This window comes from Saccharothrix stipae (genome assembly GCF_054781895.1).
Map to the genome: position 1 here is coordinate 1,220,172 of NZ_BAAGTN010000008.1, position 87,918 is coordinate 1,308,089.

Sequence of the window (87,918 nt, forward strand, 5' to 3'; positions counted from 1 at the left end):
AGAGGGCGGCTGGGGGAGCCGTGACATTCGCGTCCAAGGTTCTCGACGAGGAGGGGCGGCGACCGGGTCAGACGGGCGTGCCCAGCTGCGCGGCCAGTGCCGCCACCCGGCGGGGTTCGCCACCGGCCAGCAACCACTCCCGCGGCGTCGTGGGCGCGCCGTCCACCACCAGGTCCTCCTGCGCGGTCGTCATGAACCCGGCCACCACGAGCGCGGGCTGGTCCGGTGGCACGGCGGCCAGCACGGCCTCCAGCCCCGGCAGCACGCCGGCGCCCGCGAACTGCCAGGCGGGCAGCCGCCAGCTGCCCCGGTCCTTCCAGCCGACCAGGCGGCCGACGCCGAGCCGGTGCCTGATGCGGCTGGTGTCCACGCCCAGCTGTTGCGCGGCCTCGGCGACGGTCAGCGCCGAGTCGCGCAGCACGGCGTGCGCCACCACGGACCGCGCACGGCCCTGGTCGTCGACCACGCGGTGCGGGCTCAGGTCGAGGCCCACGTCGAGCAGCGCGTCGCGCTGGTCGGGTGGGAAGTAGCTCGCCGGATCCGGGTGTGGTGGAGCGAGCTTCTTCGCGGCGTCGGCCACGAGCGACAGGAACTCGTCGGGGGTGACCTGCAACCCAGCCTTGGCCAACACCGCCTCCAGCGCGGGACTCATGCGCACAGGGTATCCCGCGCGTGCGCTTCTGTGCGCATACGTAACCCGATTGTCGGAACCTGTCGACAGAGTGCGCACACCTAGCGACTCTACGTAAACATTCGAGGTGGGGCACGGTGACCTGGGACTCACCTGGTGGCCGGCTACGATGCGCCGGATGGAAGGCGGGGGTGGTCCGGTGGCGGTACCGGTGCGGTTGGACAAGCGGGTGGCGGCCGTCGCGGGCCTGTGGGCCGGCGCCGCGGTGACCGCGCTGGTCGTGGTGCTGAGCCGGTCCGGGGGTGACATCGGCCTGCTCGACCTGCGCGTGTACCGCACGGGTGGGCAGGCGTGGCTGGAAGGCGTCCGGCTGTACTCCGACGGGTTCCCGAAGCCGCTGGCCGGCCCGCCGTTCCCGTTCACCTACCCGCCGCTGGCCGCGGTGCTGTTCAGCCCGCTCGCGGTCGTGCCGTGGTCGGCGGCCGTGCTGATCTGGACGGGCGTCGGCCTCGCGCTGCTCACGGGCGTCTGCCTGGTCACCGCCGAGCACGCCTACGGCCGCACCCGGCGCGCGCTGTTCCTGGGTCTGGGCGTCGCCCTCGGGTCGCTGCTGCTCGAACCCGTCACCGCGACGCTCGACTTCGGCCAGATCAACCTGGTGCTGCTCGGCCTGGCCGCGCTGGACTGCCTGCTGCCGAAGACGCCCTGGCCCCGCGGCCTGCTGATCGGCCTCGCCGCCGCCATCAAGCTCACGCCGATGGTGTTCGTGCTGTTCTTCCTGCCACGCAAGCGGATCAAGCCGGTCGTCACGGCGGTCGCGTCGTTCGTCGGGTTCAGCCTCGTCGGCTTCGCCGCCGCGCCGACCGACAGCAAGCAGTACTGGTTCGACGCCCTGCTCGACCCGGGCCGCGTCGGCGGCCTCGACTACGTGGCCAACCAGTCGCTGCGCGGCCTGGTCAACCGCTGGGGGCTCACCGGCACCGGCGAGTCCGCCCTGTGGGCGCTGCTGTGCCTGGCCACCGTCGCCCTGGTCTGGGTGGCCGTCGCCCGCGCGGGTGACGACGAGGTGGCCGCGCTGATGGCGGTCGCCGTCGGCGGCCTGCTCGTGTCGCCGGTGTCGTGGACGCACCACTGGGTATGGGTGGTGCCCGGCATCGTCTACCTGCTGCACCGGTGCTGGCCGTGGGGTGCGGCGCTGGCATTGCTCTTCTGGCTCGCACCCATGTGGTACATGCCGTACGAGAACAAGCTGGAGCAGACCTGGACGTGGTGGCAGCAGGTCATCGGCAACGCCTACGTCTGGGCGGGCCTGGCCGCCCTGGTCGTGCTCGCGCTGCGGTCCCGGGCAGCCGGTGACCAGCAGGCCGCGACCAGACTTCCGTGATCAGCCGCCCGTGATCAGCGCGACCGCGCGTTCGCGGGTCGGCTCGTCCACCTCGGTCAGCCGGAAACCGCGGGCCACGATGTGCTCGACCAGGTCCGGCTCCGGCGGGAGGCCGTGCTTGCGCAGGTAGTGCGGCACGGCGCCGGCCCAGATCCAGGCGCCGTCGGTGCGGAAGTTCAGCGGCACGTCCTGGTCGGTCGGCACGAACTCGTCCACGTCCAGGTTGCGCGCGGCCAGCACGACCGGCGCGCCCTCCAGGTAGGTCAGCAGCGCGTCGGCCAGCTGGGGGTCGATCACCTGCCGGTTCACCACCGGGTGACCCGCCTCGTCGCGGCCGTCGTAGACGAGCGCCGTGCGCAGGCCGCCGTCCGGTCGCGCGGTCTCGGGCTGTGCGGGCGGCTGCGGGGCCTCGGGCTGCGAGGTCTCGGGCTCGGCGGGCGGTGGCAGGGGCGGCAGGCCCACGCGCTGCCGCAGCCACGGCGGGATCCGCTCGTCCTGGCGGGGGAACGTGCGCAGCTCGTCCTGGAAGCCGATCACCGGCGGCGCGTTGCGCCAGCGCGGCTCGTCCTCGGCGTTGAAGTCGACGGAGAACGCGGCCGGCGCCTCGATCTCGTACACCGCGCTCAGCCACGTGCCGCGCACCGGCTCGTACATCCCGGTCCGCAGCTGCCCGAACAGCTGCACGACGTCCATCGGCGGGCGCACCGGCCGCCACTGCCCGTCGGGGCCCGCGAACGCCAGGTCCACCTCGATGTGCCGACCCGCCGCCCGGTACTCGGCCCGGATCCGCTGCCACCCCGGTGGCAGGGCGGGGAGCATGGCGCGGCCGATCTGCTTGACGAGCTGGTTCTGCTCCTGCTCGGTCAGCGGTGTGGCTGGCTGGCTCATGCGTCGAACACCCCTTTTGGCTCCCCCCGAACACGGTGGGCTGATCTTAACGGCCACGCCACGAGCGCGTGGTCCGGTTGGGGGAGACCACGGGCCGGCCCCTGCCGCCCGGACCCGGGCGGGCCGACCTCCGCACCGGTGCCGCTCAGAGGCCGCGGGTGATGGCGGACTTCTTGTCCTCCAGCAGCGTGCCGCCCTCGTCCCAGCGTTGCAGGTGGATCAGCTCGCCGTACTTGTTGAACAGGGTGTACTCGGCGAGCCGGCCGTTGGCGTGCCACTGCCGCCACTCGCCGACCGCCGAACCGCGGTCGGACTGGCCCTCCATCCGCTTCGCGCCGTCCGCGTACCACTCGAACTGGGGACCGTGCTCCAGGCCGTCCTGGTAACCGGTGATGCCCAGCGTGCGGCCCTCGCCGTCGGTGTCGACCACTTCCCCGGTGAACGGCAGGCCTTGGTGCAGGACGCGTGAGGCCGAATCCATCGTGGTTTCTTCGCTGTTGACCCGCATCGTCCTCACCGTGGTGTTACGGAGTGCTTCTCGTACCGGTAGTCGTCCGGGTGGAAGGAGTACCGGCCAGTGTAACTGGGCACGCCGCGCAGGACGTTGTCGCAGTTCGCGCAGCAACCCGCCGGTTCGCCCTTGCGCATGTCGCCACCGTTGTCGCCGTGGCCGTCCTTCAACCAGCGCGGGTCGACCCGCATCTCGTCGAGCACCTCGGGGCTCAACGGCACGTCCGGGTTCTCCCGCTGGCGGGCCCAGAGCAGCTCGTTGGCCGCCTTGATCTCGGCGTGCCGGAGCGGGATGTCGGTGTGCGCCTTGCCGTCGAAGATGGCGGGATTGCCGTTGTCGTACGGGTTCGGCACGAACACGCCGTCGCTCTCCTGCACGCCGTGCCGCCAGTCCGCCAGGTTCTTGTAGTTGTCCAGCAGCAGCGGGTGCAGGTCCTCGACCTGGAGCGGTTGGTTCGAGCGACCGTTGATGCCCTCGGTGACCATGCCGGTCCTGAGGTCGATCGCCACGGCCGAGCAGGGACCGTCCTTGCGGGGGTGCATGTGCGGCGCGATCTGGTCCACGCGCTCCCTCGCCAGGTTGTCGATGTACTGGCCGACCGGGACGCCGTCGATCTCCTCGATGAGGCCGTTGGTGCGCTTCGTGACGCGCGGATCGCCTTCGGGGAACACGTCGAGCACGGCGCCGCGGCGCGGGTTGGGCGGCGGACCCTCGGGGTTGGCCCGGGGCGTGACGCCCGGGTCCGCCGTGTTCACCTGCGACAGGTCCAGCGGCTCGGCGACCGGCTCCACCGCGGTCGGTGGCACGTACCGCTCGTCGGTGCCGTCCGTGCCCGTGGTGCCGTCCGGATCGCCCTCGTGGTGCGGCTCCGGGTCGTCGGGGTCGTCCTGGCCGCGGTCCCTGGCGTCGGTGGGGTCGAGGTCGTGCTTGTCGGAGTCGTCGGTGCCGGGGACGAAGCCGTCCTCGCTCGCCTTGGTGGTGGTGCCGTCGGGGCGGTGGGTCTCCCACTCGCCGTTGGGCGGGATCCTGGGTTGGCGGTTGCCGTTGGCGTCGATGTCGGCGTCGCTGGTGTAGACGCGGCCCGATGCGTCGGTCCAGGCGGGTTTGGTGGGTGCCAGGACGTCGGCGCCGGTGTGGCGGGAGAGGCGGTTGGCGAAGTCGTTGCTGCCGGCGTCGCAGCCGATGAGTCGGATGGGGGTCTTGCCGTCCCAGCCGTTGCGCCGCAGGAGGTCGCCGTACTGCTCGGGGGTGTAGGTGTGGTTGCCGATGCGGGCCCGGCCGTCGGGGGTGACGTGGACGTCGGCGGTGAAGTAGCGGGGGTCGGCGGGGACGCGGTGGGGCAGGTCGCCCATGTCGGGGTCGCCGCGGTGGTGCGAGATGCCGGCCGGGGTGGTCTCGCCGTGACGGGCGTGCGCCTCGTCGATGTCCGGCCGGTCGGTGTTCGTGGTGTCGCTGTCGGGCCGGTCGCCGTCGGACTGGTTGCCGTCGGGCCGGTCGCCGTGCGGGTCGTGGTCGCGGTGGGGCTGCGTCCACGGGTCGGTGTCGCGGCGTTGGTCGGGGATGCCGTCCGGGTCGCGGCGCGGTGGGACGTGGGTGTCCGGGTCGCGTCGGGGGGACGGAGTCTGCGCGTCGGGGTGCCGCTGGGGTGGTGGGCCACCGTCGAACGGCCGGTTCGGGGTGTGCGGCACCGGCCCGTCGCCGCCGCGGGGGCGGGCGAAGTCCGGGCTGCCGTCGCGCTGGTGCGGCGGGCCTGCCGGGCTGTTCGGCGAGTGCGGCGCGTACGGGTTCGCCGGCCCGTTGCGAGGTGCGTTGGGGTGCGGTGGACCGGCCTGCGACGGGTTGGTGTGGGACGGCCCGTGGTGGGGCGGGTTCGCGTGTGGGGGGTTCGCGTGCGGCGGCCCGGAATGCGGTGGGCCGGCGTGGGGTGGACCGGCGTGCGGTGGCGTCGGACCGCCCTGAGGACGGGTGTTGCCGGGGCCGGTGTGCGCCGGTCCGGATCCGCCGGGGCCGGAGTGGGACGGGTTCGGGCCGCCGTGGGGCGTGCCGGGTCCCGCGTGCGACGGCCCGGAGTGCGGTGGGCCCGCGTGTGACGGCCCGGCATGGGGCGGGCCTGCGTGTGATGGCCCTGCGTGTGATGGCCCGGCGTGCGGGGGTCCCGCGTGCGATGGGCTGGTGCCGGAAGGCCGGTGCGAGGAGGGGGTGACGTTCTCGGGGCCGCGTGCGGATGGGACGCCGGAGCCGAGGTCGCCACGGCCGCCCGGTGTTCCGGTCCACCCTCCGCCGCCGCCCGGACGCGGGCCACCGCCGCCGGGTGCGCCGCCGCCGCCGGGTGCGCCGCCACCGCCGGGCGTGCCGCCGCCGGCCGGTGCGCCACCTGCGGGGCTGCTGGTCGGTGGCGGGGTGCCGGGGTTGGGTTGGTTGGACTGCGGCCCGGTGTTGGGACTGGCGGTCTGCGGTTGGTCGGGGCGTGCCGGTGCCTCGGGGGCGGCGGCGTTGGCCGTGGAGGTGTGGTCGAAGCGCGGTTGCCCGGCCGGGTTCGACGCGCCACCGCTGGATGAACCGCCACCACCGGCGGAACCGCCACCACCCGATGTACCGCCACCCGATGTACCGCCACCCGATGTACCGCCACCCGATGTACCGCCACCCGGTGAACCTCCGCCGGGCGAGCCGCCGCCACCGCTGTAGGAACCGCCGTTGCCGGGTGAACCGCCGCCGGGGGAGCTGCTGCCGCCGGATGAGCTGCTGCCACCAGGTGAACTGCCGGGCGTCCCGCCGCCGGGTGAGCCGCCGCTGGAGGGCGGGTTGCCGCCGGTGCCCGGACTGCCGTTGCCGCCGGTGCCGTTGCCGCCGGTGCCGTTGCCGCCGGTGCCGCTGCCGTAGTTGCCGGGGCTGGAGCTGGTGGGGGTGTTGCCGCCCGGTCCGCCCCGGTGTTCGCCCACCGGGATCGGCCGGCCCGCGGGGTTGCCTGGCGTGGGGGTGTTGCCGCGGGGCGGATCGTTGTCCGGGGTGTTGGGGTCGCGTCCCGGGCGTGAGGTGGGGCTGGGCGCGTCGGTGGGGTCGCCGCGACCGGGCCTGGCGGTGGTCGGGTCGGCCGTGGTGGTGCTGGAGGTGGTGGTGGTGTCGGTGGGGCGGGAGGTCGGTGTGGCGGGGTCGCCGGTGCCGGTGCCGCGGCCGGTGCCCGAGGGCGTGCCGCCGGTGCCGTCGGAGGTGTTGCCGCTGCCGCCGGGAGTGCTGGAGGTGCCGGTGGGGGCGTCGATGTCGGTGTTGCCGGTCTGGAGGAAGCCGCCCTTCTTGATGTTCTTCGGGTCGAGCACGTCCAGGCCGGTGACCTTGCCGGCCAACTTGCCGACGACCTTCATGATCTTCTCGAAGACCTCGACCAGACGCTTGAGCATCGGCGAGACCTTCTTGATGGTGTCCAGCAGGTCCTGGATGATCTTGGCGATCTTGGTGGCCCACTTCGAGATCGCGGTCACCGCCTGGGCCACGATCACCGGCGTGCCGAACCCGAGCGTGAACACCGCCTCCAGCACCCAGGCGATCAACTTGCCGACCAGGTCGGCGATCAGGTCGCGCACCATCTCGCGCACGAACCCGACCACCATCCCCATCAGACCCACGACCGTGCCCACCGAACCCGCCGCGGACGCCGCACCGCTCAACGCGTCGCCGTGCACCGCCGAGTTGGTCTGGTAGGTCTGCGCGGCCGCCCCGGTCCACCCCTCGGTGCCCCGTGCCACCGCCGCCGCGTACTCCTCGGCGATCTTCCCCAGCTCGGCCGCCACGTTGTTCCACGTCGTGGAGTAGGACTCGATCACCGGCGGGTTCCCGGCCAGCCAGTCCAGCATGTCCTTGAGCGGCTGCACGTGTTCCATCAGGAACGACGCCGCCGAGGACATCAACGTCCCGAACGGGTCGATGGCCATCGCCGCGGCGTCCGCGGCCAAGCCCACCATGCCCAACCCGCCCGCGACCCAGTTGCCCTCCGCGAACCCGTTGAACGTGTCCATCGCGGACTCCGCGATGGAAATGCCCGTGGCCCAACCGTTGTCGCCCGTGCCGGCGTTGAAGAACGCGCCCGACTCAGCCGGTGGCGCCGCCACCAAGGGGTTCTCGCCCGCCATCACTCACCGACCTTGAAGCTGTCCCTGATCGCGTCTTCCATCTCGCGGTACTGGTCGACGGTGTCCTTGACCGCCTTGCCGGCGGCGTCCATCGCCTCCACCGCGCCCTGCAACGCGTCCAGCCCCCACTGCTCGACCGGGTCGAGCATCATCCGGAACGGCTGGCAGATGATGCCGTACGCGTCGGTGGGCATGCTCACCGTCTTGGCCGCGTCCACCGCGCCCTGCAACCGCGCGCCGAGGTCGGTCAACTGCTTGCCGTGCGCTTCGAGGCTGTCCGCGACGATCTCGAAACCGGCCATGCGATCCCCCTGGAAGGCTGGTCAGGAAAGTTGAGGGAGGTCCGACCTACGAGAGGAAGGACTGTCCGCCGAAGTCGTCGTCCTCGTCCTGCCGGCGCGCGGGCCTGCGCGACGGCGGCGGGGTGGACGGCGGGGTGGTGGGCGGAGCGGGGCGCGAGGTGGGCGCGTCGTCGTCCTCGATGCCGAACCGGATCTCACGGCCGACCGGCGGCGGCGCGGGCTCTTCGTGCGGCGGGGTGGGGAAGTTGCGCTTCGCCTCGTCGAACAGCACGTTGGCCGTCTCGTCCTGCGTGCCGATGGTCTCGGCCATGGCCTGCTGGAGCAGCTCCGGGATCCGGGACTGCGCGCGCTGCAACGTCCTCATCACCTCGGCCGACACCTCGGCCATCCGCTTGTCCCGCGCGGACTCGGCGATCTCCAGGTTGGTCAGGATGCCGTTCGAGCCGATGGTGAGCCGCACCGAGCCGTCGCGCGAGGCCTCGGAGATGGACAGGCCCTGCACGCGGGCGGCCATCTCCTGGTAGCGCTCGGCCTTCTGCTGGATGCTCTGCTGCCACTGGCCGAGCATCCGCTCGGACGCGCCGATGTCCTCGGGCACGGTGGCTCCCCCTTGCGATGACGTTGGTCCATTGAGGATGACGCAATGGTGAACGGCCCGGTTCCGACCCGCGGCCAAATGCTCCGAACGGAGCACCGGGCGGAACCGGACCGCGGTCGGGGCGCTCAGCCCAGGCCGAGCAGGTCCACCACGAAGATCAGCGTCTCGCCGGGCTTGATCACGCCACCCGCGCCGCGGTCGCCGTAACCCAGGTGCGCCGGGATGACGAGCTTGCGCCGGCCGCCGACCTTCATGCCCGCGACGCCGCGGTCCCAGCCGGCGATGACGCGACCCGCGCCCAGCGGGAAGCTGAACGCCTCGCCGCGGTCCCAGGAGGCGTCGAACTGCTCGCCGGTCGAGTGCGACACACCGACGTAGTGCACGTGCACGAGCTGACCGGGCGTCGCCTCGGGCCCGTCGCCGACCGTGATGTCCTCGATCACCAGGTCGGCGGGCGTGGCGCCCTCGTACTTCTCGACCACGGGCTTGGTCGGGGCCATGTGACTCTCCTGTGTGTTGGCTGATCGGTCGCGGCTACTCAATCACGTCGCCGCCGGTGCGACCGAACGGCCTACGCCGGGCACCGGAACCCGGCCCGCGCAACCGTTTGGCAGGTTCGTCCCGTCCTGGGGACATGAGGCGATGGTCCTGGGGAACGCGGGCGGCGCTGTTCGGCGGCGCGGCGCTGGTAGTGGGGGTGAGCGCGGCCTCCGCCGTGCCCACGCGGGTGGACGACTGGCGGGTCGTGCCGCCGGTCGAGGCGGTGCCGGTGGAGCTGGTGGCGTTCGACACGTGCGACACGGCGCTGGCCGAGCTGCGGGAGGCGATCTCGCCGCACGTCGGCGTGTACGGGCTGGGTGGCCACGACTTCCTGGCCAAGGCCGACGGCGACGTGGCGATGAGCAGCCCGGCCGACGCGCGGGCGGGCAGCTCGGCGCGGGAGTCGGCCGCCGTGCCCGAGCACTCGAAGACCAACGCCCACGAGGCGGGCGTGGACGAGCCGGACCTGGCCAAGACCGACGGCAAGCGGGTCGTGACGGTCGCGGACGGCAGGCTCCGCGTGCTGGACGTGGCCACCCAACGGCTCACCGGCACGCTCGACGTCCCCGCCGGCCACGCCTCCCAGTTGCTGCTGCACGAGGACCGCGCGCTCGTCGTCGGCAGCGGGCAGGGCATGGCCGGGCAGCGCATCGCGGTCGACGGCCCGCACGAGGTGTACTCCGACGACTCGTCGGTGACGCTGGTCGACCTGTCCGGCGAGCCGCGCGTCCTGGGCACGCTCACCGTGCACGGCCGGTACGTCGACGCCCGGCAGGTCGGCGGTGTGGTGCGGGTGGTCGTGCACTCCGGTCCGCGGCTGCCGTGGGTGTACCCGACGGACGGTCGCAGCGAGGCGGAGTCGCTGATCGCGAACCGCGAGCTCGTGGCCACCGCGCCGATCGAGTCGTGGCTGCCGCGCTACCGGCTCACCGACGCCGACGGCTCCCACTCGGAGGGCACGCTGGTGGCGTGCGACCGGGTCAGCCACCCGGTGGACCACTCGGCCACGTCGATGCTGTCCGTGCTGACGTTCGACTTCCCCGGCGAGCTCGGCAACGGCGACGCGGTGACGATCATGGCCGACGGCGACACCGTCTACGGCGCCGGCACCTCGCTGTACGTGGCCGACGACCACCACCTGCGGCCGATGACGCGGTTCGCGCCGACCGCACCGGCGACCACTGCGATCCACCAGTTCGACGTCTCCCAGCCGGGTCCGCCCAAGCACGTGGCGTCCGGCCAGGTCCCGGGCATGCTGCTCAACCAGTACTCGCTGTCCGAGCACCAGGGGCACCTGAGGGTGGCCACGACGACCGCGGACGCGCCGGGCATCCCCGAGCAGGCGCCCGCCACGCAGAGCGCGGTGACCGTGCTCAAGCGGGACGGCGCGACGCTCGCCCAGGTCGGCAAGGTCGACGGCCTGGGTCTGGGCGAGCGGATCTACAGCGTCCGGTTCGCGGGCCCGGTCGGGTACGTGGTGACGTTCCGGCAGGTCGACCCGCTCTACACGCTGGACCTGTCCGACCCGGCCAAGCCGCGCAAGGTGGGCGAGCTGAAGATCACCGGCTACTCGGCCTACCTGCACCCCGCCGGTGACGGCAAGCTGATCGGCGTCGGCCAGGAGGCCACCGAGCAGGGCCGCACCACCGGCACGCAGGTGTCGCTGTTCGACGTGTCGAACCCGGCCGCGCCGACCAAGGTCGCGGGCCACCACCTGCCCGGCGGGCACTCCGAGGTCGAGTTCGACCCGCACGCGTTCCTGTACTGGCCCGCGCGCGACCTCGTGGTGCTGCCGGTGCTGACCATGCCCACGGACCGCAAGCCGGAGACGTCGACGTCGAGCGGTCTGCTGGTGCTGCGGCTCGGTGACGGCGCGTTCTCCGCGCTGGGCACGGTCCGGCACGACGAGTCGAACTACGACACGGGCATCCGCCGGGCCATGGTGATCGGCGACGACCTGTGGACGGTGTCCGCCACCGGCGTGCGGGTCAGCCGGATCGACGGGCTCCAGACGCGGGCGTGGGTGCCGTTCGCCTGACCCGCAGGCTCACTTGATCTGGTCGTGGAGCAGGCGGTGCGCGAGGACCGTGCCGCCTGCCATCGCCGCCGGCAGCACCACCAGCGCCGCCAACGGGATCAGGCACAGCAGGTAGGTCGGCACGGCGAAGCCGAGCGTGACGGCGCGTCGCTTGCGCAGCGTCCGCCTGCGCACGTCGAGCTTGAGGCCGCGGCGGGTGAACGGGATGGCGGTCAGCTCGATCGACAGCAGCGTCGCGTTGACGAGCACGGCGACCACCGGCACCACCGTCTGCCCGACGACGGGGATGAACCCGGCGGCGAACAGCGGGATGGCGCACAGGATCGCGATGCCGACCAGCAGCACGGCGTCGCGCACGCCCACCGCCGCCGACCGCAGCCAGGCTACCTGCTCGGCCTCGGGCACACCGCCGAGGTGCGTGTCCTCGACGGTTTCCGCGATGTGCTCGTAGAACGGGCCGCCGATGATCAACGTGATCGCGGTGAACAGCAGCAGCCCGATCGCGACGAACGCGCCGATGACGGAGAACCCGGCGGCGAACCGCGTGGCCGTGCGCAGACCTTCGCTCCAGTCGTCGGCGAACGGCGTGACCCAGGCCGCGATGTCGTCGATCCACACCGCGAGCCCCACCACGCCGCCGATCAGCAGCACGGTCGTGAGCAACGCCGGGATCGCGCCGATGAGCAGCAGTTTGGGCGACCGGAACACCAGTCCGAAACCCTGGCCGAGCAGTCCGACACCGGTCGAGAAGTCCCGCAGCACCCTGATCACGGCCGGAGCATAGCCGCGGTCGCGGGCGAAGCCCCGATCCGGCGGTCGCGCGGCTCTGGGAGCGGTGCCAGGATGCTTGATCTCCGGGGAAGGAACAGGCCATGCCACTGGATCGCACCAACCTGAACGCGGGACGGCCCGAGGCGGTGGTGTCGCGCTCGCCGCTACCACCGCTGCCCCGGTCGTTGTGGGCCAGCCCCGAGGTGCGGCAAGCGGTCCGCGAGCGGTCGCCGGGCGCGGTAGTGGCGATCGCACGGCGGGCGCACGGCCTGCGCCAGGACGAACTCGGGTCGCTCGCCGGGTTCTCCCAGTCGGCCGTCTCACGGCTGGAGTCCGGCAGCAACATCGCCTACGACCTGCGCGTGCTGCGGCCGTTGCAACGCCTGCTCGGCGTCCCGGCGCACCTGCTCGGCCTGGCCGACGACTCGCTGCCGGTGCTGGGGCGCGACCTCGACCGCCTCGCGCCCGGTTTCGCGGGTGGGCTGGCCGGCGCGGACGGGCTGGACGGCGTGGTCGGCCTCGACCCGGACTCGATTACCGCGCTCGCCGACGCGGCGGTGCTCGACGGCGACCGGCCGGCCCCCGAAGCGCTGAGCCGGCTGCTGGTGCTGCGGCGCATCGTCAACGACGCGCACAACTGGCGCAGTTCCAGCGCGCTGATGTCCACCACGCGCACGATGTACGACTACGTCGACGTGTTGCGCCGCTCGGCGCGCGGGGAGCAGCGCCGCGGCCTGGTCGGCGTCGCCGCCCTGTACGCCGAGTTCCTCGGCTGGATGCACGAGGAGTCCGACAACCCGCACGGCGCGCTCCGGTGGACCACCCGCGCGCTGGAGCTGGGCCAGGCCGCGGCGGACCGGGACGTGGTCGCCTACTCCTACGTCCGGCTGTCGCAGCTCGCCGAGGCCGACGGCGACGTGGACCGCGTGATCGGCCTGGCCCGTGCCGGCGTCCGCGAGCACGGCGCGAGCCCGATGGTGCGGGCGCTGGCGTTGCGCCAGGAGGCCCGCGGCCTGGCCGTCGCGGGCGACGAGGCGTCCTGCATGGACCGCCTGGACCGGGCGGACGAGCAGTACCGGCGCGTCGAATCGCCGCCCGGCGACGAGGAGTACTGGATCGGGTACTGCCTCGGCGCCGACCACTTCGAGGCCGAACGCGCCGCGAGCTGGTTGGCGCTGGGCGAGCCGCGCCGGGCGATCGAGGTCTACGAGGACGTGCGGCGACGCCGGTGGCGGCGGATGTGCGTGTGGGAGCGAGGGGTGCACGTGGCCAAGCTCGCGTACGCGCACACCATGGCGGGCGAGGTCGACCACGCCGCGGCGTTGGCCTACGAGGCGCTCGACACCGCCCGGGCCACGGGGTCGGCCAACGTGCTGCGGGAGTTGGGCCGGCTCGGGGCCTGGGAGGGCGCGCGCGACGTGGCGGAGCTGGCTCGGGCGTTGCGCTGAACCGATCCCTATGCGACTTGCGGGTACCACGGCGGCGATTCGGCGTCGACCCGGCGCAACCGGTCGGTCACCGCGCACGATGGGCGGATGACCGGACCGGACGAGCTGGTGACGTCGTGAACGCCTCGCAGCGCTCCGAGGAGCCCGTCCTGCTCGTGCGCAGGCGTGGCGACCTCGTGGGGGAGTGGGAACGCAGCTGCCACCTGGCGCCGTTGCCCGACGGGACGCGGTCGACCCTGGTGACGCTGTGCGGTGAGCGGATCGACGTCGGCACGGCGGAGTTGCTGCCCGAACCCGAGGGCATGCCGTGCGTGGCGTGCCTGCTGGCGTCGCCCGCGCGGCAGGTCGGCTGACCGCCGCGCGATCGGCGGGCGTGCGCGCTCATCCGACGTGGTGGGCCAGGTCGCGCAGGTCCTTGCGGACGTTGTGCCGGACGAACCGCGCCATGAGCGGGCCGACCAGCCGGTAGTGCCTGCTCGCGTCGCCGCGGACGCGGATGGAGGCCATCGTGCCGCCGGTCGGCGCGACGTCGAACCGGTAGGTCACGTGCATCGGGAACGGTCCCGCGACCGACCTCATCTCCAGCAGCCGCGGCGGCTCGTGCGCCACGACCCGCAGCACGTAGTCGATCCGCTTGCCCAGGAAGTGCGCGGTGCGCGTGACCTCCGCGCCGACGCCGAACCCGCCGCCGGGCGCGGGAGAGCTCAACTCGGCCCGCTCGATGCCCTGCGTCCACTCGTGGTCGTGCCGCCAGTCCATCGCGTAACGCGCCACCACCTCGGGCGGCTGGGGGATCAATCGGCGCGCGGACACGTCCACGCGCCGATTGTCCACCCGGGACCGTGCCCGCACCCGGCGGGCACGGCTGCGGTCAGCGGCGACGGCGGAAGCTGAACGTCCGCGCGCCGGCACCGACGCCGGCCAGGTGCAACGCCACGCACAACAGGCCGGCCATGAGCAGCGTCCCGCCGTCCAGCACGGAGCCCAGCGAGGCGTTCGCCAGGTCGAGCAGGAGGGCGAGACCGAAGATGACCGCGGCGATGATCGCGAACACGGGGGACCTCCAGGGTGTGGTGATGACCACGAGTTACCCCGCCGCGGGAGCACCCAAGCAGGCGTTCGGCCCAACTTCGAGCGCCAAGCAGGTCAACGGCTCCACGTTCGCCACGTCGGTCCCGTGCAAGCCCGGCGCGCAGGACAACGCCGTCGTCAACACCCGCTCGTGCCCGGCGCGCGCTGGTGCTCCGGCAGCGTCATGGCCTGGCCGCAGGTTACGAACCCTTGGTCAGCCGCGGCACGCCGGTGCCGGTCGCGGCCCAGGCCACCAGGCCTGCCACGTCCACCCCGTGCGGCGGGTCGTCGAGGTAGGCGGAGATGTTGCGCGCGCCCCGGCCCAGCAGCGCCGACGCGCCGGTCGCGTTGCCGCGCGCGCCGTGGGTCAGTCCCACGGCCAGTTGCGCCAACCCGCGCCACAGCTCCCGTTCGGGCTCCGGCGCCGCCTTCCACGCGTCCTCCAGCACCTCGTGCGCGTGGAACGGCCGGCCGAGGTCCAGCAGGCGTTGCGCCTCGATCAGCGCCTCCTCGGGCGTGCGGGGCACGCCCTCCGGTTGGCGCTCGACGCCCGCGAGCCCGTAGGGCAGCGGGCGGCCGAGCCCGTCACGGGGTCGCGCGTTGCGGGCCCGGCCCTGCTCGTCGCGGTCACGTGGGCTGGTCGGCACGTCGTCGATCGTGTCACGAAGTCCGCGCGGGCGGAACATCGCACTCCTGCCCGATACTGGCTGACGTGTCCGAACAGGACTGGGTGCTGCACGTCGACCTCGACCAGTTCATCGCGGCGGTCGAGATCGCGCGCCGGCCCGAGCTGCGCGGCAGGCCCGTGGTCGTCGGAGGAGCAGGCGACCCGACGCGACGCGCCGTGGTGGCCACCGCGTCCTACGAGGCCAGGGAGTTCGGCATCCACTCGGGGATGCCGTTGCGGCTGGCGCAGAAGCGCTGCCCCGACGCGGTGTTCCTGCCGTCCGACCCGCCCGCCTACGAAGAGGTGTCCGCGCACGTGATGGACGTGCTGCGCGAACTGCCCGCGGTGGTCGAGGTGATCGGCTGGGACGAGGCGTTCCTGGGTGCGCGCACCGACGACCCGGAGGCGTTGGCGGACGCCGCGCGGCGTGCGGTCGAGGCGAGGACCGGGTTGGCGAGCTCGGTCGGGATCGGCGACAACAAGCTGCGCGCCAAGCTCGCCACCGGGTTCGCCAAACCCGCCGGGGTGTACCGGCTGACCAGGGACAACTGGGTGGAGGTGATGGCCGGGCGGCCGGTGACCGCGCTGTGGGGCATCGGGTCGCGGACCGCGGCCAAGCTCGCGGAGTCGGACCTGCGCACGGTCGCGGACCTGGCGCGGGCCGACCCGGAGGCGCTGGCCGCGCGGTTCGGACCGGCGATGGGGCCGCACCTGCGGCGGCTCGCGCTGGGCGCGGGCGACACCGCCGTCACCGCGACGCCGTGGGTGGCGAAGTCGCGCAGCCGGGAAACGACGTTCCAGCAGGACCTCACGGACCCGGACGAGATCGCGGAGCAGGTCCAGCTGCTCGCGCGACGGGTGGTCGACGACGTGTGGGCGGAAGGTCGGCCCGCGGTGCGGGTGGTGGTGAAGGTGCGGTTCGCGCCGTTCTTCACCTCCACGCGAGGCGTGGCGTTGGCCGAGCCGACGATGGACGCCGCGCCGATCGAGGCGGCGGCCTTGGCGGCGTTGGCCAGGTTCGAGGACACCCGCGCCGTGCGCCTGCTGGGGGTGCGCGCCGAGTTCGGCGGAGGATGACCGTGGCGGCAGCGGTGTCGAACGGCCCGGTGTCGAACGGCCCGGTGTAGTTCGGGCCGGTGTCCGGGGTTCAGGCGAGGCCGAGCGATGAGACGAGGTCGGCCAACTCGGCCCGGTAGACCTTGCCCGGCTCACGGGTCTGCGCGCGCAGGTGGCCGTAGACCTCCAGCGCCACCAGGCCGTGCATCCGGCCCCACACCCGCAGGGACAGCGCGACGGCCGCCGGCGGCAGGTCCGGGTGCTCGTCCCGGACGGTCTCCACGACGTGCGGGTCGAAGTCCGACCACTCGTGGCCGCCGTGCGACTGGTGCCGGGCGGCGTCCGGCCAGGCGTCGGCGATCAGGCCGACCAGGGCCGCGCACGCCCGCCGCTCGGCCTCCACGCCCTCCGCCGGCGGCTGGTAGCCGGGCACCGGGTCGCCGTAGATGAGCCGGAAGCCCTCGGGGTTGGCCAGCGACCAGGTGCGGAAGGTCTCCGCCCACGCCAGGATCCGGCCCGCCGCGTCCCCGGCCGGCCGGGCGTCGCGCGCCGCCTCCAGGCGCCGCACCAGGTCGGTGTAGACGTCGCTGATCAGCGTGGTGACCAGGTCGTCGCGGGTGGCGTAGTAGCCGTAGATGGCGTTGGCCGTCATGCCCATCTCGCGGGCGATGGCGCGCAGCGAGATCGCGTCCGGGCCGCCGGTGGCCATGAGCTTGAGCGCGATCGCCTTGATCTCGGCCGACGTCTCCGCCCGCAGCCGCGCCCGCCGGTTGGGCACTTGATCTCCCACGGTTGACACTCTACAGCGTTGCGGTACTGTCCGCCGTGTCGAAACTATACGCCGTGCAGTAAAAATACGGGGTGAATCACGCGTGGACACCACGGTGGCCCCGGCACGCACCCGTGCCGGGCTCGCGATCGCGTTGCTGGCGTTTGCCCAGTTCATCGTGGCCGTGGACTACAACATCGTGTACGTGGCGCTGCCCGACATCGGGCGTGCGCTCGGCTTCTCCAGCCAGTCCCTCCAGTGGGTGGTCAGTGCCTACGCCGTCGCGTTCGGCGGTTTCCTGCTCTGCGCGGGTCGGGTGGTGGACCGGCTCGGCGCGCGCCGGGCGTTCGTCGCCGGTCTGGTGGTGTTCGGGCTGGCGTGCCTGGTCGGCGGGCTCGCGACGACGTCCGGCGTGCTGGTCGCGGCGCGCGTGGTGCAGGGCGTCGGCGGCGCGTTGCTGACGCCCGCGACGCTGGCGTTGATCAGCACGACGTTCGCCGAGGGGCCGCCCAGGACCAGGGCGCTGTCGGTGTGGGGCGCGGCGGGCAGCGGGGGGTTGGCCGCGGGTGCGCTGCTCGGCGGCGTCCTGACCGACGCGTTCGGCTGGGAGTGGACGTTGTTGCTGTTGGTGCCGTTGTCGTTGGGTGCGGCCGCGCTGACCGTGCCGGTGCTCCCGGCGCCGACCGAGCCTGTCGGTGGCGCGCGGCGGCGGTTCGACGTGCCGGGCGCGGTGCTCGCCACCGCCGGTTCGGTGCTGGTGGTGTTCGGGCTGGTCACCGGCCCCGAGTCGGGCTGGGTGCGCGGCGGGCTCGTGGCGGCGGGCGGGGTGGTGGTGCTCGGCGTGTTCCTGGCCGTGCAGCGGCGGACCCGCGATCCGCTGGTGCCGTTGCGGCTGTTCGGCAACCGGGCGCTGGTCCGCGCGATCGGCGTGGTGCTGGTGTTCCAGAGCTCGCTGGGCGGCGCGTATTACCTGTTCACCACCTACGTGCAGGACGAGCTGGGCTACCGGCCGCTGGCCGCCGGGTTGGCGTTCGTGCCGCTGACCCTGGTGTCGATGACCGCGTCGCTCAAGGGCACCGGCGCGGCGATCGCCCGGTGGGGCCTGCGTGCCACGCTGGTGGTCGGCATGGTCGTCAACGGCGTCGGCCTCGCGCTCCTGGCCGGCGCGATGGCGTGGGGCGGCGGGTTCTGGCTCCTGCTGCCGGGGCTGGTGGTGTGGGGCGTCGGCGGCGGCCTCACGTTCCCGGCGATGTTCGTGGCCGCCTCGACCGGGGTGGCCGACGCCGAGCAGGGCGTGGCCTCCGCGCTGACCACGACGTCACAGCAGGTCGGTGGCGCGATCGGGCTCGCGGCGCTGATCGCGTTGGCGGGCACGGGGTTCGGGGCGGCGGGCGCGTTGGCCGTCGGCGGGCTCGCGACCGCGGTCGCCGGGGTGGTGCTCGCGGTCGTGCCGCGTCACCGTGCCGAGGCGGTGAGGCCCTCCAGCACGGTGTAGAGGCGGGCGGCGGCGGTCCGGTCGAACTCGGGCCTGGACAGGTCGACCGGCGTGCCCGCGCGGGACGCGGTGAGGGGCGCGGCGGGCGGGTCCGCCAGGAACCGGTGCACCTGGCCCGCCGCGTCGGCGGTCGACCTGGCGAACAGCCCGGCCGCGAGGTCCAGCGCCCGGCCGCGCAGCCCGCCGACCTGCGCGCCGAGCCCGCTGTCCACGAACATCGGGTTGTGCAGCACGTACCGCACGGCACTGCCCGGGTGCCGGTCGGCGAAACCGGCGCCGAGCAGGTCGGCCGCCCGTGCGCCCTGGCTGACCGCCCGCATCGCCCGGTAGCCGCGGCTCAGCGCCAGGTCGTCCCACCGGATCCCCGGCCCCCGCAACCCGGCCACGCCGCACAGGCTCACCACGACCGGCGCGGCGGACCGCTCCAAGACCGGCAGCAGCCGTTCCACCAGCGCGAACCGGCTCACCGCGTAGAGCGCGAACGAGTGCTCCAGGCCGTCGGCGGTGATTACGCGGCGGGGGTTGAACCGGCCCGCGCCGAGCACGAGGTGGTCGACCACGTCGAACCGCGACGCCACCTCGTCGGCGACCGCGGCGGTGCCGGCGATGGTGGCGAGGTCGCCCCGGACCAGTTCGACCCCGTCCGGCGCGGCGGCCGAGCGGCCCACCACCGCGACGCGGTGCCCCTCGCGCGCCAACCGCGCCGCCAGCGCCTTCCCGATGCCGTTCGTGCCGCCCGTGATCACCGTGTTCGCCATAGCCTGGAGCTTGGAGCCCACCGCGACGTCCCGGAAGAAGGCACATCCATGTCACTGGTCCCGGTGCCGGTCACGGCCGCCGACCGCGCCGCCTGCACGGTGTCCGACCTGCTGGCCCGGGTCGGCGAGAAGTGGAGCCTGCTGGTGCTGGTCCTGGTCGCCGAACGCCCCCGCGGCTTCAACGAACTGGACCGCGCGGTGCACGAGCTGAGCCGCCGCATCCTCACCCGCACCCTGCGCAACCTGGAGCGCGACGGCCTGGTCAGCCGGCACGTGCGGCCCGGCAAGGCCGCCGGCGTGGAGTACGCGGCGACCGCGCTGGGCCGTTCGCTGCTGGACCTCGTCGTCCCCTTGGGACAGTGGGTGCTGCGGCACGGCACCGAGATCGAGGCCGCGCGCTCGGCCTACGACACCGCGTCCGGCGCCCGGCCCGTTCTGTCCACACTGGACTGAGCAGGCCGGTCGACGGCGCACGGCCACCTGGTGTCCCGCTCACGCGACCGGTCGTGCCGTGCCGGCGCGGTCGCGCGAGCGGGTTCCGCCCGAGTGGTCAGACGCCGGCGACGGACTGGATCCAGGACCGGTACCGCGTCACGTTGGTGTAGGCGGTGGTGGTCTGCCGGTCGCTGGTGGACGCGACGCCGACCTGCACGCCGCCCGCCATCATCGGGCCGCCCGAGTCGCCGCCCGCGGTGATGCCGTCACCGCGCCGGGCGCAGATCGCGTTGCCGCCGTAGGCGTCGGTGCAGCCACCGGTGACGGTCACGTTCGCGACCTTCAGGTACTGCGACTGGCAGTTGATCTCCGAGCCGCACCGGGACGTCGCGCCCCAGCCGTAGACCTGCACGTTCTGGCCCACGGTGACCGAGCCCGGCTGGCCGAGCCGGGCGTAGGTCGCGGACACGGACCGGTCGAGCCGGACCAGCGACAGGTCCGACGAGTGGTTGTGGGTCTGGACGCCGTTGGCCGTCGTGCCGCCGGAGGTCTGGTCGAGGCTGCCGATGCGGAACGACAGCCCACCGCCGCTGACGCAGTGCTTCGCGGTCAGGATCCACGTGGGGGCGATGATGGTCGCGCTGCACGTCTGCCTGCCGTTGGAGAACAGCCGGGCCGCCCACGGGGCGTTGCTCGCGTAGCCGCCGCCGATGATGTACGGCGTCACGCCGCCCTCCGCCGCGGGCGTGGCCGACGCCGACGGGACGAGGGCGAGCAGGGAGAGCAACGCGGCTGCGAGCGCAGGGATCAACCTGGTGATTCGCAAGGGTTCCTCGATTCCGAAGACACGCGATTCCTCGCGCACAGGGATGTCTTGGGTCACGAGATTCGTACCACTCGATCAGGTGAAAAGGGATATATCGAATCGGTTATAACGCGGCCGATAGCGTGTGCGCCATGCTCGTCGAACTGGCCATCGGGGACGCGTACGGCGCGGGCTTCGAGTACGCCGATCCCGCCTTCGTGACCAGGCACAACACCCTCTCCGGGTACGTGCCGCACCCGCGGCACCGCGGCATCCGCCCCGGTTCGTACACCGACGACACGCAGATGACCCTGGCGTTGGCGGAGCTGCGGGCGTCCGGTGCACCGTGGACGCCCGAGGCGGTGGCGTCGGCGTTCGTGACCGCGTTCCACCGCGACCGGCGGGAGGGGTACGCGCGTGGTTTCCAGGCGTTCCTGGAGACCGTGCACACCGGCGCGGAGTTCCTGGCGCGCATCCGCCCCGACAGCGACAAGAGCGGCGCGGCGATGCGTGCCGCCCCGGCCGGTCTGCTGCCCACCGTGGCCGACGTGGTGCACCACACCGACGTGCAGGCCAAGGTCACCCACGACACGCCGGACGGGGTGGCGTCGGCGCGGGCGGCCGCGTTGGCCGTGCACTACTGCCACCACGGGCTGGGGCCGGTGGCGGAGGTCGGCTCGTGGATCGCCGACCGGCTCGGCTCCGGGGTGTGGGCGCGGCCGTGGCGGGGCAAGGTCGGGTCGAAGGGCGTGATGAGCGTGCGCGCGGCGCTGACCGCGTTGGCCGGCGGCGGCTCGTTGAGCTCGGTCCTGCGCGAGTGCGTGGCCTTCACCGGCGACGTCGACACGGTCGCGACGGTCGCCCTGGCCGCCGCGTCACGGTCCGCCGAGATCCGCGCCGACCTGCCCGCGGTGCTGGTGGACGGCCTGGAGAACGGGCCGTTCGGGCGCGACCACCTGGCCCGGGTGGACGCTCAGCTCGGGTAGCGCTCGCGGTAGTGGCGGACCAGCTCGGCGACCCGTGCCGGCGGCCACGGGCGGACGTCGCCGAAGGTCGCCGCGAAGAACAGCTCCAGGTGCGCGTGCCACGCCGCGAGCGCTTGCGGCGCGAACGCCGGGTCGGTGATCGCGTGGGTCAGCTCCACCGCGGTGCCCTGCTCGGGGTCGTGCCGGAACTCCCAGCGCACCCGGCCGGTCGGCGAGTCGAACGCCAGCACGCGCGGTTCGGCGCGCTCGACCAGCGGACCGGCCGGCACGTGCGGGTTGGTGGCGCGGGTGGGCACGCCCCGCTCGCCCTCGGTGAGCAGGGACCACACCTCGTCCAGCGGGCGCCAGACGAGGTCGCGGACGAACCGCACCACGCCGCCGTCCAGCCGGCCCTCGTCCAGCCCGAACGCGCGGATGTAGTGCTCCATCGGGCCGCGCACGTCCGCCGGCGGCTCGAACGGGCGGTCGGCGAGCCTGGCCTCCAGGCCCGCCAGGCAGGTGTCCCAGCCCGCGGCGTTGCGCCCGGCGCCGTGCTCGTCGCCGAGGACGTGCGTGAACACCAGCAGGCAACCGCGCTCGTGCGGCAGCAGTTCGAACCGCAGCACGTCGGTGTGCCAGCGGAACGCGAACACCCGCGGCGGGTCGAACTCCAGCACCTCACCGGTGGTGACCTGGTCGGGGAAGGAGAACGTCATCACCCGCCCGTCGATCGCCACCTCCGCCGGGAACCAGTGCGCCAGCTCGCCGGGCTCGGTGACCGCCCGCCACACCGAGGCCTGCGGGTGCGCGAGCACCCGTTCGAACCTGAGCACGGGCTTGCCGTCGATGTGCCGCAACTCGGTGCTCATCGCCTCGTCCCGTCCGCTCGGCCGCTCCCGCCAACCTGCCCGCCCACCTGCCCACTCCCGCCCACCTGGCCACCCCGGTCCGCTCGGCCGACCGCGTCCAGTCGCCGTTCCAACGCGTCGAGGCTGTCCTCCCACATCCGCCGGTAGGGCGCGAGCCAGGCGTCGACCTCGGCCAACGGCCCCGGCCGCAGCCGGTAGAGCCGCCGCTGGGCGTCCCGCCGGACCTCCACCAACCCGGCCTCGCGCAGCACCTTCAGGTGCTTGGACACCGTCGGCTGGCTCACCGACAGCCCGTCGACCAGGTCGTTGACCGGTCGCTCGCCCTCACGCAGCACGTCGAGGATCCAACGGCGCTGCGGGTCGGCGAGCACCGCGAACGTAGATGCCATGGCAGCAATATAGCCTAACCGGCATATGCACTGTCAATCAGCCGCCCACCCCCGCCCGGCGGATCGGCATGAGCGGCGCGGGGGTGGTGGTCAGGAAGTCCGCCACCAACGACGCGCACTGCTCCGGCCGCTCGAACGGCATCAGGTGCGAGGTGCCCGGCAGCACGCACAGCTGCGCGTCCGGGATCCCCTGGTACATCGCGACGGTGTGCTCCAGGTGCACGATGTCGTCGTCACTGCCCAGCACCAGCGTGGGGCTGGTGATCGCGGCCAGGTCGACCACCTCCGGGTCGTGCGCCGCCCGGGCGAACTTGTCCACCACCACCGGCAGGTGGTCGCGCCCGTCCGGCGACACCTCGGCGTACCGGTCGGCGATCTCGGCGGGCAGCTCGCCACCCGCCTCGGGCAGGAACACCCAGCCGTCCTTGGCGTAGGCCGAGTTCAGCACCACGAGCCTGCGCACCAGCTCCGGTCTGCGCTGCGCCACGCCGAGCGCCACCACGCCACCGGCGCTGTAGCCCGCCAGGTGCGCCGGGCCGCCGACCACCTGCTCCAGGAACGCGATCACGTCACCCGCCAGCACGTCGAGCGGCACCGGCCCGGGCACGTCCGGCGTCCGCCCGTGGCCCCGGCGGTCCACCAGGAACACCCGGAAGCGGTCCGCCAACCGCGCCAGGCTCGGCTCGAAGTCGCGCGAGTCGCTGAACCCGCCGTGCAGCAGCACCAGCGGCTCGCCCTCGCCGCGCACCTCGTACCAGGTGCGCACGCCGTTCACCGTCTCGTACATCCAGTCCTCCCGTTGTCCCGCCTACTCCTACGGGACGGGACCGACAAAACCACCGGCAGCTCGAACACCCGCGCGTCCGCGGTGCCCTTCCAGGTCCCCACCCGCACGTTAGGATGAACCTGGCGCCTCGACCCCAGCGCAGCCGACTTCATGCGTGGCACGACCGCGTGAACTTCTCCGCTCGACGATTTCGAGGAGCGCCTCATGCCGCGCACGTTCGCCGGCTCGCCCGTCCGCGACCTGCTCGCCCTCACCTCCCGCCCCGAGGTCATCTCCTTCGCGGGCGGCCTGCCCGCGCCCGAGCTGTTCGACATCGACGGCCTGCGAACGGCCTTCGACCAGGCGCTGTCGCGCCGTTCCTTGCAGTACGCGCCCAGCGAGGGCGACCTGGACCTGCGCGACCTGGTCGCCGACCGGCTCACCGCGCGCGGCCTGCGCACCGGCGCGGCGGACCTGCTCGTCACCTCGGGCTCGCAGCAGGCGTTGACGCTGGTGGTGACGGCCCTGCTGGAGCCGGGCGCGGTGGTCGCGGTCGAGGAGCCGACCTACCTGGCCGCGGTGCAGTGCTTCCAGCTCGCCGGCGCGCGGATCGTGCCCGTCGCGGGCGACGAGCACGGCATGGATCCGGCCGCGCTGGCCGAGGTGGTCGAGCGGGACCGCCCGGAGCTGCTGTACCTGGTGCCGACGTTCGCCAACCCGACCGGACGGACGTTGAGCGCGGCCCGGCGGGCCGAGATCGCCGCGCTCGCCGACCGGCACGGCCTGTGGGTGGTGGAGGACGACCCGTACGGCGAACTGCGCTACCGGGGCGAGCCGGTGCCGCCGCTGGCCACGATGAGCGACCGCGTGCTGTACGCGGGGAGCTTCTCGAAGGTCGGCGCGCCGGGCATGCGGCTGGGTTGGCTGCGCGCGCCGGAGTCGATCATGCGCACGCTGGTGATCGTCAAGCAGGCGGCGGACCTGCACACCTCCACCATCGACCAGGCCGCGGCGGCGGTCTACCTGAAGGCCAACGACCTCGACGAGCACGTCCGCGGGCTGTGCTCGGCCTACCGGGAGCGGCGGGACGCGATGGTCGCGGCGCTGCCGGCCGCGGTGCCCGCCGGGACGCGGTGGAGCGACCCGGACGGCGGGATGTTCGTGTGGGTGACGCTGCCGGGCGGGGTGGACGCGGCCGCGCTGCTGACGTCGGCGCTGGAGCGCGACGTGGCGTTCGTGCCCGGCGCGCCCTTCTACGCGACCACGCCGGACCGGTCGACGCTGCGGTTGTCGTTCACCACCAACACGGTCGACCGGATCGCGGCGGGCATGGGCAGGCTGGCGGCCGTGCTGCGGTAGCGGTGCACGGCCGGACCGTGCGATCCGCATGGTTTTGTGGTGACATCGCGGGGGTGGGTGTTGCGCGCGGCCGGCCGCACCGTGGTTCCCATGAGACGTTCTTCGATCTACTCCCTGGTGATCTCCTCCGCGCTCGGCATCGCGATCGTCGCCGACGGGGGCGGCGACCGGACCGGCTTCGGCACGTGGGGCCTGGTCGGGTGCGCGCTGGCCTACCTGCTGTTCGCGCTGGTGCGGGGCGAGCTGCGGCGGCCGGTGCTGGTGTGGGCGCAGCTCGCCGGCGTGGTGGTGTTCGGCGCGGTGGCGGCGGTCGCGCTGCTGGTCGACCCCGACGTCGGCCGGTACGTGGTGGCGGCGGGGTGGTTGGCGCACGCCGCGTGGGACCTCGTGCACTTCCGCGCCAAGCTGGTGGTGCCCACCTGGTACGCGCTCGGCTGCGTCGTGGTCGACACGTTCGTGGCGGTGTCGCTCGCATGGTGAGGAACTGTTCGCGGTGGGGGTGGTGCGCGTGATGCGGCGGGCGAGGGCGCTCACGCTGGTGTCGCTGGGCGTGGCGTGGTCGACCAGCCTGGTCGGGCCGGGGATCGGCGTGCTGCGGGAGACCCGGCCGGCCTGGGTGGTGGCGGGGTCGGTCGGCGTGGTGCTGTTCAGCGTTGCGCACGCGGGCGTGCTGTACGCGGTGGTGACACCGGGTGTCGCGCGGGCGCGGTGGGACGTGGCTTTCGCGGTGGCCTCGGTGCTGTCGGTGCCGTTGCTGGCGCCGGTGGCGGCGGGGCGGTGGGACACGTGGGCGTGGGTCGGCGCGGCGCTCGTCGGGACCGCTCCGGTGCTGGTGCGGCGGTGGTGGGTGGTGGCGCCCGTCGTGGTCGCGGTGGCCGCGGCGTTGTCGGCGCAACCACCGCGGGCGTTGGTGGTCGCCGGCGGGATCGGCGTCGGGTTGGCGCTGGCGCACGTGCTGCCGGTGTGGCTGTGGGACCTCGTGGTGCAGGCGCAACGCGGTCGTGAGGCGCGGGCCCGGCTGGCGGTGATCGAGGAGCGGCTCCGGTTCGCGCGGGACGTGCACGACGTGCTGGGGCACCGGTTGACCGTGATCGCGCTGAAGGCGGAGCTGGCCTCGCGGCTGGCGGTGGTCGACGGTGAGCGTGCGGGCGCGGAGGCGGACGAGGTGCGGGCGCTGGCCTCGGCGGCGTTGGCGGACCTGCGGCAGGCGGTGCACGGGTACCGGACCGTGGAGCTGGAGGAGCAGGCGTCGGCGATCGGGCAGGTGTTGACCTCGTCCGGGGTGCGGTGCACGGTGTCGGTGCCGGCGGAGTTGCCGTCGGTGTCGCGTGAGCTGTCGTGGGCGGTGCGGGAGGCGGGCACGAACGTGCTGCGGCACAGCCGGGCGCGCTGGTGCACGATCGACGTCGAGGTCGGCGCCGGGGAGGTGCGGTTGACCGTGGCCAACGACGGCGCGACCGGCGTGCGGGGGCACGGGGCGGGGTTGAGCGGGCTGGCCGAGCGGCTGGCCCGGGTCGGCGGGACGGTGCGCACGGGGGAGGAGGACGGGGTGTTCACGCTGGTGGCGACCGTGCGGCCGTGATACGCGTGCTGCTGGCCGACGACGAGGAGCTGATCCGCGTCGCGGTGGCGGCGTTGCTCGGGCTGGAGCCGGACATCGAGGTCGTCGCGCAGGCCGCGGACGGCCGGGAGGCGGTGCGCGTGGCGTTGGCGCACCGGCCGGACGTGGCCGTGGTGGACCTCCAGATGCCGTCGCTGGACGGGTTCGAGGTGACCGCGGCGCTGGCGTCGTCCTTGCCGGGGTGCGCGGTGGTGATCCTGACCGGGCGCGGCAAGCCGCCGCACCTGCAACGCGCGCTGTCGACCGGTGCGAAGGGGTTCCTGCCCAAGGGGTCGCCGGGCGGCGCGCTGGCCGACGTGATCCGGCGGGTGCACGGCGGCGCCCGGTACGTCGACCCGGAGTTGGCGGCGGACGCGCTGACCACGCCGCCGTGCCCGTTGACGCCGCGCGAGCTGGAGGTCCTGCGGCTCGCGGAGTACGACACGCCGGTGGCGGTGATCGCGCGCCGGACGCACCTGTCCGCCGGCACGGTGCGCAACTACCTGGCCGCGGCGGTGGCGAAGCTCGGCGCGGCCGGCCGTTCGGAGGCGTACCTGACCGCGCACGACAACGGCTGGCTGTGATCCCCGGTACGGCCCGGTCCGGGGACCGGTTCCGCCGGACCGCCGGCAGGTAGCGGAAGTTTCCGGGGGCCGCGGGCTTGGCCGATGGCCCCGGTCGTCCCTACTTTCGAGGCATCCCAAGGAAAAGAGGGGCCTCATGACCGACTACGCGCCGCCGATCCCGTCACCTTCCCCGCCACCACCGCCGCAGTCACCGCCGCAGTCGCCGCCGGAATCGGCGGCTCCGACCGGGGCGCGGGGCGCGGTCGTGCTGCTGAGCGTGCTCGTCGTGCTGCTGGTCGGCGCGGCCGTCTCGGCCATCGTGCTGTTCATGGGCGCGAAGGACGAGCACGGTCTGGAGGTCCAGCGCCTGGACCAGGCGAGCCGGTCGCTCACCGAGGCCCAGGACCGCCTCGCGGCGACCGACACGGCCAACGACGACGTGGCGAACCAGATCTCGCGGCTGGAGACGCAGAACGCGGAGCTGCGCAAGTGCGCGGAGCCGGCCAAGGACTCGATCATCGCGGCCCGGGACGGCGACGACGCGGCCCTCGGCCCCGCGGTCTCCCGCGCGTCGGACAACTGCTGAGCTGGGAGCACCCATGACCACGCCCGAAGCCGACCGTCAGCCCACGACCCCGCCGCGGCCGTTCGCGCAGCCGTTCGGACCACCGCTCGCGCCGCCGCCGCTCACTCCCGAGTCCCCGTCCGGGCAGGCGCAGCAGTTCCCGGTGCTCCAGCCGCCTCAGCCGCCGCCGGCTCAACCGCCGCCGGCCCGCCCGAGCCGTGCGCCGGTCGTCGTGCTGATCGCGCTGGCCGCCGTGCTCGCCATCGCCACCGCCACGTTCACCGTCCTCTACTTCGGCGAACGAGCCGACCGCGACGGCGTCGCCGCGACCCGGGTGGACCGCGAGCGCGGTCTCGCCGACCTGAGGGAGCAACAGGACGAGCTCGACGCGGCCCTGGAGTCCAACCGGTCGCGCGAGTCCACCCTTTCCATCGAGAACGGCCTGCTCAGCACCTGCGTGGAGGCCGCGAAGGGCTACTTCGACCTGCCGGCGGGGCAGACACCGGAGTCCTCACGCCTGTTCGAGGTCATGTACGACACCTGCCCGCTGATCTGACCGCCGCCTCGCTCACCCGTTCACGAACACGCCCGCGGTGCGGACGCCCTTGGTGTTGTCGAAGCCGTGGGCGAGGACGACCACCCGACCGTCCTTCTCGGCCACCCCTTGCAGCGAGCCCTCCCGGTGGTAGGGCTCCAGCTGCGTGAAGCTCCACGACGTCCCCTCGTCGTCGGTCCGCCACACCGCGGGCAGCTGCACCGTGCCGCCCTGGGCCACCACCTGGCCGAAGACGAGGATGCCGCCGTCGGTCCCGACCGCCTGCTCGACCTGCAGCCCCGTGAACCCGTCGGGGATCGGCAGGTCGACCGGCGTCGACCAGGACCTGCCGTCGTCGGACCGGGTGAAGCTGTCCGGGTCGAAGATCAGGGTCGAGCCGTCGGACGACGCCGCGGCGCTGCCCCACGACAGCGGCACCTCCTCGTGCAGGTCGACGAGTCGGCCCGGCCGGGTGAGGGCGATGATGTTGCCGTACGGCTGTTCTCCGGTTTCGTCGCTGCCCAGGCACCCGCCCATGAACAGGTACCCGAGGTCCACGGTGGCGCGGTTCCGGATGGAGCAGACGAACGGGAAGGCATCGACGGGACGCCAGCTCCACCGTCCGTCGACCGGCGCCCGGGTCCAGGACCGCGAGTCGTAGAGGAGTGCCCACTCACCGTCCGTCGAGGCCCCGACCACCTCTGCGGCGACGATCGAGAAGTCGCCCGTCTCGGCCGGCGGCACGGTGTAGGTGTCGAAGGGGAACTCCGCCGAGACGTCCTGCCAGACCACGCCGTCGGCGGTGGCGAACGCGGCCGGGCGCGTGGGGTACGAACCGCCTTGCTGCTCCCTGGTGAAGGCGTACGCCTTGCCGTCGTGCTCGGCCAGCATGTAGGTGCCGTAGGCGTTCCCCGGCAGGCCCGGGAAGAGGTTGTCCAGGGGCGCTCGCCGCCACGACGTGCCGTCCGGGGAGAACCAGAACCGCACCGTCGACTCCCGGACCGCGATGAACCCGGCGGCGAAGGAGACGACGAGGTCCGCGTCGAACGGGCGGCCGTCGCCGCTGATCTCCTCGATCGACGTGAACCGCCACGACTCCGGGTCCGCGGTGGGCTCGGCGGGGGCGGCGAGTCGTGCGTCGTCCGCGTTCGGGCGACCGCCCGGCGCCGTGCTGGAGACGAGGAGCGACAGGAGGGCGAGGATCGCGACCAGTCGGGTCAGCGGGCGCATCGGTGCTCTGTTCCTCACTCGCAGGGCGGCTGGTCGAGATTGGGCACGGTCTCGTACCACCGGCCCGGTTCGGTCTTGCCGGGGTTCGATTCGTAGATGGCCGCGTCGGTGCGCCCGCCGATGGACAACAACGGGTTCTCGACCGAACCGACCGTTCTGGTGTATTCGTGGCCGCGGTAGGAGTACTTGACCTCCAGCAGCCACCGGTAGGTGCCCGAGCAGCCCGCCACGTCCACGAAGAACGTGAAGGGGTCGTCCACCTTCACCACCCGGTCCACGAAGTCGAGCGGTTGGGCCTTGCCCTCGTCGTCGACCTTGGTGAAGGACCCGGTTTCCAGGTCGAGCTGGTAGGGCGCTCGTGGCCACGCGTCCGGATCGCCGCCGCAGGCCGCCGGTTGGGACAGCAGCCAGTCGACGGCGACGTCGTCGGTCCTGGTGACGTGCTTGGGCTGCACGCTGTTGACGACGACCTCGTTGTCCTTGCTCGTGCGCAGGGAGACGTAGAGGGTGCCCTTGCCCCACGCCCCCGCGCCCGCTTTCACGGCGGTCTGCCTCGGGTCCTCGGCGAACGTGATGCCGAGGTCGTCGAGGCCCTTCCCGCCCTTCGGCATCGCCACCACACCGGCGAGGTCGCAGCCGAACCTCAGCGGCCACCGGGTTTCGATCGAGGTGGGGTCGACACCGGTCGAGCCGACCAGGACGTCGACCGCCTCCTGGAAGAAGACGGTGGCCATCACCGCGGTCAGCACCAAAGGGGCGACGATGGCGTACACCGCCACCCGCCGGCTCTTCCGCTGCGCATTCCCCTGGTCGACCGCGTTCGTCCTGTTGCCGCGATCCTTCCGGCGCCCCATGGTCGCAGGATAACGAGCCCGTGCCGGGCGAACCGCCGATCGGCGGAATCGTGATCGTGCGCCGTTCGCCGGGTAATTGCTTTTGAGCCGAATGGAATTGCCGGCTCAACTCCCGTCGTGCACGACGTCCGCTCGAAGGTCCGACTCCGTCGCCGCACGGACGCCGCGGACCGCGAGCCGGTCCGCGCGCTCGTTCTCCGGGTGCCCGGCGTGCCCCTTCACCCAGTGCCACTCGACCTGGTGGGGTGCGGCGGCGGCGTCGAGGCGCTGCCACAGGTCGACGTTCTTGACCGGCTGCCTGCTCGTGGTGAGCCAGCCGTTGGCCTTCCACTTGGCCATCCAGGACAGGACGCCGTTGCGGACGTACGTGCTGTCGGTGTAGATCCGCACCGCGGACGGCCGCTTGAGCGTCTCCAACGCCCGGATCGGGGCCATCAGCTCCATCCGGTTGTTGGTGGTGGCCGTCGACTCCCCGCCGAACAGGTCGCGCTCGTGCGCCCCGTACCGCAGCACGGCGCCCCACCCGCCCGGTCCGGGGTTCCCGCTGCACGCGCCGTCGGTGTAGATCTCCACCACCTGCTCCATGCGGCGCAACATACCGAGTGGGCCGGCCCGCTCCGCCGCGCGACCGCCGTTGCGCCGAAAGCGCAATCGCTGTCGTCCCGCCGGCGGCCGCGGGCACGCTGGGGACATGGCACTGGGCTTCAGGGGTGAGGTGGCGGAGTTCTACCACCGGTACCGGCGCGGGTACCCGCCCGCGGTGTTCGACGCGCTGGTGGAGACGTTCGGGCTGACGCCCGACGACGTCGCGGTGGACCTCGGGTGCGGCACGGGTCAGGTGACGGTGCCCCTCGCGGCGCGGGTCCGCGCGGTGGTCGGGGTCGACCCGGAGCCGGACATGCTGGCGCAGGGCCGGCGTGCGGCGCAGGAGCGGGGTGCGGCGAACCTGGCCTGGGTGGTCGGGACGGACGCCGACGTGCCCGCGTTGCGCGGGGTGCTCGGTGACGGGTCGGTCGGCGTGGTCACGATCGGCCAGGCGCTGCACTGGATGCGGCCCGACGACCTGTTCCGCGACCTGTTCCCGCTGGTCCGGCCGGGTGGGGGTGTGGCCGTGCTGACCAACGGCACCCCGCTGTGGTTGCAGGACACCGACTGGTCGCGGGCGTTGCGCGGGTTCCTGGAGCGGTGGCTGGGCCGGCCTGCGGGCAACGCGTGCGGCACGGACGAGGAGAGCCAGGCGCGGTACCGGGAGAGCCTGGCCGCCACCGGGTTCCGGGTGGACGTGCACGGTGTGGACTACGCCGGCACGCTGGACGTCGAGTCCATTGTGGGCGGTGTCCTCTCGGCGCTGCCCGTCGACCGGCTCCCGGCGCGGCGTTCGGACTTCACCGAAGGGATCCACCGTGCGCTCGAACCCCACGCGCCGTTCACCGAGCACGTGCACGTGACCGTGCTGACCGGGCGGAAGTGAGGGCCGCGCCGCCGGTTGGGCCAGGATGGGCGGGTGAAGTGGACACGGGCGGTGCGGCACGTCGAGGAGTTGGCGGCCAAGTGCGGCGAGATGGCGAGCCTGCCGAGCTCGATCCAGCCGTTGCGGGTGGTGCGGTTGTGGGCCGTGGGCGACCTCCTCGGCGAGCCACGTGATCTCGACCGGGTGACCGTCGCCGTGGTGGTCGACCTGCCGGTCGACGACGTGCCGTGGCTGAGCGAGCCGCACGGCGCGGAGCACTGGGCCAACGCCACGCGGGTGGCGAGGAACCCGATCACGGCGCTGTGGCGGTCGGCGCATGCCCCGGTCTGGAACCACCACGTCGACCGGCCCGTGCTGGTCTGGGACTCGGTGGACGGGGTGGTGGAGGACGCCGTCGCGGCCCTCGCCGACGGTCGCGGCGGCCAAATCCGGCCGCCCGCGCCGGGAGCGGACGAGGTGCGGGCGCGGCTGCGCGACGAACTGGCCGTGAGCCTGCGCGCACTGCGCCGCCACAGCCGCGCCTACGAGGAGAAGCGCTGGAGCCCAGGCAAGCTCACCGCGGTCTCGGACGCCCTGTGGCGCGTCGGCGACGGCTACCTCGACGTGCTGGACGCCGTCGAGCGGACCGCACCGTAAATCCAACCCCCCATCGCCGCGCGTGCGGACTCCCTGGGGTGTCGTCGCGGTGGCCCGGTCTCCCGGGTGTCGTTCGGAAGTTCGGCGAAGACCCTGGCCGTCACGTCGTCGATCGACGAGCCGAACCCGTCCGGCGACGTGGCTTGGATCCGTGCGGTGCCACCGGTGAGTGGGCGTCCTTCGTGACGTCACCTGTGGGTAGCACGTGAGGGGGCCATATCGTTCTCCCTACAACCGTGCGAGGAGTTCTCGTTTTTTCGCTTCGAACTCGCCGGCTGTCACAATTCCCGCGTCGCGGAGTTCGCCGAGCTTGCGCAACTGCTCGAACACGTCGGGCTCGGTGGAAGTGGCCACCGGTTGGGTGGCGGGCGCCGACTGGGAAGACAACCGGTTGCGGACCGCGTCGGCGATCTGCTTGCCGTCCTTCTTGTTCATGCCCTTGATCTCGGCTTTGTTGCCCGAGGCGAAGACGGTCAGGTTGCCGAGGGCCATGCCGGACGACCACTGGACCGAGGAGACCTTCTCGATGGGGAAGTCCTCGGTCACCTGCCTGCCGATCCCGTCCTTGACGAACAGCAGGCGGCGGTCGCTCAGGACGACCAGGCCTTGGCCTGGTCCGTACGCCCCCGCGGCCATCAGCTCGACCTGCTCGCCTTCCCGCAGGTACTCCACGAGGCGCTTGATCTCTCGACCTGCGCCGATCCTCGCCTGCATCTTGTCCTTCGCCGCCTGGATATCGGGACGTAGATCGTCTGCCATTGCACTCCTCACTCCAACAGTTGTGTACTGCCATCGCCCGCGAGGGTGCTTCTTGTTGCAGAGATCCGCGACTTCGCCCGGTGAAAGCGACGAATCCGATGCGGCTTTCGGGTTCCGCAGGTGGCATTTTCGGCATCGTGCGCTGGGCGTGATGCGTCCGGCACAGGTCGACGGACCGCACACCCAGCACGTCACCAACGCCGCGAGCCTCACTCGTCCGGGTGGAATCGTCCACTCTCCAGGGTGGTGTCGTCGCTGTGACCCGGGTACGCCCAACTGTCATCCGGAGACTCGGCGAAGATCCGGGACGTCACGTCGTCGATCAACGAGTCGAAGTCCGGCGGCGCGGTGTCGCCCAGAGTTGGCGCGTTCTGTCGGTTGGGGTCGAGCTGCGAGTGCCCTCGTACAGCGCAACGCGGCTGCAAGGGTGACCGAGCTGCTGGCTTCGTTCCGCGTGGTCCTGCTCGGCGGCGCGCGGCGGACCGGGAAGACGACGCTGGTGCGCGAGTTGCTCGACGTGCCTGGCCACGCGTGGTTCAGCTTCGACGACGAGGCCGTGCTCGCCCGTGCGGCGGACGGTCCGGTCGGTTTCGTGGACGCCTTGCCGCGACCGGCGGGGGTCGACGAGTTCCAGCGGGCCGGACGTGGCTTCCTGCTCGCGGTGAAGCAGGCGACTGACCGCGACCGCGCGTGAGGTCAACTGCTGTGTCCGGGGCGCCCGACTACCTGGCCGACAAGGCCCTCTCGGAGACCTTCGGGCCGCGCCGGGAGGCTGCTGCTCCGGCCGTTGTCGACGGGGAGCGGCTCGGTGTGCGGGAAACCTTCCTGGACCGGCTGTTCGAGCCGCACCGGTGGCCGGGTCGGCGGTGGCGGCCCGAGCCGACCCCGTCGGGTGCGTCACCCGGCGGGGGTCGGTCGGCCTTGGCGATCGACCGGCGGCCGCGCGAACGCCACGCCTCCAGGTGAACCAGTCGTCCGCGGTCGTGGTCCGGCCTTACGGAGTGTGTCGTCAGCGTTCGCCGGGCGGTGAACCTGAGTCGGTCACCCGCGCGGATCGGGTCGGCGTCGAGGAGATCGCGGATCTCTCGCAACGGCTTTCCGGGATGCTCGAACTCACCAACCGCGCTCGCGCCACTCGCCGAGCTTGGGGCGCTCCTCGCCCAGCGTGGAGTCGTCCCCGTGACCGGGGTAGAACCAGGTGTCATCGGGCAGTTCACCGAAGACCCGGGCCTCCAGGTCGTCCATCAGGCTCTTGAAGTCCTCCGGGCTCGTCGTTCGTCCAGGACCGCCCGGGAACAGCGAGTCGCCGGTGAACAGGTGGGGGTGGCCGGTCGGGTCGCGGTACAGCAGGGCGATCGAGCCCGGAGTGTGGCCGCGCAGGTGGATCACCGTCAGGGGGACCTCGCCGACGTGCACGGTGTCCCCGTGCTCCACCAGCACGTCCGGCGGGATGGGGAGCACGTCCGCGTCCGCCGCGTGCGCGACGGTGTTCGAGCCGTTCGCCCCGGCCACCGCGCCCAGGGCGCCCCAGTGGTCCGCGTGCTGGTGCGTGGTCACCACCGTCTTCAACCTCGGCCGGCTCACCGAGTGCCCGACCAGGTCCGACAGCCGCTGCGGGTCGGCCGCCGCGTCGATGAGCAGTCCCTCGTTCGTCGCACGGCAGACCAGCAGGTACGCGTTGTTGTCCATCGGCCCCACCGAGACCTTCGTGACGGTCAACGCGTCCAGGGTGCGCCGTGCCGCCGGTCCGCCCGGCGATACATGCCCCGTGTAGTCCTCTAGTACGTCCACAATGGCCGACCGTATCCGACCGGACACCCTTCAGGACCGCCACCGGCCGACCCCTTAGGGTTTGTAACGCTCGCCGCCGCCACACCGATGTCGTCTGATTAGGGTTCTTCCACCTCGTGCCTACCAAACGTCGGATCAACTGGGACGTCCTGCGCATCCTCGCCGTGCTGTGCGTGCTCCTCCAACACGCCACCCACGCCGGACCGTCCGTCCACTCCGAACTCGGCCGACCGTCCTTCGTCTTCGCCCTCGAATTCGGCGCCGGCGGCCTCGTCGTCCTCTCCGCCTACTTCGCCTGCGCCTCGTTGGCCAAGGGCGAGCCGGCCCGCTTCCTGCGCCACCGCCTCGCCCGCCTGGTCCCCGCCTACGTGGTGGCCGCCACCGGCACGTACGCCGTGCTGCGCCACCTGGCCCCGGAGGGCTGGAGCCACCTCGAACCGCGCGACCTGCTCTTCAACGTCCTCATGCTGCAGAACTGGTTCCCCGGCGTGCGCCTGGTCGACTTCTCCTACTGGACCCTCCCGGTGCAGGTCACGGGCTTCGTCGCGGGCGCGCTGCTGGCCTCGCGGGTCCGCGGCCGGGCGGTCCAGGCGCTGCTCTGGACGCTCGTCGTCGCACCCCTGGTCACCAGGGTCTGGACGGTCGAGCCCGGCGCGATCCGCACCCTCTACGACGGCCTGGGCGTGCACCGCGCGCAGCTGTTCGCCATCGGCGTCGGCATCTGGCTGTGGTCACGGGCCCGGCTCGGCGACCGGCACCTGTTCGCGCTGCTCACCGCGTCCCTGCTGGCCCAGGCCGTGCACAGCGCCGACCTCGCCTCGACCATCGGCCTCGGCGTGCTGCTGATCGGCGTGTGCGCCGCGGCGGGCGGCCCGGACTGGGACATCCCGCCCCTGCGCCTGCTCGCCCGGCCCATCAGGTGGCTGGCCGGCATCTCCTACGGCGTCTACCTGGTCCACCAGGAGATCGGCTACCTGGTGATGGCGAAGGTCGCGCCGCACGGCGGGCAGTTGGCCGAGCTGGCCGCCTTCACCGGCACCGCCGTCGTCCTGGGCTGGCTGCTCACCAAGTTCGTGGAACGGCCGGCGCACCGGGTGCTCACGGCGAGCCGGCCGGCCGTGGCGGGCATCCTGCTCAGCGCCCGCCTGCACACCGCTCAGAGCCACTTGGGCAGCGTCGGCGCCGTCCCGTTCAGCCGCGCGCCGCTCTGGCGGCCGGTGAGCCACGCCAGCACGTCGGCCGCCGCCCCGTTCACCGCGGTCGACGTCCCACCGGCCGCGGTCAGCTCCCAGCTGCGCTGACGACCGTCCGGGAACACCGCCTCGACCCGCACGGCGGGCACGTCGGCCCGGTCGGCGTACTGGCCGACGACGTCCTCCAGGAAGTGCTCCAGCAGGTGCGGCGGCAGGTCGGCGAACCCGACGCCGCGGTCCAGGTCGACGAGGTGGAACCACACCTCGCGCAGCCGCAGCCACGGCACCCGGTGCGCCAGGAACGGACCCGCCTTCGGGTGCACGACCTCCGCCTCCCACGCGGTGGGCGGCAGCTCGCGGGCGGCCGTGGCGAAGCGCTGGCACGCCGCGTCGAGGTCGGCGCGCAGCAGCTGCGGCAGCCGGCCCGAGCCCTCGGCGATGTCGGCGTCGCGGTCGGCCGCGCTCGGGTACATCTGGTGCTCGACGCCGGTCTTGGCCCACGTGAGCAGGTTCACCAGGGCGTCGGCGTTGCGGGCGAGGTGCGTCACCACGTGGCCTCGGCTCCAGCCGGGCAGCAGGCTCGGACCGCGCAGCGCCACCAGGTCCAGCTCGGCGACGACCTCGTACAACGCCCGCGTCGCCCGTTCGACCTCGGCGAGCCCGGCGACCGCGTCCTGGACCGCGGCCGACTGCTCGCGCGGCGCGGGTACGCTCGTCTGGGCGGATCGGACCTGGGCGGCATCAGCGAAGCTCATGGGCACCTCATCCCGGCGTATGCGGCCGAACGGCCTATCACCCCAGCGTAGGGGCGTTCACTACCGACCGGTAGAGCCGTTGGCGCACGATCGTGGACGTGCCCGGAACGGGTTTTGTCGGTGCCCGCCCCTAGCATGGTTGACGCCCTCCCCGACAGGGCTGACGCAGTGGTCCGATACGCTTTTCGAACGTCTGTTCGGGGGAAGGTCAAAAACCGAAGGGAACCGTTGTGGCCGACCGGCTTGTCGTTCGCGGGGCGCGCGAGCACAACCTGCGAGGGGTGGACCTCGACCTGCCGAGGGACAGCCTCATCGTGTTCACCGGGCTGTCCGGCTCGGGCAAGTCCAGCCTCGCCTTCGACACGATCTTCGCCGAGGGCCAGCGCCGCTACGTCGAATCGCTGTCGGCGTACGCGCGGCAGTTCCTCGGCCAGATGGACAAGCCGGACGTCGACTTCATCGAGGGCCTGTCGCCCGCGGTGTCGATCGACCAGAAGTCCACCAGCCGCAACCCGCGGTCGACCGTGGGCACCATCACCGAGGTCTACGACTACCTGCGGCTGCTCTACGCCCGCGCGGGCAAGGCGCACTGCCCCACCTGCGGCGAGGCGATCAGCAAGCAGACGCCGCAGCAGATCGTGGACCAGGTGCTGGCGATGGAGTCGGGCACCAAGTTCCAGGTGCTCGCGCCGGTCATCCGGGGTCGCAAGGGCGAGTACCTCGACCTGTTCTCCACCCTCCAGTCGCAGGGCTACTCGCGCGCCAAGGTCGACGGCGTCGTGTACGCCCTCGGCGAGGTGCCGAAGCTGAAGAAGCAGGAGAAGCACGACATCGCGGTCGTGATCGACCGGCTGAGCGTGAAGACGAGCGCCAAGCAGCGGCTGACCGACTCGGTGGAGACGGCGCTGCGGCTGGCCGACGGCCTGGTCGAGCTGGAGTTCGTGGACGTCCCGGAGACCGACCCGCGCCGGGTGCGCGGCTTCTCGGAGAACCTGGCCTGCCCGAACGGCCACCCGCTGGCGATCGAGGACCTGGAGCCCCGGTCGTTCTCGTTCAACTCGCCCTACGGCGCGTGCCCGGCGTGCACCGGCATCGGCGTGCGCAAGGAGGTCGACCCGGAGCTGGTCGTGCCGGACGACGAGCTGTCGCTGGCCGAGGGCGCGATCGCGCCGTGGGCCTCGGGCCAGACCGCCGAGTACTTCACCCGCCTGCTGGAGTCGCTGGGCCTCGCGATCGGGTTCCGCACGGACACGCCGTGGCGGCAGCTGCCCGCCAAGGTGCAGAAGGCGGTGCTGCACGGCGTCGACGAGCAGGTCAACGTCCGCTACAAGAACCGCTACGGCCGCGAGCGCTCCTACTACGCCAACTACGAGGGCGTGATCCCGTTCCTGGAACGGCGGCAGGAGCAGACCGAGTCCGAGTACATGCGGGAGAAGTACGAGGGCTACATGCGGGAGGTGCCGTGCCCCACCTGCCAGGGCACCCGCCTCAAGCCGGAGATCCTGGCCGTCACGCTGCACCACGGGCGCAAGGGCGACAAGTCCATCGCCGAGGTGTGCAACATGTCGGTGGCCGAGTGCTCGGAGTTCCTCGACGGGCTCAAGCTGGGCAAGCGCGAGTCGATGATCGCGGGCGCGGTGCTCAAGGAGATCCAGGCCCGGCTGCACTTCCTGCTCGACGTGGGCCTGAACTACCTGTCGCTGGACCGCGCGTCCGGCACCCTCTCCGGTGGTGAGGCGCAGCGGATCAGGTTGGCCACGCAGATCGGCTCGGGCCTGGTCGGCGTGCTGTACGTGCTGGACGAGCCGTCGATCGGCCTGCACCAGCGCGACAACCACAAGCTGATCGAGACCCTCACCCGGCTGCGCGACCTGGGCAACACGCTGATCGTGGTCGAGCACGACGAGGACACCATCCGCACCTCCGACTGGGTGGTCGACATCGGCCCCGGCGCGGGCGAGCACGGCGGCAAGGTCGTGCACAGCGGCCCGTACCGGGAACTGCTCAAGAACAAGGAGTCGATCACCGGCGCCTACCTGGCGGGGCGCAAGGAGATCGCGATGCCCGCCACCCGCCGCAAGGTCGACAAGAAGCGGCAGCTCACGGTGGTCGGCGCGCGCGAGCACAACCTGCGCGGCATCGACGTGTCGTTCCCGCTCGGCTGCCTGGTCTCGGTCACCGGCGTGTCCGGCTCGGGCAAGTCCACGCTGGTCAACGACATCCTGGCGACGGTGCTGGCGAACAAGCTCAACGGCGCGCGGCAGGTGCCGGGCAGGCACACCCGGGTGCGCGGGTTGGACCAGGTCGACAAGCTGGTGCAGGTCGACCAGTCGCCGATCGGCCGCACGCCGCGGTCGAACGCGGCCACCTACACGGGTGTGTTCGACCACATCCGCAAGCTGTTCGCGGCCACCACCGAGGCGAAGGTGCGCGGCTACCAGCCGGGCCGGTTCTCGTTCAACGTCAAGGGCGGGCGCTGCGAGGCGTGCGCGGGCGACGGCACGATCAAGATCGAGATGAACTTCCTGCCGGACGTGTACGTGCCGTGCGAGGTGTGCAAGGGCGCCCGGTACAACCGCGAGACGCTGGAAGTGCACTACAAGGGCAAGACGATCTCCGAGGTCCTCGACATGCCGATCGAGGAGGCGGCCGCGTTCTTCGAGCCGATCAACGCGATCCACCGGCACCTGCGCACGCTGGTCGACGTCGGCCTGGGGTACGTGCGGCTGGGGCAGCCCGCGCCGACCCTGTCCGGCGGCGAGGCGCAGCGGGTGAAGCTGGCGGCGGAGCTGCAGAAGCGGTCCACCGGCAAGACGGTGTACATCCTCGACGAGCCGACGACCGGTCTGCACTTCGAGGACATCCGCAAGCTGCTCGGCGTGATCAACGGGTTGGTCGACAAGGGCAACACGGTGATCGTGATCGAGCACAACCTCGACGTCGTCAAGACGTCGGACTGGCTGGTCGACATGGGCCCCGAGGGCGGGTCGGGCGGCGGCATGGTGGTGGCCGAGGGCACGCCGGAGCAGGTCGCGGAGGTCGAGGACAGCTACACCGGGCAGTTCCTGCGCGAGGTGCTGCCCGCGACGGCCGCGGTCGGCTGACCGGCGCGACAGGCCCGACGAGGGCGCGCGGGAGGTTGGACCAGGCGACGGCGGGGCGGTCGGGCTGGCCGGGCCGGGAGGTTGGACAGGCCGCGCGGGATTTCGGACCGGGAGGTCGGGCCGGGTGGCCGGGAGGTTGGGCCAGGACGTCCCGGAGGTCGGACCGGGGCACGCAGGAGGTTGGACCGGCGGCCGGCGTGGGCAACCATGGCGGCATGCCGCTGAACTCCTACCGCTTCCGCAGCGTCTGGTCGGTGGACACCTCGCCGGGGCACGCCTTCGAGGTGCTCGCCGACCTGGGCAGTTACCCGCAGTGGTGGCGGGAGGTGCGGGCCGCCCGCCAGGTCGCCGAGGACGCGGCCGAGCTGCGGTGCCGGTCCGTGCTGCCCTACGACCTGGTGTTCCAGGCGCACCACAACGCCCGGGAGCCGGAGGCGGGTTTGTTGCGCGCCGACCTGGTCGGCGACCTCGACGGCACGGCGAGCTGGCGCATCTTCCCCGAGGGCGCCGGGGCGCGGCTGGTCTACGAGCAGGAGGTGGTGGTGCGCAAGCCGCTGCTGCGCGGCCTGGCGCTGGTGACCCGACCGCTGCTCAAGGCCAACCACGAGCTGATGATGCGCAGCGGCCAGCGCGGTCTGCGCACCTACCTGGCCGGGTTCCGGGCGGCGCTGGGGAACGGCTGAGGCGAAAAATCACCGGATCCGGGTGAACCGTCGGGGCCTGCCGTGCGTGTGGGTGGCATTCGATCGCCCCAGGGAGGTCCACCATGACCCGCACCCGTGCCGTCGTCGCCGCCGTACTCGGTATCACCCTGCTCGGCGCTTGTGGCACCACGACCCAGAACGGCGCCGCGCGACCCGTGGGCCAGGAGCAGGCGTCGGGTCCGGTCGCCGGTGAACCGGCGAAGGCGGGCGGCGAGATCGCGCCGCCCGAGGAGTCCGTGCTGACCACCGCCGTGGTGCCGGGCCTGGGCACGGTGCTGACCGACGGTGAAGGCCTGACGCTGTACCGGTTCGACCGCGACACGGCCAACCCGTCGACGTCCACTTGCGACGGTGGTTGCGCGGAGAAGTGGCCGCCGGTGCTGGCGACGTCCGGTGACGTGCGGCTGCGTGGCGTCGACCGGGCGCTGGTGGCGACCCTCGACCGCGCGGACGGCACCAGGCAGGTCACCGTGGCGGGGTGGCCGGTGTACCGGTTCGCCGAGGACACGGCGCCGGGCCAGGCCAAGGGGCAGGGCGTGGGCGGCACGTGGTTCGTGGCCGCGCCGGACGGCAGGAAGGCCGCGCCCGCGCCGGGTGTGGTGCTGACGACCGCGTCCGTCGGCGACCTGGGCACGGTGCTGACCGACAAGGACGGCATGACGCTCTACCGGTTCGACCGGGACACCGCCGACCCGTCGGCGTCCAACTGCGACGGCGACTGCGCGACGAAGTGGCCGCCGCTGCTGGTGGACGCGCCCGGGTTCGGCGTGCAGGGCGTGGACCCGTCGTCGGTGGGCGCGGTGACCCGCGCGGACGGCAGGTTGCAGGCCACGGTCGCCGGGTGGCCGCTGTACCTGTTCGCCGACGACGTGGTGTGCGGTGACGCGAAGGGCCACGGCGTGGGCGGGGTGTGGTTCGCCGCCAAGCCGGACGGCACGAAGGCGGGCGGGTGAGGCGCCCGGTCGATCACCCGCGGCTTCGGGGGTTGCGCAGGGCACGTCCGGGCAGGGCGTCGGTCCGCCTGCCCTCGTGCAGCACGGCGACGCCGTTGACGAGGACGTGGGTGATGCCCGCGGCGGCCTGCCGGGGCGCCTCGAAGGTGGCGGTGTCGGCGACGGTGTCCGGGTCGAACAGCACGAGGTCGGCCGCGTACCCCTCGCGCACGAGCCCCCGGTCGGCCAGCCGCAGCCGCCGCGCGGCCCGCCCGGTCAGGTGGGCGACGCACTCCTCCAGGTCCAGCACGCCGAGCTCGCGCACGTACCGGGCGAGGTAGCGGGGGAAGGTGCCCCACGCGCGCGGGTGGGGCCGGTCGCCGACGAGCAGGCCGTCGCTGCCGCCGGTGTGCGCGGGGTGCCGCATGATCGCCCGGACGTTGTCCTCGTGGCCGACGTGCATCAGGCACGAGGTGCCGAGCCGTTCGGACAGCAGGACGTCGAAGAACAGGTCGGCGGGCCGACGCCCGGCGCGCCGGGCGGACTCGGCGATCGAGGAGCCGACCAGGTGCGCGTTCTCCGCCCGGCGCACGCCGTTGACCTCGATCGTGGCCCAGTCGACCGGCACGCCGTGGCAGCCGTCGGAGCCGGTTTCCTCGACCTCGACCCGGATCCGCTCGCGCGTGTCCACATCGGACAGTCGGGCCAGTGTCGCCGCCGGGCCGCCCTCGCCCGCCCAGCCCGGCAGCAGTGCCGACAGGTAGGTCGCGCCGGGCAGGTAGGGGTAGGTGTCGAGGGTGATGTCCGCGCCCGCCGCGATCGCCCGGTCGAGCAGGTCCAGCAGCTCGCCCGCCCGGCCGCGGTTGACGTCGAAGTTCATCGTGGCGTGCGCGAGGTGCAGCGGGCAGCCGGAGTCGCGCGACACGCGCACCATCTCCGCGTACGCCTCCAGCGCGCCCGCGCCGTAGCTGCGGTGGTGGGGGCTGTAGAACCCGCCGAGCTCGCCGACGACCCGGCACAGCGCGGTCAGCTCGGCGGTGTCGGCGTACCGGCCGGGGGTGTAGGTCAGGCCGGACGACATGCCCACCGCGCCCTCCCGCAACGACCGCGCCAGCACCTCGCGCATCCGGTCCAGCTCGGCGTCGGTGGCGGGCCGGTCGTGGTGGCCGACGCACAGCATCCGCAGCGTGCCCTGCGGCACGAGGTACGCGGCGTTGACCGCGATGCCCCGGTCGAGGCGGTCCAGGTACTCGCCGACCGTGCGCCAGTCCCAGTCGAACCCGGGCGGGTCGTCGTTCCACCCGGCCAGTTGGGCCCGCAGCACGGCCAGCACGTCGTCGTCCGCGGGCGCGTAGGACAGTCCGTCCTGGCCCAGGACCTCGGTGGTCACGCCCTGCGAGACCTTCGCCAGGTGGTCGGGCTCGGCCAGCACCTGGAGGTCGGAGTGGGAGTGCATGTCGATGAAGCCGGGGGCGAGGACGCGGCCGTCGGCGTCGACCACCCGGCCGCCGGGCACCCGGTCGCCGATCGCGGCGATCCGCCCGTCGCGCACGCCGACGTCGGCCCGGTAGGCGGGCGCGCCGGTGCCGTCGACGACCCGCGCGCCCCTGAAGACGACGTCCACGGCGCGGTCCTCCTTAGAAGTAGGTGCGCACCAGGTCGACCACGGTGGTGCCCTCGACCACCGGGATCAGCGGCCACTTGTCGAACACCGTGCAGGGGTGGGACAGGCCAAGGCCGACCCAGTCGCCGACCTCGACGTCGTCACCGGACAGCCGCACGAACGCGTGCTGGTCGTTGAGCGCGGTGACCTCCGCCGCGAACGGCCGCTCGACGCCGTCACGGCCGCGCACGACCTGCGGTTCGGGCAGCCCTTCGTCGAACGACGCGTCGCGCTTGCCCAGCGTGAGCAGCGCCAGGTCGTCTTGGGGCCGTGAGGTGACCTGCGCCCACGCGCGCAGCGCGCTGCGGAACGGTTGCGCGCCGGGCGTGCGGGCCAGCGGCGAGATGCCGCGGTAGAAGCCGTCGTCGTGGGTGATGTACGCGCCGCTGCGCAGCACCGGCCGCACCGGGAACGGCCACGGCTCGGTGAGCGTCGCGGCCACCTGGTCGAAGTACGCGCTGCCGCCCGCGGTGACGATCGGCTCGGCCACGGCGAACAGGTCTCGCAGCACGATCGCCAGCCCCCGCAACGAGGTCAGGTAGTCGTCCACGACGGACCGCGCCGCGGGTGACGCGTCGTGCGCCAGCGCGCCCTCGTAGCCGCCGACGCCGACCAGCCGCAACGCCGGGCTCGCGGCGGCCGCACGGGCCACCGCCAGCGCCGTGGCCCGGTCGCGCGCGCCGGTCCGCCCGCCTCGCGCACCCAGTTCGACCAGCACGTCGACCGGGCGCGCCGGCGTGCCCAGCGCCTCGGTCATCCGGGCCACGCCCGCGACGGAATCCACCCAACAGGTGAACTCGAACGTGTCGTCGGCGGCCAGTTCGGCGGCCAGCCACCGCAGCCCGGCGGGGTCGACGAGCTGGTTGGCCAGCAGCACCCGCGCCACCCCGAACGCCCGGTAGACCCGCAGCTGGCTGGTGTTGGCCGCGGTGATGCCCCACGCGCCGTGCGCCAACTGGCGGGCGAACAGCTGCGGGGCCATGGTCGTCTTGCCGTGCGGCGCGAGCAGCACGCCGCGGTCGGCGCACCAGCGGGCCATGGTGGCCAGGTTGTGCTCCAGCGCGGCCGCGTCCAGCACGACCAGGGGGCCGACGAACCCGTCGGTGAACAGGTCGAGCCGGCGCTCGGCCACGTCGCCGATCGTCGCGCCGAACGCGTCGGCCGGCAGGCCCTTGAACCGCCAGTCGACCCGCTCGTCGCGGATGGCGGCCACAGCGTCGAGGTCCACGTCAGTCGCTCCTCACGTTGCATGTTACGCAACGGCTATTGCGCGATGTGCTGTTGGAGTGTGTAACATTCGGTCGCCACGCCGTCAATCAACCGACGCCGGTCACCCGACCGCGCCCGTCACCGGGCCGACGTCCGCCGACCGGCCGACACCGTCGACCAAGGAGCCTGGATGCGGTTCGACCTGCCGGGCGGCGTGGTGTGCCTGGGCGAGACCATGGCGGTGCTGGTGCCCGCCGAACCCGGGCCGCCGCGCGCCGCGCGCACCTGGACCCGCGCCATCGGCGGCGCCGAGTCCAACGTGGCCGTCCACCTGGCGCGGTTGGGAGTGCGCAGCCGGTGGATCGGCGCCGTGGGCGACGACGCGTTCGGCGGCGCGGTCCTCGACGCGGTCGGCGGCGCGGGCGTCGACGTCACCGGCGTGCGCGTGGACCCCGACCGGCCGACCGGCCTCTACGTCAAGGAAGCCGACGCCGCCGGCAGCGCCGTGCGCTACTACCGGCGCGGCTCGGCGGCCTCCGCGATGGGCCCCGACGTGCTGGACCGGCTGCGCCTGGACGACGTCGCGCTGGTGCACGTCAGCGGGATCACCGCGGCGCTGTCGGACAGCTGCCTGGACCTGGTGCGCGCGGTGCTGCGCCGACCGCGGACCGCGCCGGTGTCGTTCGACCTCAACTGGCGGCCCGCGCTGTGGCGCGACCGCGACCCCTCCGTGCTGCGGGACCTGGCCGACGCGGCGGACGTCGTGCTCGCCGGCTCCGACGAGGCGCAGGTCGTGTGGGGCACCGGCGACCCCGCCGACCTGCGGGCACTGCTGCCCGGCCCGACGACGCTCGTGGTCAAGCACGGCGCCCGCGGCGCGACCGTGGTCGAAGGCGGCGCGACGACGTTCCAGCCGGGACTGCGGGTGGACGTGGTGGAGCCCGTCGGCGCGGGCGACGCGTTCGCCGCCGGTTACCTCGCCGCCCACCTCGCCGGGCAGCCACCGGCCCGCCGGCTGCGCGTCGGGCACCTCCAAGCCGCCGCCGCCCTGCTCACCAGGGAGGATGTCGGCGAGCCGCTGCCGTACGCGGTGACCGCGCCACTGCTGGACGCCGACCCCGGCACGTGGGCCGCCGCACACCTGAGGAGACCTCGATGAGCCAAAGCCTGGACCGGGCGCTGACCCTGGTGGGGCAACTGGCCACCGGACCCAAGACGCTCGAAGAGCTGTCGGGCGTCATCGAGGTGCACAAGTCGACCACCATGAGGCTGCTGCGCACCCTGGAGTCGCACCGGTTCGTGCAGCGCGAGGGCGTGCACCACTACCGGCTGGGCACCGCGCTGTTCGACCTGGCCAACCGGGCCCTGGAGGAACGCGACGTGCGGCGCAGCGCCGAGAACGCCCTGCGCGACCTCAACGCCCGGACCGGCTACACCGTGCACCTCGCGTCCTACGAGGACGGCGAGGTCATCTACATCGACAAGTACGACAGCACCCACCCCATGCGGATGTACTCGCGCATCGGCAGACGGGCACCGCTGCACTGCACCGCCGTGGCCAAGGTGCTGCTGTCCGACCTGCCCGAGCCGCGCCGCCGCGAGGTCGCCCGGTCGATCGACTACGTGCCGCTGACCGCCAACACCATCACCTCGCCCGAGGCCTACCTGGCCGAGCTCGACCGCGTCCGCACCGCCGGCTACGCGGTGGACAACGCCGAGCACGAGGACTTCATCCACTGCCTCGCCGCACCCGTGCGCGGCGCCCGCGGCGAGGTCGTCGCGGCCGTGTCCCTGTCCGTGCCCAGGGTGCTGCTCGACTTCGACGGCCTGCTCGGCCACCTGCCCGACCTGCTCGCCACCGCGCGGGCCGCGTCCGTCGAGTGCGGCTGGACGCCGCGCGACTGACGAACCACCAGAGAGGAACACGCACACCCATGGCGAAGACCGAGATCAGGACCGCCGACGCGCCCACCCCCGTGGCCGCGTTCTCCCAGGGCGTCCGCAAGGGCCCGATCCTCCAGGTCGCGGGCCAGGTCGGGTTCGACCCGGAGACCGGCGCCGTCGTCGGCGACACCGTGGCCGAGCAGACCCGGCAGGCCATGCGCAACGTGCTCGCCGTGCTCGCCGCGGGCGGCGCGTCCCTGGCCGACGTGGTGATGCTGCGCGTCTACCTCACCGACACCGCGCACTTCGCCGAGATGAACGCCGCCTACGGCGAGTTCGTCACCGAGGAGCCCTTCCCCGCCCGCACCACCGTCTACGTCGGCCTGCCCGCGAAGCTGCTGGTCGAGATCGACGCGCTCGCCGTGCTCGACTGACCCCGTGCTCGACTGACCCCGTGCTCGACTGACCCCGTGCTCGACTGACGCCGTGCTCGACCGACCGGCAGGACCCGACCGAATGACCGCACGTACTTCTGCCGGTTGTTCTGCGTGGTGCCGGGCCCACCGGGGCGATTGACTGGGGTCACCCCCAGGAAGCACGTCAGGGAAGGACCCGGCGATGGCTAGGAACGCATCACCGATCGGCTGACTCCACGGCCGCGGCCCGGTCGCGGGACACCCCAGCCTCGACCGGGTCGCCCAGGGCCTGCTGGACGTCGGCCAACGCGTTGAGCACGACCGCCAGCCGGTGGTGGCGGTGCCCCTCGGCCAACGCGACCGCTCGCACCAGCTCGACCCGCGCACCCCCCGGATCGCCCAACCGGTGCAGTGCCAGCCCGCGCAGGTAGTGGGCGTCGCACAAGCTCGGCGTCGCGGTCGTCGCCCGCAGCAACTCCAGCGCCTCGTCCGCCGCCGCCAGCACCTCCGGCCACCGCGCCAACCGGCCCAGGCTGTCGGCCATGCGCACCAGCAGCGTCGCCGACATCTCGGTCGCCATCACCGGCGCCAGCGCCAACCTGCCCGACCGCACGTTCCCCAGCAGCTCCCGGTGCACCTGCACCGCGTCCTCGTACCGCGCCAACCCGTCCAGCACCAGCGCCAGGCACGACAACGAGATCTGCTCGCCCAACGGGTACCCGGCCTCCCGGAACAGCTCCTGCGCCCGCCGCGCGCTGACCTGCGCCTCCTCCAACCGCCCGGTCCGCAACTCCGACACCGACCGGTAGTGCACGGCCCAACCCTGCTCCGTCACGTCACCCGCGGCCACCGACGCGCGCCACGCCTGCTCGTACAACGCCAACGCCTCCGGGTAGCGGCGCATGAGCACCGACAACGTCCACGTCAGGAAGTTCAGCTGCACGGCCTCGTCCCGCACGCTGCCCAACGCCCGCGCCGCCGCCACCCCCGCGGTGAACACCTCGACCCACGTCTCGGCACGCCCGCGCTGGTCCGAGTACCAGTGCATGGCCGTCGCCAACCGCAGCACCTCGGCGTGCAGCCCGTTCCCACCGGCCCACCGCAACGCGCCCAACCAGTTGCCCGCCTCGGCGGTCAACCACGCGTCCGCGTCCTCCTGGGTGCGCAACGACCCCGACGGCGTGGTCCGCGCGTCCGGCCCGAAGAACCCGGCCGCCGTCACCGCCGTGCCCAACAACCAGTCCACCACCCGCCGCCGCGCCTGCCCGACCACCGGCGCCGGCTCCTCGTCGGCCAACCGCTCACCGGCGAACACCCGGATCAGGTCGTGGAACACGTACCGGCCGGGCACCTCCGCGGTGTCCAGCAGGCTCATGTCCACCAACTCCTCCAACGTGTCCTCGGCCGCGAACCGGTCCACGTCGGCGACCACCGCCGCCAACTCCGGCCCGAAGTGCGCGCCCGGCGCCAGCGACAGCCGCCGGAACAGCACCGCCGCCTTCTCCCCGAGCTGCCGGTAGGACATCTCGAACGCGGTCCGCACCTGCAGGTCACCCGCCGTCAACGCGGACAACCGCCGCCGTTCGTCCACCAGCTGCCCCGCCAGGTGCCCGATCGTCCACTTCGGACGACTGGCCAGCCGGTTGCCCGCGATCCGCAGCGCCAGCGGCAGGTGCCCGCACAACGCCGCCACCCGCGCCGTCGCCACCGGCTCCGCACCCACCCGCGCCGGCCCGGCGATCGCACCGAGCAGGTCGAACGACTCACCCGGGTCCAGCACGTCCAACCCCAGCCGCCTGCCCGCCTCCAACCCGCCCAGCACCAGCCGCGACGTCACCACCACCAACGAACCCGACCCCGTCGCCAGTAACGGCCGCACTTGAGCCTCGTCGGAAGCGTTGTCCAGCACCAACAACGTCGACCGCTCCCGCAGCCGCGCCCGGTACAGGTCCGAGCGCTCCGCCTCACCCGCCGGGATCCGCTTCTCCTCCACCCCCAGCGCCAACAACATCCGGTGCACCACCTCCGACGGGTGCACCGGCCGCACGTCCATGCCGCGCAGGTTGAAGAAGAAGCACCCGTCCGCGAAACGAGACGCCAACTGATACGCCGCCCGCACCGCCAACGCCGTCTTCCCCGCACCCGGCGGACCGTGCACCACGACCAACGACGTCGTGCGCACCCGCTCCGCCTCCGCGGTCAACACGGCCAACTCGCGCTCGCGCCCGGTCAGGTCGGCGACATCGGGCGGCAACGCCGACGGCGCCATCGACGGCACCACCGACGACGGCACCCGCCGCGCCCGGCCCTGCTTGGCCGCGTCCAACAACTCCCGGATCTCCTGCTCCGCCAACGAGAGCACCCCGGCCAGCGCCTCCACCGTGCGCCGCTGAGGCCCCTTCGCGCGACCGCGCTCCATGTCGCTGATCGCCCGCACGCTGACCCCGGAACCCTCCGCCAGCTCCTCCTGCGTCAACCGGACCCGCAACCGGTGCGCACGCAGCAGCTCACCGAACGTCATCCCCACACCACGACAGTAGTGGCACGCGCGCCGACCGAAGCCGGCCGTCGCGGCGACGACCATCACGTCGGTTTCCGGTAACGCCGAGGTGGTAAGACCACACCTCATGAAGTGGTACGCGGATCGTTCGCCCCGGCTGGTCCGGCAACTGGTCGCCGACCTGCTCGCGCTCGCCTGGACGTGGTTCTGGGTCCGGGTCGCCACGGCGGTGGGTGACGCGGTCCGCGCGTTGCGCGCCCCCGGCGACGGCCTCGCCACCGCCGGACAACACCTGACCGACACCTTCGGCGACGCCGCCGCCAAGGCCCGCGACGTGCCGCTGGTCGGCGGGAAACTGGCCGACGCGCTGGAACGCGGCCGGACCGCCGGCGGCACGCTGACCGCCGCGGGCGACGCCCAGGTGCAGGCCGTCGAGTCCACCGCGCTGTGGCTCACCATCGCGCTGATCGCCATACCCCTGGCGTTCCTGCTGGTCACCTGGCTACCACTGCGGCTGCGGTTCGCCCGACGGGCCGCGGTCGCACGGCGGCTGCGCGACCAGGGCCGCCTCGACCTGCTCGCGCTGCACGCGCTGAACACCCTGTCGCTGCGCGACCTGGCCGCCTTCCCCGGCGACCCGGTCGAGGGCTGGCGACGCCAGGACCCGGAGGTGATCCGCGAACTCGCCGCCCGACGGCTGCGGGCGAGCGGCGTCCGGCCGTGACACCGGGGTCGGACGGGCCGACCCCGGCACCACGACGGGCGGATCAGGCCAGGCGGTGCCAGAAGACCTGGCCACCCGGGCCGTAGAGCACCAGGTTCGAGTCGTTCTGCACGATCAGCCGGTCGGCCGCCGTGCCGTGCGTGTTCGTGTGCCACAACGGCCGCCCGGCCGCCGTGTAGATCACCAGGTTGCCGTCGTGCTGGAGGACCACGTGCGTCGCCCCCGTGCCGTGCGTGTTCGTGTGCCACAGCGCCTGACCGGCCGCCGTGTACAGCACCAGGTTGCCGTCACCCTGCATCACCAGCGTGAACCGGCCGTCCTGCGACACCTTGCTCTGCCCGGCCACCAGGCTCTCACCGCGGACCAGGGTGTCCGCGCCCGGCTGCGGCGGCGGCGCCGAACCGGTGAACAGCAGCACGTTCGGCGAACCCGTACCCGGGTTGGCCACCTTGTTCGGCGTCGCCGCCGACACCAGCGCGTCCCGCACCTGCTGCGGCGACGCGCCCGGGTTGCCCGACACGTACAGCGCGGCGGCACCCGCCACGTGCGGCGCGGCCATCGACGTCCCGCTGATCGAGTTCGTCGCGCCGTCGCTGGTGTGCCACGCCGACGTGATGCCCACGCCCGGCGCGAACACGTCCGTGCAAGTGCCCCAGTTCGAGAACGACGCCCGGTTGTCCGCGCTGTCCGTCGCGTTGACCGTGATCGCCTCCGCCACCCGCGCGGGGGAGAAGGAACACGCGTTGGCGTTCGAGTTGCCCGACGCCACGGCGTACGTGACGCCCGACGCGATCGACCGGCGCACCGCCGCGTCCAGGGTGTCGTTCGCGCCACCGCCGAGGCTCATGTTCGCCACCGCCGGCCTCTGCGCGTTCGCCGTGACCCAGTCCACGCCCGCCACGACGCCCGCGATCGTGCCCGAACCGGCGCACGTCAGCACCTTCACACCGTGCAGCCGGACCGCCTTCGCCACACCGTGCGCCGCGCCGCCGACCGTGCCCGCGACGTGCGTGCCGTGACCGTTGCAGTCCGTGTTGTTGCCGTCACCGGTGGTGTTGGCGTCGAAGCTGGCCCGACCGCCGAAGTCCGCGTGCGTGGTGCGGATGCCGGTGTCGATGATGTAGGCGTGCACGTTGCCGGCCGTGGTGGCGTAGCTGTAGTTCGCGTTGAGCGGCAGGTTGCGCTGGTCGACCCGGTCCAGCCCCCACGACGGCGGGTTCGGCTGGTCGGCCAGGGCGTGCACCCGCTGGTCCTGGGCCACGTAGGCGACCGCCGGGTCGGCGGCCAACCGCTTCGCGGCCCGCTCGCTCATCGTCGCGGCGAAACCGTTCAGCGCGGACCGGTAGCGGTGCGTGACGCGGGCATCGACCCGCGCCGCCAGCGCGTCCACCCCGGCGCCGTCCTCCAGCACCACGATGTAGCTGCCGGGCACGGCCGTCGGGCTGCCGGCGTCGCGGATCGACACCTCGCCGGCCTGCGCGGGCGCCACCGCCAACGCCGCCGCCACCAGCGCCGACGTGCCGACACCGGCCGCTCTCGTCGCTAATCGGATCCAGGGCGCGCGAAACTCTCCCATGTCGGGTTCTCCCTCGTGCAGGGTTCGAGGATCAGGAAGGTTCGCGCGAACCCCTCCGACCCTGGCACGCCCGAGACCCCACCTCCAGACCCGGCGAGTCGAACCTTCGGCGCCCCGTCAGCACCCCTTCGGCGCCCCCGCCCCCCCACCTCCACCCCCGCGTGTCCAACGTTGCGAACGCGCGTGTCCTACCTCCAGAACACGCGTGTCCTACCTCCAGAACGCGAGAGTCCTACGTTCAGGGCGCGAGAGTCCTACGTTCAGGCACCCCGAGTTCAACGCTCAGTAGACGGGGCCGGTGTACTTCTCGCCCGGGCCCTGGCCCGGCTCGTCCGGGTACGCCGACGCCTCGCGGAACGCCCGCTGCACCGACTGCAACCCCTCGCGCAGCGGCCCGGCGTGCGGTCCCAGGTACTCGGCCGACGCGGTGACCAGGCCGGCCAGCGCGGTGATCAGGCGGCGGGCCTCGTCGAGGTCGCGGCGGGGGCTGTGCTCGGGGTCCTCGTCGGCCAGGCCCAGGCGTTCGGCGGCGGAGGAGAGCAGCATGATCGCCGCCTTGCTGATCACCTCGACGCTGGGAACATCGGACAGGTCGCGGACGTTGTTCGAAGGCAGGTCGGTCACGGGAGCCATTCTCGCAACCGCCCCGAACGGGTCGCCGATTCGGGGGTTGACAAGGCCGTCTGCTAGTATTCTCCGCGCGACCAGTCCCCACACGTGTGGGGACGGCAAGTGGAGCCCCGCTCCCACCCGAGTCTGCCGCTTCGTGCAGGTGGCCGGGTCCGGTCCATCGAGGGGTCGACTGCGCCCTTCGTTGTGCGATCGGTAGGAAGCGGGCCTCACACCGGGCAGGTGTGAGGCCTCTTGTCTTTGGCGCACAACGAGTCACAAAGGACGTGAATGACAAGTCCCTCGAACCGAGGTGCTCCGGTTAGCACCGAGCCGCGCATCAACGACCGCATCCGCGTGCCCGAGGTTCGTCTGGTCGGGCCGAACGGCGAGCAGGTCGGGATCGTTCGCATCGAGGACGCGCTCCGACTCGCCCAGGAATCGGACCTCGACCTCGTCGAGGTCGCCGCGCAGGCTCGGCCGCCCGTCTGCAAGCTCATGGACTACGGCAAGTTCAAGTACGAGAGCGCGCAGAAGGCCCGTGAGTCACGCCGCAACCAGCAGCTGACGGTCATCAAGGAGCAGAAGCTCCGGCCGAAGATCGACCCGCACGACTACCTGACGAAGAAGGGCCACGTGGCCCGCTTCCTGTCGCACGGGAACAAGGTCAAGGTGACCATCATGTTCCGGGGCCGCGAGCAGTCCCGGCCGGAGCTGGGTTACCGACTGTTGCAGCGGCTCGCGGAAGACGTCGCGGAGCTCGGTTTCGTCGAGTCGAACCCGAAGCAGGACGGCCGCAACATGATCATGGTGCTGGCCCCGCACAAGACCACGAAGACCCGCCCGATCAAGCACGACGACGCCGAAGAGGCGCCGGCGGAGTCTGTCGAGGAGTGATCTCCCGGCCTCCGGGCCGGGAGCAAGCATGGCCGCCCCCATCCCCGGTGGCTGCACGAGACTGAGGACGGAAATGCCCAAGAACAAGAGCCACAGCGGGACCTCCAAGCGAGTGAAGGTCACCGGCAGCGGCAAGCTGATCCGCGAGAAGACCGGCAAGCGCCACAAGCTGGAGAAGAAGTCCAGCAAGCTGACCCGTCGCCTCTCCGGAACGACCGACGTCTCGAAGCACGACGTGCCGCGGCTGAAGAAGCTGCTCGGCCTGTAGAGGCCTTAGACCTTCACCCCCTTGAACACCGGGGCCCGTACCGGCCCCACGAGATCGACAGGATGGACCCGTGGCACGCGTCAAAAGGGCAGTGAACGCCCAGAAGAAGCGCCGTACCACCCTTGAGCTCGCCAGCGGCTACCGCGGCCAGCGTTCGAGGCTGTACCGCAAGGCCAAGGAGCAGGTGCTCCACTCGCTCAACTACGCCTACCGGGACCGTCGCGCCCGCAAGGGTGACTTCCGGAAGCTGTGGATCCAGCGCATCAACGCCGGTGTCCGCGCCAACGGCATGACGTACAACCGCTTCATCCAGGGCATGCGGCTCGCCGGCATCGAGGTGGACCGCAAGATCCTCGCCGAGCTGGCCGTCAGCGACCCCGGCGCGTTCACCGCGCTGGTCGAGGCCGCTCGCGCCGCCCTGCCGAGCGATGTCAACGCGCCCGTCGAGGACAAGGCCTGAGCGCGGACGATCGCGCACCACGACCCGGGGAAGCTCCGTTCACCGAACGGACTCCCCGGGTCGTTGCCGCTAGGCGTCTGACCAGGCGTTCCGGTCGCGACCGCGCGGAGCGCTTCCTGGCCGAGGGCGCGCAGGCCGTGCGCGAGGCCCTGGCCTGGGCCGCCGCCGGGCGCGGCCGGGTGCACGAACTGTTCGTGACCGCCGCCGCCGGCACCCGCAACCGCGAGCTCGTGCACGACGCCGTGGACGCCGGTGTGCCGGTGAGCGGCGTGACCGACAAGGCCGCCGCCGCGCTGTCGGAGACCGTGACGCCGCAGGGCATCGTCGCGGTGTGCTCGCTGGTGGACGTGCCGGCGGCCGAGGCGCTCGCGCCGGGGGTGCGGTTGGTGGCCGTGCTGCACGGCGTGGCGGATCCCGGCAACGCGGGCACGGTGGTGCGCGTGGCGGACGCGGCGGGGGCCGACGCGGTGATCTTCGCGGGCGACACGGTCGACCCGCACAACGGCAAGTGCGTGCGGGCGTCCACGGGCAGCGTGTTCCACCTGCCGATCGCACGGGTGCGGGACGCGGGTGAGGCGTTCGCGGCGTGCCGGGACGCCGGGTTGCGGCTGGTCGCGGCGGACGGCTACGCGCCGGAGGACCTGGTGACCGCTGACCTGCGCGGTGATCTCGCGGCGCCGACGGGGTGGGTGTTCGGCAGCGAGGCGCACGGGTTGCCCGATGAGGTCGTGGCGGGCTTGGACGCTTCGCTGAAGGTGCCGATCTACGGCGGGGCGGAGAGCCTCAACCTGGCTACCGCGGCGGCGGTGTGTCTTTACGCTTCGGCTCGGGCCCAGCGGGCTTGACTCGGGCCGGCGGACTTGAGGGGCAAGCGGGCGGACCTGACTCGGGTCGGCGGACTTGAGGGGCCACCGGGCCGGGTTGGGTGGAGGTCCCGTTGGGCCGGGTGTGCGGCGCCTGAGCCGGCCTCCTTTCTTGTTCTAGGCGACGCGCGAAGTGGATTTTGGTTCTAGCTGGACCGTTGATTCGCCCGATGTGGTGATCATGCTTGACTTTGTCGTACCGCCTTCTCTGGCGTGCTGACCAGCCATTACAGGCCGATCAGCACGCCGTGAGTCAGCCTTCGAGGCGGTTGGTGAGGGCGCGGAGCAGAGGGTCGCCCGAGGTGGGCTTGTCCTGCGTCCGGAGGGCTTCCTCCAGGGCGTTGGCGATGTCGCCGAGGATCTGGGGCGGGGTCTCGTCGTTGATCAGGGTGGCGGCGCGGCGGGCTTCGGCCTCGGCGTTGACCGGGTCGCCCGACTCCAGCAGGAACCTGGCGCCGCGGGCCACCAGGAACGTCTGCCAGTCCGGGTCGTCCAGGTGCGCGGCGAGCTCCTCGGCGATGCCGTTCTGCTCGATCGCCGCCGCGTGGTCGCCCGCCTGGATGTGCAGGAACGCCCGGATGGCGGCGATCCGCGCGGTCAGGTGGGTGCGGTGGTCGGGATCCTCGACGTCGGGCAGGAGCTGTTCGGCGGCGGTCAGGGTGGTGGCGCACTCGGCGGCCTCGTCGTTCGGCAGCGCGGCGGCCGCCTCTACCAGGGAACCCGCGGCCTCGGCCGGTTCCGACACCTCCTGCCACGCCGCCGCGGCGCCCTGGTACGCCGACGCGGCCTCCAAGGGCAGTTCGAGGCGGCGCAGCACACCGGCCAGGACGTCCAGCACCATCGCCCGCCGCCACGGCTCGTCGACCGGGACGAGGCCGAGCGCCACCTCCAGGTGACCGCGGGCGGCCGGGAGCTCGTCCAGCCGCGCGCACACCTGACCCAGCCGGTAGCGGACGGGGACGACGACGTCCGGGTCGACCTCGCCGCCCTCGATCACGCGCACCGCTTCTTCGAGCGCCTCGGCGGCCTCCACGAACCGGCCGGCCTTGAGGTAACCGCCGGCCAGCGCGTAGCACGCCTTCGCCACGTCGTCCGGCACGCCGAGCTCGTGCCCGGCGCTGACCGCGTCACGCAGTTCCGCCAGGTGCTCCGCCTCCAGGCCGAGCCGTTCGACCGACGCCACCCGCTGCCGGTGCGCCTCGGCCGTCCACGGCCCGCGCGGCGAGCTGAACGAGTCGACGAACGCGGCGGCCGTGCCCACCGCCTCCTCGTCACCGCGCACGGTCTGGATCTTCAGCAGCAGCCGCAGCGCGTCGAACCGCACCGAAGCGGGCTCCTCGCCCGCCAGCACGTCCGCCACCTCGGCGTGCGCCTCGTCCAGCTGCCCGGTGGTGGCCAGGTGCTGCGCCCGGTCGCACCGCGCCCGCGACACCAGCTCCGGCACCTCGGCCCGCGCCAGCTCCAACGCCTCGGCCGCCAACGCGCCCTGCTCGTCGTTCTCGTCCGCGTCCGCAAGCAGGTCCGCCAGCAGCAGCCTGGTCAGCACCCTCGTGTACGCGGTGCCCGCGACCTCCGCCTCGGCCAGGCACGTGCGCGCCACCGCCGTGGACTCCGCGAGCCCGCCCTCCTCCGAACGCAGCGCCGCGCCCCGCGCCCGGTACCGGTTGGCCAGGTCGTGCTCGCCGCACGCGGCCAGCCGCTCGATCGCGGCGTCCAGCTCCTCCAGCACCTCCGCCTTCGGCCGGGCGTGCGCGCCGACGGTCGCCCGCCGCGCCGCGACCAGCGCGCTCAGCGACTCGGGCAGCAACGGGTCCATGTCCTCGGGCAACGACCGCAGCAGCCGCATGCCGAGGATGAACTCGCCCTGGTCGAACGCGTCGCACATCCGTTGCGCCAGCTCGACCGGGTCGGCGACCGCCACCGGCTCCTCGTCCACCACGGGCCGGGGCGCGGGTGCGATCGGCACGGCCAACGGCACCGGGATCGTGTCCGCCGCCGCCAGTGTCCGGCGGATGCGGGTGCTCACCGCGTCGCTGCCGTTGCGCTGGTCGAACCGGGCCGCGAGCTCCAGCGCCCGCGCCTCCAGCAACGAGCGCAGCTCCGGCGCGGACAGCACGGTCGTCAGCCCGTCCTGCGGCACGGCGAACTCCTCGTCCGGCGACACCCGGCTGAGCAGCAGCGCCGCGCCCGCGGCGAAGTGCATGGCCCGCGACGGGCTGGTCGAGTGGTGCACCCGGTGCAGGTGCCCGCGCAGCAGCTCGACGCCGCGCCGGACGTTGCCCGACGTCGCGCAGAACTCCAGGTGGTCGTCCAGGTAGCCGCTGACCAGGTCGTCACGCACCAGCCGGTACGCCACCACGTGCGCCTGCCGGGCCCGGTCGACGTGGCCGAGCGCCACGAACGCGGGCGTCAACGTGGTCAGGATGCCCTGCGGCTGGGTCGCGCAGCCGGTCTCCTGCGCCAACTGGTGCTCGGCGTGCGCGACGGCCTCGGCGTGCCTGCCCTGCCGGATCAGGTGCCCGGCCTGCTCCTCGATGACGCACGCCTCGCAGTCGCTCATCGGGCCGCGGTCCACCGCCAGGTACTTCGCGAAGTGCTCCCGGTACGCCTCGTCGTCGCCGACGTGGGCGGCCAGGTCGGCGCGGGCGCCGTGCACCGGCTGCATCGAGTACCCGAGCCGCTGGTAGCGCGCGGCGAGCTGGTCGACGAACGAGCCGATCTGCGCCAGCGTGAACCGCGGGTCGGCGATCAGGCCGCTGACGATCCACTTGTGCGCCCAGTCGAAGCTGTGCGTCTCCCACTCGTCGAACGCCGTGGGGTCGCGCTGCTCGGCCGTGCCGCACCAGGCGAACGGCGCCAGCATCAGGTCGTAGCGGCCCAGGTCGTAGGCCGAGCGGATCAGCGCGATCCGGCAGCTCACCGCCAGCGGCAGGTGGTCGAGGGCGTCCGCGGCACGTGCCGCGCGTTCCAACGCCTCGTGCCGCGCCATGCCCTCCGGCATGTGGTAGGCCTCGACGAACTGCCGCTCGGCGGCTTCCTTGTCCTCGTTCACAGGTGATCCCCCACGGCGCGGTCCAGCAGTTCCAGGAACGAACGGTTCAGCGCCGCGGTGTCCTTCGGGCGCATCGGACGCCGTGCCTGCAGCAAGGCGTGCACGTACAGCGACTCCACGGTCAGCTCCACCAGTGCCGAGTCGGTCAGCTGCGCCAGCCGCCGCACCAGCGGGTTGCGGCAGTTGAGCACCAGCCGCTGGGAGGCCTCCGACGACGACTCGACCAGGCTGCCCAGCAGCTCCGCCCAGAGCGGGTCGGCCTGCTCGCCGACCTGCTGCGCGTCCCGCCTGCGCTCGCCGTCGACGTTCGTGACCAGCAGCGCGGGCAGCGAGCCCGGGTCGAAGTCGCGCGGCACGGCCTCGCAGTCGTGCCGTTCCAGCACGTCCTTGGCCAGCGTGAACCGCTCGCGCAGCGCGCGCTCCAGCTCGGGGTCCGGGTCGTCGAGCGCGGCCAGCACCTCGTTCGGCGCGACCCGGCGGGCGGCCGTCGGCCCGTCCAGCGCGACCAGCCGTTCCATGATCTCCGCGTCGTAGGCGTAGCCCGCGTTGACCAGGCCCATGCCCTGCGCGTGCGCGACGGGTGCGAGTTGGCGGAACTCGTCGACGTCCGGCACGTGCGCGATGGTGCCGTGCTTGCGGCGGAACTGGCGCAGCGACTGCGGGCCGTCGGTGGTCTCGAACGGCAGCCACCGCTCGACCAGCCGCAGCATCTCGTCGTCCACCCTGGCCAGCGACTTGATGCCCAGGTGGTGCGCGTCGAGCAGGGCCCGGGTGCGCTCCGGGTTCGTCGCGTCGAGCCGGACGAGCCAGTCGCGGACCTGGCGGCCGAGCTCCTCGCGCACGGCGAGCAGCGTCTCGTCCTGGTAGAGCGACTCGCGGCTCGCGGTCGGCCGCAGCGACGTCGAGTCGACCACGCAGCGCACGAAGTACGCCCACTCCGGCAGCAGGCCTTCGATGGCGTCACCGACGAGCATCCGCTTGAGGTAGACGCGGTGCGACTGGCGGGCGCCGGGGTGCACGCCGCGCGGCAGCACGTAGGCGATGCCCTTGAGGCCGACCGTCGGCACCTCGACCGGGATCGCGTCGAACGGCGCCACCCCCAGCACCCGCTCGCCGTAGGCCAGGGCGTCCTCGTCCCACGGCAGCTCGCCGTGCGTGACGACCTCCTCGCCGACCCGGACGGTGACCGGCAGCAGTTCGCCGTACTCGGTGACGAGCGCCTTGACCACGTCGCGCTCCAGCCAGTGCTCGGAGTCGCGGTGCGGCACCAGCTCGATGGTGGTGCCGATCTCGGCGCGGGCCGTGTCGTCGACCTCCACCTCGTAGTTGCCCGCCGCGTCGGCCGTCCAGCGCACGGCCGGCCCGCCCTTGGCCGAGCGGCTGACGAGCCGGATGCGCTCGGCGACCAGGAACGCCGACAGCAGGCCGACGCCGAACTGGCCGAGGAAGCCCTCGCGGGCGAAGCCCAGGTCGTCGCGCTTGGACGTGCGGCCGAGCGTGGAGAGCAGGTCGTGCACCTCGCGCTCGGTGAGGCCGATGCCGGTGTCGGTGATGCGGAGGGTGCCGCCGGAGGACCCGACCGGCTCGATCACGACCTCGCCCGGCGCGTCCGGTTGCAGCGCGCGGCGGGCGGTGATCGCGTCCACCGCGTTCTGCAGCAGTTCGCGCGCGTACACGCGGGGGCTGCTGTAGAGGTGGTGGCTGAGCAGGTCGATGATCCCGCGCAGGTCGACACCGAAGGTGTGTGCCATGGGACTGGAGTTCACCTCGGGTCAGGTCACGGGGAGGGACGATTCTAAGGGCGTGCCGGCGGCTTGTGACCCGGTTTTTCGCTGATCGCCCGCCGGGGTCCTGCTCGCACGGTCCAGATTGCCACGACCCACCGACAATTCCGGCGCGGCCGGTTGCGAACGGCGATTACGGCACGATGTCACCACGGACGGTGAGAGGTGGTGTCCGGGTGCCGGACGGGTGGGACTTCTTCGTCTCCTACACGCAGGACGACCGCGCATGGGCCGAGTGGGTGGCCTGGGAGCTGGAAGAAGCCGGGTACCGGGTGCTGGTGCAGGCCTGGGACATGGTGCCGGGCAGCAACTGGGTCAACGGCATGCAGGAGGGCGTGCGGGGCGCCTCGCGGACGATCGCGCTGCTCTCGTCCGCGTACACGGCGTCGGTTTACGGGGCGGCGGAGTGGCAGGCGGCTTGGCGCGACGATCCGCTGGGGGTGGAGCGCAAGCTGCTGGTGCTGCGCGTGGAGGACTGCGAACGGCCCGGGCTGCTGGTGTCGGTGGTGTCGGTCGACCTGTTCGGTGCGCCGGAGGTCGAGGTCCGGGAGCGGCTGCGGCGCGCGGTTCGAGGTGCGGTCGACGGGCGGTTGAAGCCGTCGCGGCCGCCGGGGTTCCCCGGCCGGGCGGTCCCGGTGCAGCGGCGGTTCCCCGGGACGCTGCCGGAGGTGTGGAACGTGCCGGCCCGCAACCCGAACTTCACCGGTCGGAAGGAGTCGCTGGTCCGATTGCGGGAGGCGTTGCGCGCGCCGGGGACGGTGACCGTGCACTCGATCCGGGGGATGGGCGGGGTCGGCAAGTCGCAGTTGGCGATCGAGTACGCGCACCGGTACGCGGACGACTTCGACGTGGTGTGGTGGGTGCCGTCCGAACAGCCCGCCGCGATCCCCGGCCACTTCGCCGAGCTGGCCGCGAAGCTGGGGGTCGACGGTCCGGAGGCGGCGCTGGAGGCGTTGCGGGACCGGCGGTTCCTGCTGGTGTTCGACAACGCGGAGGACGCCGCCGCGTTGCGCGACTTCCTGCCCTCGGGCGCGGGACGGGTGCTGGTCACGACCCGGCGCAGTGGGTTCGGGGGACTCGGCCCGGTGCTGGACGTCGACGTGCTCGATCGCGCGGAGAGCGTGGCGCTGGTGCGGCGCAGGGTGCCCGCGGCCACGGACTCCGACGCCGACGGGTTGGCCGGTTGGCTGGGTGATCTTCCGCTGGCGATCGAGCAGGCGTCGGCATACCTGGAGGCCACCGGGCTGACCGTGCCCGAATACCTGGACCTGCTCCGAGCGCACACCGCGAAGATGATCGGGCGCGGCAAGATCGCAGATCGCGAGGAGACCCTCGCGACGTTGTGGGACCTCTCGTTGGCGGTGCTGGCGGAGGAAGACCCGGCGGCGGTCCAGCTGCTGCACCTGCTGGCGTGGATGGCTCCCGAGCCGGTGCCGTTGGACCTGTTCACCGGCAACTCCGACGTCCTGTCCTCGCCACTGGCCGAGGTGGTCGCCGACCCGGTCGCCTTCGCCGAGACCGTCGGCGCGCTGGTCGGCCAATCCCTGGTCCGGCGCGGGTCCGGGGAGATCACCATCGCCCACCGGCTGTTGCAGCAGTCACTGCGCGCCCGGCACGTCTCCGAGTCACCACCCGTGCAGGAACTGCTGTACGCGGACCTGCCCTGGGCCATCGTCAGAAGGCCGGAGGACTGGCCTCGGTGGCGGGTTCTGCTGCCGCACGTCCTGGCGGTTCGCGACGACGTCCGGGCGGACTTGAGCCGAGTCACCAGGTACACGCCGCTATTGCTGGAAGACGCCGCCACCTACCTCTGGACCTCTGGCCGCCCTACCCAGGCCCGACCCCTGCTGGAGCAGGCGATCGCGCTCGCCAAGACCGCCGGCGGAGACGGTGACTCCGATGGTGCCCGCCGCCTCAGCACCCTGGGCTTGGTGCTGTACAGCCTGGGTGAGCTGGAGGCCGCACGGTCGACGCTTGAGCAGGCGCTCGCCATCACCGAGGGCAGCCATGGGCCTGATGACTCGAACGTGGCCACAGTCCTGAACAACCTGGGCTCGGTGCTGATAGATCTCGGTCGTCCAGACGAGGCCCTGCCACTGGCGGAACGGGCGTTGGCCATCTCTGAGGCGGCTCGCGGGCTGGACGACCCGGGCACGGCCGTTGCCCTGGTCAACTTCGGTTGGGTGTTGCGCGGTCTCGGGCGGCCGGAAGAAGCGTTGCCATCGTTCGAGCGGGCTTTGGCCATCGACGAGGCGGCTTTCGGGCCTGACCATGTGGAGGTGGCCATCGACCTTCGCAACCTGAGCTTGGCGTTGCGCGAAGTCGGACGGTTCGAGGAGGCGTTGCAGTCGAGGAAGCGGGTGCTGGCCATCGAGGAGGTGGCGTACGGGTCCGATCACTCAATCGTTGCGGACAGCCTCAACGCGATCGCTGAGCTGTTGACCGAACTGGGCCGCGCCGACGAGGCCCGACCGCTGTTCGAACGGGCCGAGGACATCCGGGCCAAGGACACCCAGGACTAGCTCCGCGCTCACCCGAACGGGCGGAAATCACCTGGTCGGACGGCGGTGGAGGTGGTGGTGGGGGGATCACCTAGGATCGAGCCGCTACTCCGCATGCCGTGCGGAGGGCTGACCACTTGTGTCCGTGACGGGAGCTGTCCACCAACCATGTCCGGAGCCAACGACCCGTACGACCCCAAGCAGGTCGCGGCGCTCTCCCCGGAGGCGCTCGACGCGGCGGTCGAGCAGGCTCGTGAGGCGTTCGCGAAGGCGGCCGACCTCGACGAGCTCGCCGCCGTGAAGCCCGGCCACCTGGGCGACCGCTCGCCGGTCCTGCTGGCCCGCCGCGAGATCGGCGCGCTGCCGCCGGCCGCGAAGGCCGAGGCGGGCAAGCGGGTGAACGAGGCGCAGAACGCGGTCAAGGTCGCGTTCGAGGAGCGCCGCGCCCGGTTGCAGGCCGAGCGCGACGAACGGGTGCTGCGCGAGGAGACGGTCGACGTCACGCTGCCCTGGGACCGGGTGCCCCGCGGCGCCCGCCACCCCATCTCCACCCTCGCCGAGCGCATCGCCGACGTGTTCGTGGCCATGGGCTACGAGGTCGCCGAGGGCCCGGAGCTGGAGACCGAGTGGTTCAACTTCGACGCGTTGAACTTCGGCAAGGACCACCCGGCGCGCACCATGCAGGACACGTTCTACGTGGGTCCCGCCGACTCGGGCCTGGTGCTGCGCACGCACACCAGCCCGGTGCAGGCGCGCACCCTGCTCGACCGCGAACCACCGGTGTACGTGGTCTGCCCCGGCCGCACGTTCCGCACCGACGAGCTCGACGCCACCCACACCCCGGTCTTCCACCAGGTCGAGGGCCTGGCCGTGGACAAGGGCCTGACCATGGGCCACCTGAAGGGCACGCTCGACGCGTTCGCCCGCGCCATGTTCGGCGAGGACTCCAAGACCCGCCTGCGGCCTAGCTTCTTCCCGTTCACCGAGCCGTCCGCCGAGGTGGACGTGTGGTTCCCGCAGAAGAAGGGCGGCGCGGGCTGGGTCGAGTGGGGCGGCTGCGGCATGGTCAACCCCAACGTGCTGCGCAACTGCGGCGTCGACCCCGACGTGTACTCCGGGTTCGCGTTCGGCATGGGCCTGGAGCGCACGCTGCAGTTCCGCAACGGCCTGCCCGACATGCGGGACATGGTCGAAGGCGATGTCCGCTTCACCCAGCCATTCGGAACGGAGGCCTGACCGGTGCGCATTCCGGTTACCTGGCTGGTCGAGAACCTCGAGTTCGCCGAGACGCCCACGCCCGAGCAGCTCGCCGAGGCGTTCGTCCGGATCGGCATCGAGGTCGAGGACGTGCACGAGCTCGACTCGGTCACCGGCCCGCTCGTCGCGGGTCGCGTGGTGGAGGTCGAGGAGCTGACCGAGTTCAAGAAGCCGATCCGCTACTGCCAGGTCGAGGTCGGCCCGGGCCAGGTCAACGGCATCGTCTGCGGCGCGTCGAACTTCCAGGAGGGCGACACCGTCGTGGTGGCGCTGCCCGGCGCGGTGCTGCCCGGCGACTTCACCATCTCCGCCCGCAAGACCTACGGCAGGACCAGCAACGGCATGATCTGCTCGGCCCGCGAGCTGGGCCTGGGCGACGACCACTCGGGCATCATGGTGCTGCCCAGCGGCACCGCGCAGCCCGGTGACGACGCGATCGAGCTGCTCGGCCTGGGCGACACGGTGATCGAGGTCGCGCCGACCCCGGACCGGGGTTACGCGTTCTCCGTGCGCGGCCTGGCCCGTGAGATCGCCTGCGCGTTCGACGTGCCCTACCGCGACCCCGGCACGGCCGAGGTGCCCGAGGGTGAGGGCGAGGTGCTGCCCGTCACCATCGAGGACCAGGCCGCGTGCCCCCGGTTCGTGGCCCGCCGCGTCAGCGGTGTCGACCCGACCGCGCCGACGCCGTGGTGGATGCGCCGTCGGCTGATGCTGGCCGGCATCCGGTCGATCTCGCTGCCGGTGGACGTCACCAACTACGTGATGCTGGAGCTGGGCCAACCGCTGCACGCGTTCGACGCGGCCGCGGTCAAGGGCGGCCTGGTGGTGCGCCGCGCGGCGGCGGGCGAGAAGCTGACCACGCTGGACGAGCAGGTCCGCGCGCTGGACCCGGACGACATCGTGATCGCCGACGACAGCGGCGTGATCTCGCTGGCCGGCGTGATGGGCGGCGCGAGCACCGAGGTCTCCCCGACCAGCTCGGACATCCTGCTGGAGGCGGCGAACTGGGACCCGGCGTCCATCGCCCGCACGGTGCGGCGGCACAAGCTGCCCAGCGAGGCGGCGAAGCGGTTCGAGCGCACGGTGGACCCGGCGCTGGCCCCGGTCGCGCTGGAGCGCGCGGCCCGGCTGCTGGACATGTTCGGCGACGGCAGCATCAAGCCCGGCCGCACGGACGTCGGCACGCCCGCGCAGCCCCAGCCGGTGTCGATGCCGATCAACCTGCCCGACCGGGTCGCCGGGGTGAACTACGCCCGCGGCGTGACCGCGCGCCGGCTCGGCCAGATCGGTTGCCAGGTCGAGGTCACCACCGGTGACGACGGCGCGACCATGGTCACCGCGGTCCCGCCGACGTGGCGGGCGGACCTGACCCAGCCCGCCGACCTGGTGGAGGAGGTGCTGCGGCTGGAGGGCTACGACACGATCCCGTCCACGCTGCCGCCCGCGCCCGCCGGTCGGGGGTTGACCGAGCAGCAGCGCCGCCGCCGCACGGTGTCGCGCGCGTTGGCGGAGAACGGGTTCGTCGAGGTCAAGCCGTTCCCGTTCGTGGCGCCGTCGGTGTTCGACGCGCTGGGCCTGCCCGAGGGCGACGTGCGGCGCAACACGGTGAGCGTGCTGAACCCCTTGGAGTCGGACAAGCACGCGCTGGCCACCACGCTGGTGCCGGGGCTGCTGGAAACCGTGCAGCGCAACCTGGCGCGCGGCCAGAAGGACCTCGCGGTCTACACGGTCGCGCAGGTGACGTTGCCGCGCACGCAGCAGGTGCCGGTGCCCGAGGTGGGCGTGGGCGAGCGGCCGTCGGAGGCGCAGGTGGCGTCGCTGCTGGCCGCCCTGCCGCAGCAGCCGGTGCACGTGGCGGCCGTGCTGGCGGGCCACCGCGAGCAGGCGGGCTGGTGGGGCAAGGGCAGGCAGGCCGACTGGGCGGACGCGGTGCAGGCCGCGCGGCTGGTCGGCCAGGCCTACGGGGTGGAGCTGACCGTGGTCGCCTCCGACCTCGCGCCGTGGCACCCCGGTCGGTGCGCCGAACTCCGGGTCGGTGACTGGCCGGTGGGCCACGCGGGTGAGCTGCACCCGAAGGTCGTGGAGGCGCTGGGACTGCCGAAGCGGACCGTGGCGATGGAGCTGGACCTCGACGCGTTGCCGTTGGGCGACAACCGGCCCGCGCCGGTGGTGTCGGCGTACCCGCCGGTGCTGCTGGACGTGGCCGTGGTCGTGGCCGCGGACGTGCCCGCCGAGCAGGTGGCGCGGGTGCTGCGCGGCGGCGGTGGGGCGTTGCTGGAGGACATCCGGCTGTTCGACGTCTACACCGGTGACCAGGTCGGCGACGGCAAGCGGTCGTTGGCGTACTCGTTGCGGTTCCGCGCGCCGGACCGGACGCTGACCGTGGAGGAGGCGACCGCGGCTCGTGACGCGGCCGTGGCCGCCGCGGCCGAGCGCTACGGCGCGGTGCTGAGAAGCTGACGCGGGAAGTCCTGGACCCGCACCAGTGCGGGTCCAGGACTACACCACTCGGGTGAACCACTCGGTGGTCGAGACAGTGGGAACGTGCTGGTCATGACACGTCACCGGACGTGTCAAGAGGCCCAAAGACCTTTCTTTCCGGGTCGGCTTGGTCCTTGCGCACAGGTTGAACGTTCTCCAGGATTGGCTTCGCGGCCCGCTGGGCCGAGGGGCGAAGCGATGAACCGCCGGGCGAGTCTGGTCGCCGGTCCGACGGGGAGCTAGCGGCGAACCCACCGCCTGGAGCAGCAATCGAGTGAGGTTGCCTCATGCGCAGCTTGGGCCCGCGGATGGAAGTCGCCGTCGCCATGACCATCCTCGGCGTGGGTGCCGCCGTCGTGGCCGCCATGCACCTGACCTGGCCCCAACCCGAGCTGCCCGCGATGGCGTACTCGGTGAGCGGCGGCGAGGTGTCCGACCTCAAGCCGTTCGAGATCAACGACATCTCCGGCGGCGCGGTCGAGCTGACGCCCGGCAGCGAGGGCGCCCGCCTGGTGCGGCTGTCGAACCCGAACAGCGTGGACATCGTGGTGCTGACGTTGCAGGCCGTGCCGGGCCAGCCGTTGGACGAGGCGCAGAACCGGGTGTCGGACTGCCCGTCCGGTGTGCTGACCGTGGTGCCGATGGCCGAGCCGGTGACCATCCCGCCGGCGGGGTCGGTCGAGGTGGAGATGGTCGTGCAGATCGCGCACGACGTGCCGAGCGCGTGCACGGACCTCGTGTTCCCGCTGACCTACACGGGTCGCGCCGCGCCCGCCTAGAGTTATCGCCCGGATCCCGGCCGGAGGTGCTTGAGGGCCTCGCGCCGGGACAGGTTCGACAGGCGCGGGTGCGCGTCGACGAACGCCCGCACCCAGCCCGGGTCCACCCGCGAGTGCTGCCGCAGCGCCCACCCGATGCCCTTGCGCAGGAAGAAGTCCGGGTCGTCGACGTTCGCCTCGACGACCTCGGCGAGCAGGTCGAGGTCGGTCGCGGACTTCGACCCGAGCTGGCAGATCACCGCCGTCCGCCGACGCCACCGGTCCTCGTCCCGGGCCCAGGCCCGCACCGCGGGCGTGACCTCGTCCGGGAACGCGCGCAGCAACGGGCCGATCCGCCGCGCCGCGATCTCGTCCACGAAGTCCCACCACGCACCGGTCACCACCAACTCGTCGTACACCGGCAGCAGGTCGACGCCCTGCCACCGCGGGTGGCGGCCGGCCAGGTCCAGTGCCGCGTACCGCTCCTCCCGGAACTCCGCGCCGCGCCACACCTCCAGCACCGCCGCGACCCACTCCGGCCGTGATCCGAACGGGTGGGCCGCGAAGACGTCCCGCAACGCCCGGACGCGCACGGGCTTGGGCACGCCGAGGAACGGCATGGTCGACTTCATGTACCGCCGCATCTCCGGCGCCTTCACCGGGTCGGCGACGTCGACCAACGCCCGCCGGATCGCCGGCCCGAGTCCGTCCACCGCGACACCGTAGAACGCCCGCTCGTGCGACGCACCGCTGTGCGCCCCTCCGGTGTGCGACCCTCTTGGTCATGAGCGAGTACGACTACGACCTGCTGGTGATCGGCTCGGGTCCCGGCGGGCAGAAGGCCGCCATCGCGGGCGCCAAGCTCGGCAAGCGGGTCGCGATCGTGGACCGCGCCGACATGGTGGGCGGTGTGTGCGTGAACACCGGCACCATCCCGTCGAAGACGCTGCGCGAGGCGGTGATGTACCTGACCGGCCTGAGCCAGCGCGACCTGTACGGCGCGAGCTACCGCGTCAAGCAGGACATCACGATCTCCGACCTGCTCGCCCGCACGCAGCACGTGATCGGCCGCGAGGTCCAGGTCGTGCGCGCGCAACTGCACCGCAACCAGGTGGACCTGCTCGTCGGCACCGCCCGGTTCCTCGACCCGCACACGATCGCGGTGGACGGCGCGCACCGCGGCGAGCACCACACCGTCACCGCCGGGCACGTGGTGATCGCCACCGGCACCCGTCCGGCCCGGCCGAACCAGGTGGACTTCGACGAGGTGCGGGTGCTGGACTCCGACGAGGTGCTGGCGCTGGAGGAGATCCCGTCGTCGCTGGTGGTCGTGGGCGCGGGTGTGATCGGCATCGAGTACGCGTCGATGTTCGCCGCGCTGGGCAGCCGGGTCACGGTGGTCGAGCAGCGCGACCGGATGCTGGACTTCTGCGACCCGGAGATCGTGGAATCGCTGAAGTTCCACCTGCGCGACCTCGCGGTGACGTTCCGGTTCGGCGAGAAGGTCGTCAACGTCGACGTGTCCGACACCGGCACGGTCACCACGCTGGCCAGCGGCAAGCGCATCCCGGCCGCCGCGGTGATGTACTCGGCCGGCCGGCAGGGCAACACCGAGGCGCTGGACCTGCACCACGCGGGCCTGGAGGCCGACCACCGCGGCCGGCTGTCGGTGGACGAGCACTACCGCACGCCCGTCGAGCACATCTACGCGGTCGGCGACGTGATCGGCTTCCCGGCGCTGGCCGCCACGTCGATGGACCAGGGCCGGCTCGCCGCCTACCACGCGTTCGGCGAGCAGGCGCGCGAGCTGTCGTCGTTGCAGCCGATCGGGATCTACACCATCCCGGAGATCTCCTACTGCGGCGCCACCGAGGCCGAGTTGACGTCGTCCGCAGTGCCGTACGAGGTGGGTCTGGCGCGGTACCGCGAGCTGGCCCGCGGCTCGATCGTCGGCGACGCCTACGGCATGCTCAAGCTGCTCGTGTCCACTGTGGACCGCAAGCTGCTCGGGGTGCACCTGTTCGGCACCGGCGCGACCGACCTCGTCCACATCGGCCAGGCGGTCATGGCGTGCGGCGGCACGGTGGACTACCTGGTGGACACCGTCTTCAACTACCCGACGCTGTCCGAGGCGTACAAGGTGGCCGCGTTGGACGCCACCAACAAGATCCGCGCCCTGGAGCGGTTCGGGGCCTGACCGGCCGCCTCCGCCGCGCCGCACCGACCGCCCGTACCGGCAGACCGTCCTACCCGGGCAGTCGGTCGAGGAACGCGGCGATCAGCGGCGCGATCGCGGGCAGGTCCTCCTCCAACGCGAAGTGCCCGGTGTCGAACAGGTGCAGTTCGGCGTCGGGCACGTCGCGCAGGTACGCCTTCGCGCCGTCCTCGGTGAAGATCGCGTCACCGCGCCCCCAGACGATCAGCGTCGGCGGCCGGGCCGTGCGCAACCACGCCTGCCACTCGGGGTAGCGGGTGAGGTTGGCGCGGTAGTCGAGGGCGAGGTCGACCTGGATGTCGGCGCGGCCGGGCAGGTCCAGGAAGTGCTGGTCGAGGGTCCAGCCGTCGGGTGCGACCAGGGCCGGGTCGGTGGCGCCGTCCTCGTACTGGCTCCGGGTGAACGCGAGGGTCATGAGCTCCCGCGCCACCTCGCGGTCGTCGTTTGCGATGAACGCGTGCGCCGCCGGCGACAGGCCCTCGGTGTAGGCGTTGGCGTTCTGCACGACGAGGCCGCTGATCAGCTCGGGCCGCCGCACGGCCAGCCGGAAGCCGACCGGCCCGCCGAAGTCGAACGCGTAGAGCGCGAACCGGCGCAGCCCGATCGCGTCGACGAACGCCTCCACGGTGTCGGCGAGGCGGTCGAACGTGTGCCGCCCGTCGAGGTCGCCGCTGTGGCCGAAGCCGGGGTAGTCGGGCGCGACCAGGTGGAAGCGGTCGCCGAGCGCGTCGATCAGCCGGCGGAACTGGTGCGAGGCGCTGGGGAAGCCGTGCAGGAGCAGCAGCGTGGGCGCGGCGGCCGGGCCCGCCTCGCGGTAGAAGACCCGGACGCCGTCGACGTCCACGTGCCGGTGGAAGACCTTCGGGATCATGCCGCCGACCCTATCTAACGGTTAGTGCGGCATCAACCATTAGAGGCGAGGAGGGCGGTGACGAGGTGCAGCCGCGCGTCCGTGACGTCCCGCAGCGGTGGGACGAGCAACGTCGGCATGCCGACCTCGACGCCCGCCCCGTCGTGGGTGGCGCGGTCGCCGACCATCAGCGTCTCCCCGGGCGCGGTGCCGAGCTCCCGCAGCGCGAGGTCGAAGATCGCCGGGTCCGGCTTCACCACGCCGTGCTCGAAGGACAGCACGAACACGTCGACCGGCACGTCGTCGAACGCGGGCCGGATGTCGAAGTGGATGTCGCTGAGGACCGCGATCGGCACGCCGCGCCCGCGCAGCTCGCGCAACGTCGGCCCGGCGTCCACCGCGAACGGGTTGGCCGCCGGGTCCGACTCCACCGCGTACAGCGAGTCGGCCAGCTCCTGGTCCAACCCGGCCGCCCGGAACGCCTCGTAGTAGGTCCGGCGGTGCAGCTCGGCGTCCGCGTCCACGCCGGGCACGTCCATCCGCGCCGGGTCCAGCGCCGCCACCACCTCGGCGGCACCGCCGGGGTCGCGCCCGATCCGCCGCAACGCCTCCGCCGCCCACCCCTTGAACGTGGGCGTGAGCACGAGCGTCCCCCGCCAGTCGAAGATCACGGCCCGCAGCCGGTCGGCCATCGACGCGCTCCTGTTCATCACGGTGAGTAGTTCGTCGACTCACTCGTGTGAAGGCTGCCGCACCACTCCGACAGGTGACTACGTTTTTTCCCACGATCCCCGACGGTGGGAGGCCGGCATGGCCGCGATACCGACGATGCCACTGCACATGCGTCGGGTGGGGTTCGACCCCGGCCCCGAGCTGGGAGAACTGCGCGAGCGGGACGGCATCAGGCTGGTCGATTCGCCGCTGGGCCGCCCGGCGTGGCTGGTCACCCGGATCGAGGACGTCCGGGAGGTCCTCGGCGATCCGCGCCGGTTCGGCAACTCCGCGCACCACCTGGTGCCCGGCGCGCCCGCGTTGAGCGAGGAGGAGCTGGCCGCCGTGCGGCCGGGCAACCTGCTCGCGTTCGACCCGCCCGAGCACACCCGGCTGCGCCGGCTGCTGGCGCCCGAGTTCACCGCCCGCCGGATGCGCCGGCTCGAACCGCGGGTCCACGAGATCGTGCGCGAGCACCTGGACGCGATCGAGCGCGACGGCCCGCCCGCCGACCTGGTGCCGGACTTCGCGCTGCCGGTCCCGTCGTTGATCATCTGCGAGCTGCTCGGCGTGCCCTACGAGGACCGGCACGACTTCCAGGACCGGGCCGCCCGCATCTTCGACGTGCGGCTGTCCGCCTCCGCCCGGGTCGCCGTGCAGGTCGAGTCCAGGGCGTACCTGGCGGAGCTGATCGCGCGGGCCAGGGTCGAGCCGGGCGACGACCTGCTCGGCACCCTGGTGCGCGACGAGTCCGCCGACCTCGACGACCGGGAGCTGGTCGGCATCGCGGACCTGTTGCTGCTGGCGGGCCACGAGACGACGGCCAACATGCTCGGCCTCGGCGTGCTCGCCCTGCTGCGCCACCCCGACCAGTTCGCCCTGCTGCGCGACGAGCCCGAACGCGCCGACGCCGCGGTGGAGGAGCTGCTGCGGTGGCTGACCGTCGTGCACACCGGCGTGCCGCGGGTGACGACCACCGACGTCGAGGTGGGCGGTCACGCGATCGGCGCCGGTGAGCTGATCATCTGCTCCCTGCCCGCGGCCAACCGCGACCCCCGGCTCGTGCCCGACCCGGACGGGCTGGACATCTCCCGTGACGCGGGCGGCCACGTGGCGTTCGGCCACGGCGTCCACCACTGCCTGGGCGCGCCGCTGGCCAGGATGGAGATGCGGATCGCGTTCCCGGCCCTGGCGCGCCGGTTCCCCGCGCTGCGCGTCATCGAGGAGGAGCCGCGGTTCCGCACGCAGCAGATCGTCTACGGTCTGGCGTCACTGCCCGTGACCTGGTGACGGGGGGCCGCGCCGCCGCGTTCGCGGACCGTCGAAACAGATTTGAGTGACTTTGCATCAGCGTGCATACTTATCCGCATGACGGTACGGATCGCGGTCGCCGGCGCCAGCGGGTACGCCGGGGGAGAGGTGTTGCGCCTCCTGCTCGGTCACCCGGACGTGGAGATCGGCACGCTCACCGCCGGCGGCAACGCGGGCTCGACGCTGCTCGCCCACCAGCCGCACCTGCTGCCGCTGGCCGACCGGGTGCTGGCGGAGACGACCGCCGACACCCTCAAGGGCCACGACGTCGTCTTCCTCGCCCTGCCGCACGGCCACTCCGCCGAGATCGCCGCGCGGCTGGGTGACGACACGCTCGTCATCGACTGCGGCGCCGACCACCGGCTCACCGACCCGGCCGCCTGGGACCGCTGGTACGGCGGCACGCACGCGGGCAGCTGGCCGTACGGCCTGCCCGAGCTGCCCGGTCGGCGCGACGAGCTGCGCGGCGCCCGCCGCGTCGCCGTGCCCGGCTGCTACCCGACCGTCTCCTCGCTGGCCCTGGCCCCCGCGATGGGGTTGGTCGAGCCCGACGTGACGGTGGTGGCCGTCTCCGGCACGTCCGGCGCGGGCAAGTCGCTCAAGCCCAACCTCCTCGGGTCGGAGGTGATGGGCTCGCTCAGCGCCTACGGCGTCGGCGGCGCGCACCGGCACACCCCGGAGATCGCGCAGAACCTGTCCGGGGTCGCAGGCGAGCCGGTGGGCGTCTCGTTCACCCCGGTGCTGGCGCCGCTGCCGCGCGGCATCCTGGCCACCTGCTCGGCGACCCTCAAGGACGGTGACGCCGACGTCCGCGCCGCCTACGAGAAGGCCTACGCCGACGAGCCGTTCGTGCACCTGCTGCCGGAAGGCCACTGGCCGACCACGGGCGCGGTGCTCGGCTCCAACGCCGTGCAGCTCCAGGTCGCCGTCGACCGCGACGTGAACCGGCTGGTCGTGGTGGCCGCGATCGACAACCTGGCGAAGGGCACCGCGGGCGCCGCGGTGCAGTGCATGAACCTGGCACTCGGCCTGCCGGAGACCACCGGCCTGTCCACCGTGGGAGTAGCACCTTGAACCGCAACAGAGGCGTGACCGGACCGAAGGGCTTCAAGGCCGCCGGTGTCGCGGCCGGCATCAAGGAGTCCGGCGCGCTGGACCTGGCGCTGGTGGTCAACGAAGGACCCGGCCAGGCCGCCGCCGGCGTCTTCACCACCAACCAGGTGAAGGCCGCGCCGGTGCTGTGGTCGCAGCAGGTGCTCCAGGAGCGCAAGCTCGCCGCGGTGGTGCTGAACTCCGGCGGCGCGAACGCGTGCACCGGGCCCGAGGGCTTCCAGGACACCCACGCCACCGCGGAGAAGGTCGCCGAGGTGCTGGACGTCGGCGCGATCGAGATCGCGGTGTGCTCCACCGGCCTGATCGGCGAACGCCTGCCGATGGACGCCCTCAAGGCGGGCGTGGAGAAGGCGGCCCAGGAGCTCGACTCCTCCGACCCGGCGGGCCTGAACGCCGCCACCGCCGTGATGACCACCGACACCCACCCCAAGCAGAGCTGGCAGGCCCACCCCGACGGCTGGTCGGTCGGCGGGTTCGTCAAGGGCGCGGGCATGCTCTCGCCGAACATGGCCACCATGCTCAGCGTGCTCACCACCGACGCGGTGATCGACGGCGACGCCCTGGACGCCGCGCTGCGCGCGGTCACCGCCAAGACCTACGACCGGCTCGACGTGGACGGCGGCACGTCCACCAACGACACCGTGCTGGTCCTCGCCTCCGGCGCCTCCGGTGTCGCGCCCACTGCGGAGCAGTTCGCCGACGTGCTCACCGCCGTGGCGAAAGACCTGGTCAAGCAGCTCCAAGGGGACGCGGAGGGCGTGACCAAGGAGGTCTCGATCACGGTCAACGGCGCGCTCACCGAGGCCGAGGCGGTCGTCGTCGCCAAGACCGTCGCCGAGGACAACCTGGTCAAGACCGCGCTGTTCGGCTCCGACCCGAACTGGGGCCGGATCGCGATGGCCGTGGGCCGTTCGCAGGCGACCGTGGACCAGCACAAGCTCGGCATCACGATCAACGGCGTCACGCTGTTCGCGGACGGCCACAAGGCCGCCGACCGCAGCGAGGCCGACCTGTCCGGCCGCGACGTCGAGATCGTGGTCGACCTGAACCTCGGCGACGGCACGGCCACCGTGCTCACCACCGACCTGTCGCACGGGTACGTCGAAGAGAACAGCGCGTACAGCTCGTGATCACGCCGCAGGCCAAAGCCGGGATCCTCATCGAGGCGCTGCCGTGGCTGCAACGGTTCCGCGGCGCGATCGTGGTCGTCAAGTACGGCGGCAACGCCATGGTGGACGACGAGCTCAAGCGCGCGTTCGCCCAGGACATGGTGTTCCTCAAGCTCGCGGGCCTGCACCCGGTCGTGGTGCACGGCGGCGGGCCGCAGATCGCCGCGATGCTCAAGCGGCTCGGCATCTCCAGCGAGTTCCGCGGCGGGCTGCGCGTCACCACGCCGGAGGCCATGGACGTGGTCCGCATGGTGCTCGTCGGCCAGGTCCAGCGCGAGCTCGTCGGCCTGATCAACTCGCACGGCCCGCTCGCGGTCGGCCTGTCCGGCGAGGACGCCCACCTGCTGACCGCCGCGCGCCGACCGGCCATCGTGGACGGTGAGCCGGTGGACATCGGGCTGGTCGGCGACATCGTCGAGGTCAACCCGGAGGCGGTGCTCGACATCGTGCGCGCCGGCCGCATCCCGGTGGTGTCCACGGTCGCGCCGGACGTCGACGGCGTGGTGCACAACGTCAACGCCGACACGGCCGCGGGCGCGGTGGCGGTGGCGCTGAAGGCCGAGAAGCTGGTCGTGCTCACCGACGTCGAGGGCCTGTACGCGGACTGGCCGCACAAGAGCTCGCTGCTGCACCAGGTGGACGCCGACCGGCTGGAGAAGATGCTGCCCGACCTGGACAGCGGCATGGTGCCGAAGATGGAGGCCTGCCTGCGCGCGGTGCGCGGCGGTGTCCCCGAGGCGCACGTGATCGACGGCAGGCTGGCGCACTCGGTGTTGTTGGAGGTCTTCACCTCCGAGGGCGTCGGAACGATGGTGACCGAACGGACCGGGGCGGACGAGACATGAGCGACCAGCAGCGGTGGCAGGCCGCGATGATGAACAACTACGGCACGCCCGGCCTGACCCTGACCCGGGGCGAGGGCGCGCACGTCTGGGACGCCGACGGCAAGCGGTACCTGGACCTGCTGTCCGGCATCGCGGTCAACGTGCTCGGCCACGCGCACCCGGCGATCGTGGCCGCGGTGACCGAGCAGATCGGCAAGATCGGCCACACCTCCAACCTCTACGTCAACGAGCCCGCGCTCAAGCTCGCCGAGCGGCTGCTCGACCTGTCCGGTGTGGACGGTGACGGCCGGGTGCTGTTCTGCAACTCCGGCGCGGAGGCCAACGAGGCCGCGTTCAAGCTGAGCCGCCGCACCGGCCGCACCAAGGTCGTGTCGACCGACGGCGGCTTCCACGGCCGCACCATGGGCGCGTTGGCGCTGACCGGCCAGCCCGCGAAGCGGGACCCGTTCGAGCCGCTGGTGCCCGGCGTCGTGCACGTGCCGTTCGGCGACGTGGCGGCGTTGGAGGCGGCGATCGACGACGAGACCGCAGCGTTCGTCGTGGAGCCGATCCAGGGCGAGAACGGCGTGGTCGTGCCGCCCGAGGGCTACCTCCAGGCGGCCCGCCGGATCACCGCCGAGCACGGCGCGCTGCTCGTCCTGGACGAGGTGCAGACCGGCGTCGGTCGGCTCGGCACCTGGTTCGCGTTCCACCAGGTCGGGATCGTGCCCGACGTGATCACCCTGGCCAAGGGCCTGGGCGGCGGGCTGCCGCTGGGCGCGTGCATCGCGGTCGGCCCGGCCAAGGACCTGTTCGAGCCCGGCCAGCACGGCACCACGTTCGGCGGCAACCCGGTGTGCTGCGCGGCCGCGCTCGCGGTGCTGGACACGATCGCCGCCGACGGCCTGCTGGAGCACGCCGGCGCGGTCGGCAAGGAGATCGCGACCGGTGTCGAGGCGCTGGACCACCCGCTCATCTCCGGTGTGCGGGGCGCCGGCCTGCTGCTCGGGATCACGCTGCGCGAGGCGGTCTCGGCGAAGGCCGCGGCGGCCGCGCAGCAGGCCGGCTATCTGATCAACCCGATCCAGCCCGACGTCATCCGGTTGGCGCCCCCGCTGGTGCTGGACGAGGCCGACGCCCACCGGCTGGTGGCCGACCTGCCCTCGTTCCTCCCCACCCCGTCCGTTCCCCAGGCTGGTCAGGAGCCGTGATGGTGCGCCACTTCCTGCGTGACGACGACCTGACGCCCGAGGAGCAGGCCGCGGTCCTCGACCTGGCCGACGGGTACAAGGCCGACCGGTTGAGCGCCAAGCCGCTGGCCGGGCCCAAGTCGATCGCGGTGATCTTCGAGAAGAACTCCACCCGCACCCGGCTGTCGTTCGAGGTCGGCATCGCCCAGCTCGGCGGCAACCCGGTGATCATCGACGGCCGGTCCATGCAGCTGGGCCGGGAGGAGACCATCGAGGACACCTCCCGCATCCTGTCCGGGTACGTCGACGCGGTGATCTGGCGGACGTTCGCGCAGAAGCGCATCGACGCGATGGCGTCGGTGTCCCGCATCCCGGTGATCAACGCGTTGACCGACGAGTTCCACCCCTGCCAGGTGCTGGCCGACCTCCAGACCATCCGGCGCGTGCACGGCGCGCTGGCCGGCCTCACCGTCACCTACCTGGGCGACGGCGCGAACAACATGTCCCACTCGATGCTGCTGGGCGGCGCCACCGCGGGCATGCACGTCCGGATCGCCGCGCCCGCCCTGTTCCAGCCGCTGCCGTGGGTGCTGGACGACGCCCGCCGGCGCGCCGCGGAGACCGGCGGCTCGGTGACCGTGATCGAGGACCCGCGCGAGGCGGTGGACGGCGCGGACGTGCTGGTCACCGACACGTGGACGTCCATGGGCCAGGAGAACGACGGCCGCGACCGGACGCGCCCGTTCCGGCCCTACCAGCTCAACGCCGACCTGGTCGCCGCGACCGGCGTGAAGACGACCGTGCTGCACTGCCTGCCCGCGCACCGCGGCCAGGAGATCACCGACGACGTGCTCGACGGGCCCGACAGCGCGGTGTGGGACGAGGCCGAGAACCGGCTGCACGCGCAGAAGGCGCTGCTGGTGTGGCTGCTGGAGAACTCGGCCACCCCGGGGGCAACGGCGCGATGACCAGGACCGCGCGGCAGGCCCGCATCGTCGAACTGGTCGCCCAGCGCGCCATCCGCAGCCAGTCGGAGTTGGCGAAGACGCTGGCGGTGGAGGGCATCGAGGTCACCCAGGCCACGCTGTCGCGCGACCTGGACGAGCTGGGCGCGGTCAAGCTGCGCGGACCCGACGGCGGCGCGCCCGTCTACGTCATCCCCGAGGACGGCAGCCCGGTGCGCGGCGTGCAGGGCGGCACGTCCCGCCTCACCCGCGTGCTCGCCGAACTGCTCGTGTCGGTGGACCACTCGGGCAACCTGGCCGTCCTGCGCACCCCGCCCGGCGCGGCCCAGTTCCTGGCCAGCGCGCTGGACCGGGCCGCGTTGCACGACATCGTCGGCACCATCGCCGGTGACGACACGATCCTCGCCGTGGCGCGGGAACCGCTCACCGGGGCGGACCTGGCCGCCCGGGTCACCGCGCTCGCCGCCGGCGAGGAGCAGTCGCCGCAGGTGGACACCGATGAGTGAACGGGTCGTCCTCGCCTGCTCCGGCCGGACGGTGACCGCGGCCGGGATCGAACGGCTCGCCCGGGAGACCGGGGCCGGGGTCGTCGCCGTCGCGGTGGACCTCGGCCGGGGCGAGGACCCGGAGGCGTTCCGGGCGCGGGCGCTGGCCGGCGGCGCGGTCGAGGCCGAGGTCGTCGACGCCCGCGACGAGTTCGCCGACCGGTACTGCCTGCCCGCGCTGCGCGCCAACGCCCTGCGGCCCGCGTCGGCGCTGCTCCCGCCGCTCGTCGCCGAGCACCTGGTCGGCGCCGCCGCGCGGCACGGCGCGACGGCCGTGGCCCACGGCTGCACCGGCCACGACGGCGTCCTGCTGGAGACGGGTCTCCGCGTGCTCGCGCCCGACCTGAAGGTCATCGCACGGGTCCACGACCCCGTGCCGCGCCCCGCGGACCGCACCCCGCCGGTCGAGCCGGGCGACCCCGACGAGCTGGTGGTCACGTTCGACCGGGGCAGGCCGGTCGCCATCGACGGCGAGACCGTCACCATGCTGCAAGCCGTCCAGGAGCTGAACCGGCGGGCGGGCGCGCCGGGGTTCGGCCGCGGCGCCCACGTCCACGAGACACCGGGTGCGGTCGCGCTGACCACCGCGCACCGGGAGCTGGAGGACGCCACCCTGGAACCCGACCTGGCCCGCTTCAAGCGGCAGGTCGAGCGGCGCTGGGGTGAACTGGTGCGCGACGGCCTGTGGTTCTCACCGCTCAAGCAAGCGCTCGACGGCTTCATCGACGACACCCAGCCGCACGTGTCCGGCGAGGTCCGGCTCGTGCTGCGCGGTGGCCGCGCGGTCGTCGCCGACCGGCGCGCCGAGGTGCCGCCGCCGGACTTCAGTCAGGGACCCGCGGCACCGCGGGGCCTGCCGAACAAGATCGCCGCGAAGAGGGATTCGATCACGTGAGTTCATTGTGGGGTGGGCGGTTCGCCGGCGGACCGGCGGAGGCGATGGCGCGACTGTCCGCGTCGACGCACTTCGACTGGCGACTCGCCCCGTACGACATCAGGGGCTCCCGCGCGCACGCCCGCGTGCTGCACCGGGCGGGTCTGCTCACGGCCGACGAGCTGGACCGGATGCTGGCGGCGCTGGACGCCCTGGAGGCCGACGTGGCGTCCGGGTCGTTCACCCCGACGTTGGCCGACGAGGACGTGCACACGGCGTTGGAACGCGGCCTGATCGAACGCGCCGGGTCGGAGCTGGGCGGCAAGCTGCGCGCCGGCCGGTCCCGCAACGACCAGGTGGCCACGCTGTTCCGGATGTGGCTGCGCGACGCCGCCCACCGGGTGGCCGCGGGCGTGCTGGACGTGGTCGAGGCGCTGGCCGAGCAGGCGTCCGCGCACGCCACCGCCGTGATGCCGGGCCGCACGCACCTGCAGTCCGCGCAGCCCGTGCTGCTGGCGCACCACCTGCTGGCGCACGGCCAGGCGCTGCTGCGCGACGTCGACCGGCTGCACGACTGGGACAAGCGCGCCGCCGTGTCGCCGTACGGGTCGGGCGCGCTGGCGGGCTCGTCGCTGGGGCTGGACCCGGCGGCGGTGGCCGCGGAGCTGGGCTTCGACGGCCCGGTGGAGAACTCGATCGACGGCACCGCGTCGCGCGACTTCGCCGCCGAGATCGCGTTCGTGCTGGCCATGATCGGCGTGGACCTGTCCAGGATCGCCGAAGAGGTGATCATCTGGACGACGGCCGAGTTCCGCTTCGCCGTGCTGGACGACGCGTGGGCCACCGGCAGCTCGATCATGCCGCAGAAGAAGAACCCGGACGTCGCCGAGCTGACCAGGGGCAAGTCCGGCAGGCTCATCGGCAACCTGACCGGCCTGCTGGCCACGCTGAAGGCGCAGCCCCTGGCCTACAACCGGGACCTCCAGGAGGACAAGGAACCGCTGTTCGACTCGGTCGAGCAGCTGGAGCTGCTGCTGCCCGCGCTGGCCGGGATGATCGCGACCACGCGGTTCGACACCGCGCGGATGGCGGAGCTGGCCCCGGCCGGGTTCACCCTGGCCACCGACATCGCCGAGTGGCTGGTGCGGCAGGGCGTGCCGTTCCGGGTCGCGCACGAGGCGGCGGGCGAGTGCGTCCGGGTCGCCGAGGCGCGCGGCGCCGGCCTGGAGGACCTGACCGATGAGGAGTTCGCCACGATCTCGCCCGCGCTGACGCCGGAGGTGCGTAGCGTGTTGACCGTGGAAGGGTCCATCGCGTCACGGGACGCGCACGGCGGCACCGCGCCCGACCGGGTCGCCGAGCAGTTGAAGAGGTTGCGCGACAAGGTGTCCGTTGCCCGCAACGCCTAGGCAGTTCACCGAGCGGGAGCTCGCGATCGACCCCGTCGACGCCGCGCGGCTCCTGCTCGGGAGCGTCATCGAGTCGACCACGGACGAGGGCGTGGTCGGCGTGCGGATCGTGGAGGTCGAGGCGTACCGGGGCGGCGACGACCCGGCGTCGCACTGCTACCGGGGCCGGACGCCGCGCAACGACGTGATGTTCGGCCCGGCCGGCCGGCTGTACGTGTACTTCGTCTACGGCATGCACTTCTGCGCGAACGTCGTGTCGCTCACCGACGGCGTGCCCGGCGCGGTGCTGCTGCGCGCCGGCGAGGTGGTGACCGGGTCGGCCCTGGCCCACGTCCGCCGCCCGTCCGCGCGCAGCGCCGCTGAACTGGCCAAGGGCCCGGCGCGGCTGACCGGCGTCCTCGGGCTCGACCGCGCGCACAACGGCGTGAACCTGACCGAGCCGGACGCGACCGTGCGGCTGCTGGCGGGCGACCCGGTGGACCCCGCCGACATCCGCACCGGCCCGCGCGTCGGCGTGGCCGTGGCGGTGGACGTGCCGTGGCGGTTCTGGATCGACTCACCGGCCGTCAGCACGTACCGCCGCGGCACCCGCCGCACCCGCACCACCGCCGTCCCGACCTCGCCGGAAGGCCGCTAGATCTCGCCGAAGACGTGCGTGCCGGGTGCGTCCGCGTCGTCGCCCGCCCAGAACTCGACCCAGTGCCGGACGAACTCCGACTTCGAGATCGCGCCGTCGCCGTCGAGGTCGAGCCGGGCGAACACGGCGTCGGTCGGCGAGTCGTCCCCGGTCCAGGCGTGGATCATCCGGCCGTACTCGGGCGCGGACACCCGGCCGTCACCGTCCTCGTCCACCGCCTCGAACATCGACTCCGCGGTGGCCACCACCAGGTCGAGCATGGTGCCGAGGTCCTCCACCACGGTCAGCACCTCGTCCACCGTGACCTTGTCGTCGCGGTCGTGGTCGGACGCCGCACGCAGCGCGTCCCACCAGCCCATCATGATCTCCCTCAGCCGGTCCTGCTCGTCCGCGCCGCCCCGGATGTGCACCCACCTGTCGGTCAACGCCTCGAAATCGGCTCGCTCGAGGAACCCGTCACCGTTCGAGTCCATCGCGGTGAACACGATGGAGGTCTTCTTCCGCTGCAAGTCGCTGGCCACCCAGCAAACTTGGCCAAGGATCGCCGGAAGGACAATTGACCAGCCGGGGCATACCGGAGCGCGCCAGGGTGACGTCGTGGTGACGTTCGGTAGCGCGAACGGCTAGCGCACCGTCCGCCGGTACCAGACCCGCCGCTCGTTGGCCGGCAGCGCGATCCGGCTGATCACGCTGGTCAGCACGGCGCCGATCAGCAGCCACAGCAACGCGGCCAGGCCGTCGTTGAGCAGCGTCCGGAAACCGGCGTTCGCGGGCGTGAACAGGTCGCGCAGGCCCAGCGACACCGCCGCCGACCACGAGTCGATCAGTTGCGCGAACCCGTTCGCCGGGTTGGCGCCGCCGATCACCAGGAAGATGTGGATCGCCAGCACGATGGCGAACAACCAGCACAGCAGGTCGATCACGGCGCACGCGATCCGAACACCGCGCACCCGACCGTCACCGCGCTCGACGACCTCTTCCTCCCGCCGGTACGGCGGCTCGGCCGGGGTCACGAACTCGGTGGGGCGCTCAGCGGCACGTCGGTCGCGATCGGGAAAGGTCATCGCTGCTGCCCTCTTCTCTTCAGCCCTCGACGGAAGTGCCCGCCGGCGGGATGGCCCAAACGTCCGGCGGTGCCGGGCGCGCCCGGCCGAGTCGCGTCCGAATGGGTAATCCCCTTTCCGTGCGCGGTGGAATAAGTGCAGTTCGGCACTTCGGTGTTCCCGCTGCGTGAAACGCCCTGCTGAACATCGCTTGACCGATTCTCCGAGCTGTGCTTAGACTCGGTCGGGGTGTTAATCAAGGGGGCAGTTCGCGGTGCCGGTAAGTCGTCGCGCCGGTGCTGGTTGCCCCCAATTCCTTGGGGGGAATTATGTTGGCGAACCCGTCCGGGTACGACCGTGCGCGCCACGGCACGCACAACCTCGGCCGCGCCGCCGTGGTGGCCGACCCGCTGATCTACATCGACGCTGTCGCCGAGCTCGGCCCGCTGTTCTACGACCAGGTAGGCGGCGTGTGGGTGTGCACGGGCCACGCCGAGTCGGCCCGCGTCCTGACCGACCACAAGCGGTTCTCCTCGGCCCGCACGCGCAAGGCCTCGACGCTCGACGAACGCGGTCTGGCCGCCGCTTCCAGCGCCGCCCACATCGTCTCCGAACAGATGCTGTTCATGGACCCGCCGGACCACACGGCGATTAGGTCCCGCATTCGGGAACAATTCACGAAAGCGCAAATCCGGGCACGTGACGAGGTCATGCGCCGAATGGTTGACGAGACGCTGGCGGACCTGCCCGGAGAAGGCGTGGTCGACCTGGTCGCGGACTACGCCGCGAAGTTGCCCGCCAAGCTGGTGGCGCACCTGCTCGGCATGACGGGCGACGAGGAACTGCTGACCCGCTGGGCGGACGCCTACGAGCGGCTGCTCGGCAGCCTGTCCAGCCTCCCCGACGTCCGCGACCGGGAAGTCGTCACCGTGCTGGACGAGGCCGTCGCCGGCTTCCGCGACCAGGCCCGCCGCCGGATGGCCGACCCGGGCGACGACTTGATCTCCGCGCTGGTCGAGGGCATCGACGGCACCGACGACGAGCTGTTCTCCGTGGCCGCGAACTGCATCGTGCTGGTCGGCGGCGGCTACCAGACCCTCACCCACCTGGTGACCACCGGTCTGCTCCAGCTGCACGACCACCCCGAGCAGCTGCGCGCCCTGCGCGCGGAACCGGAGCTGATCGACTCGGCGGTGGACGAGTTCATGCGGCGCAACGGGTCGAGCCAGTACCTGGCCCGCCTCGCGGTCGAGGACGTCGAGCTGGCCGGCGCCACCATCCGGGCCGGGCAGACCGTCCTGGTCCACCTCGCCGCGGCCAACCTCGACCCGCGCGCCTTCGACCGCCCGCGCGACCTCGACATCCGCCGCGGCGGCACCCGCCACCTGGGCTTCGGCATGGGCCGCCACTACTGCGTCGGCGCGCCGTACGCGGAACGGCTCGGCGGGTGGGCCATCCGCGGCTTCCTCGACCGCTACCCGCACTACCAGCCCGCGGGCGAGGTGGAGTGGGGCCACCACGCGAACACGCGCTGCCCGGCGCACGCCCCCGTCGAGGTCCGAGCGGCGCTGCCCGCGGCCGAGGAGCCGACCGCGCCGCCCGCCGCCGAGGTGCGGACCGCGCCGCCGGCCACCGAGGTGCGGACCGCTCCGGCCGTCCTCTCCGACGTCGAACGCCACCGCGTGACCGTCGAGTTCAACGACCACTCCGCCCCGCTGGGCCCGCACGCGGTGTGGCACCAGGTCTTCGAGCACCGCGCCCGGCTCGCACCGGACTCCGTCGCGGTGGACGACCGAGGTCACGAGCACACCTACGGCGAGATCGACCGGCGGGCGAACGCGCTCGCCCACGACCTGCGCGCCCGGGGCGTGCAGCCCGAGTCGGTGGTCGGCGTCGTCATGGAGCGCACGGTCGACTTCGTCGTCTCCGTGCTCGCCGTCGCCAAGGCGGGCGGCGCGTTCATGCTGGCCGAGCCGACGTGCCCGCCCGAACGCCTGCGCGCCATGGTCGAGGAGGCCGACGCGCGCATCGTGCTGACCGAGGTCGACACCTCCGCCGAACGCGACGACCCGCCGGTCACCGGCGTCACCGCGGGCAACACGGCCTACGTGGTGTTCACCAGCGGCACGACCGGGCGGCCCAAGGCGATCGCGATCAACCACGAGGGCGCGGTGAACCTGCACGTCGGGCAGCGCCGCATCTTCCGGCTCGCGCCGACGGACCGCGTGCTGCAGTTCCTGTCCCCGAACTTCGACGGCTGCTTCGCCGACATGATCCTCGCGCTGCTCAACGGCGCCACCCTGGTCGTCGCGCCGACCGCGCAGCTCGTCGTCGGCCCGCCGCTGGTGCGCCTGCTCGCGCAGCGAAAGGTCACCGCCGTCATCCTCACCCCGTCGGTGTGGCTCGCCCTGCCGGACGCCCCGTTGCCGGACCTGCGGGTCGTCGCGGCCGCCGGTGAGCGGCTCACCACCGCCGTGCTCGCCCGCTGGCTCGTGCCCGGACGGCGGTTCCTCAACCTGTACGGCCCGGCCGAGACCGCGGTGATGGCCACCTGGCACGAGTGCACCGACACCGGCACCACACCGACCATCGGCAGGCCGGTCGCCAACAAGCGGGTGTACGTGCTGGACGCGGACCTCCGCCCGGTGCCGATCGGCGAGCCGGGCGAGCTGTGCGTCGGCGGCCTCGGCGTGGGCCGCTACCTGTCCCGCGCCGAGCTGATGCGCGAGCGGTTCAGCCCGGACCCGTTCGCCGCCGAGCCGGGCCGGCTGCTCTACCGCACCGGTGACCGGGCGCGGTGGTTGCCGGACGGTTCGATCGAGTACCTCGGCCGGCGCGACCGGCAGGTCAAGATCCGCGGCCAGCGGGTCGAGCTGGACGAGGTCGAGCGCGTGCTGGAGGCCTCGCCGGGCGTGGAGGCCGCCGTGGTGGCCGAGCGCGGCGGGCGGCTGGAAGCGCAGGTGGTGGGCGACCTCGACGAGACGGTCGTGTGGAAGCACCTCCGGATGCACCTGCACAGCGGCATGGTCCCGGCGACGCTCACCGTCGTCGCCGAGCTGCCCCGGAGCATCACCGGCAAGGCCGACCGCGCGGGAACGCCCGCCGAGCCGCCCCACACCGAGCCCGCGAGCTCCGAGCCCGCCAACACCGAGCTCGCATGCCCGGCGCACAGCGTGAACCCGACCCCGGAGCCCATCGCCGAGCCCATCCCGCAGGTCGCCACCACGGGACTCGCGGAACCCACACCGGAACCGACACCGGCCCCCGACCGCAGGCGCGCCCGGCTCACGTGGCGCATCGCCCAGTTCTTCGCGAGCTGCGTCGGCATCCGGCAGGCCGAGGTCAAGGCCGACTCCGACTTCTTCGCCCTGGGCGGCGACTCGCTGGCCGTCGCGACCCTGCTGACCAAGATCGAGCAGGAGGTCGACCAGGTGCTCGACGTCGAACAGCTGCTGGCCGACCCCACCCCCGCGCGCATCTCCGACCGCATCCTGGCGGCGGCATGAACACGCGAACCGGACGCCGGCCGACGGTCGTCAAACGCGCCGGCGGACCCGACAAGGTCGTCCTCGTGCACGGCTCACTCGACCGGCACACCAGCTTCCGCCAGGTCGCGGCCCACCTGGCCGACTGGACCGTCATCGGCTACGACCGGCGCGGCTGGGGCGGCTCCCGCGCTCTCGGCGACGCCACCACCACCCTCGCGGACCACGTCGAGGACCTGACCGCCATCCTGGCCGCGCACCCCGGATCCGTCGTCGCCGGGCACAGCTACGGCGGGCTCGTCGCCCTGTGCGCCGCGGCCCGCTCACCCGAGCTGGTCCGGGCCGTGGTGGCCTACGAACCACCCGTGCGGTGGCTGCCCTGGTGGCCGCCGACCGCGCCGTGGGAGCAGCTCGTCCGCGACGCAGAACCCCACGGCCCCGCGGCCGTCGCCGAGGAGCTGCTCCGGGCCGTCACCGGCCGGCCGCCCGCGACCAGCCGGCGGCAGCTGGAGGAGGATGGCGCCGCACTCGTCACCGAGATGGGGGACCACAGTCTCGACACCCCGCTGTTCGACCCGGTCGCGCTGGACGTCCCGGTCGTGGTCGGCGCGGGGGCGGACACCCTGCCGCACCACCGGGAGACGGCGCTGCACCTGGCCGCGCTGGCGCCGGCGGGACGGTTCCGGGAGATCGCCGGAGCCGGGCACGCGGCCCACGTCACCCACCCGGCGGCGTTCGCGGATCTGATCACACTATCTGGGGGAATCTCCACATGATCGGGCTCGGCACGGCGCTCAACGTCGGTGCCATCCTCGCCGGGGCGACCATCGGGTCGCTCGTCGGGCACAGGTTCCCGGAGCGGACCAGGGAGGTGATCACCCAGGGACTGGGCATGGTCACCCTCCTGGTCGCCGCGCTCAGCGCGGTCAGCGTGACCGACCCCGCGCTGTCCGGCGCGATGGGACGGGGCGTCCCGGTGCTCGTCGTGCTCGGCGCCATGCTCGTCGGCGGCGTGATCGGCTCCCTGCTCGGCATCGAGCGGTGGCTCGAACGGCTCGGCGGCGGCCTGCAGAAGCGCTTCCTGCGCGACGACGGCGGCGGTGACCACCGCTTCGTCGAGGGGTTCGTTTCCTCCTCGCTGGTCTTCTCCGTCGGGCCGCTGGCGGTGCTCGGCGCGCTGTCGGACGGCCTCGGCCGCGGCATCGACCAGCTCGCGCTGAAGTCCATGCTCGACTTCTTCACCGCCATCGCGTTCGCCGCCTCGTTCGGCTGGGGCGTGGCCGCCGCCGGCCTGTCCGTGCTGGTGGTGCAGGGCCTGTTCACCGTCGCCGGGTTCGCCCTCGGCGGCGTGCTGCCCGACCCGCACGTGGCCGCGCTCGACGCCACCGGCGGCCTGCTCCTGGCGGGCGTGGGACTCCGGCTGCTCAAGATCAAGGAGTTCCCGACCGGCGACCTGCTGCCCGCGCTGCTGTTCGCCCCGCTGCTCACCGCCCTGGCGATCGCGGTGAGCTGACACCACCACCTGGACGAAACCGCTGGACGCGGTAGGCGAAGATGGAACCCGTGAGCGAGCACATCCTCGATGAGCTGTCCTGGCGCGGCCTGATCGCGCACTCCACCGACCTCGACGCGCTGCGGAAGGATCTCGACGCGGGCCCGCTCACCCTCTATTGCGGCTTCGACCCGACCGCGCCCAGCCTGCACGCCGGCAACCTCGTCCCGCTGCTGATGCTGCGCCGCTTCCAGCGGGCCGGGCACCGGCCGATCGTGCTGGCCGGCGGTGCCACCGGGACGATCGGCGACCCGCGCGACACCGCGGAACGCACGCTCAACCCGCTGGACACCGTCGCCGAGTGGGCCGGGCGCATCCGCGGCCAGCTGGAGCGGTTCGTCGAGTTCGACGACAGCCCCACCGGCGCGATCGTGGCCAACAACCTGGACTGGACCGGCGAGCTGCCCGTGCTGGACTTCCTGCGCGACGTCGGCAAGCACTTCTCGGTCAACGTCATGCTCGCCCGCGAGACGGTCAAGCGCCGCCTTGAGGGCGACGGCATGTCCTACACCGAGTTCAGCTACCTGCTCCTGCAGTCGCACGACTACCTCCAGCTCAACCGGAAGTACGGCACCACGCTCCAGGTGGGTGGCTCCGACCAGTGGGGCAACCTCGTCGGCGGCGTCGACCTGATCCGCAAGGTCGAGGGCCGCTCGGTGCACGCGCTGACCGCGCCCCTGGTCACCGACGCCGAGGGGCGCAAGTTCGGCAAGTCCACCGGTGGCGGCAACGTGTGGCTCGACCCGGCGATGACCTCGCCGTACGCCTGGTACCAGTACTTCGTGAACGTGGGCGACGCCGACGTGCTCCGCTACCTGCGGCTGTTCACCTTCCTCACCCGGGAGGAGATCGCCGAGCTGGAGCGGCAGACCGCCGAGGCGCCGCACCTGCGGGCCGCGCAGAAGAAGCTGGCCGAGGAGTTCACCAACCTGGTGCACGGCGAGCACGAGACCCGGCAGGTCATCGCGGCCAGCCAGGCCCTGTTCGGCCGCGGCGAGCTGCGCGAGCTGGACCTGTCGACGCTGGAGGCCGCCATGGCCGAGGCGCCGACCGGCGAGGTCCGGCTGGCCGACGGGCCGACCATCGTCGACCTGCTGGTCGGCTCCGGGCTGGCGGAGAGCAAGGGCGCGGCGCGGCGCACCGTGAAGGAAGGCGGTGCGTACGTGAACAACTCGAAGGTCACCGACGAGGAGTGGGTGCCCGCCAAGGAGGACCTGCTGCACGGGTCGTGGCTGGTCGTCCGACGCGGCAAGCGCAACACCGCAGGCGTGCGCGTGCAGGTCTGACCTGCACGAACAGCCCTGGCGAGAGCCACGTCGAAGGCCGTCGGTCCCACCCGGACCGGCGGCCTTCCCGTTCGTCGGATGTGATCGCGGTCACACTGTTGCCGGTGGACCGGGTCGGATAGCGTGAGGTGGACTGCGGCACGGGCTGCTGACCTGCGGTTTCAGCCTGTGGTGCGGTGCTGTGCCCCCGATTTGACCTCCGGTTCGGGTGCGTGTAACTTTCTCCATGTCAGCACGGAACGGGCCGGGAACGCCGGAACGGAGTGCGGCAGGTCACGAACCAAGCTCCCACTAGCGTGGTAGAGTGGGTGACTGCGGAACGGAAGACCCAGTCCAGGCTCGTCTGAGCCGTTGCGACCAGGGCGTCTGGATTCCACACACAAGCTTTAGCTGAATCACAAGCCTCGGATCACACCGTGCGAGCGGTGAGTGATGATGTGCGCGTGTTCTTTGAGAACTCAACAGCGTGCCGAATAGCCAGTAAATTTATGAACCTCGTC

Annotated in this window: 83 protein-coding genes and 2 pseudogenes (1 of these 85 cut by a window edge); 49 read left to right on the forward strand and 36 right to left on the reverse strand. The window is 72.6% G+C overall.

The window, feature by feature from the left end; translation table 11 throughout:
• Both ACYVLT_RS22580 and ACYVLT_RS22585 read right to left on the reverse strand, forming a co-directional pair.
• Positions 1–27, reverse strand: partial view of an RES family NAD+ phosphorylase gene (locus tag ACYVLT_RS22580; RefSeq protein ID WP_461122150.1) — the beginning only. The gene continues 630 nt to the left of window position 1, outside the view; 27 of the gene's 657 nt are visible here — the first part of the coding sequence; it begins with the start codon at positions 25–27; its stop codon lies beyond the left edge, outside the window.
• Positions 28–67: 40 nt separating this feature from the next.
• On the reverse strand, positions 68–652 hold the full coding sequence (locus ACYVLT_RS22585) for a DNA-binding protein (RefSeq protein WP_461122151.1): 585 nt from the start codon (positions 650–652) through the stop codon (positions 68–70).
• Between the two features lie 157 nt (positions 653–809).
• Here ACYVLT_RS22585 and ACYVLT_RS22590 point away from each other — a divergent pair, with 157 nt between their 5' ends.
• Positions 810–2,015, forward strand: coding sequence for a glycosyltransferase 87 family protein (locus ACYVLT_RS22590; protein ID WP_461122152.1), 1,206 nt, complete (start codon positions 810–812; stop codon positions 2,013–2,015).
• Here the strand turns inward: ACYVLT_RS22590 and ACYVLT_RS22595 are convergent, their stop codons facing one another.
• From ACYVLT_RS22595 to ACYVLT_RS22620, 6 genes are all read right to left on the reverse strand, one after another.
• The gene (locus ACYVLT_RS22595; RefSeq protein WP_461122153.1) at positions 2,016–2,903 is read right to left on the reverse strand and encodes a hypothetical protein; all 888 of its coding nucleotides are present in this window, start codon (positions 2,901–2,903) and stop codon (positions 2,016–2,018) included.
• A gap of 145 nt (positions 2,904–3,048) precedes the next feature.
• Positions 3,049–3,411 carry a toxin-antitoxin system YwqK family antitoxin gene (locus tag ACYVLT_RS22600; protein WP_461122154.1) on the reverse strand — a complete coding sequence of 121 codons (363 nt, stop codon included), beginning with the start codon at positions 3,409–3,411 and terminating at the stop codon, positions 3,049–3,051.
• A 5-nt stretch (positions 3,412–3,416) separates the two neighbouring features.
• Positions 3,417–7,541, reverse strand: coding sequence for a hypothetical protein (locus ACYVLT_RS22605; protein WP_461122155.1), 4,125 nt, complete (start codon positions 7,539–7,541; stop codon positions 3,417–3,419).
• Complete coding sequence (locus tag ACYVLT_RS22610) at positions 7,541–7,843, reverse strand: type VII secretion target (RefSeq protein WP_461122156.1); 303 nt, start codon at positions 7,841–7,843, stop codon at positions 7,541–7,543. The genes ACYVLT_RS22605 and ACYVLT_RS22610 overlap by 1 nt, the downstream gene beginning before the upstream one ends.
• A 46-nt stretch (positions 7,844–7,889) precedes the next feature.
• Complete coding sequence (locus ACYVLT_RS22615) at positions 7,890–8,441, reverse strand: YbaB/EbfC family nucleoid-associated protein (protein ID WP_461122157.1); 552 nt, start codon at positions 8,439–8,441, stop codon at positions 7,890–7,892.
• Between the two features lie 125 nt (positions 8,442–8,566).
• Positions 8,567–8,941, reverse strand: a complete 375-nt coding sequence (locus tag ACYVLT_RS22620) for an FKBP-type peptidyl-prolyl cis-trans isomerase (RefSeq protein WP_461122158.1) — start codon at positions 8,939–8,941, stop codon at positions 8,567–8,569.
• 134 nt (positions 8,942–9,075) lie between these two features.
• On the opposite strand from ACYVLT_RS22620, the gene ACYVLT_RS22625 reads away from it, so the two are divergent.
• Positions 9,076–11,019 carry a beta-propeller domain-containing protein gene (locus ACYVLT_RS22625; RefSeq protein ID WP_461122159.1) on the forward strand — a complete coding sequence of 648 codons (1,944 nt, stop codon included), beginning with the start codon at positions 9,076–9,078 and terminating at the stop codon, positions 11,017–11,019.
• A 9-nt stretch (positions 11,020–11,028) separates the two neighbouring features.
• Here the strand turns inward: ACYVLT_RS22625 and ACYVLT_RS22630 are convergent, their stop codons facing one another.
• Positions 11,029–11,781 (reverse strand): EI24 domain-containing protein, encoded by a 753-nt coding sequence (locus tag ACYVLT_RS22630; RefSeq protein WP_461122272.1) that lies wholly within the window; start codon positions 11,779–11,781, stop codon positions 11,029–11,031.
• A gap of 110 nt (positions 11,782–11,891) precedes the next feature.
• Here ACYVLT_RS22630 and ACYVLT_RS22635 point away from each other — a divergent pair, with 110 nt between their 5' ends.
• Complete coding sequence (locus tag ACYVLT_RS22635) at positions 11,892–13,238, forward strand: helix-turn-helix domain-containing protein (RefSeq protein ID WP_461122160.1); 1,347 nt, start codon at positions 11,892–11,894, stop codon at positions 13,236–13,238.
• 116 nt (positions 13,239–13,354) lie between these two features.
• Entirely contained in the window at positions 13,355–13,591 is a 237-nt protein-coding gene (locus ACYVLT_RS22640) for a hypothetical protein (RefSeq protein WP_360457409.1), read from the forward strand.
• 28 nt (positions 13,592–13,619) lie between these two features.
• On the opposite strand, the gene ACYVLT_RS22645 is transcribed toward ACYVLT_RS22640, so the two are convergent.
• The 3 genes from ACYVLT_RS22645 to ACYVLT_RS22655 form a co-directional block, all read right to left on the reverse strand.
• Positions 13,620–14,057, reverse strand: coding sequence for an SRPBCC family protein (locus tag ACYVLT_RS22645; protein ID WP_461122161.1), 438 nt, complete (start codon positions 14,055–14,057; stop codon positions 13,620–13,622).
• A 52-nt stretch (positions 14,058–14,109) separates the two neighbouring features.
• Positions 14,110–14,292, reverse strand: a complete 183-nt coding sequence (locus ACYVLT_RS22650) for a hypothetical protein (protein WP_461122162.1) — start codon at positions 14,290–14,292, stop codon at positions 14,110–14,112.
• Between the two features lie 217 nt (positions 14,293–14,509).
• Complete coding sequence (locus tag ACYVLT_RS22655) at positions 14,510–14,995, reverse strand: DUF309 domain-containing protein (RefSeq protein ID WP_461122163.1); 486 nt, start codon at positions 14,993–14,995, stop codon at positions 14,510–14,512.
• A 26-nt stretch (positions 14,996–15,021) separates the two neighbouring features.
• On the opposite strand from ACYVLT_RS22655, the gene ACYVLT_RS22660 reads away from it, so the two are divergent.
• Positions 15,022–16,053 carry a DNA polymerase IV gene (locus tag ACYVLT_RS22660; RefSeq protein WP_461122164.1) on the forward strand — a complete coding sequence of 344 codons (1,032 nt, stop codon included), beginning with the start codon at positions 15,022–15,024 and terminating at the stop codon, positions 16,051–16,053.
• A 70-nt stretch (positions 16,054–16,123) separates the two neighbouring features.
• On the opposite strand, the gene ACYVLT_RS22665 is transcribed toward ACYVLT_RS22660, so the two are convergent.
• Entirely contained in the window at positions 16,124–16,822 is a 699-nt protein-coding gene (locus ACYVLT_RS22665) for a TetR/AcrR family transcriptional regulator (RefSeq protein ID WP_461122165.1), read from the reverse strand.
• 82 nt (positions 16,823–16,904) lie between these two features.
• Between ACYVLT_RS22665 and ACYVLT_RS22670 the strand changes: the two genes are divergently transcribed.
• Complete coding sequence (locus ACYVLT_RS22670; protein ID WP_461122166.1) at positions 16,905–18,296, forward strand: MFS transporter; 1,392 nt, start codon at positions 16,905–16,907, stop codon at positions 18,294–18,296.
• On the opposite strand, the gene ACYVLT_RS22675 is transcribed toward ACYVLT_RS22670, so the two are convergent.
• The gene (locus tag ACYVLT_RS22675) at positions 18,257–19,054 is read right to left on the reverse strand and encodes an SDR family NAD(P)-dependent oxidoreductase (RefSeq protein ID WP_461122167.1); all 798 of its coding nucleotides are present in this window, start codon (positions 19,052–19,054) and stop codon (positions 18,257–18,259) included. The genes ACYVLT_RS22670 and ACYVLT_RS22675 overlap by 40 nt on opposite strands.
• Before the next feature lie 48 nt (positions 19,055–19,102).
• Between ACYVLT_RS22675 and ACYVLT_RS22680 the strand changes: the two genes are divergently transcribed.
• Entirely contained in the window at positions 19,103–19,507 is a 405-nt protein-coding gene (locus ACYVLT_RS22680) for a winged helix-turn-helix transcriptional regulator (RefSeq protein ID WP_461122168.1), read from the forward strand.
• A 97-nt stretch (positions 19,508–19,604) separates the two neighbouring features.
• On the opposite strand, the gene ACYVLT_RS22685 is transcribed toward ACYVLT_RS22680, so the two are convergent.
• Positions 19,605–20,315 (reverse strand): S1 family peptidase, encoded by a 711-nt coding sequence (locus ACYVLT_RS22685; RefSeq protein ID WP_461122169.1) that lies wholly within the window; start codon positions 20,313–20,315, stop codon positions 19,605–19,607.
• Positions 20,316–20,446: 131 nt separating this feature from the next.
• Here ACYVLT_RS22685 and ACYVLT_RS22690 point away from each other — a divergent pair, with 131 nt between their 5' ends.
• Entirely contained in the window at positions 20,447–21,280 is an 834-nt protein-coding gene (locus ACYVLT_RS22690; RefSeq protein ID WP_461122170.1) for an ADP-ribosylglycohydrolase family protein, read from the forward strand.
• On the opposite strand, the gene ACYVLT_RS22695 is transcribed toward ACYVLT_RS22690, so the two are convergent.
• The 3 genes and pseudogenes from ACYVLT_RS22695 to ACYVLT_RS22705 form a co-directional block, all read right to left on the reverse strand.
• On the reverse strand, positions 21,268–22,128 hold the full coding sequence (locus ACYVLT_RS22695; protein ID WP_461122171.1) for an SRPBCC family protein: 861 nt from the start codon (positions 22,126–22,128) through the stop codon (positions 21,268–21,270). The two genes, ACYVLT_RS22690 and ACYVLT_RS22695, sit on opposite strands and share 13 nt — an antisense overlap.
• Before the next feature lie 92 nt (positions 22,129–22,220).
• A pseudogene (locus ACYVLT_RS22700) lies at positions 22,221–22,517 on the reverse strand (ArsR/SmtB family transcription factor); the annotation flags it as partial.
• A 37-nt stretch (positions 22,518–22,554) separates the two neighbouring features.
• Complete coding sequence (locus ACYVLT_RS22705; protein ID WP_461122172.1) at positions 22,555–23,304, reverse strand: alpha/beta fold hydrolase; 750 nt, start codon at positions 23,302–23,304, stop codon at positions 22,555–22,557.
• A gap of 204 nt (positions 23,305–23,508) precedes the next feature.
• Here ACYVLT_RS22705 and ACYVLT_RS22710 point away from each other — a divergent pair, with 204 nt between their 5' ends.
• From ACYVLT_RS22710 to ACYVLT_RS22735, 6 genes are all read left to right on the forward strand, one after another.
• Positions 23,509–24,642 (forward strand): aminotransferase-like domain-containing protein, encoded by a 1,134-nt coding sequence (locus ACYVLT_RS22710; protein ID WP_461122173.1) that lies wholly within the window; start codon positions 23,509–23,511, stop codon positions 24,640–24,642.
• A 90-nt stretch (positions 24,643–24,732) separates the two neighbouring features.
• Positions 24,733–25,122 carry a hypothetical protein gene (locus ACYVLT_RS22715; RefSeq protein ID WP_461122174.1) on the forward strand — a complete coding sequence of 130 codons (390 nt, stop codon included), beginning with the start codon at positions 24,733–24,735 and terminating at the stop codon, positions 25,120–25,122.
• Between the two features lie 31 nt (positions 25,123–25,153).
• A complete protein-coding gene (locus tag ACYVLT_RS22720) occupies positions 25,154–26,224 on the forward strand; it encodes a sensor histidine kinase (RefSeq protein WP_461122175.1) in 1,071 nt (356 codons plus the stop codon).
• Positions 26,221–26,826 carry a response regulator gene (locus ACYVLT_RS22725; RefSeq protein ID WP_461122176.1) on the forward strand — a complete coding sequence of 202 codons (606 nt, stop codon included), beginning with the start codon at positions 26,221–26,223 and terminating at the stop codon, positions 26,824–26,826. The genes ACYVLT_RS22720 and ACYVLT_RS22725 overlap by 4 nt, the downstream gene beginning before the upstream one ends.
• Positions 26,827–26,962: 136 nt before the next feature.
• Positions 26,963–27,394 (forward strand): hypothetical protein, encoded by a 432-nt coding sequence (locus ACYVLT_RS22730; RefSeq protein ID WP_461122177.1) that lies wholly within the window; start codon positions 26,963–26,965, stop codon positions 27,392–27,394.
• 13 nt (positions 27,395–27,407) lie between these two features.
• Positions 27,408–27,929, forward strand: coding sequence for a hypothetical protein (locus tag ACYVLT_RS22735; RefSeq protein ID WP_461122178.1), 522 nt, complete (start codon positions 27,408–27,410; stop codon positions 27,927–27,929).
• Between the two features lie 12 nt (positions 27,930–27,941).
• Here ACYVLT_RS22735 and ACYVLT_RS22740 read toward each other — a convergent pair whose 3' ends face one another.
• The 3 genes from ACYVLT_RS22740 to rnhA all read right to left on the reverse strand — a co-directional run bounded on the left by ACYVLT_RS22740 (position 27,942) and on the right by rnhA (position 30,577).
• Positions 27,942–29,138: a sialidase family protein gene (locus ACYVLT_RS22740; protein WP_461122179.1), complete on the reverse strand. Its 1,197-nt coding sequence runs from the start codon at positions 29,136–29,138 to the stop codon at positions 27,942–27,944.
• A 14-nt stretch (positions 29,139–29,152) separates the two neighbouring features.
• Entirely contained in the window at positions 29,153–29,992 is an 840-nt protein-coding gene (locus ACYVLT_RS22745) for a hypothetical protein (protein ID WP_461122180.1), read from the reverse strand.
• Positions 29,993–30,097: 105 nt separating this feature from the next.
• Positions 30,098–30,577 carry a ribonuclease HI gene (gene rnhA / locus ACYVLT_RS22750; protein WP_461122181.1) on the reverse strand — a complete coding sequence of 160 codons (480 nt, stop codon included), beginning with the start codon at positions 30,575–30,577 and terminating at the stop codon, positions 30,098–30,100.
• 106 nt (positions 30,578–30,683) lie between these two features.
• On the opposite strand from rnhA, the gene ACYVLT_RS22755 reads away from it, so the two are divergent.
• Both ACYVLT_RS22755 and ACYVLT_RS22760 read left to right on the forward strand, forming a co-directional pair.
• Complete coding sequence (locus ACYVLT_RS22755) at positions 30,684–31,463, forward strand: class I SAM-dependent methyltransferase (RefSeq protein WP_461122182.1); 780 nt, start codon at positions 30,684–30,686, stop codon at positions 31,461–31,463.
• 33 nt (positions 31,464–31,496) lie between these two features.
• Positions 31,497–32,099: a DUF7711 family protein gene (locus tag ACYVLT_RS22760; protein ID WP_461122183.1), complete on the forward strand. Its 603-nt coding sequence runs from the start codon at positions 31,497–31,499 to the stop codon at positions 32,097–32,099.
• Between the two features lie 228 nt (positions 32,100–32,327).
• On the opposite strand, the gene ACYVLT_RS22765 is transcribed toward ACYVLT_RS22760, so the two are convergent.
• Positions 32,328–32,870 carry a PH domain-containing protein gene (locus tag ACYVLT_RS22765; protein ID WP_461122184.1) on the reverse strand — a complete coding sequence of 181 codons (543 nt, stop codon included), beginning with the start codon at positions 32,868–32,870 and terminating at the stop codon, positions 32,328–32,330.
• Positions 32,871–33,285: 415 nt separating this feature from the next.
• On the opposite strand from ACYVLT_RS22765, the gene ACYVLT_RS22770 reads away from it, so the two are divergent.
• Both ACYVLT_RS22770 and ACYVLT_RS22775 read left to right on the forward strand, forming a co-directional pair.
• Positions 33,286–33,552, forward strand: a complete 267-nt coding sequence (locus ACYVLT_RS22770) for an AAA family ATPase (RefSeq protein WP_461122185.1) — start codon at positions 33,286–33,288, stop codon at positions 33,550–33,552.
• Positions 33,553–33,563: 11 nt separating this feature from the next.
• Positions 33,564–33,824, forward strand: a complete 261-nt coding sequence (locus ACYVLT_RS22775) for a hypothetical protein (RefSeq protein WP_461122186.1) — start codon at positions 33,564–33,566, stop codon at positions 33,822–33,824.
• A 147-nt stretch (positions 33,825–33,971) separates the two neighbouring features.
• Here the strand turns inward: ACYVLT_RS22775 and ACYVLT_RS22780 are convergent, their stop codons facing one another.
• The gene (locus tag ACYVLT_RS22780) at positions 33,972–34,649 is read right to left on the reverse strand and encodes an MBL fold metallo-hydrolase (RefSeq protein WP_461122187.1); all 678 of its coding nucleotides are present in this window, start codon (positions 34,647–34,649) and stop codon (positions 33,972–33,974) included.
• Between the two features lie 116 nt (positions 34,650–34,765).
• Between ACYVLT_RS22780 and ACYVLT_RS22785 the strand changes: the two are divergent.
• Positions 34,766–35,704: pseudogene (locus ACYVLT_RS22785) on the forward strand (acyltransferase family protein); the annotation flags it as partial.
• Between the two features lie 101 nt (positions 35,705–35,805).
• Here the strand turns inward: ACYVLT_RS22785 and ACYVLT_RS22790 are convergent.
• Positions 35,806–36,597 (reverse strand): maleylpyruvate isomerase family mycothiol-dependent enzyme, encoded by a 792-nt coding sequence (locus ACYVLT_RS22790; protein WP_461122188.1) that lies wholly within the window; start codon positions 36,595–36,597, stop codon positions 35,806–35,808.
• A gap of 230 nt (positions 36,598–36,827) precedes the next feature.
• On the opposite strand from ACYVLT_RS22790, the gene uvrA reads away from it, so the two are divergent.
• The 3 genes from uvrA (at position 36,828) to ACYVLT_RS22805 (ending at position 41,358) form a co-directional block, all read left to right on the forward strand.
• Entirely contained in the window at positions 36,828–39,701 is a 2,874-nt protein-coding gene (gene uvrA / locus ACYVLT_RS22795; protein WP_461122189.1) for an excinuclease ABC subunit UvrA, read from the forward strand.
• Between the two features lie 215 nt (positions 39,702–39,916).
• The gene (locus ACYVLT_RS22800) at positions 39,917–40,384 is read left to right on the forward strand and encodes an SRPBCC family protein (protein ID WP_461122190.1); all 468 of its coding nucleotides are present in this window, start codon (positions 39,917–39,919) and stop codon (positions 40,382–40,384) included.
• 83 nt (positions 40,385–40,467) lie between these two features.
• Positions 40,468–41,358 (forward strand): hypothetical protein, encoded by an 891-nt coding sequence (locus ACYVLT_RS22805; protein ID WP_461122191.1) that lies wholly within the window; start codon positions 40,468–40,470, stop codon positions 41,356–41,358.
• 13 nt (positions 41,359–41,371) lie between these two features.
• Here the strand turns inward: ACYVLT_RS22805 and ACYVLT_RS22810 are convergent, their stop codons facing one another.
• Together ACYVLT_RS22810 and ACYVLT_RS22815 are read right to left on the reverse strand one after the other, a co-directional pair.
• Positions 41,372–42,961 (reverse strand): N-acyl-D-amino-acid deacylase family protein, encoded by a 1,590-nt coding sequence (locus tag ACYVLT_RS22810; protein WP_461122192.1) that lies wholly within the window; start codon positions 42,959–42,961, stop codon positions 41,372–41,374.
• Between the two features lie 13 nt (positions 42,962–42,974).
• Entirely contained in the window at positions 42,975–44,228 is a 1,254-nt protein-coding gene (locus ACYVLT_RS22815; protein ID WP_461122193.1) for an alanine racemase, read from the reverse strand.
• A 171-nt stretch (positions 44,229–44,399) separates the two neighbouring features.
• Here ACYVLT_RS22815 and ACYVLT_RS22820 point away from each other — a divergent pair, with 171 nt between their 5' ends.
• Genes ACYVLT_RS22820 through ACYVLT_RS22830 form a run of 3 tightly spaced genes read left to right on the forward strand, consistent with a single transcriptional unit; the run spans position 44,400 to position 46,527 of the window.
• Positions 44,400–45,368 carry a sugar kinase gene (locus ACYVLT_RS22820; protein ID WP_461122194.1) on the forward strand — a complete coding sequence of 323 codons (969 nt, stop codon included), beginning with the start codon at positions 44,400–44,402 and terminating at the stop codon, positions 45,366–45,368.
• Positions 45,365–46,114 (forward strand): IclR family transcriptional regulator, encoded by a 750-nt coding sequence (locus tag ACYVLT_RS22825; protein WP_461122195.1) that lies wholly within the window; start codon positions 45,365–45,367, stop codon positions 46,112–46,114. Before ACYVLT_RS22820 ends, ACYVLT_RS22825 begins: the two co-directional genes overlap by 4 nt.
• A 29-nt stretch (positions 46,115–46,143) precedes the next feature.
• Positions 46,144–46,527, forward strand: coding sequence for a RidA family protein (locus tag ACYVLT_RS22830; RefSeq protein ID WP_461122196.1), 384 nt, complete (start codon positions 46,144–46,146; stop codon positions 46,525–46,527).
• Positions 46,528–46,726: 199 nt separating this feature from the next.
• Here ACYVLT_RS22830 and ACYVLT_RS22835 read toward each other — a convergent pair whose 3' ends face one another.
• Positions 46,727–49,030 (reverse strand): ATP-binding protein, encoded by a 2,304-nt coding sequence (locus tag ACYVLT_RS22835; RefSeq protein ID WP_461122197.1) that lies wholly within the window; start codon positions 49,028–49,030, stop codon positions 46,727–46,729.
• A gap of 106 nt (positions 49,031–49,136) precedes the next feature.
• Here ACYVLT_RS22835 and ACYVLT_RS22840 point away from each other — a divergent pair, with 106 nt between their 5' ends.
• Positions 49,137–49,733, forward strand: a complete 597-nt coding sequence (locus tag ACYVLT_RS22840) for a hypothetical protein (RefSeq protein WP_461122198.1) — start codon at positions 49,137–49,139, stop codon at positions 49,731–49,733.
• Between the two features lie 43 nt (positions 49,734–49,776).
• Here the strand turns inward: ACYVLT_RS22840 and ACYVLT_RS22845 are convergent, their stop codons facing one another.
• Positions 49,777–51,309 carry a S8 family serine peptidase gene (locus ACYVLT_RS22845; RefSeq protein WP_461122199.1) on the reverse strand — a complete coding sequence of 511 codons (1,533 nt, stop codon included), beginning with the start codon at positions 51,307–51,309 and terminating at the stop codon, positions 49,777–49,779.
• 282 nt (positions 51,310–51,591) lie between these two features.
• Positions 51,592–51,942, reverse strand: a complete 351-nt coding sequence (locus ACYVLT_RS22850) for a DUF1844 domain-containing protein (protein ID WP_053722440.1) — start codon at positions 51,940–51,942, stop codon at positions 51,592–51,594.
• 267 nt (positions 51,943–52,209) lie between these two features.
• Between ACYVLT_RS22850 and infC the strand changes: the two genes are divergently transcribed.
• The 4 genes from infC (at position 52,210) to ACYVLT_RS22870 (ending at position 54,388) form a co-directional block, all read left to right on the forward strand.
• Positions 52,210–52,815, forward strand: a complete 606-nt coding sequence (gene infC, locus ACYVLT_RS22855) for a translation initiation factor IF-3 (protein WP_461122200.1) — start codon at positions 52,210–52,212, stop codon at positions 52,813–52,815.
• A gap of 73 nt (positions 52,816–52,888) precedes the next feature.
• Positions 52,889–53,083: a 50S ribosomal protein L35 gene (gene rpmI / locus ACYVLT_RS22860; RefSeq protein WP_360463562.1), complete on the forward strand. Its 195-nt coding sequence runs from the start codon at positions 52,889–52,891 to the stop codon at positions 53,081–53,083.
• Positions 53,084–53,153: 70 nt separating this feature from the next.
• Entirely contained in the window at positions 53,154–53,543 is a 390-nt protein-coding gene (gene rplT / locus ACYVLT_RS22865; RefSeq protein WP_053722437.1) for a 50S ribosomal protein L20, read from the forward strand.
• Positions 53,540–54,388 (forward strand): TrmH family RNA methyltransferase, encoded by an 849-nt coding sequence (locus ACYVLT_RS22870; RefSeq protein WP_461122273.1) that lies wholly within the window; start codon positions 53,540–53,542, stop codon positions 54,386–54,388. The genes rplT and ACYVLT_RS22870 overlap by 4 nt, the downstream gene beginning before the upstream one ends.
• 271 nt (positions 54,389–54,659) lie before the next feature.
• On the opposite strand, the gene ACYVLT_RS22875 is transcribed toward ACYVLT_RS22870, so the two are convergent.
• A complete protein-coding gene (locus tag ACYVLT_RS22875) occupies positions 54,660–57,458 on the reverse strand; it encodes a hypothetical protein (protein ID WP_461122201.1) in 2,799 nt (932 codons plus the stop codon).
• On the reverse strand, positions 57,455–59,209 hold the full coding sequence (locus ACYVLT_RS22880; RefSeq protein WP_461122202.1) for an HSP90 family protein: 1,755 nt from the start codon (positions 59,207–59,209) through the stop codon (positions 57,455–57,457). The genes ACYVLT_RS22875 and ACYVLT_RS22880 overlap by 4 nt, the downstream gene beginning before the upstream one ends.
• 209 nt (positions 59,210–59,418) lie before the next feature.
• Here ACYVLT_RS22880 and fxsT point away from each other — a divergent pair, with 209 nt between their 5' ends.
• The 4 genes from fxsT (at position 59,419) to ACYVLT_RS22900 (ending at position 66,260) form a co-directional block, all read left to right on the forward strand.
• Positions 59,419–61,764 (forward strand): FxSxx-COOH system tetratricopeptide repeat protein, encoded by a 2,346-nt coding sequence (fxsT, locus tag ACYVLT_RS22885; protein ID WP_461122203.1) that lies wholly within the window; start codon positions 59,419–59,421, stop codon positions 61,762–61,764.
• A 147-nt stretch (positions 61,765–61,911) separates the two neighbouring features.
• On the forward strand, positions 61,912–62,979 hold the full coding sequence (gene pheS, locus ACYVLT_RS22890) for a phenylalanine--tRNA ligase subunit alpha (protein ID WP_461122204.1): 1,068 nt from the start codon (positions 61,912–61,914) through the stop codon (positions 62,977–62,979).
• A gap of 3 nt (positions 62,980–62,982) precedes the next feature.
• Positions 62,983–65,460, forward strand: a complete 2,478-nt coding sequence (gene pheT, locus ACYVLT_RS22895; RefSeq protein WP_461122205.1) for a phenylalanine--tRNA ligase subunit beta — start codon at positions 62,983–62,985, stop codon at positions 65,458–65,460.
• Positions 65,461–65,768: 308 nt separating this feature from the next.
• Positions 65,769–66,260: a hypothetical protein gene (locus tag ACYVLT_RS22900; protein ID WP_461122206.1), complete on the forward strand. Its 492-nt coding sequence runs from the start codon at positions 65,769–65,771 to the stop codon at positions 66,258–66,260.
• A gap of 2 nt (positions 66,261–66,262) precedes the next feature.
• Here ACYVLT_RS22900 and ACYVLT_RS22905 read toward each other — a convergent pair whose 3' ends face one another.
• Positions 66,263–66,952 (reverse strand): DNA alkylation repair protein, encoded by a 690-nt coding sequence (locus tag ACYVLT_RS22905; RefSeq protein WP_461122207.1) that lies wholly within the window; start codon positions 66,950–66,952, stop codon positions 66,263–66,265.
• A 71-nt stretch (positions 66,953–67,023) separates the two neighbouring features.
• On the opposite strand from ACYVLT_RS22905, the gene sthA reads away from it, so the two are divergent.
• Positions 67,024–68,436 carry a Si-specific NAD(P)(+) transhydrogenase gene (gene sthA / locus ACYVLT_RS22910; RefSeq protein WP_461122208.1) on the forward strand — a complete coding sequence of 471 codons (1,413 nt, stop codon included), beginning with the start codon at positions 67,024–67,026 and terminating at the stop codon, positions 68,434–68,436.
• A 49-nt stretch (positions 68,437–68,485) separates the two neighbouring features.
• Here the strand turns inward: sthA and ACYVLT_RS22915 are convergent, their stop codons facing one another.
• Together ACYVLT_RS22915 and ACYVLT_RS22920 are read right to left on the reverse strand one after the other, a co-directional pair.
• Complete coding sequence (locus tag ACYVLT_RS22915) at positions 68,486–69,325, reverse strand: alpha/beta fold hydrolase (protein WP_461122209.1); 840 nt, start codon at positions 69,323–69,325, stop codon at positions 68,486–68,488.
• 32 nt (positions 69,326–69,357) lie between these two features.
• Entirely contained in the window at positions 69,358–69,996 is a 639-nt protein-coding gene (locus ACYVLT_RS22920) for an HAD family hydrolase (protein WP_461122210.1), read from the reverse strand.
• 118 nt (positions 69,997–70,114) lie between these two features.
• On the opposite strand from ACYVLT_RS22920, the gene ACYVLT_RS22925 reads away from it, so the two are divergent.
• The 10 genes from ACYVLT_RS22925 (at position 70,115) to ACYVLT_RS22970 (ending at position 80,052) form a co-directional block, all read left to right on the forward strand.
• Positions 70,115–71,305: a cytochrome P450 gene (locus ACYVLT_RS22925; protein ID WP_461122211.1), complete on the forward strand. Its 1,191-nt coding sequence runs from the start codon at positions 70,115–70,117 to the stop codon at positions 71,303–71,305.
• 78 nt (positions 71,306–71,383) lie between these two features.
• Positions 71,384–72,400 carry an N-acetyl-gamma-glutamyl-phosphate reductase gene (gene argC, locus ACYVLT_RS22930; protein ID WP_461122212.1) on the forward strand — a complete coding sequence of 339 codons (1,017 nt, stop codon included), beginning with the start codon at positions 71,384–71,386 and terminating at the stop codon, positions 72,398–72,400.
• Positions 72,397–73,569, forward strand: coding sequence for a bifunctional glutamate N-acetyltransferase/amino-acid acetyltransferase ArgJ (argJ, locus tag ACYVLT_RS22935; protein WP_461122213.1), 1,173 nt, complete (start codon positions 72,397–72,399; stop codon positions 73,567–73,569). Before argC ends, argJ begins: the two co-directional genes overlap by 4 nt.
• Positions 73,566–74,453 carry an acetylglutamate kinase gene (gene argB, locus ACYVLT_RS22940; protein ID WP_461122214.1) on the forward strand — a complete coding sequence of 296 codons (888 nt, stop codon included), beginning with the start codon at positions 73,566–73,568 and terminating at the stop codon, positions 74,451–74,453. The genes argJ and argB overlap by 4 nt, the downstream gene beginning before the upstream one ends.
• Positions 74,450–75,643 (forward strand): acetylornithine transaminase, encoded by a 1,194-nt coding sequence (locus ACYVLT_RS22945; protein ID WP_461122215.1) that lies wholly within the window; start codon positions 74,450–74,452, stop codon positions 75,641–75,643. Before argB ends, ACYVLT_RS22945 begins: the two co-directional genes overlap by 4 nt.
• Positions 75,643–76,590, forward strand: a complete 948-nt coding sequence (gene argF / locus ACYVLT_RS22950) for an ornithine carbamoyltransferase (RefSeq protein ID WP_461122216.1) — start codon at positions 75,643–75,645, stop codon at positions 76,588–76,590. The genes ACYVLT_RS22945 and argF overlap by 1 nt, the downstream gene beginning before the upstream one ends.
• Positions 76,587–77,093, forward strand: coding sequence for an arginine repressor (locus tag ACYVLT_RS22955; RefSeq protein WP_461122217.1), 507 nt, complete (start codon positions 76,587–76,589; stop codon positions 77,091–77,093). Before argF ends, ACYVLT_RS22955 begins: the two co-directional genes overlap by 4 nt.
• Positions 77,086–78,027 carry an argininosuccinate synthase domain-containing protein gene (locus ACYVLT_RS22960; protein WP_461122218.1) on the forward strand — a complete coding sequence of 314 codons (942 nt, stop codon included), beginning with the start codon at positions 77,086–77,088 and terminating at the stop codon, positions 78,025–78,027. The genes ACYVLT_RS22955 and ACYVLT_RS22960 overlap by 8 nt, the downstream gene beginning before the upstream one ends.
• Positions 78,024–79,415 carry an argininosuccinate lyase gene (gene argH, locus ACYVLT_RS22965; protein ID WP_461122219.1) on the forward strand — a complete coding sequence of 464 codons (1,392 nt, stop codon included), beginning with the start codon at positions 78,024–78,026 and terminating at the stop codon, positions 79,413–79,415. Before ACYVLT_RS22960 ends, argH begins: the two co-directional genes overlap by 4 nt.
• Positions 79,399–80,052: a DNA-3-methyladenine glycosylase gene (locus ACYVLT_RS22970; RefSeq protein WP_461122220.1), complete on the forward strand. Its 654-nt coding sequence runs from the start codon at positions 79,399–79,401 to the stop codon at positions 80,050–80,052. The genes argH and ACYVLT_RS22970 overlap by 17 nt, the downstream gene beginning before the upstream one ends.
• On the opposite strand, the gene ACYVLT_RS22975 is transcribed toward ACYVLT_RS22970, so the two are convergent.
• A complete protein-coding gene (locus ACYVLT_RS22975) occupies positions 80,049–80,573 on the reverse strand; it encodes an EF-hand domain-containing protein (RefSeq protein WP_461122221.1) in 525 nt (174 codons plus the stop codon). The genes ACYVLT_RS22970 and ACYVLT_RS22975 overlap by 4 nt on opposite strands.
• Positions 80,574–80,675: 102 nt before the next feature.
• Positions 80,676–81,116, reverse strand: coding sequence for a hypothetical protein (locus ACYVLT_RS22980; protein WP_461122222.1), 441 nt, complete (start codon positions 81,114–81,116; stop codon positions 80,676–80,678).
• A gap of 308 nt (positions 81,117–81,424) precedes the next feature.
• On the opposite strand from ACYVLT_RS22980, the gene ACYVLT_RS22985 reads away from it, so the two are divergent.
• Genes ACYVLT_RS22985 through tyrS form a run of 4 tightly spaced genes read left to right on the forward strand, consistent with a single transcriptional unit; the run spans position 81,425 to position 87,418 of the window.
• Entirely contained in the window at positions 81,425–84,601 is a 3,177-nt protein-coding gene (locus ACYVLT_RS22985) for an amino acid adenylation domain-containing protein (RefSeq protein ID WP_461122223.1), read from the forward strand.
• On the forward strand, positions 84,598–85,356 hold the full coding sequence (locus ACYVLT_RS22990; RefSeq protein ID WP_461122224.1) for an alpha/beta fold hydrolase: 759 nt from the start codon (positions 84,598–84,600) through the stop codon (positions 85,354–85,356). The genes ACYVLT_RS22985 and ACYVLT_RS22990 overlap by 4 nt, the downstream gene beginning before the upstream one ends.
• Complete coding sequence (locus tag ACYVLT_RS22995) at positions 85,353–86,093, forward strand: DUF554 domain-containing protein (RefSeq protein WP_360463487.1); 741 nt, start codon at positions 85,353–85,355, stop codon at positions 86,091–86,093. The genes ACYVLT_RS22990 and ACYVLT_RS22995 overlap by 4 nt, the downstream gene beginning before the upstream one ends.
• Positions 86,094–86,143: 50 nt before the next feature.
• Positions 86,144–87,418, forward strand: coding sequence for a tyrosine--tRNA ligase (gene tyrS, locus ACYVLT_RS23000; protein ID WP_461122225.1), 1,275 nt, complete (start codon positions 86,144–86,146; stop codon positions 87,416–87,418).
• Positions 87,419–87,918: the final 500 nt, after the last annotated feature.

Excerpts from the sequence above, each read along its gene's own strand:
- ACYVLT_RS22745 (WP_461122180.1), bottom strand. The coding sequence starts at position 29,992 with ATGGGGCGCCGGAAGGATCGCGGCAACAGGACGAACGCGGTCGACCAG.
- sthA (WP_461122208.1), top strand. The coding sequence starts at position 67,024 with ATGAGCGAGTACGACTACGACCTGCTGGTGATCGGCTCGGGTCCCGGC.
- ACYVLT_RS22755 (WP_461122182.1), top strand. The coding sequence starts at position 30,684 with ATGGCACTGGGCTTCAGGGGTGAGGTGGCGGAGTTCTACCACCGGTAC.
- ACYVLT_RS22820 (WP_461122194.1), top strand. The coding sequence starts at position 44,400 with ATGCGGTTCGACCTGCCGGGCGGCGTGGTGTGCCTGGGCGAGACCATG.
- ACYVLT_RS22900 (WP_461122206.1), top strand. The coding sequence starts at position 65,769 with ATGCGCAGCTTGGGCCCGCGGATGGAAGTCGCCGTCGCCATGACCATC.
- rpmI (WP_360463562.1), top strand. The coding sequence starts at position 52,889 with ATGCCCAAGAACAAGAGCCACAGCGGGACCTCCAAGCGAGTGAAGGTC.
- argF (WP_461122216.1), top strand. The coding sequence starts at position 75,643 with ATGGTGCGCCACTTCCTGCGTGACGACGACCTGACGCCCGAGGAGCAG.
- ACYVLT_RS22610 (WP_461122156.1), bottom strand. The coding sequence starts at position 7,843 with ATGGCCGGTTTCGAGATCGTCGCGGACAGCCTCGAAGCGCACGGCAAG.
- ACYVLT_RS22990 (WP_461122224.1), top strand. The coding sequence starts at position 84,598 with ATGAACACGCGAACCGGACGCCGGCCGACGGTCGTCAAACGCGCCGGC.
- ACYVLT_RS22705 (WP_461122172.1), bottom strand. The coding sequence starts at position 23,304 with ATGTACGAGACGGTGAACGGCGTGCGCACCTGGTACGAGGTGCGCGGC.
- ACYVLT_RS22805 (WP_461122191.1), top strand. The coding sequence starts at position 40,468 with ATGACCCGCACCCGTGCCGTCGTCGCCGCCGTACTCGGTATCACCCTG.
- ACYVLT_RS22605 (WP_461122155.1), bottom strand. The coding sequence starts at position 7,541 with ATGGCGGGCGAGAACCCCTTGGTGGCGGCGCCACCGGCTGAGTCGGGC.
- ACYVLT_RS22620 (WP_461122158.1), bottom strand. The coding sequence starts at position 8,941 with ATGGCCCCGACCAAGCCCGTGGTCGAGAAGTACGAGGGCGCCACGCCC.
- ACYVLT_RS22980 (WP_461122222.1), bottom strand. The coding sequence starts at position 81,116 with ATGACCTTTCCCGATCGCGACCGACGTGCCGCTGAGCGCCCCACCGAG.
- ACYVLT_RS22655 (WP_461122163.1), bottom strand. The coding sequence starts at position 14,995 with ATGTTCCGCCCGCGCGGACTTCGTGACACGATCGACGACGTGCCGACC.
- ACYVLT_RS22710 (WP_461122173.1), top strand. The coding sequence starts at position 23,509 with ATGCCGCGCACGTTCGCCGGCTCGCCCGTCCGCGACCTGCTCGCCCTC.
- ACYVLT_RS22915 (WP_461122209.1), bottom strand. The coding sequence starts at position 69,325 with ATGATCCCGAAGGTCTTCCACCGGCACGTGGACGTCGACGGCGTCCGG.
- ACYVLT_RS22720 (WP_461122175.1), top strand. The coding sequence starts at position 25,154 with ATGCGGCGGGCGAGGGCGCTCACGCTGGTGTCGCTGGGCGTGGCGTGG.
- ACYVLT_RS22830 (WP_461122196.1), top strand. The coding sequence starts at position 46,144 with ATGGCGAAGACCGAGATCAGGACCGCCGACGCGCCCACCCCCGTGGCC.
- ACYVLT_RS22730 (WP_461122177.1), top strand. The coding sequence starts at position 26,963 with ATGACCGACTACGCGCCGCCGATCCCGTCACCTTCCCCGCCACCACCG.
- ACYVLT_RS22690 (WP_461122170.1), top strand. The coding sequence starts at position 20,447 with ATGCTCGTCGAACTGGCCATCGGGGACGCGTACGGCGCGGGCTTCGAG.
- ACYVLT_RS22835 (WP_461122197.1), bottom strand. The coding sequence starts at position 49,030 with ATGACGTTCGGTGAGCTGCTGCGTGCGCACCGGTTGCGGGTCCGGTTG.
- ACYVLT_RS22960 (WP_461122218.1), top strand. The coding sequence starts at position 77,086 with ATGAGTGAACGGGTCGTCCTCGCCTGCTCCGGCCGGACGGTGACCGCG.
- argC (WP_461122212.1), top strand. The coding sequence starts at position 71,384 with ATGACGGTACGGATCGCGGTCGCCGGCGCCAGCGGGTACGCCGGGGGA.
- ACYVLT_RS22695 (WP_461122171.1), bottom strand. The coding sequence starts at position 22,128 with ATGAGCACCGAGTTGCGGCACATCGACGGCAAGCCCGTGCTCAGGTTC.
- ACYVLT_RS22790 (WP_461122188.1), bottom strand. The coding sequence starts at position 36,597 with ATGAGCTTCGCTGATGCCGCCCAGGTCCGATCCGCCCAGACGAGCGTA.
- ACYVLT_RS22995 (WP_360463487.1), top strand. The coding sequence starts at position 85,353 with ATGATCGGGCTCGGCACGGCGCTCAACGTCGGTGCCATCCTCGCCGGG.
- rnhA (WP_461122181.1), bottom strand. The coding sequence starts at position 30,577 with ATGGAGCAGGTGGTGGAGATCTACACCGACGGCGCGTGCAGCGGGAAC.
- ACYVLT_RS22600 (WP_461122154.1), bottom strand. The coding sequence starts at position 3,411 with ATGCGGGTCAACAGCGAAGAAACCACGATGGATTCGGCCTCACGCGTC.
- ACYVLT_RS22635 (WP_461122160.1), top strand. The coding sequence starts at position 11,892 with ATGCCACTGGATCGCACCAACCTGAACGCGGGACGGCCCGAGGCGGTG.
- ACYVLT_RS22985 (WP_461122223.1), top strand. The coding sequence starts at position 81,425 with ATGTTGGCGAACCCGTCCGGGTACGACCGTGCGCGCCACGGCACGCAC.
- ACYVLT_RS22850 (WP_053722440.1), bottom strand. The coding sequence starts at position 51,942 with ATGGCTCCCGTGACCGACCTGCCTTCGAACAACGTCCGCGACCTGTCC.
- ACYVLT_RS22955 (WP_461122217.1), top strand. The coding sequence starts at position 76,587 with ATGACCAGGACCGCGCGGCAGGCCCGCATCGTCGAACTGGTCGCCCAG.
- ACYVLT_RS22880 (WP_461122202.1), bottom strand. The coding sequence starts at position 59,209 with ATGGCACACACCTTCGGTGTCGACCTGCGCGGGATCATCGACCTGCTC.
- infC (WP_461122200.1), top strand. The coding sequence starts at position 52,210 with ATGACAAGTCCCTCGAACCGAGGTGCTCCGGTTAGCACCGAGCCGCGC.
- ACYVLT_RS22920 (WP_461122210.1), bottom strand. The coding sequence starts at position 69,996 with ATGGCCGACCGGCTGCGGGCCGTGATCTTCGACTGGCGGGGGACGCTC.
- ACYVLT_RS22945 (WP_461122215.1), top strand. The coding sequence starts at position 74,450 with ATGAGCGACCAGCAGCGGTGGCAGGCCGCGATGATGAACAACTACGGC.
- ACYVLT_RS22590 (WP_461122152.1), top strand. The coding sequence starts at position 810 with ATGGAAGGCGGGGGTGGTCCGGTGGCGGTACCGGTGCGGTTGGACAAG.
- ACYVLT_RS22825 (WP_461122195.1), top strand. The coding sequence starts at position 45,365 with ATGAGCCAAAGCCTGGACCGGGCGCTGACCCTGGTGGGGCAACTGGCC.
- ACYVLT_RS22845 (WP_461122199.1), bottom strand. The coding sequence starts at position 51,309 with ATGGGAGAGTTTCGCGCGCCCTGGATCCGATTAGCGACGAGAGCGGCC.
- pheS (WP_461122204.1), top strand. The coding sequence starts at position 61,912 with ATGTCCGGAGCCAACGACCCGTACGACCCCAAGCAGGTCGCGGCGCTC.
- ACYVLT_RS22585 (WP_461122151.1), bottom strand. The coding sequence starts at position 652 with ATGAGTCCCGCGCTGGAGGCGGTGTTGGCCAAGGCTGGGTTGCAGGTC.
- ACYVLT_RS22595 (WP_461122153.1), bottom strand. The coding sequence starts at position 2,903 with ATGAGCCAGCCAGCCACACCGCTGACCGAGCAGGAGCAGAACCAGCTC.
- ACYVLT_RS22675 (WP_461122167.1), bottom strand. The coding sequence starts at position 19,054 with ATGGCGAACACGGTGATCACGGGCGGCACGAACGGCATCGGGAAGGCG.
- ACYVLT_RS22715 (WP_461122174.1), top strand. The coding sequence starts at position 24,733 with ATGAGACGTTCTTCGATCTACTCCCTGGTGATCTCCTCCGCGCTCGGC.
- ACYVLT_RS22925 (WP_461122211.1), top strand. The coding sequence starts at position 70,115 with ATGGCCGCGATACCGACGATGCCACTGCACATGCGTCGGGTGGGGTTC.
- ACYVLT_RS22625 (WP_461122159.1), top strand. The coding sequence starts at position 9,076 with ATGAGGCGATGGTCCTGGGGAACGCGGGCGGCGCTGTTCGGCGGCGCG.
- ACYVLT_RS22800 (WP_461122190.1), top strand. The coding sequence starts at position 39,917 with ATGCCGCTGAACTCCTACCGCTTCCGCAGCGTCTGGTCGGTGGACACC.
- ACYVLT_RS22840 (WP_461122198.1), top strand. The coding sequence starts at position 49,137 with ATGAAGTGGTACGCGGATCGTTCGCCCCGGCTGGTCCGGCAACTGGTC.
- ACYVLT_RS22740 (WP_461122179.1), bottom strand. The coding sequence starts at position 29,138 with ATGCGCCCGCTGACCCGACTGGTCGCGATCCTCGCCCTCCTGTCGCTC.
- ACYVLT_RS22735 (WP_461122178.1), top strand. The coding sequence starts at position 27,408 with ATGACCACGCCCGAAGCCGACCGTCAGCCCACGACCCCGCCGCGGCCG.
- ACYVLT_RS22680 (WP_461122168.1), top strand. The coding sequence starts at position 19,103 with ATGTCACTGGTCCCGGTGCCGGTCACGGCCGCCGACCGCGCCGCCTGC.